This is a genomic window from Pirellulales bacterium, assembly GCA_036499395.1.
GTDB lineage: Bacteria > Planctomycetota > Planctomycetia > Pirellulales > JACPPG01 > JACPPG01.
In genome coordinates, this window is record DASYDW010000056.1 from 1 (window position 1) to 115,343 (window position 115,343).

91 protein-coding genes and 1 pseudogene (1 of these 92 running past the window's edge) are annotated in these 115,343 nt (G+C 61.3%); 51 read left to right on the forward strand and 41 right to left on the reverse strand.

The window, feature by feature from the left end:
- The 12 genes from VGN12_08030 to VGN12_08085 form a co-directional block, all read left to right on the forward strand.
- Window positions 1–522, forward strand: a 522-nt coding sequence (locus VGN12_08030) for a P-loop NTPase (protein ID HEY4309384.1), incomplete at its 5' end; no start/stop codon positions are given.
- A 35-nt stretch (window positions 523–557) separates the two neighbouring features.
- Entirely contained in the window at window positions 558–1,691 is a 1,134-nt protein-coding gene (locus VGN12_08035) for a sugar transferase (GenBank protein HEY4309385.1), read from the forward strand.
- A gap of 36 nt (window positions 1,692–1,727) precedes the next feature.
- Window positions 1,728–3,989 (forward strand): glycosyltransferase, encoded by a 2,262-nt coding sequence (locus tag VGN12_08040; protein HEY4309386.1) that lies wholly within the window; start codon window positions 1,728–1,730, stop codon window positions 3,987–3,989.
- A gap of 64 nt (window positions 3,990–4,053) precedes the next feature.
- Window positions 4,054–5,409 carry a hypothetical protein gene (locus VGN12_08045; GenBank protein HEY4309387.1) on the forward strand — a complete coding sequence of 452 codons (1,356 nt, stop codon included), beginning with the start codon at window positions 4,054–4,056 and terminating at the stop codon, window positions 5,407–5,409.
- 53 nt (window positions 5,410–5,462) lie between these two features.
- Window positions 5,463–6,530, forward strand: a complete 1,068-nt coding sequence (locus tag VGN12_08050) for a GNAT family N-acetyltransferase (GenBank protein ID HEY4309388.1) — start codon at window positions 5,463–5,465, stop codon at window positions 6,528–6,530.
- A gap of 41 nt (window positions 6,531–6,571) precedes the next feature.
- Window positions 6,572–7,810, forward strand: a complete 1,239-nt coding sequence (locus VGN12_08055; protein ID HEY4309389.1) for an O-antigen ligase family protein — start codon at window positions 6,572–6,574, stop codon at window positions 7,808–7,810.
- A 29-nt stretch (window positions 7,811–7,839) separates the two neighbouring features.
- Entirely contained in the window at window positions 7,840–8,901 is a 1,062-nt protein-coding gene (locus VGN12_08060) for a glycosyltransferase family A protein (protein ID HEY4309390.1), read from the forward strand.
- Window positions 8,894–10,084, forward strand: coding sequence for a glycosyltransferase family 4 protein (locus VGN12_08065; protein ID HEY4309391.1), 1,191 nt, complete (start codon window positions 8,894–8,896; stop codon window positions 10,082–10,084). Before VGN12_08060 ends, VGN12_08065 begins: the two co-directional genes overlap by 8 nt.
- Window positions 10,085–10,143: 59 nt before the next feature.
- On the forward strand, window positions 10,144–11,142 hold the full coding sequence (locus tag VGN12_08070; protein ID HEY4309392.1) for a GGDEF domain-containing protein: 999 nt from the start codon (window positions 10,144–10,146) through the stop codon (window positions 11,140–11,142).
- A 197-nt stretch (window positions 11,143–11,339) separates the two neighbouring features.
- Window positions 11,340–12,323 (forward strand): UDP-glucose 4-epimerase GalE, encoded by a 984-nt coding sequence (gene galE, locus VGN12_08075; GenBank protein HEY4309393.1) that lies wholly within the window; start codon window positions 11,340–11,342, stop codon window positions 12,321–12,323.
- 179 nt (window positions 12,324–12,502) lie between these two features.
- Window positions 12,503–14,914, forward strand: coding sequence for a penicillin acylase family protein (locus VGN12_08080; GenBank protein HEY4309394.1), 2,412 nt, complete (start codon window positions 12,503–12,505; stop codon window positions 14,912–14,914).
- A 164-nt stretch (window positions 14,915–15,078) separates the two neighbouring features.
- The gene (locus VGN12_08085; protein ID HEY4309395.1) at window positions 15,079–16,872 is read left to right on the forward strand and encodes a thioredoxin family protein; all 1,794 of its coding nucleotides are present in this window, start codon (window positions 15,079–15,081) and stop codon (window positions 16,870–16,872) included.
- A gap of 112 nt (window positions 16,873–16,984) precedes the next feature.
- Here the strand turns inward: VGN12_08085 and VGN12_08090 are convergent, their stop codons facing one another.
- From VGN12_08090 to VGN12_08110, 5 genes are all read right to left on the reverse strand, one after another.
- Entirely contained in the window at window positions 16,985–17,317 is a 333-nt protein-coding gene (locus tag VGN12_08090) for an iron-sulfur cluster assembly accessory protein (GenBank protein HEY4309396.1), read from the reverse strand.
- A 214-nt stretch (window positions 17,318–17,531) separates the two neighbouring features.
- A complete protein-coding gene (locus VGN12_08095) occupies window positions 17,532–18,722 on the reverse strand; it encodes an aminotransferase class V-fold PLP-dependent enzyme (protein HEY4309397.1) in 1,191 nt (396 codons plus the stop codon).
- Window positions 18,723–18,958: 236 nt separating this feature from the next.
- Window positions 18,959–20,641: a thiamine pyrophosphate-dependent enzyme gene (locus VGN12_08100; GenBank protein ID HEY4309398.1), complete on the reverse strand. Its 1,683-nt coding sequence runs from the start codon at window positions 20,639–20,641 to the stop codon at window positions 18,959–18,961.
- A gap of 1,042 nt (window positions 20,642–21,683) precedes the next feature.
- On the reverse strand, window positions 21,684–21,860 hold the full coding sequence (locus tag VGN12_08105) for a hypothetical protein (GenBank protein ID HEY4309399.1): 177 nt from the start codon (window positions 21,858–21,860) through the stop codon (window positions 21,684–21,686).
- 207 nt (window positions 21,861–22,067) lie between these two features.
- Entirely contained in the window at window positions 22,068–22,409 is a 342-nt protein-coding gene (locus tag VGN12_08110; protein HEY4309400.1) for a hypothetical protein, read from the reverse strand.
- 158 nt (window positions 22,410–22,567) lie between these two features.
- Between VGN12_08110 and VGN12_08115 the strand changes: the two genes are divergently transcribed.
- Complete coding sequence (locus VGN12_08115; GenBank protein ID HEY4309401.1) at window positions 22,568–23,602, forward strand: bile acid:sodium symporter; 1,035 nt, start codon at window positions 22,568–22,570, stop codon at window positions 23,600–23,602.
- Complete coding sequence (locus VGN12_08120; protein ID HEY4309402.1) at window positions 23,599–25,419, forward strand: glycosyltransferase family 39 protein; 1,821 nt, start codon at window positions 23,599–23,601, stop codon at window positions 25,417–25,419. Before VGN12_08115 ends, VGN12_08120 begins: the two co-directional genes overlap by 4 nt.
- A gap of 99 nt (window positions 25,420–25,518) precedes the next feature.
- Here VGN12_08120 and VGN12_08125 read toward each other — a convergent pair whose 3' ends face one another.
- Window positions 25,519–26,499: a site-specific DNA-methyltransferase gene (locus VGN12_08125; GenBank protein HEY4309403.1), complete on the reverse strand. Its 981-nt coding sequence runs from the start codon at window positions 26,497–26,499 to the stop codon at window positions 25,519–25,521.
- 176 nt (window positions 26,500–26,675) lie between these two features.
- Here VGN12_08125 and VGN12_08130 point away from each other — a divergent pair, with 176 nt between their 5' ends.
- The 5 genes from VGN12_08130 to VGN12_08150 all read left to right on the forward strand — a co-directional run bounded on the left by VGN12_08130 (window position 26,676) and on the right by VGN12_08150 (window position 30,184).
- Window positions 26,676–26,885, forward strand: a complete 210-nt coding sequence (locus VGN12_08130) for a helix-turn-helix transcriptional regulator (GenBank protein ID HEY4309404.1) — start codon at window positions 26,676–26,678, stop codon at window positions 26,883–26,885.
- A complete protein-coding gene (locus VGN12_08135) occupies window positions 26,885–27,418 on the forward strand; it encodes a hypothetical protein (protein ID HEY4309405.1) in 534 nt (177 codons plus the stop codon). The genes VGN12_08130 and VGN12_08135 overlap by 1 nt, the downstream gene beginning before the upstream one ends.
- 77 nt (window positions 27,419–27,495) lie before the next feature.
- Window positions 27,496–27,918, forward strand: a complete 423-nt coding sequence (locus VGN12_08140; protein ID HEY4309406.1) for a secondary thiamine-phosphate synthase enzyme YjbQ — start codon at window positions 27,496–27,498, stop codon at window positions 27,916–27,918.
- 268 nt (window positions 27,919–28,186) lie between these two features.
- A complete protein-coding gene (locus tag VGN12_08145) occupies window positions 28,187–28,546 on the forward strand; it encodes a hypothetical protein (protein ID HEY4309407.1) in 360 nt (119 codons plus the stop codon).
- A 405-nt stretch (window positions 28,547–28,951) separates the two neighbouring features.
- A complete protein-coding gene (locus VGN12_08150; protein ID HEY4309408.1) occupies window positions 28,952–30,184 on the forward strand; it encodes an LL-diaminopimelate aminotransferase in 1,233 nt (410 codons plus the stop codon).
- 155 nt (window positions 30,185–30,339) lie between these two features.
- Here the strand turns inward: VGN12_08150 and VGN12_08155 are convergent, their stop codons facing one another.
- Window positions 30,340–30,810, reverse strand: coding sequence for a PaaI family thioesterase (locus tag VGN12_08155; GenBank protein HEY4309409.1), 471 nt, complete (start codon window positions 30,808–30,810; stop codon window positions 30,340–30,342).
- Between the two features lie 206 nt (window positions 30,811–31,016).
- Between VGN12_08155 and VGN12_08160 the strand changes: the two genes are divergently transcribed.
- A complete protein-coding gene (locus VGN12_08160) occupies window positions 31,017–32,432 on the forward strand; it encodes an aldehyde dehydrogenase family protein (GenBank protein ID HEY4309410.1) in 1,416 nt (471 codons plus the stop codon).
- 15 nt (window positions 32,433–32,447) lie between these two features.
- On the opposite strand, the gene VGN12_08165 is transcribed toward VGN12_08160, so the two are convergent.
- Window positions 32,448–33,092, reverse strand: coding sequence for a hypothetical protein (locus VGN12_08165; GenBank protein HEY4309411.1), 645 nt, complete (start codon window positions 33,090–33,092; stop codon window positions 32,448–32,450).
- Window positions 33,093–33,530: 438 nt separating this feature from the next.
- Between VGN12_08165 and VGN12_08170 the strand changes: the two genes are divergently transcribed.
- The 3 genes from VGN12_08170 to VGN12_08180 all read left to right on the forward strand — a co-directional run bounded on the left by VGN12_08170 (window position 33,531) and on the right by VGN12_08180 (window position 37,906).
- The gene (locus tag VGN12_08170) at window positions 33,531–34,460 is read left to right on the forward strand and encodes an ABC transporter ATP-binding protein (protein ID HEY4309412.1); all 930 of its coding nucleotides are present in this window, start codon (window positions 33,531–33,533) and stop codon (window positions 34,458–34,460) included.
- 156 nt (window positions 34,461–34,616) lie between these two features.
- Entirely contained in the window at window positions 34,617–36,398 is a 1,782-nt protein-coding gene (locus tag VGN12_08175) for an ABC transporter permease (protein ID HEY4309413.1), read from the forward strand.
- A complete protein-coding gene (locus VGN12_08180) occupies window positions 36,395–37,906 on the forward strand; it encodes a hypothetical protein (protein ID HEY4309414.1) in 1,512 nt (503 codons plus the stop codon). Before VGN12_08175 ends, VGN12_08180 begins: the two co-directional genes overlap by 4 nt.
- A gap of 72 nt (window positions 37,907–37,978) precedes the next feature.
- On the opposite strand, the gene VGN12_08185 is transcribed toward VGN12_08180, so the two are convergent.
- Window positions 37,979–38,887, reverse strand: a complete 909-nt coding sequence (locus VGN12_08185; GenBank protein ID HEY4309415.1) for an alpha/beta hydrolase — start codon at window positions 38,885–38,887, stop codon at window positions 37,979–37,981.
- 384 nt (window positions 38,888–39,271) lie between these two features.
- On the opposite strand from VGN12_08185, the gene VGN12_08190 reads away from it, so the two are divergent.
- On the forward strand, window positions 39,272–39,544 hold the full coding sequence (locus VGN12_08190) for a hypothetical protein (protein ID HEY4309416.1): 273 nt from the start codon (window positions 39,272–39,274) through the stop codon (window positions 39,542–39,544).
- 27 nt (window positions 39,545–39,571) lie between these two features.
- Here the strand turns inward: VGN12_08190 and VGN12_08195 are convergent, their stop codons facing one another.
- A complete protein-coding gene (locus VGN12_08195; GenBank protein ID HEY4309417.1) occupies window positions 39,572–39,961 on the reverse strand; it encodes a hypothetical protein in 390 nt (129 codons plus the stop codon).
- Window positions 39,962–39,978: 17 nt separating this feature from the next.
- Window positions 39,979–40,983 carry a DUF1559 domain-containing protein gene (locus tag VGN12_08200; protein ID HEY4309418.1) on the reverse strand — a complete coding sequence of 335 codons (1,005 nt, stop codon included), beginning with the start codon at window positions 40,981–40,983 and terminating at the stop codon, window positions 39,979–39,981.
- A gap of 809 nt (window positions 40,984–41,792) precedes the next feature.
- On the opposite strand from VGN12_08200, the gene VGN12_08205 reads away from it, so the two are divergent.
- Complete coding sequence (locus tag VGN12_08205) at window positions 41,793–43,589, forward strand: redoxin domain-containing protein (protein HEY4309419.1); 1,797 nt, start codon at window positions 41,793–41,795, stop codon at window positions 43,587–43,589.
- Between the two features lie 28 nt (window positions 43,590–43,617).
- Here the strand turns inward: VGN12_08205 and VGN12_08210 are convergent, their stop codons facing one another.
- The 7 genes from VGN12_08210 to VGN12_08240 all read right to left on the reverse strand — a co-directional run bounded on the left by VGN12_08210 (window position 43,618) and on the right by VGN12_08240 (window position 50,463).
- Window positions 43,618–43,983, reverse strand: coding sequence for a hypothetical protein (locus VGN12_08210; protein ID HEY4309420.1), 366 nt, complete (start codon window positions 43,981–43,983; stop codon window positions 43,618–43,620).
- A 100-nt stretch (window positions 43,984–44,083) separates the two neighbouring features.
- The gene (locus tag VGN12_08215) at window positions 44,084–45,610 is read right to left on the reverse strand and encodes a M81 family metallopeptidase (GenBank protein HEY4309421.1); all 1,527 of its coding nucleotides are present in this window, start codon (window positions 45,608–45,610) and stop codon (window positions 44,084–44,086) included.
- 16 nt (window positions 45,611–45,626) lie between these two features.
- Entirely contained in the window at window positions 45,627–46,970 is a 1,344-nt protein-coding gene (locus tag VGN12_08220; protein HEY4309422.1) for an aminotransferase class III-fold pyridoxal phosphate-dependent enzyme, read from the reverse strand.
- A gap of 97 nt (window positions 46,971–47,067) precedes the next feature.
- Window positions 47,068–48,192 (reverse strand): SMP-30/gluconolactonase/LRE family protein, encoded by a 1,125-nt coding sequence (locus VGN12_08225; protein HEY4309423.1) that lies wholly within the window; start codon window positions 48,190–48,192, stop codon window positions 47,068–47,070.
- A gap of 29 nt (window positions 48,193–48,221) precedes the next feature.
- A complete protein-coding gene (locus tag VGN12_08230; GenBank protein HEY4309424.1) occupies window positions 48,222–49,061 on the reverse strand; it encodes a methyltransferase domain-containing protein in 840 nt (279 codons plus the stop codon).
- The gene (locus VGN12_08235) at window positions 49,058–49,429 is read right to left on the reverse strand and encodes a hypothetical protein (protein HEY4309425.1); all 372 of its coding nucleotides are present in this window, start codon (window positions 49,427–49,429) and stop codon (window positions 49,058–49,060) included. Before VGN12_08235 ends, VGN12_08230 begins: the two co-directional genes overlap by 4 nt.
- Before the next feature lie 56 nt (window positions 49,430–49,485).
- Entirely contained in the window at window positions 49,486–50,463 is a 978-nt protein-coding gene (locus VGN12_08240; protein ID HEY4309426.1) for an NADPH:quinone oxidoreductase family protein, read from the reverse strand.
- Window positions 50,464–50,764: 301 nt separating this feature from the next.
- Here VGN12_08240 and VGN12_08245 point away from each other — a divergent pair.
- From VGN12_08245 to VGN12_08275, 7 genes and pseudogenes are all read left to right on the forward strand, one after another.
- Window positions 50,765–50,992: pseudogene (locus VGN12_08245) on the forward strand (type II secretion system protein).
- Window positions 50,993–51,508: 516 nt separating this feature from the next.
- Window positions 51,509–52,162, forward strand: coding sequence for a hypothetical protein (locus VGN12_08250; GenBank protein ID HEY4309427.1), 654 nt, complete (start codon window positions 51,509–51,511; stop codon window positions 52,160–52,162).
- Between the two features lie 201 nt (window positions 52,163–52,363).
- Window positions 52,364–56,818, forward strand: a complete 4,455-nt coding sequence (locus VGN12_08255) for a DEAD/DEAH box helicase (protein ID HEY4309428.1) — start codon at window positions 52,364–52,366, stop codon at window positions 56,816–56,818.
- Between the two features lie 280 nt (window positions 56,819–57,098).
- A complete protein-coding gene (locus VGN12_08260; GenBank protein ID HEY4309429.1) occupies window positions 57,099–58,001 on the forward strand; it encodes a PEP-CTERM sorting domain-containing protein in 903 nt (300 codons plus the stop codon).
- Window positions 58,002–58,245: 244 nt separating this feature from the next.
- Window positions 58,246–59,622, forward strand: coding sequence for a DUF1501 domain-containing protein (locus VGN12_08265; GenBank protein HEY4309430.1), 1,377 nt, complete (start codon window positions 58,246–58,248; stop codon window positions 59,620–59,622).
- Entirely contained in the window at window positions 59,622–62,123 is a 2,502-nt protein-coding gene (locus VGN12_08270) for a DUF1549 domain-containing protein (GenBank protein HEY4309431.1), read from the forward strand. Before VGN12_08265 ends, VGN12_08270 begins: the two co-directional genes overlap by 1 nt.
- A gap of 59 nt (window positions 62,124–62,182) precedes the next feature.
- Window positions 62,183–65,797 carry a pre-peptidase C-terminal domain-containing protein gene (locus VGN12_08275; GenBank protein HEY4309432.1) on the forward strand — a complete coding sequence of 1,205 codons (3,615 nt, stop codon included), beginning with the start codon at window positions 62,183–62,185 and terminating at the stop codon, window positions 65,795–65,797.
- 23 nt (window positions 65,798–65,820) lie between these two features.
- Here VGN12_08275 and VGN12_08280 read toward each other — a convergent pair whose 3' ends face one another.
- Both VGN12_08280 and VGN12_08285 read right to left on the reverse strand, forming a co-directional pair.
- Window positions 65,821–66,585, reverse strand: coding sequence for a glucose 1-dehydrogenase (locus VGN12_08280; GenBank protein HEY4309433.1), 765 nt, complete (start codon window positions 66,583–66,585; stop codon window positions 65,821–65,823).
- A 105-nt stretch (window positions 66,586–66,690) separates the two neighbouring features.
- Window positions 66,691–67,623, reverse strand: coding sequence for a cation diffusion facilitator family transporter (locus VGN12_08285; GenBank protein ID HEY4309434.1), 933 nt, complete (start codon window positions 67,621–67,623; stop codon window positions 66,691–66,693).
- A gap of 212 nt (window positions 67,624–67,835) precedes the next feature.
- Between VGN12_08285 and VGN12_08290 the strand changes: the two genes are divergently transcribed.
- Window positions 67,836–69,341, forward strand: coding sequence for a chloride channel protein (locus tag VGN12_08290; GenBank protein HEY4309435.1), 1,506 nt, complete (start codon window positions 67,836–67,838; stop codon window positions 69,339–69,341).
- Window positions 69,342–69,425: 84 nt separating this feature from the next.
- On the opposite strand, the gene VGN12_08295 is transcribed toward VGN12_08290, so the two are convergent.
- The 9 genes from VGN12_08295 to VGN12_08335 form a co-directional block, all read right to left on the reverse strand.
- Window positions 69,426–70,427: a hydantoinase/oxoprolinase family protein gene (locus VGN12_08295; protein HEY4309436.1), complete on the reverse strand. Its 1,002-nt coding sequence runs from the start codon at window positions 70,425–70,427 to the stop codon at window positions 69,426–69,428.
- Between the two features lie 49 nt (window positions 70,428–70,476).
- Entirely contained in the window at window positions 70,477–71,553 is a 1,077-nt protein-coding gene (locus VGN12_08300) for an ATP-grasp domain-containing protein (GenBank protein HEY4309437.1), read from the reverse strand.
- Window positions 71,554–71,747: 194 nt separating this feature from the next.
- Window positions 71,748–72,065 carry a metal-sulfur cluster assembly factor gene (locus VGN12_08305; GenBank protein ID HEY4309438.1) on the reverse strand — a complete coding sequence of 106 codons (318 nt, stop codon included), beginning with the start codon at window positions 72,063–72,065 and terminating at the stop codon, window positions 71,748–71,750.
- 63 nt (window positions 72,066–72,128) lie between these two features.
- Window positions 72,129–72,446 carry a non-heme iron oxygenase ferredoxin subunit gene (locus VGN12_08310; protein ID HEY4309439.1) on the reverse strand — a complete coding sequence of 106 codons (318 nt, stop codon included), beginning with the start codon at window positions 72,444–72,446 and terminating at the stop codon, window positions 72,129–72,131.
- A gap of 149 nt (window positions 72,447–72,595) precedes the next feature.
- Window positions 72,596–73,903 (reverse strand): Fe-S cluster assembly protein SufD, encoded by a 1,308-nt coding sequence (gene sufD, locus VGN12_08315; protein HEY4309440.1) that lies wholly within the window; start codon window positions 73,901–73,903, stop codon window positions 72,596–72,598.
- A 156-nt stretch (window positions 73,904–74,059) separates the two neighbouring features.
- Entirely contained in the window at window positions 74,060–75,475 is a 1,416-nt protein-coding gene (gene sufB, locus VGN12_08320) for a Fe-S cluster assembly protein SufB (protein ID HEY4309441.1), read from the reverse strand.
- Between the two features lie 134 nt (window positions 75,476–75,609).
- Window positions 75,610–76,473: a Fe-S cluster assembly ATPase SufC gene (gene sufC, locus VGN12_08325; GenBank protein ID HEY4309442.1), complete on the reverse strand. Its 864-nt coding sequence runs from the start codon at window positions 76,471–76,473 to the stop codon at window positions 75,610–75,612.
- A 47-nt stretch (window positions 76,474–76,520) separates the two neighbouring features.
- On the reverse strand, window positions 76,521–77,126 hold the full coding sequence (locus VGN12_08330) for an NADH-quinone oxidoreductase subunit B family protein (protein HEY4309443.1): 606 nt from the start codon (window positions 77,124–77,126) through the stop codon (window positions 76,521–76,523).
- Between the two features lie 109 nt (window positions 77,127–77,235).
- Entirely contained in the window at window positions 77,236–77,898 is a 663-nt protein-coding gene (locus VGN12_08335) for a replication-relaxation family protein (GenBank protein HEY4309444.1), read from the reverse strand.
- A 312-nt stretch (window positions 77,899–78,210) separates the two neighbouring features.
- On the opposite strand from VGN12_08335, the gene VGN12_08340 reads away from it, so the two are divergent.
- The 3 genes from VGN12_08340 (at window position 78,211) to VGN12_08350 (ending at window position 81,261) form a co-directional block, all read left to right on the forward strand.
- A complete protein-coding gene (locus tag VGN12_08340) occupies window positions 78,211–78,639 on the forward strand; it encodes a universal stress protein (GenBank protein ID HEY4309445.1) in 429 nt (142 codons plus the stop codon).
- A gap of 128 nt (window positions 78,640–78,767) precedes the next feature.
- On the forward strand, window positions 78,768–79,964 hold the full coding sequence (locus tag VGN12_08345; GenBank protein HEY4309446.1) for a TlpA disulfide reductase family protein: 1,197 nt from the start codon (window positions 78,768–78,770) through the stop codon (window positions 79,962–79,964).
- 109 nt (window positions 79,965–80,073) lie between these two features.
- Window positions 80,074–81,261, forward strand: a complete 1,188-nt coding sequence (locus VGN12_08350) for a TlpA disulfide reductase family protein (GenBank protein ID HEY4309447.1) — start codon at window positions 80,074–80,076, stop codon at window positions 81,259–81,261.
- Between the two features lie 41 nt (window positions 81,262–81,302).
- On the opposite strand, the gene VGN12_08355 is transcribed toward VGN12_08350, so the two are convergent.
- Window positions 81,303–81,758: a thioesterase family protein gene (locus VGN12_08355; GenBank protein HEY4309448.1), complete on the reverse strand. Its 456-nt coding sequence runs from the start codon at window positions 81,756–81,758 to the stop codon at window positions 81,303–81,305.
- A gap of 176 nt (window positions 81,759–81,934) precedes the next feature.
- Here VGN12_08355 and VGN12_08360 point away from each other — a divergent pair, with 176 nt between their 5' ends.
- Together VGN12_08360 and VGN12_08365 are read left to right on the forward strand one after the other, a co-directional pair.
- Window positions 81,935–83,251: a PHP domain-containing protein gene (locus tag VGN12_08360; GenBank protein HEY4309449.1), complete on the forward strand. Its 1,317-nt coding sequence runs from the start codon at window positions 81,935–81,937 to the stop codon at window positions 83,249–83,251.
- A 91-nt stretch (window positions 83,252–83,342) separates the two neighbouring features.
- Entirely contained in the window at window positions 83,343–84,977 is a 1,635-nt protein-coding gene (locus VGN12_08365) for a DUF1559 domain-containing protein (GenBank protein ID HEY4309450.1), read from the forward strand.
- Between the two features lie 77 nt (window positions 84,978–85,054).
- Here VGN12_08365 and VGN12_08370 read toward each other — a convergent pair whose 3' ends face one another.
- The 3 genes from VGN12_08370 to VGN12_08380 all read right to left on the reverse strand — a co-directional run bounded on the left by VGN12_08370 (window position 85,055) and on the right by VGN12_08380 (window position 87,245).
- Complete coding sequence (locus VGN12_08370) at window positions 85,055–85,291, reverse strand: hypothetical protein (protein ID HEY4309451.1); 237 nt, start codon at window positions 85,289–85,291, stop codon at window positions 85,055–85,057.
- 200 nt (window positions 85,292–85,491) lie between these two features.
- Window positions 85,492–85,863: a DUF3467 domain-containing protein gene (locus VGN12_08375; protein HEY4309452.1), complete on the reverse strand. Its 372-nt coding sequence runs from the start codon at window positions 85,861–85,863 to the stop codon at window positions 85,492–85,494.
- A gap of 275 nt (window positions 85,864–86,138) precedes the next feature.
- Window positions 86,139–87,245, reverse strand: coding sequence for a Xaa-Pro peptidase family protein (locus VGN12_08380; protein HEY4309453.1), 1,107 nt, complete (start codon window positions 87,243–87,245; stop codon window positions 86,139–86,141).
- Window positions 87,246–87,408: 163 nt separating this feature from the next.
- On the opposite strand from VGN12_08380, the gene VGN12_08385 reads away from it, so the two are divergent.
- The 6 genes from VGN12_08385 to argS all read left to right on the forward strand — a co-directional run bounded on the left by VGN12_08385 (window position 87,409) and on the right by argS (window position 95,584).
- Window positions 87,409–87,738, forward strand: a complete 330-nt coding sequence (locus tag VGN12_08385) for a barstar family protein (GenBank protein HEY4309454.1) — start codon at window positions 87,409–87,411, stop codon at window positions 87,736–87,738.
- A gap of 68 nt (window positions 87,739–87,806) precedes the next feature.
- Entirely contained in the window at window positions 87,807–88,043 is a 237-nt protein-coding gene (locus VGN12_08390) for a hypothetical protein (GenBank protein HEY4309455.1), read from the forward strand.
- 158 nt (window positions 88,044–88,201) lie between these two features.
- Window positions 88,202–91,294 (forward strand): PSD1 and planctomycete cytochrome C domain-containing protein, encoded by a 3,093-nt coding sequence (locus tag VGN12_08395; protein ID HEY4309456.1) that lies wholly within the window; start codon window positions 88,202–88,204, stop codon window positions 91,292–91,294.
- 8 nt (window positions 91,295–91,302) lie between these two features.
- Complete coding sequence (locus VGN12_08400) at window positions 91,303–92,748, forward strand: DUF1501 domain-containing protein (GenBank protein HEY4309457.1); 1,446 nt, start codon at window positions 91,303–91,305, stop codon at window positions 92,746–92,748.
- A gap of 134 nt (window positions 92,749–92,882) precedes the next feature.
- Entirely contained in the window at window positions 92,883–93,356 is a 474-nt protein-coding gene (gene rsfS, locus VGN12_08405; GenBank protein ID HEY4309458.1) for a ribosome silencing factor, read from the forward strand.
- Between the two features lie 233 nt (window positions 93,357–93,589).
- A complete protein-coding gene (gene argS, locus VGN12_08410) occupies window positions 93,590–95,584 on the forward strand; it encodes an arginine--tRNA ligase (GenBank protein ID HEY4309459.1) in 1,995 nt (664 codons plus the stop codon).
- A gap of 82 nt (window positions 95,585–95,666) precedes the next feature.
- Here the strand turns inward: argS and VGN12_08415 are convergent, their stop codons facing one another.
- Entirely contained in the window at window positions 95,667–96,188 is a 522-nt protein-coding gene (locus VGN12_08415) for a hypothetical protein (GenBank protein HEY4309460.1), read from the reverse strand.
- A gap of 485 nt (window positions 96,189–96,673) precedes the next feature.
- Between VGN12_08415 and VGN12_08420 the strand changes: the two genes are divergently transcribed.
- Window positions 96,674–97,513: a hypothetical protein gene (locus tag VGN12_08420; protein ID HEY4309461.1), complete on the forward strand. Its 840-nt coding sequence runs from the start codon at window positions 96,674–96,676 to the stop codon at window positions 97,511–97,513.
- 41 nt (window positions 97,514–97,554) lie between these two features.
- On the opposite strand, the gene VGN12_08425 is transcribed toward VGN12_08420, so the two are convergent.
- Together VGN12_08425 and VGN12_08430 are read right to left on the reverse strand one after the other, a co-directional pair.
- Entirely contained in the window at window positions 97,555–98,907 is a 1,353-nt protein-coding gene (locus VGN12_08425; protein HEY4309462.1) for a DUF1501 domain-containing protein, read from the reverse strand.
- Between the two features lie 225 nt (window positions 98,908–99,132).
- Window positions 99,133–99,588 carry a hypothetical protein gene (locus tag VGN12_08430; GenBank protein ID HEY4309463.1) on the reverse strand — a complete coding sequence of 152 codons (456 nt, stop codon included), beginning with the start codon at window positions 99,586–99,588 and terminating at the stop codon, window positions 99,133–99,135.
- A 346-nt stretch (window positions 99,589–99,934) separates the two neighbouring features.
- Here VGN12_08430 and VGN12_08435 point away from each other — a divergent pair, with 346 nt between their 5' ends.
- The gene (locus VGN12_08435) at window positions 99,935–101,341 is read left to right on the forward strand and encodes an excinuclease ABC subunit UvrC (GenBank protein HEY4309464.1); all 1,407 of its coding nucleotides are present in this window, start codon (window positions 99,935–99,937) and stop codon (window positions 101,339–101,341) included.
- Between the two features lie 194 nt (window positions 101,342–101,535).
- Window positions 101,536–103,923 carry an MMPL family transporter gene (locus VGN12_08440; GenBank protein ID HEY4309465.1) on the forward strand — a complete coding sequence of 796 codons (2,388 nt, stop codon included), beginning with the start codon at window positions 101,536–101,538 and terminating at the stop codon, window positions 103,921–103,923.
- 16 nt (window positions 103,924–103,939) lie between these two features.
- Here VGN12_08440 and mnmA read toward each other — a convergent pair whose 3' ends face one another.
- The 3 genes from mnmA to pgi all read right to left on the reverse strand — a co-directional run bounded on the left by mnmA (window position 103,940) and on the right by pgi (window position 109,028).
- Window positions 103,940–105,058: a tRNA 2-thiouridine(34) synthase MnmA gene (mnmA, locus tag VGN12_08445; protein HEY4309466.1), complete on the reverse strand. Its 1,119-nt coding sequence runs from the start codon at window positions 105,056–105,058 to the stop codon at window positions 103,940–103,942.
- A 42-nt stretch (window positions 105,059–105,100) separates the two neighbouring features.
- Window positions 105,101–106,564 carry an RtcB family protein gene (locus VGN12_08450; GenBank protein ID HEY4309467.1) on the reverse strand — a complete coding sequence of 488 codons (1,464 nt, stop codon included), beginning with the start codon at window positions 106,562–106,564 and terminating at the stop codon, window positions 105,101–105,103.
- Window positions 106,565–106,667: 103 nt separating this feature from the next.
- Window positions 106,668–109,028 carry a glucose-6-phosphate isomerase gene (gene pgi, locus VGN12_08455; GenBank protein ID HEY4309468.1) on the reverse strand — a complete coding sequence of 787 codons (2,361 nt, stop codon included), beginning with the start codon at window positions 109,026–109,028 and terminating at the stop codon, window positions 106,668–106,670.
- A 309-nt stretch (window positions 109,029–109,337) separates the two neighbouring features.
- On the opposite strand from pgi, the gene VGN12_08460 reads away from it, so the two are divergent.
- Complete coding sequence (locus VGN12_08460) at window positions 109,338–110,135, forward strand: 2-phosphosulfolactate phosphatase (GenBank protein ID HEY4309469.1); 798 nt, start codon at window positions 109,338–109,340, stop codon at window positions 110,133–110,135.
- Between the two features lie 19 nt (window positions 110,136–110,154).
- On the opposite strand, the gene VGN12_08465 is transcribed toward VGN12_08460, so the two are convergent.
- Window positions 110,155–110,601 (reverse strand): hypothetical protein, encoded by a 447-nt coding sequence (locus tag VGN12_08465; GenBank protein HEY4309470.1) that lies wholly within the window; start codon window positions 110,599–110,601, stop codon window positions 110,155–110,157.
- A gap of 434 nt (window positions 110,602–111,035) precedes the next feature.
- Between VGN12_08465 and VGN12_08470 the strand changes: the two genes are divergently transcribed.
- Window positions 111,036–111,416: a hypothetical protein gene (locus VGN12_08470; GenBank protein HEY4309471.1), complete on the forward strand. Its 381-nt coding sequence runs from the start codon at window positions 111,036–111,038 to the stop codon at window positions 111,414–111,416.
- 65 nt (window positions 111,417–111,481) lie between these two features.
- On the opposite strand, the gene VGN12_08475 is transcribed toward VGN12_08470, so the two are convergent.
- A complete protein-coding gene (locus VGN12_08475) occupies window positions 111,482–113,128 on the reverse strand; it encodes an IS4 family transposase (protein ID HEY4309472.1) in 1,647 nt (548 codons plus the stop codon).
- Window positions 113,129–113,397: 269 nt separating this feature from the next.
- Here VGN12_08475 and VGN12_08480 point away from each other — a divergent pair, with 269 nt between their 5' ends.
- Both VGN12_08480 and VGN12_08485 read left to right on the forward strand, forming a co-directional pair.
- The gene (locus VGN12_08480; GenBank protein ID HEY4309473.1) at window positions 113,398–114,306 is read left to right on the forward strand and encodes a hypothetical protein; all 909 of its coding nucleotides are present in this window, start codon (window positions 113,398–113,400) and stop codon (window positions 114,304–114,306) included.
- Window positions 114,307–114,543: 237 nt separating this feature from the next.
- Window positions 114,544–115,343: the start of a glycine--tRNA ligase gene (locus tag VGN12_08485; GenBank protein HEY4309474.1), read on the forward strand. 877 nt of this gene lie beyond the right edge of the window; the window shows 800 of its 1,677 coding nt (coding positions 1–800); the start codon lies at window positions 114,544–114,546; its stop codon lies off the right edge, out of view.

Sequence of the window (115,343 nt, forward strand, 5' to 3'; positions counted from 1 at the left end):
GGCGTCAGCACCGTGGCCGCCGAAATGGCGCTCACCGCGGCCAGCCTGTCGCCGCAACGCGTGCTGCTGTTGGACATGAATACTACCGACGCCGGGCGGGCGGGTACCCTGCGTGCCTGGCGCCAGCTCGGCATTTACGACGCTGCCACGGCGACCGACTCGGACTCGTCGGGCATCGTCCCTTCGCGTTATGAGAACCTGTCGCTCTTGTCGTGCCGCGACGCCGAGCAACTGAAGCCGTTGCCGTTCGATCGGCCGCGGATGACGCAACTACTGCGCGACCTGAACGACGAATACGGTTTGGTCATCGTCGATCTGCCGCCCGCGACTGACTCCAGCCTGGCCTTGGCCATGGCCGGATTGCTCGCCGGCGTCGTGCTGGTCGTCGAAGCCGAACAAACTCGCTTCGAATCGGCACAGCGTGCCACGAAGAGTCTGCAGCAGGCCCAGGCGAACCTGCTGGGAGTCATTCTCAACAAAAGGCCTCAGCACATTCCTGAATGGTTGTACGACAGGCTGTAAACCACTTCGCCACCTTTTTGCGGAACTTTAGGAAGATGATCCGTTTTCTAAAAAAAGTAACGACGTTTCTCCGCGGAGAGGCGGGCCTGTCGTCGCTCGAGTTCCTTAACTCCATCGAACGGATGCGCAACATCCTCGATCGCGAGCGGATGCGCGCCGATCGCGGGAATACGATGTTCACGCTGGTGACCTTCACCTGCAGCGAAACGACCGACAACGCCTACCTGGCCGAGTTAGGCCGCATCGCGCAGGAGCGTATCCGCACGACCGACGACGTTGGCATGTTGGGGCCGCACTGCATCGGTGTGGTCTTGCCGGAAACATCGGCCGGAGGCGCCTGGCGCGTGGCCGACGATATCTGCTCGAAGCTGCCGAACAACAAGCCGCGTCCGCAGTGCGACGTTTATGTCCACCCGGCCGGGCGTATCAGTCGGCCCGATGACCAGAACCCGCAGACGGACCGCCGTGAAGGCGAGACTTCCGGACGTGGCAACGACGAGTTCGCACCCGTCGGCGCCGACGACGATGACCCGCGGGCGGCACAGGCCATTCAATTTTTTTTTGAACAGTCCATGCCCAGCTGGAAGCGAACCATCGACCTGGTTGGCGCGGCCTCGGCACTGCTGATCCTGTCGCCGCTGCTGGCCGTAGCCGCGATTGCCATCAAGGTGACGTCACCGGGTCCGGTGTTCTTCACGCAGATGCGTCACGGGCTGGGAGGGCGGCCGTTCAAGATCTACAAATTTCGCACGATGTGCGTCGATGCCGAGGCCAAGAAGCAGGCGCTGCGCAGGTTCAGCGAGCAGAAGGGTCCGGCGTTCAAGATGAAGAACGATCCGCGGATCACGCGGCTGGGAAGCTTTTTGCGCAAGACGAGCATCGACGAATTACCGCAATTGATCAACGTCGTGCTGGGGGACATGTCGCTGGTGGGTCCGCGCCCTCTGCCGTGCGACGAGTCGGAACGTTGCTTGCCTTGGCAACAACGACGTTTGGATGTCACACCCGGTTTGACCTGTATTTGGCAGATCGAGGGGCGCTCGAGAGTCTCGTTCGATGATTGGGCTCGCATGGACGTGCGATATATCCAATCGCGGTCGCTGGTCAAGGACGCGAAATTGATCGCTCAGACGCTCCCTGCGGTCATGCTTCGCAAGGGTGCTTGCTGATTGGCATCTGCGCCGCGGCCTGATCTGGAGCTAACGATGAGCGACAACACTGACACTGCGCGGCCGCGTTTGCTGCTGGTCGCGTTCGAGTGCAGTCCCAAGCACGGCTCGGAATGGGCCAATGGCTGGAACCGCGCACTGCAAGCGGCCCTCCGCTACGACACGTGGGTCATCACGCACGGAGGACCGCAAGAATACGAGATTCGCGATTACCTGGCCGCGCACGAGCCGATTCCGAATCTGCACTTTGAATTCGTCCCCTGTGCGGCTTTCGACAAGCATCCGGTCCACGTGGGCGGGCGCTTGTGGCTGGCCTACCACGACTGGCAGCGTGATGTGCTGAAGCGCGCCCAGGAATTGCAGGCCACACGACCGTTCGATCTGATCCACCATGTCACGAACACCGGATTTCGCGAGCCGGGGTATCTGTGGCAGCTCGATGCTCCGTTCGTCTGGGGACCAATCGGCGGATTGCACAACTATCCGTGGCGATTCCTCAGCGAAGCTGGCCTGCGCGGCGCACTCACCGAAGGGGTGCGTAGCATCGCCAATTCGTTCCAATTGCACTGCAGCCTGCGCGGCCGCCGAGCCGCGCGGCGCGCGAAAGCCATACTGGCCGCCAATTCCACGGCCTGCCAACGGTTCTACCAGGGCCGCGGCGTGCTGCCTCACGAGCTTCTGGACGTCGGCATCGCCTCGGTCGCCGAGCAACCGCGTCCCGCGCGCAGCGGAGACGAACCGTTGCGGATCCTCTGGTCCGGACAGTTCGTTTCACGCAAAGCGCTGACATTGCTTCTCAAGGCCCTCGCGCAACTACCCGCCGATTTCCGTTATGTCCTTCGCGTTGTCGGCGGCGGTCCGCTCGAGGCCCAATGGAAGCAACTGGCCGAACGACTGGGCGTCAATGCTCATATCGAATGGGCTGGTTGGCTTCCTCACGCTCAAGCGCGCCAGCAATACGATTGGGCCGACGTCTTCGTGTTCACCAGCTTGCGCGACAACTCGGGCACGGTGATGCTCGAAGCGATGGGAGCCGGAGTGCCGGTGATCTGCCTCGATCATCAAGGCGCCCGGGATATCGTCACACCCGAGTGCGGCATCAAGATCGCCCTTAGCACGCCGCGCAAGGTCGTTGCCGACATGGCCACGGCCTTGGTCGAGTTCGGCGGCAATTATGCTCTCCGTTCCCGTCTAGGGAATGCGGCTTACGCGCGAGCAAAGAAATACCTTTGGGACAACCTGGGCCGGCAAACTGCGATTGTTTATCGCGAGGTGCTGAACGACACGGCAAACGCCCAGCAGACAGCGCCGCACCCCTTGCAACCGCGCAGCACGATCCGGCCAAAGCTGTTGGCCCGCGAGGCCGCGGTGTGGGGAATCGGCCGCGCTGCCGCAGCATTGCAAGCAACGCGCGGACGTCGGCCCGGCAATGGTTTCGGCATCCTGACGTACCACCGCGTGACGGAGAACGTCTCCGGCTTCCCCGCGCCGACCTGGAACATCACCCCCGCGCAGCTCGAAAAGCAACTCGCGGGGCTCCTACGGCGAGGATTCCAGCCGTGGTCCTTGTCAGACTTGCTGCAAGCGCGGGCTGCCGGCGTCAAGATTCCCGCGGGCGTGTTCGCCGTCACCTTCGACGACGGCTACGAGAACAATTTCACCGATGCGCTGCCGGTCCTCGAAAAGCTGGGCGTACCGGCCACGATCTTCCTGGCCACGGCGTTCGTTGATCAGTCGGAACCGTTCCCCTTCGACGATTGGAAATCTCGCGGTCAGCGCGGCGTTCCCGTGACCGCCTGGCGCCCTCTGAGCGCGTCGGAATGCGGCAAACTACTCGACAGCGGCATGATCGAGCTAGGCACTCACACGCATACGCATCAAAAGTTTCTCGGCCGACCCGAAGATTTCCGCCGCGACATGCAAGCCAGCATCGACATGCTGCACGAGCAGTTCGGCGTGCGCCATCCGGTGCTGGCCTTCCCGCATGGCATTCACGACCAAGAGATGCTGGACATTGTGCGCGAGCTCGATATTCCGTCAGCACTAACGACGGTGCCGGGCTTGATCGACCTGGCAAGCAATCCGCTTGGCTGGGGACGATTCAGCGTCGAGTCGCATGACACGGCGGCAACTTTGGCCGGCAAGCTCGGGGGTTGGTACACGGAGATCACGCATACGATCCGCACGTTTGGTCGTGGCAAGGTGCAGAGCACCGCGCCCGCCGAACATGTTGATGCCCCGCTCCCCGCGTCACCCGTCGAAGTGCCGGCCGAGCAAGAACTGGTCGGGTGCGACTGACCTTCCTCACAGCATGATGTTGAGCCAAACGGTCCATGACCCGCAGACAGGTAATTTGTTCGCCATGCAGGCTGAAACAGTGGAAACGTCGAATGTGTTGACGACGGTCGAAGTTCTCGACCGCCCTGCGACACACTCGCGCGCCCGCTCTAACGTCGGCCGGCGATCCGATACCGCCAAAGCCCTGATGTCGATCATCGATCAGGGAATCTACAGCGGCACCAGCTTCGTGACCGCCGTGATTGTCGGCCGCGCTACGTCACCCGACGTGTTGGGAATATATTACCTGACGATGACGATCGTCTACGTGGCGATCGGTCTGCAGGAATGCATGATCTCGAATCCCTTTGCCATCCTCTCGCCCCGGCGGCACGGTCGCGATCTGGCTGAGTTCGCCTCGAGCACTTGGACCTATTACCTGTCGTGGAGCGGAATCTGCCTGCTGGGCATTCTCGCGGCGCTTGGTTACTCGTCGTTCGCCGGAGATGCTCATCTGACCAGCGGGCTGCAAGCGTTGACCTTCGCCCTGCCGCTCTTGCTGTTGCGCGAGTGTCTGCGGCGCTTCGCATTCGCCCGCTTGCGCTTGCCGACCGCCGTGGCGATCGATGCCACGAGTTCGACCGTGCAAATCGCCGGGCTGGGACTACTCGCTTACTTTCATCAGCTCACACTTTTCGGAATTTTCGCTGTCATGGCAGCCGGCTGCGCCGTGGCGAGCCTGGGCTGGATCGCCAGCAATTGGCAATCGCGCCCGCCGCGTCCAACGCGAGCACTCGAGGATCTGCGTCATACGTGGCCGATCGCGCGCTGGTCGCTGGCCAGCTTCATGCTGACCAACACGATTCCTTTCATCATGCCGTGGATCGTCGATTCCGCGGCCGGTGCCGCGGCGGCTGGCCTATTCGGCGCTTCCGCCACGCTCGTCGGCGTGACCAATGTGTTGGTCCTCGGTGGTAGCAACTTCCTGATGCCGCGAGCCGCCGAAGCATTTGCCACGCGCGGTGCGCACGGCTTGAGCCGCGTGCTATTGGTGATGGCAATCTTGTTTATCGCCGCTATTGGTACCTTCGGCACGATCATTTTCATCACCGGCGATCGGATACCGGTGTTTGTCTACGGCGCTGAATTTCGGGGGACTGGTCTGCTGGTCGCAACACTCGCGGTCAACGTATTGGCTGGCAGCTTGGGAATGATCGCCGCCCAGGGGCTGCTGGTAATCGGTCGTCAGAAAAATAATTTCGTCATCGACATCTGCATGTTCACGATCACGATGGTCGCCGCAGCGATCCTCGTGCCGCGCTATGGCGCGCTGGGGGCGGCGCAGGCTTCGGTGATGGGGGTGACCGTCGGCACCCTGGCACGCGCTATGAAACTGGTCGGAATTTTACGCAGCATGCCGGCACAACCGGCCGGCGCTTGAAGATAACGTACGAAACTCGACACGATTTTCACCCTGAGCAGTTCGGGCTCAAAATGAAAATTCGCAATGCTAATCCACTTGCGCTGGCAACCCACGAGGTCACGACGTGGGCCGCTATGCAATGCGCAAACCCTGCGCTCGATAGTCCGTTTTTGCGGCCTGAGTTCACGCAAGCCGTGGCCGAAGTGCGAGAAGACGTCGAAGTCGCGGTGCTCGAAAACCAGCAGCAACCCATCGGCTTTTTCCCCTATCAGCGCAAGCGGCGCGTGGGCCGGCCCGTTGCCGGACGGCTATCGGACTTTCAGGCAATGATCGCGCATCCCGGATTTCGCTACGAGCCGGCCGAGGTGGTGCGTGCCTGCCGCTTGTCGGCCTGGCATTTCGATCATTTGTTGGTCGAAAACGGCGCCTACAGTCCTTTTGTGTGGCGAGGGGCCGAGTCCCCGTTTATCGATCTCAGCGCCGGCTTCGACGGTTACATGCAAGCCCGCGAGAACGGCCGCAGCCTACGATCGGAATATGGCCAGCGCAAGCGAAAAATCGAACGCGAGGTAGGACCGCTGCGGCTGGAACTCGACACGCGCGATCTGGGCGTGATCGCCACCTGCTTCCGCTGGAAAGAACAGCAATATCTTCGTACCAACGCGCCAAACCTGTTCGCCTACAACTGGGTGCGCGATTTGTTCGCTGTGCTGCTCGAGCATACATGCAAAGAATTCGGCGTCATGGTTTCGACCCTCTACGCCGGCAGCAAGATCGCCGCGATCAATTTCTGCCTGCGCTCGAACCATGTGCTGCACTCGTGGTTTCCCGCCTACAACGTCGAGTTGGCGCAATACTCACCAGGCACGCTGCAATGGTTCGAGCTGATTCGGGCCTTGCCGGCGCTGGGAATCAAGCGCATCGACCTGGGCAAAGGGCCCGAAGGCTTCAAGCGGCGCTTCATGAGCGGCGCGACCCAGGTGTGCGAGGGGACGGTCGATCTGCGCTTCCTGCCGACTTTGTTCCGTCGCGTCTGGCAGGGGACGCGCGATCGCATCCGCTATTCGCGACTATATGGCCCAGCCCGCACTCCTGCGGCGCTTTTATACCGTTACCAAAGTTGGCGCGAATGCCAGTAATGCATTCGCGATCCATCGGATCTTAAACAAAGCAGTTTGCTATGAACGTTTTTAAGAAAATCGGCATCTGGTACATCCTGGCAACCCCGGTCTTGGCTGGCCTGTCCACGTTCGAACTCAAAGCTTCGGACGATGGCTTCACCATCACCGGTTTGATATGGGTGGCGCAGTTTGCCGTGGGCCTGCTGCTGTTGCCGTTCGTCTGGTCCTCGGACGATCACCGGGGCGATCTCAGGCCCTGGTGGCCGTGGTTCGCCTGGTGCGGCTACGCTTGGATGACGCTGCTGTGGTGCGACAATCTCGGCCGGCGCAACGTGCAAGAGACGATTCAATTGTGCATGCCGGTATTGGTCGGCATGATCGCCGCTTCGGTCATTCGCACCCGCGATGATCTGCGACGATTGTTCTCGACATTCAATATCACGTTTCTGTTTCTGGCCGCGTTTACGATGCTGTTCCTCTCGGGTCGCTTCGACGAGGAATGGATTTCGACCCGCGTTCGACCAGCGGCTTTGACGATGACGCTGGTCGGCTGCGTCTATATTGCGGGTTATCCACGTCGCACGTTTTGGCCCATTGCTGGCTGGTCGGCCTGCGTACTGTTGACGCTTCTGTCGCAAAGCCGCATGGCGACAATGACGCTACTGATCGCGCCGGTCGCGTTCCCTCTGTATCGCCGCAAATGGACGAATTTCGCCGCCACCGCCGCGCTGGCCGCGGTGGGACTTGGTCTGTTCTATACGCCGATCGTGCAGAAAAAATTCTTCGAGTCCGGCAGCGGTAAGCTCTCGGAAGCTTTCGAAGGAGATTACGCCGGTGCCGGACGATTCGAGGCCTGGCCCGAAATCTACAAGGAAGCCTGGACTCATCCCGCGCTCGGCGCTGGGGTCGGTTCGGCGTACGACTTCGTCCCGCTGGTCTGGGAAGACATCAACCACGTTCACAACGACTATCTGCGTGTCTTCTTCGAAATGGGCATCATTGGCGAATTCATCTTCGTCGCCACCATGCTCTGGCAATTGGTCGTGCTCTATCGTCGCACGCAAACCACGCGCGGCTTAACCCGCAGCGCCTTCGTGGCCGCCTTTCTCGGCTGGTGCGGGCTGCTGGTCAGTTGTGCGACAGATAACACGATTCTCTACAACATCTACTACACCGACCTTTTGTTCGCCCTGATTGGAGGCGGTTATGGTGTTCTGGCTGCGAGCACAAGCGGGCAACATGCGGCCGAACACGTCTCAGTGAACGAACCCCGGCATCTTAACTACCACCCCGCGTGACTCGCACGCACGCCCAAGGAAACCCTGTCATGTCAATCTCCGCCCAGAAACGACTGACTGTCAGCATCATCATCCCAACGTACAATCGCGCCCATCTGGTTGTGGAAGCGATCGAAAGCGCGCTCTCGCAAACGCGCGTTCCGGACGAGATCCTGGTGATCGACGACGGTTCGACCGACAACACGACGGCTGTGCTCGAGCGCTTCGGGGCGCCCGTTCACGTGCTGCGTCAGGCAAATCGCGGCCGCTCGGCGGCGCGCAATACCGGCATCCGCGAAGCCACGAGCGACGCCGTCCTGTTTCTCGACTCGGACGATTTGCTGATGCCCAATTGCATCGAGGAATTCGTCTCGGTGCTCGAGCGTCAGCCTGACGTCGACGTCGTATACGGCAATGCGAAACTGATTGATTCGCAAGGTCGCTTGATCGCGCTCTATGCCGATCGCATGCCCGGCCCTCGTCCCAGCGGCCACATCCTGGGTGAGCTGGCCCGCCGCTGCTGCCTGACGGTCTGTTCGATGGTGCGTCGCTCGGCACTGCGTGGCATTCGCTTCGAGGAAGGGATGGAATTCGGCGAGGATTACGATCTGTGGCGGCAGTTGGCCGCACGGTCGAACTTCCAATACGTTGACGAGCCCTTGACCTGCTATCGCTTTCACAAGGGGATGACAATCTCGTCCGACCCGCGCAAAAACCTCGACGCCGAGCTCGAGGTGCAGCGCCGCGTGCTCGAGATGCCCGAGTTCATGGCACTCTCGGCGCGTGATCGGGCTTGCGCTTACGCAGCTCATGGGGCCAAGCAAGCGATGCGTGATCGCGGCGGCCTGGCGCGGCGCTTGTTCTGGCGCGCCATCCGCACAGATCCCACGTACACAACCAGCTATGCCCTGCTGGCGCTATCCGCGGTCAGCGTGCGTCCGCTGCAGTTCGCGATCTCGAAGCGCCGCCGCATGCTCGGTAATCACATCGCGGCCGAGGCCGGCGGCGCGGCGCTCGCGCAAGAACGGGCCGCACCCAGCCAGAATAAGTCCCCCATCATCATCCCCGACAGCGACAACGTCGTTCATGGTGAGGAACACGTCTATGGTTAAGGTTCTGGTTGTTGGTCAAACGCCGCCGCCGTATCTCGGTCAGCCGATCATGCTGCAAAAGCTGCTCGATAGCGGCATTGCAGACGTCGAGCTGCATCATGTCGGCATCCGGCTGTCGACCGACGCCAATGAGGTCGGCCGCTTTGGTTGGACAAAGGTGTTGAATCTTTTTCCGATCATCGCGCACATCTGGTGGGCGCGAATCTTCCGCGGCGTGAAGATACTTTACTACCCGCCCGCCGGACCGAACCGCGTGACCATGTTCCGCGATTTCGCGATCCTGCTTCCCACGCGTTTCTTGTTCGCGAAAACGATCTTCCACTTCCATGCCAGCGGGCTGTCGGAAATGTATCCGCGCCTGCCGGCCTGGCAGCGGTGGTTATTTCGGCGCGCGTATTACAACGCCGACGCTGGGATCCGCCTTTCGGAGCTAACGCCCGACGACGCGCGACAGTTGCGCGTCCATCGCGAATACGTGATCGCCAACGGCATCGACGATCCCTGTCCCGCTGGCCCGATTACGGACACGACGCCGGTCAGCACGCAGCGCCCGCTGCGAGTTCTCTTCGTGGCGATGCTACGCGAATCGAAGGGAGTGCTGGTCCTGATCGAAGCCGCGGCACAACTGGCCCAGCGCGGCGTCCCGGTCGAAGTTGAGATCATGGGCCAGTTCATCAGCCCGGAATTCGCCGATCGGGTGCATGCACGCGTCAAAGAACTAGGGGTCGAGGATCGCGTCAAATTCCTGGGCATGCTCACCGGCGATGCAAAGTTCGCCGCTTATGCGCGGGCCGATATCTTCTCGATGCCCACGTTCTACGAATCCGAGGCGTTCCCGGTCGTGCTGCTCGAGGCGATGGCCTACGGCCTGCCGATCGTGGCCACGCGCTGGCGCGGAATTCCGACGATCGTCGATGACGAAGTGACGGGCTTCCTGGTCGAGCCGCGCGACTCAAGCCCCGTGGCAGATCGCATCGCGGAATTGGCCGAGGATCCGGCCCTGCGAGTTCGCCTCGGACAGGCGGGACGCGAGAAGTTCCTCGATCTGTACGTTTGGGAACGCCACCTCACAAACATGCGCCGCGTCTTTCTGGACACCGCCGGCATCGTCGACGCCCGACATGACGAAGTCACACTGCAGCAACCTGCCCCGAGCGAAGCCAAGGTCGAAGCCCTCGCCTGACCTTGCTCGAGATCGCGTACGAAATCACACCTTGATGCTCCCCACCAGCGCGACAAAGCATGAAATTTAGCGGATCGAAAACTGGCCGCGGCCCCTCCTCGGCCGTGGCGACCCCCAGCCGAACGGAATCAAAGCGAACGGATGCCACCGGGCGCGTCGAGACGAGCGTCCCTGCACCGTTGGGGCGGATCCATTGGCGCAATTCTCATTCGGCCTTGGCCGCGGCGCTGAATTTGACGACCGATGCCGTCTACTTCGTGTCGCTCGACGACATGTGCATTTGCGCTGCGAACGTCGCAGCCACGACGCGCACAGGGTATGAAGTGGCAGAGCTGATCGGAATGCGTCTGAATGAAGTCGTGGCGGTATCCGCCGGAATTGATCCAGTCGAGTTGCATCAGGATGATGCCGAACTGGCGTCCCTGGCCGCGCGGGGCGTCGAACGCGCCAAGGACGGGCAGGCCCTGGAAGTCGAAATCCGCTGGCGGCGCGTCGCCAGCGAAGGTGAGTCGCTGTTGGTGGCCGCGGTGCGCGAAGTCGTGACACCGGAAGTCATCGTGCCGCCGGCGATCGAGCCCGATCCACGCGACCCGCTGACCGAATTACCCAGCCGGGCGCGCCTGGCATCGCGGTTGCGAACGATCGAGCGCCAGATGCGCAGCGAACCTGCGCCGGTGGCGATCCTGTTTCTGGATGTCGATCGATTCAAGGACATCAACGACACGCACGGCCACCTGACCGGCGACCGCGTGTTGCGCGAAATCGCTCAGCGGTTACTGAACTGCGTCCGGCAAGATGACCTGGTTGTGCGCTACGGCGGTGACGAATTCGTCGTCCTGCTGCACGCGGTCCGCTCGCAGCAGCAGGTCGAGCAGATGGTTGAACGTATCGCGACCGAGATTCGCATCCCCATCGCCTTGGCCGACGGGCAATTGATCGTCACGGCAAGCATCGGCCTGGCCGTGGCGCACGATGCGGCGGAAACGCAAGATCTGCTCGAAACGGCGGACCAGGCCATGTATAGGGCCAAACGTGCCGGCCGTCGCCCCTCGCGATAACCGGTCCGCGCCGCGCGTAACAACGTTCATTCGGTGGTCCGCGCATTCGCTATAACCCATAACAATCGGACCGTATCGCGGGACTCGGGCGCCGCGGTTGGACGACCCTCGGAGAGCGGGCCATAGTTGGGTTGAATGATCACTGGCCCGGATCGCAGGGCCAGTCATCGCCGTACACATCAGGAGTTAGCGAGCCCATGCGGATACTTGTCACCGGCGGAGCAGGATACATCGGCAGTCACGCCGTGCGGTTGCTCGCGCGCGCCGGACACGACGTCTGGTCCTACGACAATCTCTGCCTGGGCCACCGGCAAGCCGTCCCGACCGGCCGGCTGATTGTGGGCGAGCTGAACGATCGCGCGCTCCTGGAAGGCACCTTGCGCGAGAAGAACATCGAGGCGGTCATGCACTTCGCCGCCTTCTCGCTCGTGGGGGAATCGGTCGCGAACCCGGCGATTTATTACCAAAACAATCTGGCCTCGAGTCTGTCATTGCTCGAGTCGATGCGCGCCGCCGGCGTGACTCGCATTGTGTTGTCGAGCACCACGGCCACGTATGGCGCTCCCGAACATACGCCGATCGCCGAAGACACGCCGCAGCGACCGATCAATCCTTACGGCTTTACGAAGCTGGTGGTCGAGCACGCCTTGGCTGATTACGCGCGAGCCTACGGCTTTGCTTACGCCGCGCTACGATATTTCAACGCCTCGGGCGCGAGTGCCGACGCCGAGATCGGCGAGGACCACAAACCGGAATCGCACTTGATACCGCTCGTACTACAGGTTGCCCTCGGCCAGCGCGAATCGATCACGATCTTCGGCGAAGACTATCCCACGCCCGACGGCACCTGCATCCGCGACTACATCCACGTCGACGACCTGGGCTCGGCCCATATCAAGGCGCTTGAACGCTTACGCCCCGGGCACGGCATTTTATGCAACCTGGGGATCGGCCGTGGCTACAGCGTGCGTGAGGTGATCGACGCTTGCCGGCGCGTAACGGGGCACAAGATTCCGGCCGTCGTCGGCCCGCGCCGCCCTGGCGATCCGCCGGAACTGATCGCCGACGCCACCCGCGCCCGGCGCGAACTCGATTGGCAACCCGCCTACAACGATCTCGAACAGATCGTCGCCACGGCCTGGCAATGGCACCGCACACACCCCAACGGGTATGGCGAGTAGCCGTGTCCAGCGCAGCGCCTGACGCGGTCGCCGTTATACGACAAGTCCGCCGGGCTTTCGACAAGCGCACCGCCACTTGCGGCCTTCTCGCCGCTGGCTGAGAATACGGCATTCGTCCCGTATCGCGCGCTTTCCCTCCCTTTTTATGTGGCCTTGCCCGGGCCAGGTTGATGCTATCTATGCGCAAACGCATTTTGCGGATCTTGGCCGTGTTGGTGATCGTCGCCTTTGTCGTCGTGCTGGGGGCCGGTTGGTGGACTCATCGACAGGTCGCGGCCAGTCTGGCACAGCTCGACGGCGAAGTTGCCATCGACGGATTGTCCGGCCCGGTGACCGTCGAACGTGACAATCGCGGTATCCCCACGATCCGCGCCGCCAGCCGGGACGACGTCGCCTTTGCGCTGGGCTTTGTGCATGCTCAGGAACGTTATTTCCAGATGGACCTGCTGCGGCGCAACTCGGCAGGGGAACTGGCCGAATTGATCGGACCCAAGCTCGTCGAAAACGATCGCAAGGTGCGCATCCACCGCTTTCGCAACGTCGCTAAAGGCGTACTCGCCAAGGCCAACTCCGACGAGCAGCGTTCTATCGAGCGCTACACCGCCGGTGTGAACGCGGGTCTGAAATCGTTGGGAGCACCACCGTTCGAGTATTTGCTGATGGGCATCGAACCGGCGCCCTGGCAGCCCGAGGACTGCGCCCTGGTCATGTTCTCGATGTATATCGACCTGCAAGGCGAGGATTATCGGGACGAAGCGACGCTCGGCATGTTGTATAACGTGCTACCTCACCCGCTGGCCGAGTTTCTCGCGCCGCGCGGCACCGAATGGGACGCGCCGATCCACGGCGAGGCGTTCGAAGCGCCCCCCATCCCCGGACCGGAAGTTTTCGACACGCGCAAGCTCGACACCGACGCGGTCGCCTATCTGCAGCCGCGCGGCACGCTCCCCCCCGAAGCCCACGTTCACTTGGGCAGTAATAACTGGGCCGTTTCCGGCAAGCGTACGGCCGACGGCCGCGCGATGATCGCCGACGATATGCACCTGGGCATTCGCGTGCCGCACATCTGGTATCGCGCATCACTCGCCTGGAACGAACCAAACGATCCTGCCAAGGAACATCAGATCACGGGCGTGTCGCTTCCCGGTACGCCCGGCGTCATCGTCGGCAGCAACGGGCACGTCGCCTGGGGTTTCACCAACAGCGAAGGAGACTGGGTCGATGTCGTACTCGTCGACGTCGATCCCAACGACAGGAACAAATATCTCACTCCCGACGGCCCGCGCGAATTCGAGCATCACGAAGAGACGATCCACGTCGCCGACTCGCCAGATGAGACGATGGACGTCGTTTCGACGATCTGGGGACCGGTCATGGATCACGACCGCGAGGGTCGACCGCGCGTCGAACGCTGGGTGGCCCACGATCCAGAAGGGGTGAACATGGGCCTGTTAAAGATCGAAGCGGCCGAGACGCTGGAAGAAGCCCTGCGATTGGCAAACCTCAGTGGCTCGCCGGCGCAGAATTTCGTCGTCGCAGACGACAAGGGACGCATCGCCTGGACCATCATGGGACGTATTCCCAAGCGTGTCGGCTTCGACGGACGCTTGCCCTCGTCGTGGGCCGATGGTTCGCACCGCTGGGACGGCTGGCTGTCGCCGGAGGAATATCCACGCGTCGTCGAGCCGGAGGACGGCCGGTTGTGGACCGCCAACGGTCGCGTCGTCAGCGATGACATGCTCGTCACGCTCGGCGACGGCGGATATGACCTGGGAGCGCGCGCCCAACAAATCCGCGACGACCTGCGCACGCTCAACCAGGCGAACGAGGCCGACATGCTGCGCATCCAGCTCGATGACAAGGCCGTATTCCTCGAGCGCTGGCAGAAGCTGATGATGGAAGTGCTGTCTCAGGATGCGGTGGCCGACAATACGAAGCGCGCCGAGCTACGGCGTTACGTTGACCACTGGGGCGGTCACGCGTCGATTGATTCGGTCGGCTTTCGCGCCGTGCGGACATTCCGCCGGCGGCTTCTGACGCAGCTTTCGGACGTGCTGGTCAGCCCCTGCAAGAAAATCGATAAGGAGTTTTCGATCGTCAAGCTCGATCGCACCGAAGGGCCATTGTGGCGACTCGTCTCCGAGCGCCCCGAGCATTTGATTGACCCGCGCTTCAAGACCTGGGATGAGCTTTTGCTAGCGGCCGTTGACGATGTGATCGACGATGCCACGAAGAACAACGGCAAGATTTCCGATTACACCTGGGGCGCGTATAACACCACGCACATTCAACACCCGCTGAGCATGGCACTGCCGGCGTTGGCCACCTGGCTCGATATGCCGGCCCAGCCGCTGCCGGGCGATTCGGAAAACATGCCGCGGATCCAGGCTCCGGCGATGGGGGCCTCGCAGCGCATGGCCGTCTCGCCAGGGCATGAGAAAGATGGCTACCTGCACATGCCGTGTGGGCAAAGCGGCCATCCGCTATCGCCCCACTATCGCGACGAACACGCCAACTGGGCCGACGGCAAGGCCGAGCCCTTTTTGCCCGGCGAGACCGTTCACACGCTGACGCTCAAGCCGGCGGCGTAACGCGCTTCGTCAAATCGGAAAGCCGCTCGACGCCCGCACCTAAGTTAGATTCCGATTGCTTTTCGCACGCCAGACTTTTAATCTCTACAGTGGCCTGGCGCGGCGGTACGTGAATTGGGCGATACTGCGCACATGCGTCACCTTTCTGGCAGGAGATACCAATCGTGAACGGTTCCATCCACTCTTCGCGCCGCGCTGTTGGCGTTCTCTCTCTTTGCCTGACGAGCATGTCGATCGCTTTTTGGGGGCAGGACTCGGGTGCGGACGAAGTTCGCGTCGGTCGCAAGATCGACAACTTCTCACTGCACGACGCCCGTGGCACAACCCGAACGCTACAGGATTACAGCGATGCGAAGCTGGTCGTGGTTGCGTTCCTGGGCACCGAATGCCCGCTGGCGAATGCCTATCTGCCGCGACTGGCCGAACTGTCGGCCCAGTGGAAGCCGCAGGGAGTAACGTTCCTGGGCGTCAACTCGAATCAGCAAGACTCGATCACCGAGGTGGCCGCTCATGCGCAGCGGATGGAGATTCCGTTTCCGGTCTTGAAAGATCCGGCCAACGAAATCGCGGATCGCTTTGGCGCTGTGCGTACGCCCGAGGTTTTTGTTCTCGATGGCGATCGCGTGGTGCGCTACTGGGGCCGCATTGACGATCAGTACGGCGTTGGCTATCAGCGCAAGAAGGTCGGCCGTAGCGATCTTTCCACAGCCATCGAAGAGCTGCTGGCCGGCAAAGCTGTCAGCGAGCCTGTGACCGAATCTCCCGGCTGCTTGATCGGCCGCGTGAAGCGTCCCAACCCGAAAGGCGACGTCACTTATACGAAGCAGATCGCGCGGCTTTTGCAGGCCCGCTGCGTCGAATGCCACCACGACGGACAAATCGCTCCGTTCTCGCTGACCAGCTATGACGAGGCCGTCGGCTGGGCCGAGATGATGAAAGAAGTCGTCCACGAACGGCGCATGCCTCCGTGGATGGCCGCGCCCGATCACGGCAACTTCAAGAACAATCCTTCGCTAAGCGCCGACGAGATCGCGCTGTTGGATCATTGGATCGAGAACGGTTGCCCCGAAGGGGACAAAGCCGACCTGCCCGAGCCCGCTCACTTCGCCGAGGGTTGGGGCATCGACAAGCCGGACCAGATTTTCTACATGCGCGACGAACCATACACGGTGCCGGCCGAAGGGATCGTCAGTTACAAGCACTTCATCGTTGATCCCGGTTTCACCGAAGATCATTGGATCAAGCAGGCCGAGGTCAAAGCCGGCAATCCAGCCGTCGTGCATCACGTAATTGTGTTCATCCAGCAGCAGGGCTCGCTCGACTTCGGCGATCCGCAGATGGCGTATGCGCCCGGCATGACGCCGCGACGCCTGGAAAACGGCGCCGCGATACGCATTCCTGCCGGGGCCAAGCTGGTATTTCAGTGCCACTACACCCCCAACGGCAAGGCTCAGGACGATCGCAGCTACGTCGGCCTGGTCTATGCCAAGCCCGAGGAAGTGACGCACGAAGTGCTGGGGTCGAGTTGCGGACAGATGACACTCACGATTCCTCCCAACGAGGCCAACCACCAGGTCACCGCGCGGCACAAGTTCCGCCGCGATACAACGCTGTTGGGCATGAACCCGCACATGCACCTGCGGGGCAAGTCGTTCCGCTACGAGCTGATTCATCCCGATGGCACTAACGAGATTCTGCTCGACGTGCCGCGTTACGACTTCAACTGGCAGTTGTGGTACATGCTTCAGGAGCCGAAGAAGATCCCGAAGGGGAGCACTATGATCTGCACCGCTTACTTCGACAATTCGTCCGACAACCTGGCCAACCCCAATCCCAATACCACCGTGAACTGGGGCGAGCAGACGTGGGACGAAATGATGTTCGGCTTCTACTCGGTGATCAACCCGGTTGATCCCGTGGCCGAAGCGGCAAACAAGGCGACGAAGAAGAAACGCTAAGCGTGGAACTCAGCAGGTTTTTAATCTGCGCAAAATAAAATCGGCTGCGCGAAACTTGTTCGCGCAGCCGATTTGTGTATTCAATTTCAAGGCGCGCCGGTGGCGCGTGCCGCTAAGCCTGAAACGAGCTGCCGCAACCGCAGCTCTTCACGGCGTTCGGGTTGTCGAACGTGAAGCCGCGCTTCTCCAAGCCGTCATAGAAGTCGACCGTTGTGCCGTCCAAGTACAAGGCGCTCTTCTTGTCGACGACAACCGGCACGCCATGGCACTCGAATTTAGAGTCGATCTTTTCGTCGAACGCCTTATCGAAGCCCAGGTTGTATTGGAAGCCGCTGCATCCGCCGCCGACCACGCCAACACGTAGCACGGTCTCGGGTCCGAGCTTTTGCTCGGTGATGATGCGCTTGACCTCGTTCGCGGCCTTTTCACTCAGCAAAACTGCCATATCAGTCCGAAGCCTCCGGGAGGGTTGGTATTCGATTTTCGCAACCGGTTTATGTGATTAATTATACGATCCCTCCCCGAAAGGGAAGGGCGCAATCCGCCACGGAACTTGCGCTCGGAAACCGGCCCCGATTCCCCCGAGAATCGAAGGCCGCCCCCCGCGACTGGCCATCGAACGCCCGCCCGGCGTCTCTCCTACCCGAGAAATGCCCGAACTATGCCAGGCTACTGAGTTTGCGTAGCCGGCTGACCGCCTCGGCCACGGCCCCGACGGCAAACTCCACCTCGTCGGACGTGTTGAATCGCCCCAGGCCGAACCGCAGGCTGGCCCGGGTTTGATCCTCGTCCAGCCCCAAGGCTCGCAGGACATGGCTGGGCTCCGGGTTGGCCGAGGTGCAGGCACTTCCCGAGCTGACCGCCAGCCGCTGCATGCTCATCATCAGCGCCTCGCCGTTGACGTACGCGAAGCTGGCGTTGAGATTGCCTGCCAACCGCCGCTCGTCCGTCAGGAGCGGGCCGTTCAGCGTCACTCCTTCCAATCGCTCGACCAGCCCCCGATACAACTGGTCGCGCAGGCCAGCCAGGCGCACACGCTCCTCAGGCATCTCGGCCAGGCACAGCGACACCGCTCGGGCGAATCCCATAATGCCCGGCACGTTCAGCGTGCCACTGCGGACCCCTCCCTCTTGACCGCCGCCATCGATCTGCGGCTGCAATCGGGCCGCGGAATTTCGCCGCCGCACGTAGAGCGCGCCCACCCCCTTGGGTCCGTAAATCTTGTGCGCGGTGAAGCTCATTAAGTCGACGCCCAGCACATCGACGTCGACCGGTATCTTCCCCACGGCCTGCGTCGCGTCGCAATGCAACGGAACTCCTCGCTCGCGACAGATGGCCGAGATCTCAGTCAGCGGCTGGATCACGCCGATCTCGTTGTTGGCGAGCATCACCGAGACGAGAATCGTGTCCGCCCGAATGGCCTCGCTCAAACGTTGCAAGTCGACCAGCCCTGCCCGCTCGCTTCCGGCCTGCTCGACCGACAGTAACGTCACTTCGTAACCGCGCCGCGACAGCCTGGCCAGCGGATCGAGCACGCTCTTATGCTCGGTCGTGACCGTGACGAAATGACTTCCTTTGCGCCGTGCACGGTCGGCGATCCCGCGCAGCGCCAGGTTGTTACTCTCTGTGGCACCGCTCGTAAACACGATATCGCGGTCATTGGCGCCGATCGCCGCGGCAATTTCTGCGCGCGCCGCATCGACAGCCTCCTTGGCCTGGCCGCCGAAGGAATGGCTGACGCTGCCGGGGTTGCCGTACTGGTCGGTGAAGTACGGCAACATCGCCTCGACAACGCGCGGGTCGACGCGCGTCGTCGCGTGGTTGTCCATGTAGACCGGTAGATCGACCATGAAGTGAATTCTTCGCCCTGTTCCGAAAAGAAACGCAGACGTGCCGCCGCGGTCGAACCATGCAAAGCACCGTTCGACGCCCCGACGATTCCCTCGCCAGATTTTAGCCAGCCGCCAACCGTCAGCCTATGGTGTAACGTGGCCACCACCGGCGCGCACGACGTCTGACAACGGATGGGACACTGCCCTGCAGAGACACTTTCCCTCAGAGGTACTGGCCCTAGGGAATAAACGCCCTACACCTTTTTGCTCAGCTTCTCGGCCAATCGGGCCAAGGCCGGGCTGCAATCGTCGACGGGCAGATGGACATGAATCAGGCTCATGCCGCTGTTATCGGCCCAAGCCTTGATCAATGCGGCGTCGAACTCTCCTTCGGTCCGCACGACATAGCCCTTGCCGCCGCCGAATAGCTCGGTGATTTTCGAGTAGTTCCAGGGATGAATCTCGTTGAATTCGCCCGGGTGCAGGTAACGCTCGGTGCCGTATCCCTGGTTGTCGAGCACGATCACAATGTGGTCGAACCGATGCCGCACAATGCTCGACAGTTCGTTCGACGTCATCTGAAACGCCCCATCGCCGACCAGCACCACGGTCCGCATGTCGGGTCGCGCCACGCCCGTTCCTAGCGAAGCCGGGATCGCGAATCCCATCGACGTGTAATAGGCCGGACCGATGAATTCCGTCCGCGCATGCGTCGTCAATTCCGTGGCCGCGAACAACGCGTCCCCTACGTCCGAGATCACAATCGTGTTCGCGTCCAACGCCTCGTTCAAGCGCGCGATCAACCGCGTGATCGTCATTGGCGCTTGCGGTTGCAGCGTGTATTTCGCACCGTTGCGATGCGGTGGCACCGGGCGTACCGGGGGCGTCGGATGCTGCGCGGCCAGCGCGCGAATGAAATCGGCCAGCACGATGTTGTGATAATAGTGGTGGCGAATGCGAAGCTCTTCGCTGGTGGCGTAGATGCATTTCGACACGTCGAGATTGGCCGTGTAGATGCCCATGTCGATATCGGTCAAAAACGCCCCGAGTAACATCAGGCAATCGCTATCCTCGACGTATTCCGTGACCTCGGCCCGCCCCATCCCCCCTTCGTACATGCCAACGTACAGCGGGTGCGTTTCGCGCACGGCACTCTTCCCCAGGATTGTGCCCGCGATCGGAATTTGCGACCCTTCGGCCAATTTCAACAGCTCGTCCTGTAGGCCGAATCGATGAATCTCGACGCCGGCCAGGATCACCGGCTTCTGGCAGTCATTCAGGAATCGCGTCGCCTCGGCCACGGCTTCGGCCAGCGCGTCCGGGTCACTCACCGGTTCGGCCCGGCGAAATTCATACGGCACGCCCGGCACGACCTTGACCATGTCGCGAGGAATCTCGATGTACACCGGGCGCTTGTAGCGCGCGGCCGCCTCGAGCACGCGATCGATTTCGCGAAAGGCCGTGACCGGATCGACCAACTCGGTCGCCGCCACGCACAACTTCTCGAAAACCTCGAGTTGCGTGCGAAAATCACGCACCTTGTGGTGCAGCAGCGGATTGTTCGTCCGTTCGCGCATGCCCGGCGAGCCGGTGATCAGCACCACCGGCGATTTCTCGGCATACGCCCCTGCGATGCTGTTGGCCACGCTCAAACCGCCGACGCAATACGTCACGCATATCGCCCCCATGCCGTTGACGCGCGCGTAAGCGTCGGCTGCGAAACCGGCGTTATCTTCCCGGCAACAGCCGACCACATTGATAGGGCTGTGCTCCAGCATCGAATAGAACGCCAGCACGTAGTCGCCCGGAATGCCGAATATGTCGCGAATGCCGTAATCCTGCAGGCGCTGAATCAGAAACTCGCCGATCGAGAGCTGATCGACCGGCTTGCGCTCCAGGTACCGTCCGGATGAAATCCCACTGTGTAGTCGCGTCATCGAAGGGCCTCCTCTGCCAGGCATCCGCGTGCGTGACGGCGCAATCACCGCCGGCGCGGATTATCCCTAAATGGCAAGTGATATGCCAACTATTCCTAAAACACCGGAAAAGGCCGACTCTTTTGATCGGCGGACACATCCCGAAACGTCTCAAAACACCTCGGAGTCGAGATCGCGATCCCGGCCCCTAATTCTAGCTACTGCGCTCAATCGAGGCATGTTCAATCCGCGTCCGTATTTGTTCGCGCTCGTGGCGGTCGGATGCGTGGCGCACTGGACTGCCCCTAGAACCCCCGGGGGGGCGAAGACGTCGTAAACCTTCGACCAAATGAGCCGGCCGGGAATGCCGCGGCCGGCTCGTTCTATTTAGGACCTGCTATGGCTGGAACATTCGAGGGCAGTGCAAGATATCGGTAGAAGACGTTAACTACCTCTACGGAGTGCTTCAGATGACAGGCTAGGTTGCTTCGCCATCGGGCTTGTCTCGCCATTGGAAGGTATGGCCGCAGACCGAGCATCGGTAGTCATACGTCGTCGAGACGACTTGCCCCGATCCGTCGAAATCCGGTTTGCTGCCGACAACCTGTGCGGCATCATGGAAGCACTTCGGGCATCTAAGCGTTGTTTCGATATTCATTCTGACTGTGCCTAATGGCCGGCTAAATCCTTCGTAATTCGATCGACGACCGCTCGCCATTCGATGGAGCCAATCTCGAACTGCCGGCCAGCTGTTTCCTCGGCATTTCGCAGTGCGCGAGCATGTCGGCGCGAGATCTCCTCTTGATGGAGTCGCGCATCCTTATATTTGCGTCTCCGCCGACGCATACGATTCCTGCGCAAGTAAGAGGCCGAAAAATGGCCAGAAGGAATTGCGCATTGATGCAAGCGCAATTCTCAGAATTTCAAGAGCACGACATACGAGGACCGCGTTAGAGAACGGCGTTAGACGCCGCCCGCGCTCGTAATGAATAGCACCATGTAAAGCTGGTGCTCGGTGACAGCGTTTGTTTCGATGCGTTGGGACATCATGCAATCGGCAATGCTACTTGGTGCTTGCCGTTTCTGCTGTCGCTTTCAACCGCGCTTCGATTTCCGAAAGATCATAAATGACAAGACCTGCCGCAGGACCGATCATCCCATACCGCGAACGGTCAAACGTAGGAACTTTGCCATCGTCACGAACAGCTTCTGCGACGGAGGGGCTCGCGAACCGAATCATTGGCATTCCTCCTACAGCTTTAGTAATTATCGAGCCGATTCTAGTCGGCTAATCAATGTCTCCAATATATGCCCTTTGGCATACCCTGAAAAAAGAGCCCTGGGAGCGCGACAGCGTTCGCGGCCATCGCTGTCAGGCACGAGCCGCCAAACTGCCACCACGATCAGAAGGCCCGACACGACATTTTGTCGGGGGCGCGCTTCGAATCTAGCGCTGCTTCGACTGCCGCGCCAGGCGCGCACGCCGGTTGCGCAGCATCAGGCCCCAGAAGCCCAAGTAGGCCGCCACACATCCCAGCACCATCAGCGGCCTGGCCGGATTGTGGTTGAAGCGGTACGCGCCGATAGCGTGGAACACACCCCAGGCGGCTACCCCCACCACGATCAAGACAATTACCCAGCGCAGCGGATTGGGGGACTCTGGTTGGTTCACTTCACGACCTTCTGTGGGATACGCGCGGGAGAGCTCACGCCCGAACAACTTCGTCTTGCCTGATTGTAAGACGACCACCGCCTGGGTCGATACGCCCGCCGCAGGTACGATTGACACTATTCAAGGTCGCGGCGGAGTAAAAATCAAGGACCGGCGTCGTTCAGGACAAGAGAACCACAACGTCTCTAGCCGGGATCTGCGACCCCGGGGAAAGCGGCCTCGCGATATCCCGGCCTCGCCGAGGCCAGCTACAGAAAACGACAACAGGACCAATCGTGCTCGCTGATCATTTTCACAAAGTCTCGCACTTCCTGCACCGGCGGTTCATCCTGCTGTTGGTTGTGTCCTACGTTCTGGCTGGCTTCTTTCCCGGCCCCGGCTTGTGGATCCGCTCGACCGCGTTCCGCGGCGTCAGCCTGCCGATGATGATGCTAGGGCTGTTGCTCTTTAACGCCGGGCTGGGAGTCGAACTGGCCGAGTTGAACGAGATTCGCCGCCGTCCGCGCGGACTCATCTTCGGCCTGCTCGGCAATCTGATCATTCCCATCGCGTTCATCGCGCTGGCGATGATGTCGCTGCGGATCTGGCACAATCCGGACGAAGTCCAAAACGTGCTGGTGGGACTGGCACTCGTGGCATCCATGCCTATCGCCGGCTCGTCCACGGCCTGGTCGCAAAATGCCAATGGCAACATGGCCCTCAGCCTGGCGCTCGTGCTCGGGTCGACATTCCTCAGCCCGCTTACGACGCCTGTCGCTCTGCATGCCGTGGGGCTGATGACGACGGGAGACTATTCCGAAGATCTGCACGAGTTGGCCACCAGTGGCACGAATTGGTTTCTGGCCGTGTCGGTTATCATTCCCTCGGCGCTGGGAATCATCGGACACTGGCTGGCCGGCCCGGCGCGCGTAGCCCGGGTAAAACCGAATCTGAAGCTGGCGAACTTGCTGCTTCTGCTGGTGTTGAACTACTCGAACGCCGCGGTCTCGCTCCCCGAGTCGGTCGCCAACCCCGACGCCGATTTCCTGGCCATGATTCTGGCGATTACCGTGATGCTGTGCGCCACGAACTTCGGCGCCGGTTGGCTCATCGCCCGGCTGCTCGGCGTCAGCCGCGCGGATCAGGTCGCCCTGATGTTCGGCCTGGGGATGAACAATAACGGGACCGGGCTGGTTCTGGCCTCGATGGCGCTGGCCGATCACCCACGCGTGCTGCTACCGATTATCTTTTACAATCTCGTGCAGCATCTGGTGGCAGGTGTGGTGGATTACGCCCTTTCGCGCAGGCCCGCGCAAACCAGCAATACATGATCGCGATCGGCATCATCGGTCTGTTCATACCGGGCTATGCGCTTGCGCGAGCCTTGCGAGTGCCGTTCGCCTGGGGTGCCGCCTTCCCGCTGTCGGCGCTGATGATCGTGATGGCGGTAATTGCTTTCGCCCTCACCGGCGCCCCGGTTTGCTTTTGCACTGTGGCGCCGCCGCTATCGATCGTGACGGTCGTCGCGCTGGCCGGGCTATTTTTCGGACGACGCGCGCCGCGCGATGAAACGACAGAACCACCGCTCGGCCGTGGCGCGAAGTTGCTCTTCGCTGCGGGCGCTGTGCAAGTGGCACTCGTGCTCGTGGGCCTGCTGGTGCGGACCAGCATGTATCCGCTCAGCGGACCTGATACGGTTTACCGCTGGGAGGGGCTCGCGCGCTTGATGCTGACCGAGCAGGGGCTTGCGCATTATCCGCCCCTCACGGCCGAGGATTTCACGCACTACGTCTATCCCGATGCGATCCCTCCGCTGGTCGCAAGCGTCTATTGGTGGCTGTACGCGGCCTGGGGCGCGGCGCTACCGGAACTGACGTCCGTGCCTGTGATGCTGCAAGCGCTCTCCTGTTTTTTGCTCGTCTACGGCGCGGCGCGGGTTAGCTTCGGTGCCGTGGGCGGCATCGTGACGCTTGCGAGCCTGGCCAGCACTCCGCTCTTTATCGGCAGCGTCGCCATCGGTCAGGACACGGGCTACACGGCGCTCTCGTACGCCGGGCAACTGGCTTTCGCGCTCGCGGCCGTCGCCGACCCCAAGCGTCGCTACGTGGTCATGGCCGGATTGTTCGGCGCGCTAGGGGCGCTGACGCGTGAATACGGACTGCTCCTGTCGCTGGGCGGGTTCGCGGTGCTGGCCCTCGCGCCAAAGACGCGCCGGCTGTTGCCGCTGTACGCTCTGACCGTGGCCGTTGTTGCGGCGCCGTGGTACTTGCGCATCTGGTGGCTCACCGGAAATCCACTCTATCCGTTCGACATACTCCACCTGGGCCTGCCCACAAACCAGGTACACGTCGAACTGCACGACGTCTATCGCGAACTGGTAGGGGCACGATTACAGACTGCCGATGGCTGGGCCGAGATTGTGTTGCGCGCCGTGATCGGCGGTCCCGTGGCGATCGTCCTCGGCGTTGCTGGTCTGAAGCTGTCCGGCCGGCAGACGATCGGACTGGCGATCGCCGCTGTGCTGGCCCTGGTCGCGTGGCGGATGGCGCTACCGTTTACGCTGGGAGGCATCTCGCTATCCGTCCGAATGTTCGCGCCAGTCTACCTGACACTATCCATCGCTGCCGGGGCGTGCGGCCCGGCACTGGCGCGGCTCGCGCTACGGCGCCCGCAACTGTTCCGCGTCGGCATCGTCGCGCCGATGGCACTCGTGGCCCTCTATGCAACGTTGGGGGCATGGACGCTGCCGTTCCATCCGACCGGATTCCGCACCGCGGTCATCAGCCGGATCCATTACCCGGACGACGTGCTCGGCCCGCGCGTGCTCGCGGCGCAAGCCGTGGCCGGCAGCGGACTGCCGGACGTGGCCGTGCTGACCGACGACAGTTACCTGGCCACCGCACTAAAGCGCGCCCGCGTCCGCCCGGTAATGGCCTGGAGCCCCGAGGTATCGTTCGTCTTTGACCCGAACACGAGCGGTACGGAAGTTCGCCGGCGGTTGCGCGAAATGAACATCCACTTCGTCGCACCGTACGAGGGCAATCTCCCCTATCTACGCCGCTTCCCGTTCTACGCCGACGACAGCAAACAATGGCAACAGGTGCGCTACAACGGGGAGGCGTTGCCGCTGTTTTTCCTGCCGGAGTGAGCGCGATCGCTCGATGGGCGTCGGTGCATGACCCCAAAGATCGATCTTTCAGTTGTCCATCCTCTTGGATTGCCCTGTAGCCTTGTAATACCGTTGACCCTAGAAGAGCACTGTTTGCGGGGCATGGACCTTTAAGTGATTCTTTCCGGCTTTCGCGGCGGCTATAAACGCCCCTATTTCGTCCTCAGACCACCCGTCCATAAAACGGAATGCGGACGTAATTGCGTACTCTCGATTCAGCTCGACGCCCAACCATCGCCGCCCCAGCTCCTCGGCGGTTTCGCCGGTTGTGTTAGAGCCGGAAAAGATGTCCAGCACGATGTCGTCCGGGTCAGTCAAAAAATTGATGAAGAACCGCGGCAACTGCTTAGGGAAACGCGCGGGATGCGGGTCGAATCCGAATGCCTTGCAGTGGCGAATATGAATGGAGTTGCTTTCAGTATTTGGGTACTGCAACAGGTTTGAAGGTATTGCTCCGCCATTATCCGTGCCAAACCGTTCGCTGATGTCATGACCAGATGGCCGGTCCTTCGGCCGATAGAACTTGCTTGGATCTTTAATCAGCTTCTTCATGCGCTCGCTGTAGGGGGCGAGCACCTTGGTCACATCGGCCTTCGGATTTTCCGTTTTCGACAACCACCAGACGGTGTTAACCGAGTCTTTTGCGCGAATCTTTCGCTTGTTCACCCATTCAATCGGCGACGGAAGCTTTGCTGGGTTGGACCAGAAGAATTCCTCGGCGAGATGAAATCCATGCTCATCGCACATCCGCAGCAAGACTCGAAAATTATAAAGAGAACGGACAGGCCGCCCCTTCTGATATGCCCCCCCAAGATCAATGACGAACGACCCCGTATCTTTTAGCACCTTCTTCACAAGCGGAGCGAAAGACAGCAGCCAATCAACGTAATCGCCTTGCTCCAGATTGCCGTATGCCTTCTGCCTGAGCAGAGCGAACGGCGGTGACGTGATGACCAGGTCGACTGAATTCTCAGGATGCGTCGGAAGATAGTCTTCCGACCGGCCGACGATCATCGCACCCAACCTGGTTCGGTAGAGCTCCTCAAACGAATCCGGCATCAATTAATCCTTTAGCCTACTGGCATCGGGACATCGCAACAGTCGCCCGAAGCGATCCGCCAGAAGGTCCAGTCTGTAGACCATGCATTACGTAACTCAGAGTCTGTAGACCTATGAGTTACCCGACCCGACACTGCCCGTCAATGGAATCATGATACGCAATAACGAGCGATGCTGTGAATGACCTTCGTTCCCGCTTCGGAGCCAATCTGAGGAAAGTCCGAGTGGCAAAGGGCTTTTCGCAGGAAGCCCTCGCCGACAGGGCCGATTTGCATCGGACGTACGTGAGTAGCGTTGAGCGGGGCGAAAGGAATGTCACTCTCGAAACAATCGAGAAGCTTGCCGTGGCCCTGAGCGTTTCCATGGCAAAGCTCATGCCCGACTAATGAGGGACGGACAGTTCGTGGGTTCGAAGAAGCGCAAATTGCCGATTTTCCGGCACCACGCCGATAAGGCAGAATTGGACGCTCTTTTCCCACACTTGCGCGCGCTCCAAGTGCTTGCACTACGCCATGGTATACGCGACGTCTTTCAAGACAATGGCGGAAAGTACCTACAGCTCGCGCTCGTTACCGGACTGCGGCTGCTAAAGCCTCGCGAAGGAAACGATGCGGTCGACGAATCCGGGCGCGAGTACGAAATCAAGACCTTAAATGCCGACGTCGTTAAGAGCTTCACGACACACCATCACCTAAACCCGACAATCCTAAAAAAATACCGGTCCGTTGATTGGATCTTCGCGGTTTATCGTGGGATCGAACTCGAAGCTGTCTACTATTTGCCGGTGTCGTCTTTAGAACCGTTCTTTTTGCAATGGGAATCCAAATGGAACGCCTCTCAAAAGGACATTAATAATCCGAAGATCCCGCTAAACTTCGTCGAACAGAAAGGGCAGCGGATTTATCCGCCACGCACCTGAACGAGCCAGGCAGCCTCTGCTGACACCTGACAAGCATTCGAAACGGCTCTCTCCAGATCGGCGAATCGAGCCCTCCCATGAAAACCCTCACCAAAGAACTGTGGTTGGAAGTGCCTGAACGGCGGGCGATTGTTTCGATCCACCAGGAAGTGTCGCGGCTCGTCGCCGAGAGCGGCGTTCAGGATGGGCTGGTGCTCGTTAACGCGATGCACATCACGGCGAGCGTGTTTATTAACGACAACGAGTCGGGGCTGCATCACGACTACGAGGTGTGGCTCGAAAAGCTCGCACCATTTGATGCCTCGTCCAAGACGTACCATCACAATCGCACCGGCGAAGATAATGCCGACGCCCACATGAAGCGGCAAGTCATGGGACGCGAGGTCGTCGTGGCGATCACCAAAGGGCAACTCCACCTCGGCCCGTGGGAACACATCTTCTATTACGAGTTCGACGGCCGCCGCCGCAAACGCGTGCTCGTGAAAATTATCGGCGAGTAGCAGCATCAAGCGCCTGTGGCGCGGTCACCGTTAACCGCCTGCGGCCCCGGGCTCACAGAGCCCGGCTACAGAAGAGGCAGCCGAAGGATTCGATCGCGATCGATTAGCTGGCATGGGCATGCTGTCGCCGGATGCGATCAACCGCACGTGCTGGCACCACGTGTCGAAAACGTCAGCCAATCGCGCTCGCCTGCGATTGTCGTGACGGGTTAAAACAGCCGGGCGTGCTTCTGGAGAATTTCAGCCCTGCCAACGAAGGAACGTACTGATGCAGACTCTTCGCACAACGAATTATCACAAATGGATTCTCGCCGCCGCGATCGCGCTGACCTTGGGCGGCACCTTGCTGATGGCCGATCGATATGTCGGTCACGCTGTGGCCGCGCCCGAGAAACCGGTCGGCGATCATTGGCAGAACTTCGATGGCCATTGGAGCTACTGGCACGAAGGGGACAAGCGCTGGTACTACACCGACGGCAAACATTGGTACTACAACAACGGCACGAGCTGGGCCGTCTATCAATTCGACAAGCTGTTCGGTCTGAACGGCTTTCACCACGGCGACTATCATCCGCCGGGACCCGAAGTGAAGGTCGTCGTCCCCACGCACAGCGTGTGGCATCGGTAAACGAACTAGACGATCGATTGGCCGATGGCCCATCGAAGCGACGGTAACACGAAACTGCATAGGGACCGCTCACGAACGTGACGCGGTCCCTTTTTTGTTGATAGGGGGCGGCGGAACGGCCCTGCCCCCTGCCTTGTTCCGCTGGGGCAGCGCGGATAACTTACGGGTTCGCTGGCGGCGCCCCGGGCGGATGGGGGGCCGGACCATAATTCTTTGCTCCCAAGCGAACGCTGGCCCTCACCCTTCCCTCTCCCAGAGGGAGAGGGGTTTTGATGGCGGCGCTCTCACCTTTACGAGGTGTGGCGAACGAGGACAGTTTGGGCGCGGCGCCGAACGCCAGCGTTCGGCAGTATCAATATCTAAACATCACGCAAATACAACGCACGTCCCATCAAAAAGATCATCATGAGCGATCCCTATTTTCAATCCCTGTTCGCCGAGCGCATCGGCGGGGCCAATTACGGCAAGGGAACCGAGATCTATAAGTTCGAAAAGATCAAACGCGCTAAGCGCAAGGCTCTGGCCGACCATCCCGAGCGGAAGCTGGTCGATTTCGGCATCGGCGAAAATGACGAAATGGCCCCCGAGTCGATCCGCGCCCTGATGACGCGCGAGATCAATCAGCCGGCCAATCGCGGTTATGCAGATAATGGCGTGGCCGAATTCAAAGAATCGGTCGCCCGGCTGATGAAGCGCCGCTTCGGCGTCGAGCTCGATCCGGCCACCGAAGTGAACCATTGCATTGGCTCAAAAACGGCGCTGGCCATGTTGCCGGCCGCCTTCATCAATCCCGGCGACGTCACGCTGATGACCGTCCCTGGCTACCCGGTGGCCGGCACGCATACCAAGTATTACGGCGGCGAAGTGTATCGACTGCCGCTCAAGGAAGAGAACGGCTTTCTGCCCGACCTGGAATCGATCCCGGCCGACATCGTGCGGCGTGCCAAGCTGCTGGTGATCAACTACCCGAACAGCCCGACCGGTCGCGTCGCCACGCGTGATTTCTACTCGCGCGTGATCGATTTCGCCAAGCGCAATCAGATCGTGGTCGTGCAGGACGCGGCGCACATCTTCCTGAGCTACGACGGAGAGCCGCTCAGCTTTTTGTCAGTGCCTGGCGCGAAGGACGTGGGCGTCGAAGTCCACTCGCTGTCGAAGGGCTATCACATGATCGGCTGGCGGCTGGGCTGGGTCTGTGGCAATGCCAAGATCGTGCAGGCGTTGGCCGATATTAAGGACAACAGCGACTCGGGCCAGTTCATCGCCATTCAAAAAGCCGGCGCCGCGGCGCTCGACGACGATAACATCACGGCCCAGGTGCGTAAGAAATACGAGCGCCGCTTGCGGAAGCTGGTCGACGTGCTGACTCGCTGCGGCTTCGATTGCAAAATGCCGGGCGGGACCTACTTCCTGTACACGCGCAGCCCGAAGGGAATCAAGAACGGCCCGCAATTCGACACGGCCGAGGCGGCCAGCCAGTACCTGATCACCGAACATTCGATCTGCACAGTCCCGTGGGACGATGCCGGCGCGTATCTGCGATTCTCGGTCACGTACGAAGGCGCGGACGAAGCGGCCGAAGACGCATTGATGGCCGAGACCGAAAAACGTCTGCAGCAGATTCAGCCGGTTTTTTGAAGCTGCTGACTTGGACCCAGCGGCGGCGTGCTCGGTGTCGTCGAGCTGACCTCGCAGCACCCTCACCCTGACTTCTCCCAGAGGGAGAGGGGTTTCTCACGCCCGTACCCTACCGCCTGCGATTCAAACGAGAATCTGTCGGCGCGACGGCGCGATCACTCTTTCTTCAACTTGTCGCGTGTGACGACCATGTAAATCGAATCGCCGCGGGCGACTTCTTTGCCGTCTTCGCTGCGGACGATGCTCTCGGCATGAATGATCTGCCGGCCGGAGCGCGTGACTGTCGATTCGCAATAGAGCGTTCCTTCGGACACCGGGCGAAAGAACTTCACGCGCAAGTCGATCGACACGATGGCCGCGTTGCCGTCGTGCAAATGCACGTTCGTTAGCAGGATGGCGTGCGCGATGCCCGTGTCGATCAGCGTGGCGATGATGCCACCGTGCATGATCATGGCAGGCTGCGTCAGATCGGGCCGGTATTGGATCTTCAGCATCGACCAGCCTGGCCGCATGTCGACGATTTCCATGCCGATCAACTTGAAGAACGGCCAGTCGCGGGCTTTTTCCAGAATGGCCTCGCGCGCTTTTAGCACCGCGGGATCGTCAGGCAGCTCGGGGGCGGTCATGCAATCATGCTCCGAGGAGAGTCATAAACGTGGGTTTGGTCGTATGGTAGGCGACGATCAGATGCCCGGCCAGTGTCGAAGAAACGCCTAATAAGAATGAGCCTGCCGCGGCACTTCACTCTCGTCGCAGGCGCCCCATAATACAGCCGGACACTTTCGCAGCCCCTGTCCATTCCTCGCGCGCTCGAATCACGGAAGTTCTCGCTATGAAAATGTTTCTCGCCGGTCGCTGGCTTGATAAAGCACAACAATCGCAGGTCAAGAATCCGTTCGATGGGTCGGTGATCGATACCGTACCCAAGGCGGATGCGGCCGACGTCGAAGCGGCGCTGGCCGGCGCCGTAAACGGCGCCGCCGACATGCGCGGCACGACGGGCTATCAGCGGTACGAAATTCTGCACCGCGCTAGCGAGATCATGCGGACTCGCGCCGACGAACTCGGCCGGCTGATCAGCCAGGAGGAAGGTAAGACGCTGGCCGAGGGACGGGGCGAAGCGCTGCGTGCAGTCGAGACGATGGAACTCTCGGCCGAAGAAGCCAAGCGCATCTCGGGCGAGCTACTGCCGCTCGACGGCGCATCAGGGGGCGCCGGAAAGTTGGGCTTCACCTTGCGCGTACCGTGTGGCGTGGTGGTCGCGATCTCGCCGTTCAACTTTCCGCTGAACCTGGTGTGCCACAAAGTCGGACCGGCGCTGGCTGCGGGGAACGCCGTGGTTTGCAAACCGGCCAGCGATACGCCACTGTCGGCGCTCAAGCTGACCGAGATTTTGCTCGAAGCCGGGCTGCCTCCCTCGGGCATCGCCTGCCTCACCGGCGCGGGCGGCGAGATCGGCGGGGCGCTCGCCCGCGATCCGCGCGTGCGCAAGATCAGTTTCACCGGCAGCCGTGACGTGGGCGAGAAGCTGTGCCAAACGGCCGGGCTGAAACGCGTCACAATGGAACTCGGCTCGAATAGCCCGCTGATCGTCATGCACGACGCCGACCTGGCCAAGGTGGCCCGTGCGACCGTAACAACGGGCTACGGCAATGCGGGGCAAGTTTGCATATCGACGCAACGCGTGATTGTGATGGACAAAGTATACGACCAATTTCTCGACGTGCTGCAGCCGCAGGTGGCGGCATTGCGCATCGGTGATCAGCTCGATCCGCAAACGCAAATGGGCCCGATGATCCGCGAATCCGATGCCCAGCGCGTCGAGCAATGGATCGTTGACGCGGCTGCCGGCGGCGCGCGCGTTCTGGCCGGCGGCAAGCGCCAAGGCTCGTTGGTCGAGCCGACGCTCGTGGCCGATGTTCGCCCTGACATGCGTATCAGTTGCGACGAATTATTCGGACCAGCTGTGGCCGTGACGCGCGCCGCGAACATCGATGAAGCAATCCGTCTGGCCAACGACACCAACTACGGGCTCAGCGCTGGCATCTTTACGCAGAACATCGATTGGGCGATTCGTTTTGCCCGCGAGGTCGAGTCGGGCAATCTGCACATCAATTGGGGGCCAGGCTGGCGCGCGGACCTGATGCCCTACGGCGGGCTGAAAGAAAGCGGCATGGGCAAGGAAGGTCCGAAGTACGCGATCGCCGAGATGACCGAGTTGAAAACAGTCGTGATCCACAGCAGCTAGTGGTCCGCCGCGGAATCACGGTGCGAGAACGTCTCCGTCGATCTTCAACACGGTCGCCTCGAGACTCCAGCCGTCGAACCCCGCCGTCAGTTTCTCACCACTCTTCACGCGCTGGATGATACGTCCTTCGTTGGCCGTGATTTTTATGGACGTGGGATCCTCTTGTGGGACGCTGCTATTTCCCGACCAGCGGGCAGCAAGATCCAGCAAGACTTCTTCGCCTCCCAAGTCGACCACGGTTGCTGTGAACGAAGTGCCGGCCGTGAACTCGCGAACAACCGGCGTCGTGGTGCCTGACTCCGAGATCTCGGCCACCATACGGCGCTCGACCGACGTGTCCGAAACCGTCACGCGCTCGCCATCGCGGATCTTGAATCGCGGGCAGGGAATCTCGGTGATGACCGTCACTCCGGCCTGTCGGTCGCCGGGCTGAGACGGCGGGTCGCAACGTACCAGGCAATCAATAAAACATTCGTGGTCGCCGGGCGAGCGCAGCGTCGCGACGTCCGGCACGCGCGTAATCTGGACCGAATCCGGCAGTTGGGCCGGAATTTTCGGGACCGCGGCGACTTGCCGGGACTCCCCCTCCCCCGACGCCCAGGCAATAACCGCCACCAGACTGAGCACCCCCACGCCGGCAATCGCAATAATAGTTCGCATGCTTAACGTCCTGCGACTGGTGTCGAATTCCTGTCTCCCGGCCGGCGGCGATTGTAGAAGGCCCGGAAAACCCGGAGCAATACCAGCCCAGAACGACTGCATAGTTGAGAATCCGCGGCTCGCCTTCTGTAGCTGGCCTCTCCGAGGCCGAGGCTTTGTGGTTGTTCCGGGGTCGCAGACCCCCGGCTACAGTCCTGAACACCAGCCTCGGCATCTTGAACACGGTATCCTGGGCCAGCTATAGTCGAGGTTTCGGCAGGTGCCGTTCGGGCTCCACAGAGGCGCCGCGGCATCTCTAAAGCTGACGTGTACGAACTTTACGCTTAGTCAGTTCGTATCAGCTTGCAGTGCGGTACCGCTCGGGGGGGCATACTGCGCCTGCATCAGGCTCTGGGACGGGCCTGGTCCTGACCGCATTTCGTAAAACTGAGGGTCCTCATGCCTACGTTGACTCCGGCCCCAGGGGCACGCTCCCACCAGCCCTCGGCCGATCAGATTGTCGTCGAGACGCGCAATCTTTCGAAAATCTATCGCGACTTTTGGGGCCGCCAGAAAGTGCGGGCCCTCAAGGCGCTCGACCTGGAAGTACGTCGCGGCGAGATCTTCGGACTGCTGGGGCCCAACGGCTCGGGCAAGACGACCACGATCAAGCTGCTGCTGGGGCTGCTCTTTCCCACCAGCGGCGAAGCGTTGGTGTTCGGCAAGCCGGCGACCGACGTCACGAAGAACGAGCGGATTGGTTACCTGCCCGAGGAATCGTACCTGTACCGGTTCCTGAATGCCGAAGAGACGCTCGACTTCTACGGCCGGTTGTTCAACATGCCGTCGTCGGTGCGTAAGCAGCGCACGCAAGAATTGATCGACATGGTCGGCCTGCGTTGGGCGAAACGCCGCCAGTTGCGCGAATATTCAAAAGGTATGACGCGCCGCATCGGCCTGGCCCAAGCCTTGATCAACGACCCCGAGCTGATCGTGCTGGACGAGCCGACCTCGGGCCTGGATCCGATCGGCACCCGCGAAATCAAAGACCTGATCCTGAAATTGCGCGACCAGGGGAAGACGGTGCTGCTGTGCAGCCACTTGCTGCCTGACGTGCAGGACGTTTGCGATCGCATCGCCATCCTTTATCAGGGCGAATTGAAGGAGTTGGGACGCGTCGACACCCTGCTCAAGATGCGCGACGTCACCGAGATCCGCACGACGGCGCTCGACGATGCGGCCAAGGCCGAGATCGAAGCGGTGGTCCGGCGTCACCAGGGAAGCGTGCTGAAGATCGACAATCCGACCACGACCCTCGAAGAATTATTCCTGGGAATCGTGCGCGACAGCGAGGCACATCCCGGCCGCCGGCCCAACGAAAAGTCGTAGTCCGCGGCGCGTACACGTTTTGATTTTGAGTTCGTAGCCTGATTACCGCAGAGTACCGCTTCTTTTCATGCGTAGTGATTCATCCTGCGGCGATCGATCTCGATCTTGATTTGTTATACATTTTTTTCATCCACCTAGTCCCTTTCGAACGCGTTCATGGTCCTCGAGCACCAACCATTACCATTTGATCAGTGGTTGTCCGAAGGGCTGCCACTGTGGCTAGCCACGATAGGCGCCGTGGCACTTGCGGCGCTGTTCTTCGGCTTTCTGTTTTCGGCCGTTCTCAACGGTCCGGGCCGCGCCGGAGACATGATCTACCGGCTGCTCTCGGGCGCCGTCGTGGACCTGGTGCGGATCTCGCCGCGCCGTGTGATGGCGCTCGCGCGACTGGCGGTTCAAGAGTCGTTGCGGCGCCGCGTGTTGGCGGGCCTGGGAGTGTTCGTCGTTATCCTGGCCTTCGCCATTTGGTTTCTCGACGCGCGCACGCCCGACCCTGCCAAGCTGTACCTCAGCTTCGTGCTCACGGCCACGACCTGGCTGGTCATGGTCATGATGGTCTTCCTGAGCGCGTTCAGCTTGCCGAACGATATCAAGAATCACACCATCTATACGATCGTTACCAAGCCCGTTCGTCCCAGCGAGATTGTGCTGGGGCGCATTGTCGGATTCACGATGGTGGGTACGGCGCTGTTGGCCATCATGGGGCTGTTCAGCTATGTGTTCGTCGTGCGAGCCCTGAACCACACACACGAGGTGGCGATGCGCGATCTGACGTCCGGGCAGGGCGAACATTCAGGCCGCACCGGAACGACACGGAACCACTTCCACGGCGTCACCGTCGACGCCGAAGGAAACGGTTCGACCGATACCGCCCAGGGGCATTGGCACGATGTCACGGCATCGGGCTCTGGCGATAATCAGCGGTTGACCATCGGCTCCCCGCAAGGTCAGTTCCACGCCCGCGAACCAATTTATGGCAAGCTCCTCTTCCTCGACCGCACCGGACAGCCCACGGACAAAGGCATCAACGTCGGTAACGAGTGGACCTATCGCAGCTACATCGAAGGAGCCAGCCGATCGGTCGCCCGTTGGCGCTTCAACGGTCTGAAGCGCGAGGACTTCCCCGATGGACTGCGTTTGAACATGACCATCAGCGTCTTCCGCACGCACAAGGGGAACATCGAACAAACCGTCGTCGGTAGCTACACCCTGCGCAATCCCCGCACGGGCGTTGCGTCGCCGGGGCAGAATTTCTTTGCCAAGGAATTCAGCATCGACGACCGGGTCGTCCCCGAAAAATTCAAAGACCCGACGGGCAAGGAAAAGACGCTCGACTGGTATGACGACTTGGTCGACAACGGCGAGCTCGAGATCGAGCTGGCCTGCCTTCAGGGCGGGCAATACTTCGGCATGGCGCAGCCAGACTTGTACCTGTTGCCGCGCGAAAGTTCCTTCGAGGCCAACTTTCTGAAGGGCTATATCGGCATCTGGCTGCAAATGCTGCTGGTCATCGCGTTCGGCGTCATGTGGAGCACGTTCCTGAACGGGGCCGTGGCCATGCTGGCGACGCTGATGACCTTGATCGCCGGTCAATTCGCCCCCTGGGTCCAGGAACTGGCGTCGGGCCAGGTCGTCGGCGGCAATACCTTCGAAGCCGCCTTCCGCATCGCGACACAGACCAGCCTGGGCGTGGCACTGGACGAAAACCTGACGACCAAGGTCGTGCAAGGACTGGACGCCGTCACGTTGTGGCCGCTGAAAATCATTGCCAGCCTGCTGCCGAACTTCGGCCAGTTCGATGATTCGAGCTACGTCGCCGAAGGCTTTAACATTCCCACGTATGTCCTCACCGAACATTCGTTGACGGTGTTGGGCTTCGTCATTCCATTGTTCATCTTCGGCTTTCTGTGCCTCAAGATGCGCGAGGTCGCCAAATGAACCAGCGCCCCTTCATTCGCAAAATCATTTACCTGGGTCTGCTTGTCGCCCTGCTGGTGCCGCTATCGCTGTTGAGTATGCCGGCCCGCCAGGCAACACCCACCGAACCCGGCAGCGCCGGCGGACTGCTGTCGCGGCTGCGTGAAACCCACAAGCTGGGGCAGGCCAACCTCGGCCAGGTCGATCCGACCAGCGAAACGATCAAGCTGGCCACGCTGGGCATGCGCAACATTGCCGCCACGATTCTGTGGAAGAAGGCCAACGACTACAAAATGCGCGAGGATTGGACCGCCTTCTCGGCCACGGCCGAGCAAATCATCAAGGTCCAGCCCAACTTTCCCACCGTCTGGACCTATCAAGGCTGGAACCTGTCGTACAACATCTCGGCCGAGTTCGACGACTATCGCGACCGCTACTTCTGGGTCATTAAAGGCATCCGCTTCCTGCAGGACGGCATTACCTACAACGAAGCATCTCCGCAGTTAATGAAATACCTGGGCTGGGTCGTCTCGCAAAAGATCGGCATTGCCGACGAGAAGCTGCAATACCGCCGCTTATTCCGCGAGGACGACGATTTCAATGGGGCGCGTCCGCTGGAGCAGCGCGACAATTGGCTCGTCGGCCGCGAATATTACCTCGAGGCCGAACGTGTCGCCGAACGCGAAGACATGCTCGACAAGATGAACCCGATCGTGTTCCTGTTCCTCGCTCCGAAGAACCTCATCAACTACGCCGTAGCGATGGAAGAAGAAGGAGTCTTCGAGGAGAAGGCTGCCGTCGCCTGGGCCCGCGCGCATCGATTCTGGCAGGAATTCGGCACCCGCGACATTCGCATGGGGAACGACATCACGATCCGCGTCAACGATCGGGATGCCGTCAAACGGCGCCTTGAAGAGCTTAACGCGTCGCTTGATAAGTTCCCGCCCGAGGGGCGCCGCGACACGATCCTGGCCGAAAAACGGACGAAGCTCACCGACGAAGAGCGCAAGGCCGATGCCACGCCTCCGGCCGACCGCACCGAGGACCAATACCAGTTGGCCTCGAGAGCCACAGAGAAATTGAACATCATGCCGGGCGAATTGGCCGAACGCGTCGAGTCCGGGCAGCGCGCGGAAGCCCAAAAAATCGCCGCCCAAATTGGCGAAACCGACATGCTGCTACAGAACATCGAGCGCGGGCGGGAAGTCACCAACTATCCCTACTGGCTAGCGCGCTGCGAAATCGAACGAGAACCCACCACGCTCGAGGCGCGCCGTCTCATCCACCAGGCCGATCGTGCCTTCCGCGTCGATCAAGACCTGTTGGCGGCCAAGAAGCTGTACAGCGACGGCTTCGCCAAATGGAATGAAGCGCTTAAGCAGTTTCCCAACATGCGCACGGACGACCTGTTCGGCGAGGATATGATGATCTTCATCAATCGCTACCGTACGCTGCTCAAACGACTCGACGAGCAGTTCCCCGAGAACTTCCCGTTGCAAGACATTCTCGACGCCCATCGCGAGATTTAACCGCTTGCGCTCTAGCACTATCCCCAGAGCGCAAGCGATCAATCCGTTTCACCTGACACGATGCCTGACGACTTAACGCGTCGTCAGCCACGTCACCATGTTCTTCGTGACCAGTTCGGCCGCGTCCTGCTGCACGAAGTGGCTCGCGCCGGGGATCGTGATCAGCGTCAGGTCGCCATCGACCCAATTCCACGTCCCGTCGAGCGCGCCGGACAACAGCGCCGTATCCTTCAGCCCGTGGAACATCAGCACCGGGCATTCGATCGGCGGAAACTTCTGGTTCTCGTCGTAGGTGTACGGCTCGCGCGGATAGTTCGCCTTGTAGTAGTTCAGCATTCCCTCCATGCTCGAACGCTTGAACGCCTCGACGTACTTCTCCTTGGCCGCGGGATCCTTGACCCAAAAGGCGAGCATCTCAGGCTTCACCTTCGAAGCGGCGTCCGGCTGCTGAAAGTTTCGCGCGTACTGGCTGGCCTTCTGCTGCGCCGGATTGTTCGCCAGCTCGCGCGACAAGCCCTTCGGATGCGGCAAGTTCAGGATCACCAGCTTGTCGGTCGTCTCGGGATGCGACATGGCGTAGCTCCACGCCACCATGCCTCCCCAGTCGTGTCCGACGATGATCGCCTTGTCGGCCTTGAAGTGCTTGACCACGGCGTCGATGTCGCCGACGAGCTTGTCCAGCTTGTAATTCTCAACACCCTCAGGCTGGTCGCTCTTGTTGAAGCCGCGCATGTCGATCGCCACGACCTGAAAGTGCTTGGCCAGCTCGGGCATTTGCTCGCGCCACGTGTACCAGAAGTCCGGGAAGCCGTGGATCAAAACCACGAGCGGTCCCTTACCCATCGTGACGTAGTGAATCTTCACGCCGCCGGAGTCGACAAAGCCGTCTTCGCCACCGAGTTCTTCGGCCGAGGCCGGCTGCCAGGCCAGCCCCATCACAGCAGGCACAATCGCGGACAGAAGCAGCATCTTCAAGGTCATGATGAGTCTCCTCGAAGCCGGTATCGTCAGGCGCCAGAATGACGGACGCACGAAAGCCCCGGCCGACCAGTGGCGAAAAGAAACGCGAAAGGATGCGAGCCGGCAGCATAGTTGGGCGAAATACAGGCGTCAAATCGGGCGGTTCATGGGCGGTGGCTCGTCCCGCGAGTCAAGATTTCTCGCGTAGCCATCTGGCGGCTGTTAAAATCCGTGCATGTCGCAACACAGTGGGCTCGGGCCAGAAACACGTCGAATTTCGGCCACCATGGTCGTCCTCGGCGGCCTCGGATTCATATGGCCGGGATTCATCCCGGATCCGCTACGCGGCCTGGCATTCATCGGCGCCGCTATTTTCTTGGCATGGCCACGCGGCAAGCGCGAAGCATGAAACGCAATCCGCACCACAGTTCGATCGGAAGTGATGATGCCCACGGTTTCATCCACGGTGGACAATGGCTGGCCGAGGCAATGGTCCGCGCAGAGCATCGGCGGAATCGGCCCCGGCTCTTGGTCGAGGCGCATGCCCGCTACGCCACCGAGTTGGCTGCCGCGAATTGGTTCGGGCGATTGCTACTAAGAAGGCGCATCCGGCGCGAAGTTGCCGCAATCTTGCGCCGCGCGCTCGATCGACTCGCTTCGCCGTTCTCGCTCTACTGACGGCCGCGAAGCTCGACGAACGAACGATCAATCGATCTGAATTCGATCGATGCACCAGCCCGTGTTCGCGCTGGCAACTAACAGCCGTACGTGATGCTTGGAATCGGCCGAACGATAGACGTATTCGGCACGCTCGCCGGTGGTGCCGGCAGGCAGGATCGTCGTGGTTTCGAAGGTTGCCTTCTTCGTCAGCCACGGACGCTTCTTGACCGACCGCACGAACGATTCTTTTCCTTCGGCGCTTTTGAACTCGGTGCTCGTTCCTTCCCAGGCTTGGGCTGCTTTGCCGGTGCGAACCATCTCCATGAATGTGTCCGCCAGCGTTCGCCCATCCTCTTCGGTGGGCATCGTGGCCTTCTTCGTGCAACCGGCACTTAGCGCAACGGCCGCGACAAGCAGATAGACAAGACTTCTCATGGCTAAGCCTTGATGAATTAGGGGAGTTGGCTCGATTCGGTTCCCGCACGCGTGCCTGCCGCACGCCAGACCCGCAAATCCACGGGATCGCTGACGCTGCGCACCGAACCGTCCAAGAGCAGCACGTTGACCAGCCCCGGATGGTAGCTGCGCGCCGTCACCGCGGCGTAAGTGGGCTTGGTGGCCGACTCGCCATCGCGAATCGAAGTCACGTCGATGCTGTAGGTCTGGCCGTCAGCTGGGTTTGTATAGGGAACCTTCGTGTTGGGGGTAAGCGTCGTCGTATAGCCCGTCTCATGTATGTCCCCTTCGACCCATTCGGTATGTCCAAAACTGTCGAAGGTGCCGCCGAAGTATTGTTGCAGATCGGAAACCGATTGCGGCGGGGCCACGCCGAGCGTGCTGGGATTGGTTGTGTCCCACATATTAGCTTGATAGGCGACGCCCTCGGACATGGCCATTGTGTTCGACAGCCCATCGGTGATATCGCTCGGCCGATAAGTCTGGTTGGGCATGAACGCACCGTCCCCGACGCTGCCCGTCACGGGATCGTAGATGAACCAGGTTCCTTCGTTGAACACATAGTTCAGCGGATAGTGGATCAAGGTCGGCGTTACGCGCTGCTCGTCCTTTACCTCGTCAGGGCACAGATACGCCGCTACGCGCGTGGCCGCGGCCGCAGGGTTACTGGGAAACTCGGGATTCTCGGTGAAGTTGATCAGGGCGCTCAGATTCCCCATTTCCAGATACGGAAGCAACCGCGCCTGACCGGACCAGGGTTGGTACGTCTGCCCCTGCGGCATCAACGAGCAGGGGGGAAACGCGCCCGAAGTTGCCAGGTAGTTTTGCAGCGCCAGGCCGAGTTGCTTCAAGTTGTTAGTGCATTGCGATCGCCGCGCCGCCTCGCGCGCCATTTGCACCGCCGGCAGCAGCAACCCAATCAACAGGCCGATTATGGCAATGACAACCAGCAATTCGACAAGCGTGAAACCGGCCGAACGGCGCAACGTGGGGCGGGGCATGGCATGTTCTCCCGAAACGCGGGCATTATTTGGGGGCGAATCGGTCCTGGTGGACAAGTGCAAATTCTATCCGACCTTAGGACGGCTGCACAACGAGGGATCGAGAACTCGGTCCGTTGGCCGCGGAACTGCAAGATCGAGCATCAGCGAGGCGTCTTTTGTAGCTAGCCTCTGACAGATTGGCGCCGCTGCCGTGTTGCTAACCCTATGTAAGTAGGCAGATGGTCGAAGGCGCCGCCGTAGCGCATGTTCGCGTAGCCAAGATTTGATATGGCATCGGTCGGAATCACGGTTGTCGCGCATTGGCACCATGACAGTCGTTGTGGGCGAAGGTTCGAAATTGGGCGCACGTGCTAATGCGCTTGTTGCCACAAAAAGTAACGTTGCGACGACGATCACATGCCTCACGCGGCGTACGCGCCCCCCCCGCAAATGCCCGTGGCCGTAACAGGTGGCTGCGTCTGTTGATGGCGGATTCTCCGATTCGATGCGCGTCCAGGCAGAGCGATAGGCGTCCAAAGAGCCCCTCGCTTTTCAAGCGAGTTCAGGAAATCGTTCGCGCTCAAACCATTCCCTTGAACTTCAGGTCCTTAATCGCCGATGTGCTTTGTTTTCCTGGATCGCGCCATGCGGGCGGTACGCTACGGCCGATAAGACAAATAGCCGATTTTCGCAAACTTTTAATATCTCGCGGCGGCAGCGAGCGGTTAGACTACCGCGGGGGAGCTCTGCTCGCGATTGGGCCGCTCTTGGCCCGTCGTATCTCGATAGGCGGTTTCTTCCGCTCCGAATCTGTCACGAGGGGATTGATGCGCAGAATCAATGGAGTGATTGTATTCGTCGCGTTAGGAGCATGTTGCGCATCTTTAACCGATCCCGCCCAAGCCGCTACCCCGGACTTGGCAAACTCGATCGACCGAAAGATCGATAACTTCACGCTTCCCGATTACCGCGGTCGGCCGTACGCCCTGGACGACTTCGCGGATAAAAGCGTTGTGGTCGTGGCGTTTCTAGGCAATGAATGCCCCCTGTGCAAACAATACGCCCCGCGCTTGGAGCAACTTTCCAAGGACTTTGCCGAGCGTGGCGTCTGCTTCCTGGGCATCAATGCCAATCAACAAGACGCGCCCAGCGAGATCGCCGCTTATGTGCGTTGCTGCCAGGTCACGTTTCCGGTCTTGAAAGACGCGGGCAACGTCGTGGCGGACCAGTTCGCCGCCGTGCGCGTCCCCGAGGTTTTCGTCCTCGATAAGGACCGCCATATTCGCTACCGCGGCCGGATCGACGACCAGTTTGGCTTGAGCACGGGGTCAGGCTATGCCCGTCCCAAAACTCGCAGCCGTGATTTGGCCGTTGCCATCGAGGAAGTCCTGGCGGGAAAAAAGGTTACCCACAGCGTGACCGAGGCATCCGGCTGCCTAATCGGACGCACCGCGAAGATCGAGCCTCACGGCGACATCACGTTCAACAATCAGATTTCACGGCTGTTGCAAAAACATTGTGTTGATTGCCACCGCTCTGGCGAGGTTGCGCCGTTCGCTCTGCTGGAATACAGCGAGGTCGTCGGCTGGGCCCCCATGATGCGCGAGGTGATCGACCAAGGGCGCATGCCCCCTTGGTTTGCGAATCCCGAGTTTGGCCACTTCGCCAATGACTCACGGATGTCGGCCCAGGAAAAGGAATTGTTCAGCAAGTGGGTCGACAATGGCTGCCCCGAGGGGGACCCAAAAGACCTGCCCCCGCCCCCGCAATACACGACCGGTTGGCAAATGGGCGAGCCGGAACACATCATCTATATGCGCGACACGCCGTATACCGTTCCGGCCGAGGGGGTCGTTGAATACCAGTACTTCACCGTCGACCCGCACTTCACCGAGGACAAGTGGATTCAGGCGGCCGAAGCGCGGCCGGGCAACCGCAGCGTTGTCCACCACATGATTGCTTTCGTGCTCGCGCCTCCGCGGCGCGAGAAGGCGGGAAACGACTTTCGCCGCGGCGGTGGGCTAGTCGGCTACGCCCCTGGCGAGCGCGCCCGCATTTATCCGGTTGGCACCGCGGCCTTCGTGCCGGCCGGCTCGAAGTTCGTCTTTCAACTGCACTACACGCCTAACGGGCGCGAGCAACAGGATCGCAGCTACATCGGGCTGAAGTTTGCCGAGCCGGGCACAGTCAAACGTCGCGCCCGCGGCGGGGCGGCGGTGAATCGACGCTTCACGATCCAGCCCGGCGTCGAGAATCAGCCAGTGGCCGCGCACTACACCTTCGATAAAGAGGTGCTACTGGCCACGCTGTTTCCGCACATGCATCTGCGCGGAAAGTCGTTTCGCTTCGTCGCCCGTTATCCGAATGGTTCGACCGAGACATTGCTCGACGTACCGCAATTCGATTTCAATTGGCAGTTGCGCTACGAGTTCAGCGAGCCAAAGCTGATGCCGCGAGGCACTGTGCTGGAATGCACGGCGCATTTCGACAATTCAGAACACAACCTGGCGAACCCCAACTCCAAGGTCGCTGTCCGCTGGGGTGACCAGGCGTTCGACGAAATGATGATCGGTTTCTTCTCGACACTGCCAGTCAATGACGACGTGTCGACCGACGACAAATGACCGGCAGGCGTTTGCGCTTGCGAGAAGACTACTTGGCCTGGGCGTCGATCTTGGCCAGATATTTCTTGGGATCTTTCTCGATCGATTCCTTGCACCCCTCGCAGCACAAGTAAACGTCGCGCCCGTCGACTGTTACCTTGTACGGCATGCCCATCGAGCCCAACGGAGAATCTCCGACGGGGCAAGTCTTTTGGGCCATCGCTACGGCGCGTTCGGCCTCGGGCAGTTCGGCCATTGCCTTGGCGATATCGGCTGCCTCTTTGTCCTCGGCCGAGGCCTCGGCTTCGGCCTGAACCGTGGCTTTGGAGGGCGCGGCAGGCTTCGAGCAACCGGCCAGTTGCGTCACGGTCAGCAAACCAGCGACCAGGAAGAATCCGCGATACAGCAGGGGCATGACAGCCTCCTTGAAAAATCGAGTAACCAAGAAGTCAATTACGCAGTAGCAGGATAACGCCTCGTGGCATGGCGGCCTAGCCGACCTTGCGCACCCCCCCTCAATTGCTGAGCGGCATCGCGCGAATCACCTCCGGTGTGGACCGCCATGACTCGATCTGATCCCACGGCCATAGCGGGCGGGGAATCTGCGCATAGTCGTACTTCCAGAACTCGGACGGAGCGCAGCCGGGCGCGGCAACCACCATGATTTCGCGCGCCCGGGACGCGTATGCCGCCCGAAATCCGCATGGGCTTTTCGCTACCAAGACTTGAGCCTTGAACGGGTCGATGTCGGCGGCCTGGAACAGTTGCGGCGCGAAGTGCGGCCCGTTGCGGCTGGTCACAACGATATGGACGTTGCCGGTGCGCAAAACCACCGAGCGCCCCATGTCGACCGGCAGATTCCGCGCTAGGTGGCCCGACAAGAGGAACTGCGTGTCGAACAATCGCTCGACTTGCGCCGTGAGCGGTAGCGGTTGCGAGAAGCGAGTGTCGCGCACGCCTCCCACTGTCCCGTGGAACTCGGCACCCTCGCCCAGCCGCTCCGCTTCAGCGACGACTTCCGGCGACACAAGGGTGACGAGCGCCGGCCGCGGCCAGTCATATTTTAAGAGCTCGCTTAATAGCCATGTGCTGTCCCCCACGGCACCGCTCGTGGTGGCGTCGGCTGAATCCGACAGCACGGTCAAGCCAGCAGTGTTTCGATAAGCGCGCTCTACCGCGTCGGCGAGAGGAACCAAAGTTGGGAGGTAATCGCTGCGCCGCGTCCAGAACTCATCGCTGAGTTGTCGGCATGCTTCGGCAGCATGTGTCGCATCGTCATCCGTGACGACGATGGCCACGGTTCCCAGTTCTGGGATATCAAGCCAGGGTTGCACCGTGGCCAGTCCAGCGGTGAGCACGCCGGGCTGATTTTCCAAGTCAATTAAGCGTGCCTTGAGGGCATGGCTCACGCTCGCCGGATCCTCGGTATTCGCCCGTTCGGCCGGCACCACGGCGGGAATCTTCTGCCAGGCCGCGGTTGGGCGCGCTCCATCGATCAGAATTCGCCGCAGCAGTCGTGTGGCGCGCTGGCCGGTCTCGAAAACGTCGATATGTGGCGCCGTGTGAAACAGAACCAGGGCGTCGGCCGCACGAACCATCCGCTCGGTCACGTTGGCATGCAGGTCTAACGACGCCACGACCGGCGTCTGGCTCCCCAAAACCTCGCGCACTGCCGTGAGAATTTCTCCTTCGACATCCGGATGTTCATCGGCAACCATCGCACCATGCAGAGCCAGCAACACACCATCCACCGGCAGCGCCGCCTGCAATGCGGTGACCATCTCGTCGCGCAGCCAACGAAACGTCTCCGCCGTGGCCCGCCCACTCGGCCAGGCCGGTAATCGCACCAGGCCGACGATGTCCGGCCGCTCGGGCCAAGTCCGCAACGACTGGATGAATCCCCCCAGCTCGTTGGTATCGTGAAATTGCTCGACGATCTGCTGGCCATGGACGACGCCGAATTGCTCGAAATCGTGCCGCGTCGTTGGCAGCGGATTGAACGTATTGGTTTCTTGCCAAAGTTGGCCGATGGCGATGCGCATAGCGTGTTGCAGTGCCTTACGAGGACTTTCCGGCGGGAGTGACATGCCCCTCGCGAACCATCCGCGCGAGCGCGCGATCGATCCTCGCTAACGCATCATTAACGTCCGCGTCGGTCATCGCTGAACAAAAACCGTGATGGCATGCCGCGCCGCCATAATCGTGGAAATAAACGCCTTCCTCGATCGCGGCTGCGATGAATCGCAGCATCATCGTTCGATCATGCGCCAGCGTGTCGCGCCAATCGCGCACCTCGTGCGTGATGCCGAAATAGATGCCAAACCGCGCGCCCAAACCTTGCACTCGCCCGGGTATCCCGTGCTTTTCCAGCAGCGTGCCGAAGCCCGTATACAGCCGTCCGGCGAGCGCATTGATATGGTCGTAAAAGCCCGGCCGACGGTACGCGCGCACCGCCGCCAATCCTGCCGCGACTGGCACCACGTGACCGTTGTAGGTGCCGCTGTGCTGACAATCCCCCTCGGGCATAAGCCGACGCATGATGTCCAGACGCCCGCCGAACGCACTCAGTGGAAAGCCACCGCCAACGGCCTTGCCTAGCGTGCAAAGGTCCGGCGTAACTTTCAAATACTCCTGAGCGCCGCCAGGCCCCATGCGGAAAGCGCACAGCACTTCGTCGAAGACCAAGAGCGCGCCGTGCCTTTCGGTTAGTTGCCGCAGGGCGCGCATGAACTCGGGCGTCGGCAAAATGCAGCCGGCGTTATAATAGATCGGTTCGCAGATCGCGGCTGCCAATTCATGGCCATGCCGCGCGAACGCCTGTTCCAACAAGTCCGGTCGATTGTACGGCACCACGATCAATTGCTCGGCCAGCGCCGGCACCATGCCGGTCGAAGCCGGCGCAACGGCCGGATCAGTCACCGGGCCTGGGCCCGCGGCGGGAGCCGACAGCGCAAACATCACCTGGTCGTGATAGCCATGAAAGTTTCCCTCGAACTTCAAGAGCTTGGTCCGTCCCGTGAAAGCCCGGGCCAGGCGCAGGCAGTGCATCGTGGCCTCGCTTCCGGAACCGGTGAAGCGTACTCGCTCGCAGCAAGGAATCGCTTCGCACAGCTCGCGCGCGAGCAGGGCGTGCGTTTCGTTTTCGTACGAGCACGGCGCGCCGCGCGCAATCGCTTGCTCCACCGCCGCCATGACTTCGCGATTGCCGTGACCGATCAATGCCGCGCCGTGGCTGGTACACAGATCGATATATTCGCGACCGTCCAGGTCCCACACCCGGCATCCTTCGGCCCGATCGATGTACATTGGCCGGCCGATTGCGCGATTGACCCGCGTCGAGGCCGAGACTCCGCCGGCCAGATACTGCCGTGCTATTTCGAATTGCTGTTCGGTGCGAGACATGCTAGTTCCGCTCTAAATTGCTGCAATACAGAGTTGTCGATCAAGGGATCGCTGTCGAAAACTCGACAGCACGCTGCCGCGTAGATGCGATGGCCCACTAAGGCAGCTTATGTTTGCCGATGCGGTCATTGTGCAAGCTGCCGAGGTACAGATAACCGTCGCGCTCGAAGGCCGAGGTCACCTCGCGCAAATGCCGACCGGTCGGATCCTGCAAGCTGTTGAGGATTTTCCCCTCTTCGTCAATCTGCACGACGAAGGCATAGGGCTGCGGCTTGGGCCACAAAAAGGCGGGCAGTTTCGCCATCATCCCCTTGATGAACGGGCGTGGTGAAAGCCAGTCGGCCTGCTCGTTGCGGATCGTGAACAGTGCCAGCCAGAATGTGCCCCGACCGCTTTGAGTGATGTTGTCGGGGTAGCCCGGCAGGTTGTCGACGAACACGTCCCATTCGCCGGCTCGCTTGCCCGTTAGCCAATAGCGCAGAATCCGAAAGCGGTACGTCTCGTTGACCAGCAAGAAATCTTCGTTTTGCGACAGGGCCACGCCATTCGCAAAGCACATGTCCGGCAGCAAGACCTCGGTTTTGTGCGTCGCCGGATCGTAACGCACCAGGCGCCCGTGCGGCCGGGCTTCGAGCATGTCGAGCAGATATTCCTGCGGCCCGAATTTCATACTGGCGTCCGAAAAATAAATCGTGCCGTCGCGCGCTACGGTGACATCATCGGCAAAGCCCAAAGGTTCGTTGCCGGCGCCATCGGCCAGCAGCGCGACTTCGCCGGCCGGATCGACGGACAACAATCCCTTCATGGCGTCGGCCACGATCAACTTGCCGTCGGGCGCAAACGCGATGCCTACCGGTCGACCGCCGGTGGTCGCCAGTGTGGACACGGTGCCATCGGGATCGACACGTACCAGGCGGCCATCGGCGGTGCCGGTAAAGATTCGCCCCTGGGCGTCGACTTCGACGTCCTCCGGACCGTCGACTTTGCCGACGGCCAACAGTTCGGCATCCTGGAGTCGATCGTTCGGTGCGAGCGGTCCCGTCAAAGGAGGAATCGGCGGCGGCGCGAAGGCCACGGGATCAATCGGCGACGGCCAGAACAATAGATACGCGACGATCAGCCCCAATCCAATGACGATCCCACGCAGCACGCGTCGCGCGGGGCCTGGTTTCACTTCCTGAGGCGCCGATCCGGCTGGGGGCTCGGTCTTGATTTCACTCATGGCAGGCTCCCCGAAAATATTCCTATGATCTAACCGACGTCATGTATCGTTTCCACACGATCGAGACCGTGCGATCGAGCGATGATCGTGAAGACGCGATGCGGCGTCATCAGCGGCTCGTGTGGAAATCGCTCGCGCAGCAAGGCGGCCAATTCCTCGTCGAATCGCGCGACGTCTTCAGACGACAAGCTCGCGCCGACACCCGCGTTGGCGCGCGTGCGGCCGCGCCAACTCTCGTGACTATAGGGGACGTCGTGATCGAAGGAAAACGTTTCCAAGTCACTAAAGCCCGCCGCGGACAACTCGGGCATCCATTGCGGGTAGAAGCCGGTGGTGCCGCCGAAATGCCAGGCCGGATTGTAGCGATCGATCAACTTCTCGGTCGCTTCGACCACATTGCCCGCCAGTGGCAACCAATCGAAATGCGCGATCACCAGTTCTCCGCCGGGCACCAGAACTCGACGCACCTCCTGAGCGACCCGAGGACGATCGAACCAATGCCAGCACTGCCCGGCGGTGACAACATCCAGCGATGCAGGGGCGAGTGGCAAAGATTCGGACCGGGCGGCGAGAAAACTCGCTTGCAAATCGGCCTCGTCCGCCAGGCGCTGCGCTTCCTGCAGTTGCCGCGCGGCTGGATCGAGTCCGATGGTCTGGCAGCCGCGCGCGGCCAGTCCCCGCGCGATGGTACCGGTGCCTGTGCCGAGATCGAGCACACGTTGCCCGGCCAAGCCGGTGCCGAAGCGTTGCAAACGATCGAAGAACTCGGAAGGAAATCCGGCGCGGTAGCGAGCGTAATCGGTCGAAGTGCGGCCGAAGTCGACACGACGGTTGAATTCCCGCATGCCGTCCGCAGCATGGCGATTCATCGACACTCCTCGTCGCGATGCACGGTTTGCGGCGAGAATGCCGGCAAGCACACGGCGATATACTCCGCCCCCTCGGTCTCGGGCGTGCTGTATTGCACCCATTCACCGCGAGGAACCGAAATCGCTTGGCCGGCGCGGGCCTCGATCGTCTCGGTTTTGGTTGTCGCGCGCAACATGCCGCGCAACACGATGCTGTACTCGTCGAACTCGGGCGTTTGTCCAGGTTCCAGCCAGCCGCCGGGACTGTTCATCCGCGCGACGCTGACCTGGGCGGTTTGCGAATTCACGCGGCCGATGAATTCTTCGATGATCTTCGGTTTGTTTCCGGCCGCCTTGATGATCGTGGGCTTTTCAATGCGCGTGGCCATGCGTGCGATTCCCGTGCGTCTGATAGGAAGAGAAGAAATGTCGGTGGCAAAACTTGCTACCAATGCAGCACGATCTTGCCGATCGCGCGACGCGACGTCAGATGATTCATGGCCTCGGCGACTTGCGCCATCGGATAGCGCGCCGCGATAACCGGTTTGAGTTTGCCGGTGCCGAAAAGGTTCATCAGGTCGTGCCAGCCTTGCTCGATCTTGGCGGGGTTCATCTGCCGGTAAAAGCCCCAGTGCAGGCCAACAACACTATAATTCTTCACCAGCAAGTGATTCCCCTTGAACGTGGGAAACTTGCCGCTGGTAAAGCCGATGATCACGATCCGCCCTTCGAAGGCGACGCAGCGCGTGCTTTGCTCCGAGACATCGCCGCCCACGGGATCGTAAATCACGTCCGCGCCGCGCCCGCCGGTCGCTTCCTTGACGGCGTCGACAAAGTTCTCGGTCTCGTAGTTCACGACCACATCGGCGCCCGCGGCCAGCACGGCGGCGCGCTTGTCATCCGAACCGACGGTGCCGATGATCTTGCCGGCGCCGAACGCCCGCGCGATCTGCACTGCGGCCAGGCCGACACCTCCGGCCGCCGAATGCACGAGCACCGATTCGCCGCGCGCTAGCTGGCCGCGGTAGATCAATCCGAAGTACGACGTCTGATACACAAGCGGAAACGCCGCTGCCTCGTCATCGTTCAGTCCGGCGGGCACGGGCTGGACAGAATGCACAGGCGCCAGAGCGTACTCGGCGAAGGCCCCCAGATCACACTGCGCTAGCACGCGTGCCCCGGGAGCAAAACCCGAGACGCCGAGTCCTGCGCTTTCGACTGTGCCTGAGAATTCGAATCCGGGCGTGAATGGCAGCGGCGGCTTGACCTGATACAGGCCCTGAATCATCAGGACGTCCGGGAAATTCAGAGCCGCGGTCTGCACTTTGATCAGGACCTGGCCCGCCGCCGGTTCTGGCCGTGAAATGTCCTCGATCACTAGATCAGCCGGCTTGCACCAGGCATTGCAGCGGACAGCTTTCATTCTTTCCTCTCGGGCCTAGGCCATTGACGATGACACCTTGCGCCGGGCAGTCTAATATGGAGCCGGGCCGCGAGCAAACCGTTGCGGCAGGTGGACTTGTGGCGGCGCACTGCTGTGAATCCGACCATTTCCGGCCGTCGCAGATGACCGGCCTAAACCTTGGGAAAGGGCGATTAGCCGGCGACGTGCCGAACGGGATTGTCGCGGTTCCCCCGACACTCGGCCGCGAGCGCGGGGTTAATAAAGCGTAAGGGCAACCACGTGTTGGGTTTGGTTGGCCCCCCGAGCGGAAAGGGCAAGCATGATCCCGCGATCGAATGACCAAAACCGAACGAGCCGCCGGCAGCCTGCGAGCGGCTTTACGCTCGTCGAATTGCTGGTCGTGATCGCTATCATCGGCATCCTGGTTGGGATGCTTTTGCCAGCCGTACAGTACGTTCGCGCCTCGGCGCGCCGTACGCAGTGCCGCAACAACTTGCACCAGATCGGGCTGGCGCTGCAAATGTATGTCGAGGCACAAGGTGCCTTCGGCCGTTATCCCGATGCCTGCCAGATGCTCAGTGTTCCGGCCGATCCTCCGGCCCCGCAACCCAAGCTCGTGCGGCGTCCCACGCTGCGGGCCGTGCTGGGGGATTACATCGAATCGAACCAGAACGCCTTTCAATGTCCCGACGACGTCCAGGCCGAGACGGCCTACGTGGACGAGGGGACCGCACTCCAGACCTCGACCGATGGTCAGGACACGCAAAGCTTCGATCCCACAAAAGACCGATACAGCCCAATTCTGGCCGACGGCATGACGTTTTTCGAGCTCGAGCAAATGAGCTACGAATACAACTCGCCGATCGTATTCGACGTCAAGCAGAACCTGCCGAAGCGGCGCGAAGAGATCGTTAAGAATCGCGATTCCAGTACGATTTGGATCGTATTCGATTTCGCTCCCTTTCACGCGGCGCCTGGTACCGTGGGGGCGCGGAACTTCCTATACATGGATAATCACGTGGCGAACTAATGCCACTCTTTTTTGCGCACAGGGGACGTTGATATGAGCGGCAAGAAACTGGGATTCGCGCTGGCGATTATCCTGATGCTCGCCGGCGGCGCGGGGGCTTATTACGCCTTCCGTACCGATCCGAATCTCGCGCTGGTGAAGGACTTGGGAAAGCAGATGCGCAACGAGGATTTGTCGCGCGAGGATCGCGGCAAACTCTTTGGCCAAATGCGCGAGGCGATGGATCAGCTCAGCGAAGATCAGCGCCGTGACTTGCGCAGGGAATTCGAAAAGGGTCGCGGCCAGCGCGATCAGCAGAAGATGAACGAGTTCTTCGCCCTGTCGAAAAAAGACCAGACCAAGGCGCTCGACAAGGATATCGACGAAATGGTCAAGCGACGAAAGGACTGGGAAAAACGCCAAAAGGAACGTGACGCCGAGCGGGCCAAGCAGCAAGCCGCGGGCGGTGGCGGCACCAACGGCGGTCAGGGAGGTGGACAAGGCGGCGGCGGACGTGGCGGGCCCGGGGGAGGCGGAGGCGGCGGCGATCGCAGCCAACAACGGCGTTCGGCACTCGACAACTCCTCGGCGAGCTCGCAGGCACAGCGGTCTGAGTACCGACGCCAGGTGGCTACCCGCATGCAGCAACGTGGTATTCCTCAGACCGGCGGTTTCGGCGGCCCCGGTGGTGGACGACGCGGTCCCTAGCCGGCCGTAGAGTCCTTTGATTTCCCGCGAACTCACGCGGCCCACAGATTCCGGAAACGGCCGTGATCTCCACTGCCGCGGCGGTCCAGCTTGGCCGCTGAGGGCAGCGATCGCGTGCCGCATTCGACCAAATCGGTAAGATGAACTGACGGATCGATGACGATCCTTGGCAGAACTCTTACCGAGACAAGGTCGGACGACGTGTCCACGAGCGAATTCCTAGGCACCGAGCCCTTAGAAGCCGCCCCAGTAGCAGCTGCGTCCCTGGAGGACGTGGCGCCGTTCCATCCCGTCATTGCCCGGTGGTTCCGCGACCGCTTCGGCGCTCCGACCGAACCGCAACGCCTCGGCTGGGGAAGTATTGCCGCCGGACGCCATACCCTGATCGCCGCCCCGACCGGCTCGGGCAAGACGTTGGCCGCCTTTCTGTGGTGTTTAGATCGGTTGTTTCGCCAGGCAACCGCCGGCGAGTTGGCCAGCGAGACGCAGGTCGTCTACATCTCGCCGTTAAAGGCCCTTTCGAACGACATCCATCGCAACCTCGAAGTACCGCTGGCCGAAATCCGTGCCGCGGCGATCGAGGCCGGCTACTGCGCCCCGCTGATTCGCGCGGCGGTCCGCACCGGCGACACGCCGGCTTCCGAGCGGCAGGCCATGCTGCGGCATCCGCCTCATATTCTGGTCACTACGCCCGAATCGCTCTATTTGCTGCTAACGAGCGTTCGCGGTCGCGAGATGTTGCGCGGCGTACGCACGGTAATCGTCGATGAAATTCACGCCCTGGCCCGCGACAAGCGTGGCAGCCATCTGGCGCTTTCGCTTGAACGGCTGGCCGAACTGACCGGAGTTCAGCCGACGCGGATCGGGCTATCGGCCACGCAGCGGCCGATCGACGAAATCGCGCATTTTCTCGTCGGCGCTTCGGCCACTTCTCCCAGCGAGCCGGCCTGCACGATCGTCGACGTCGGGCATCAGCGCGAGCTGGATCTGGCCGTTGACGTCCCGCCGGGCGAGTTGGCCGCCGTTTGTTCGCACGAGTGCTGGGGCGAAGTCTACAGCCGGCTGACCGAACTTGTTAATTCCCACCGCAGCACGCTGATCTTCGTCAATACGCGCCGCCTGGCCGAACGCGTCTCGCATCATCTGATCGAGCTATTAGGCGAAGACGCCGTGGCCGGGCATCACGGCAGCATGTCGCGCTCGATGAGATTCTCGGCCGAGGAACGGCTCAAAACCGGCCAACTGAAGGCCATCGTTGCCACGGCTTCGTTAGAGATGGGCATCGACGTCGGCTACCTCGACCTGGTTTGCCAGATCGGGTCGCCACGATCGATCGCGACTTTTCTGCAGCGCGTCGGCCGCTCGGGCCACTCGCTGGGCTTGATACCGAAGGGCCGGCTGTTCCCGCTGTCGCGCGACGAGTTGCTCGAATGCCTGGCCGTAGTGCGGGCGGTTCGCCAAGGCCGGCTCGACGCCATCGAAATTCCGATCGCGCCCTTGGATATTCTGGCCCAGCAGATTATCGCCGCCGTGGCAGCCGATGAACGGGACGAAGGCGAGCTGTATCAACTCTGTCGCCGGGCGTGGCCCTATCGCGACCTGTCGCGTGAGGATTTCGAGAAGGCCGTTGAGCTGGTCACCCAAGGGGCCGACCCGAAAACCGGCCGCGGCGCGCACCTGCATCGCGATCGCATGAACGGCCGTCTGCGCCCGCGGCGCGGCGCGCGGATCGCGGCCATTACTTCGGGGGGCGCCATTCCCGAGGTCGCCGATTATCGGGTTGTCACTGAGGACGACGGCACCTTCGTCGGCACGCTCAACGAAGACTTCGCCATTGAAAGCCAGGCGGGCGACGTGTTTCAACTGGGGAACATGTCCTGGCGAATTCGCTACGTGCGCGGCGGCGAGGTCGTCGTGCAGGACGCCCACGGCGCCCCGGCTTCGGTCCCGTTCTGGCTTGGTGAAGCGCCCGGCCGGACTCGCGAGCTCTCGGCCGAGGTGGCCACTTTGCGGACGGAAGTGGCGGCGCGGATCGAGATTCCGCCGGGCCGGCCGCACGAGTCGACCGGCGAATTCGGCGTGCCACGCAACGACATCGACTTCTCGGCCGCCGCGGCCTGGCTGGCCGCGGAGTGCGGGGCCGACGATTGGACCGCCGTGCAAGCCGCCCGCTATGTCGCGGCGCAAAAAGCCGCGATCCCAGCCGTTCCGACGCAGCGTCAGATCGTCTTCGAACGCTTCTTCGACGAATCGGGGGGAAGCCAGCTCGTCATTCACGCTCCGCTGGGCGCGCGCATCAATCGTGCCTGGGGACTGGCGATGCGCAAGCGATTTTGCCGCAGCTTCGATTTCGAGCTGCAGGCCAGCGCCACCGACGATGGCGTGCTGCTGTCGATGGGGCCGCAGCATAGTTTCCCGATCGACGCCCTGTTCAAGATGCTCAACCCGCAAAATGGGCAGGCGCTGCTCGAGCAGGCACTCTTGGTCGCGCCGCTCTTTCAAACCCGTTGGCGGTGGAATGCGACACGGGCTTTGTCGATCCTGCGCTATCGCGGCGGCAAAAAGGTGCCCCCGTATCTGCAGCGACATCGCTCGGACGATCTTTTGGCGTCCGTCTTTCCACAAACCGTCGGCTGCCTGGAAAACCATTCCGGCGACGTGGAAATTCCCAATCATCCCCTCGTCAACCAGACGGTTTATGACTGCCTGCACGAGGCGATGGATATCGATGGCTGGCTCGATGTGTTGCGCGGCATCGCCGGGGGCGAGGTCGAGTTGGTCGCGGCCGACACGCGCGAGCCTTCGCCGTTCTCGCACCAGATTATTAATGCCAACCCCTATGCTTTCCTCGACGGCGCGCCGCTCGAAGAGCGGCGCACGCGCGCGATTTCAGTGCGCCGCACTCTGGACATCGCCGCGATGCGCGATCTGGGTTGGCTCGATCCGGACGCGATTGCGCAGGTTCGCACGGAAGCACAACCGCTGGTGCGCGACGTCGACGAACTGCACGACGCGCTGATTGCCCAGGGGGTCCTGCTGGAGCAGGAAGGGACGGCTTGGAATCGCTGGTTCGCCGAGCTTGTGGCGGCCGGTCGGGCGACGCGCGCTCATGTACCAGATTGCCCACCGCTGTGGATCGCCACCGAGAACTGGCCCCTGATCGCGGCGGCGCTACCAACGGCGACGATCGATCATCGGCCATCCCTGCCCCCCTCGGTGCGGCAGCAGTGGGAATCCGCCGAAGCGCTTGTCCACCTGGTGCGTGGACGTTTGCAGGTCGCGGGTCCGATCACGGTTGCGCAAATGGCTCACGATCTGGCGCAAGAAGCCGGCCGCATCGAGGCTGCGCTCGTCGCCCTCGAAGCCGAGGGGATGGCCATGCGCGGGCGTTACACGCCGCCCGGCGCGCGGCCGCGTATTGCTGACGATCTATTCGCCGTCGATGAAAAACGTCCGGCTCCCGTGGAATGGTGCGATCGCCGGCTGCTGGCCCGCATCCATCGCCTCACGCTCGACCGCCTGCGTCGCCAGATTCAACCGGTCGAGCCTGCCACGTATCTGCGCTTTCTGACCGAGCATCAGTGCCTGGCGACGGACCGGCGTCTGACGGGCGTGGCCGGCGTGCGCGAAGTGATTCGGCAACTGCAGGGGTTCGAAATGGCGGCCGGCGTCTGGGAGCGGCGCATTCTGCCTTTGCGCGTGAAGGACTACGATCCGGCTTGGCTCGACCAATTGGCCTACTCGGGCGAATTGACGTGGGGCAGGTTGCGTCCCTATCGACCGGATGACGACGGTCCGGTCAGTCGCAGCCGGTTGACGCGCGTGGTTCCCCTTTCATTGATGTTGCGCAGCGATCTTGGCTGGCTGTTGCCGGCGGACCGCGATGACGTTGTGCCCCCGGTACGCGGCAACGCGCGCGCGGTGCTCGAAGCGCTCGAAGGGCGCGGCGCACTTTTCTATCACGATCTGGTCGCCGCGACCGGCTTGCTGGCCACGCATCTGGACGAGGCGCTGCTGGAGCTTGCGCAACTCGGTCTGATTGTGTCCGATGGTTTCGCGCCGTTGCGAGTTCTGGCCATGCGCTCAAAGACTGCGGGCCGCCGCACGCGCCGTCAGCGTGCGCATCAGACGCCGCGCGCCAGCCAGATGGCCAACTCCGGACGCTGGTCGTTGTTTCCCGGATCTGTCGCGCTTGCCAGCGCGGACGAATCGCTAACGCATTGGGCCTGGCAATTGTTGCGGCGGTGGGGCGTAATCTTTCGCGATCTGCTTACGCGCGAAACAGCCGCGCCGAGTTGGGGACAATTGGTGCCGCTATTGCGCCGACTGGAAGCGCGCGGCGAGATACGAGGTGGCAGATTCATCTCGGGTGTCGGTGGCGAACAATACGCCACGGAAGAGGCCATCGAACGTCTGCGCGAAATGCGCGATCGCGAGCCGTCGGCAGATTTTCTGGTCGTGGCCGGATCGGATCCCTTGAACCTCGAAGGAATTGTTACCTCGGCCGAGCGGGTGGCGGCCAAGCCGACGAATTCCCTGGCCTTGCGTGATGGGCAGGTCGTGGCCGCGCTGGAATCGGGCATGATCCGATATTCGGGGGAATTTGCCCCCGAGACAGCCGCAGAACTGGGACGCCGCCTGCGTCGCACCGGGTAAGCGGGCGCATTGCATGCGTCGCAAAGCATTGTCGTAATGCGATTTGTGAATGGTCAGTCTGTGTGGATTCGCGGATGCGCCCCAGCAACTACCCCCCCGTTTGTATGGTCTCCAAATTAGCCGGCTTTCATATTTTTCCGGCTTTTGTCAGTTTCTTCGTATTTACTGAAATTATTTCGTTGACTAACTGGTTCGGTTTAGGCAGAATGTGCGGAACGGGGGCGAATTCTCGCCTAGTCCGAATTTTGGCATGTAGAAAGGGAAGCAAATGAGAAGCAACATGGTTAAGTTCATCGCCGGCGTAGCCGGCATCTGCGCGCTGGCGACTTCTGGTCGCGCGATCGCAGCACCTGTGACTTACACAATCAATTCCGCGCTGAGCTCATTGCAGGTCAGCGTAGCCTCGCAGGGAACCCCCCTGACCTATGCCCAGTTCACGGGCAGCGACACGGCGAGCCTGAGTGGCGCGTTGGGTGTCGACACAACGGGTGGCAACATCTCGATCAGCTCGGCTCCGGGTTCGATCGCCTTCTCGTCGCAAAGCGGAATCTATCCGGATGCGGCTGGCGGAAATCCAGCGAACGGCACCACCAGCCCGTTGCCGGACCTCGCCCCGAATGACCCGAACGTCGGCAACACCCAGACCGCCAACTACGGCTTGGTCCTGGTTGTTCCGGCTGATCCGACCGACCCCACTCAGATTTATAATCTGAACACAGCCGCGATCGCCGGCTATGCCGCCATTGATTCGGCGCTGGCCAGCTTGAACGGCATGTCCGTCTTGACCGGTGGTACGTTTGACACCACGGGGCTGACCGTCAGCACCGACGCCGGTAACCTGGATTACAACTTGAACGCCGGTAACGGCGACTTCAACCCGCCGGATCAGAACTTCCAGACCGGCACTGCGTTCCAGAACGGCACGACGGGCATCGGTGGTAACAGCGGTAACATCGCTGGCGCCGCCAATGGCACGATCGTCACCGCCGGTGGCATCAGCACGTTGACTATCCCCGTTTTCGTGGACGTCGTCGTGAACACCGGCCTGCTCGTGGTCGACGCGATCTTCTCCGGACAGATCGTCGCCACGGCCGTTGTCCCCGAACCCAGCAGCTTTGCTCTGGCTGGTCTCGGCTTGATCGCTCTGGTGCCGGCTGTTCGCCGTCGCCTGCGTAAGGCCTAAGTGTTCTGTAGAAGTCTTCTCTCGTTTGCTTGCCAATTAGAGCTGGCCCCTCGCCAAGGGGGCCAGCTTTTTTCTTGCGCTGTTCGTCAAAGTTTCGGCGCCCAGATTGCTGCTATTCGCCCGATTCACGCAGCGGAAATTTGCGATCCTGCGGCGCGGATGATACGATCCAAGTCTCGCCTGCGCGGCCACTTCCTGCGGTCGCCAACTGAGCTGCGCGTAGGGTTCTGGAGGGGAAGTCGCTATGCTCGACCTGGTCGGTAAAGCTGCCGCGCACACGTGCGATGGTGTCACGCGCCGCGAATTCCTGCAGGCCGGCACGCTGTCGGCCGTCGGACTGGCACTGCCCGAATTAATGGCCGCCAAGGCACGCGGACGCGTGGCCGATGGCCACGACGAACGGGCTGTCATCATGATCTTCAACCTTGGCGCTCCCAGCCAGATCGACTGCTGGGACATGAAGCCCGAGGCGCCGGCCGAGATCCGTGGACCGTTCAAGCCGATCAAGACGAATGCCGCGGGCATCGAGATTTCGGAAATCTTCCCGCGCATGGCGCAGCACGCCGATAAGTACTCGCTGGTGCGGAGCTGCTTTCATACCGCCGCCGCGGTCCACGATACCGGTCACCAGATGCTGCAAACGGGCCGGCTGTTCACCGGCGGCATCAACACGCCGCATGCGGGCTGCGCGCTGGCCTATCTGCGCGGGCGGAAATCGGATCTGCCGGCGCATGTCGTACTGCCCGAGCCGATGGGGCGCACCGGTGGCAACTTGCCGCACGGCCAGGACGCCGGCTTTCTGGGCAAGGCGCACGATCCGTTTGCCCTAATGGCCGATCCGTCGAAGCCGAATTTCCAGGTTCCTGACTTGCTGCCGCCGGCCACGATCGGCCAGGCGCGCCTCGATCGTCGCCGCCGCATGCGGACGGCCGTTGATGAGACGGTCAGCAAGTTCGAAGCGTCGGGCAACGAGCAACTGCTCGACAATAACTTCGAAGCGGCCTTTCGCCTGATGACAAGCGCTCAGGCGCGCGACGCGTTCGATCTCTCGAAAGAACCGCAGGCCCTGCGCGACCGCTATGGCATGACGCGCTTTGGACAATGCTGCTTGCTGGCCCGCCGCTTGATCGAAGCGGGGGTCCGCTTCGTCACGATCAACACGTTTCTGACCGTGTTCGACGAGATCACCTGGGACATTCACGGCTCGAAGCCGTTCACCTCGATCGAAGGCATGCGCGACATCGTCGCCCCGATGTACGACCAGGCTTACAGCACACTGCTCGAGGATCTCACCGAGCGGGGCCTGCTCGGCAATACGCTGGTCTGCAACTTGCAAGAATTCGGCCGCACGCCGCGCGTCAATCCGGCCGGCGGACGCGACCATTGGCCGCAATGCTGGACCAGCCACTTCGCCGGCGGCGGTGTGCAAGGGGGCCGCGTCGTGGGACGTAGCGATGCCATTGGTGGCGTGCCCGCCGAGCGCCCCGTCGACCCGCCCGAGATCGTGGGCACCATTTACCGCAGCCTGGGGCTGGACCTGGAAACCAAGCTCCCCGGTCCGCAAGGACGGCCGTTCCCGCTGGTCGACTTCGGCAAGCATGAAATCAAAGAGCTCTTCTAATGGCGCTATCGACGGCCTGGAAAACAATCGAGCGGGCCGATACGTCGCGCCGCCGGTTCATCACGATTTCGCGCGTGACGCTGCTGCTCGCTGGCAGCCTGGCATCTGCACTGAATTATCCGGCGATCGCTCGCGCCGCCGACACGATCGCTGTGCTACCCGCGGAGATTGCAGTGCGCGGGCCCGAGGCGCGGCAGCAACTGCTGGTCGAACGTAGCCGCAACGGCCAGTTCGTGGGGCAGGTCGCTGCCGAGATATCGTTCGCAAGCAGCAATCCGCAGGTCGTGACTGTCGAAAGCGGCGTCCTTCATCCAAAGGCCAATGGCGAAGCCACGATCACGGCCTCGGTCGACGGCGCCACGTCCACGGCGCACATCATTGTCACCGACATGGACAAACCATTCGAGTGGAGCTTCCGCAATCACGTCGAGTCGGTGTTTGCCAAGACAGGTTGTAATTCCGGCGCTTGCCACGGGGCGCTGGCGGGCAAAAACGGTTTCAAGCTTTCGTTGCGCGGGTACGATCCCGAAGGGGATTTCACCACGCTCACACGCCAGGCGCGCGGCCGACGCATGGTACCCACCGACCCAGGCCGCAGCTTGCTACTGACCAAGCCGTCTGGCGCTGTGCCGCACAAGGGCGGGCTGCGCTTCTCGCCTGACTCACTCGAATACCGGGTGCTGTCGGAATGGATCGCCGTGGGCGCGCCCGGCCCACAGGCGTCAGATCCGCGCGTGGAACGGATCGAGGTGCTCCCGGCGGGCGTCGTGCTGAAGCCGGGGGACAAGCAACAATTTCTGGTACGTGCTTATTTCACCGATGGCCATCAGGAAGACGTCACACGGTGGGTCAAGTTCACCTCAGCCAATGAATCGGTAGCGCAAATCGACGACGCGGGCCTGGTCAGCGTCGTGGGGCATGGCGAAGGAGTGCTGACCGCCTGGTACGCCAGCCGCGTGGCGGTCTCGTCGGTCAGCGCACCGTACGAAAAACCGATCGCGGCCGACGTCTTTGCCTCGGCACCGCGGCGCAATTTCATTGATGAGCTGGTGCTGGCCAAGCTCGAAAGCCTGAACATTCCCCCATCGCCCCGCGCCGAAGATACCGAATTTTTGCGTCGCGCGTACGTCGACACGATCGGCGTGTTGCCGACCGCAGATGAAACGCGCGCGTTTCTGGCGGATACCGCGACCGACAAGCGCGACAAGCTGATCGAATCGCTGCTAGCGCGCCCTGAGTTTATCGACTATTGGGCCTACAAATGGTCCGATCTGTTGCTGGTCAATGGCGACAAGCTGCGCACGCCGGCCTTGTGGTCTTACTACACGTGGATTCGCAACCAAGTCGAAGCGAACACTCCCTGGGACGAATTCGTGCGGCAGATCGTCACGGCCAAGGGGAGCACGCTGGAGAACGGCGCCTCGAACTATTACATTCTGCACGGCGACCCTCTCGACCTGGCCGAGACCACCAGCGTGGCCTTCCTGGGCATGTCGATCAATTGCGCTCGCTGCCACAATCATCCGCTGGAAAAGTGGACCAACAGTCAGTATTTCGCGTTTGCGAATCTGTTCGCGCGCGTTCGCACGAAGAGCATGCCGGGCGAAGGAAACCTGATCGTCTATCACGATTCGTCGGGCGAATTGATTCAACCGCTCACCGGCAAACCGCAGCCGCCGGCACCGCTTGACGGGACGGCGCTCACGAACGCTTCGACCGAGGATCGCCGCCTGGCGCTCGCCGCTTGGCTGGTCGCACCGGAAAATCCCTATTTCAGCCGTTCGATCACGAATCGCGTGTGGGCGAATTTCTTCGGCGTCGGCCTGGTCGAAAAGGTCGACGACATGCGCCTCACCAATCCGGCCAGCAACGAGCAATTGCTGGTCGCCGCGGCCCGCCATCTGGCCGACAACCGCTACGATTTGAAGGCGCTGATGCGGACGATCCTGCAATCCAATACGTATCAGCGTACTAGCCGACCGCTGCCCGAGAACACGGGCGACGAACGATTCTATTCGCATTATTATCCCAAGCGTTTGATGGCCGAGGTGCTGCTGGATGCCATGTCGCAGGTGTCCGGCGCGGCCACCGAGTTTGCCGGCTATCCGGCAGGCTGGCGGGCCATGCAGTTGCCCGATTCCAATGTGGCCTCTTACTTCTTGAAGGCGTTCGGCCGGCCCGAGCGGATCACGACCTGCGAATGCGAACGAAATGCCGAACCCAGCGTGGTGCAAGTGCTGCACATCGCCAACGGCAACTCGCTGAACGACAAGCTGCAATCGTCGACGAACGACATTTCGAAATTGCTTGCAGAAAATGCCGCCGACGACAAGCTGCTAGAAGGTCTGTTTCTGGCGGCGCTGTCGCGTTACCCGACCGACGCAGAAAAAACCAAGATCCTGCCCGAGCTGGCTGCGACCAGCGCCGCGGACAAGCGTCAGGCGGTCGAGGATTTGTACTGGAGCGTGCTCAGCAGTACCGAGTTCCTCTTTAATCATTGACCTTCTCATATCTGAAATTTAAACATCGACGCGATCGCGCTTGTGCGGTCGAGATCCTCATGCACCTAAGCGATCGTTTAACGACGAGCTGGCTGTTGGCCGTGGCGATTTTGGCAATGACCGGCACTGCCACGCGCGCCGACGACGCGCCGGTCGCCGTCGCGCAGCAGGACGCGAAGGCGGCGGCGAAGGAACCTGAGTTCAACACTCATATCGCGCCGCTTTTCAAGAAGTACTGCCTGGGTTGCCACAACGCCGACGATGCGGAACACGATCTCGTTCTGGAGACGCATGAAAGCCTGTTGAAAGGGGGCAAAGCCGGTGCGGCGATTGTGCCGGGCCAGGGCGATGCGAGCCGTCTGCTGTTGATGCTCGACGGACGTGCCAAGCCCGCCATGCCGCCTGAAGGAAACGAAGGGCCCACGCCGGCCGAGATCGCGCTGGTGAAGTCCTGGATCGATGCCGGTGCCAAGGGCCCCACTGGCGCGGCGCCTGACCCAACACTGTTGGTCACCCCCAAGGTCGCATTGCGTGGTACGCCGCGCCGGCAGATCAATGCCGTGGCCATCTCACCGGACGGTAAGCTGGCGGCGCTCGCCGGTTACGCCGAGATCCGCTTGATCGCGACCGACAGCCGGGCGACGGTCCGCAAATTCTCGGGACATCGCGGCAATGTAACGGACGTGGAATTCTCGAAGGACGGTGCCCGGCTCCTCTCGGCAGCCGGTGAGGCGGGCCTCTTCGGCGAAGCAATCGTGTGGAACGTGGCCGACGGTGCGCCGCTGCGAAAGATTGTCGGCCATCGTGACAGCCTTTATGCCGCGACGGCCAGCCCTGAAGGCCAATTGATCGCCACCGGCGGCTATGACCAGCAGATCAAGCTGTGGGACGCCGCCAGCGGTGAATTGGTGCGCACCTTGGCCGGCCACAATGGCGCGGTCTACGATCTGGCATTCAGCCCGAACGGAAAATTGCTGGCCAGCGCCAGCGCCGATCGATCGGTGAAATTATGGGAAGTGTCGACCGGCGAACGGCTGGACACCTTCGGCCAGCCACTGAAGGAACTTTACACCGTGGCCTTCGCGCCGGACGGTAAGCACGTCGTGGCCGGCGGCGTCGATAATCGCATTCGCGTCTGGCAGATCAGTGATTCGGCCAAAGAGGGAACCAATCCGCTGGTCTATACGCGCTTCGCGCACGAAGGGGCCGTCATCAAGCTGGCCTACTCGCCCGACGGCAAATGGCTAACCAGCGCTGCCGAAGATCGCACGTTGAAGGTATGGGACGCGGCGACGTATCTCGAAAAGCGTGAGCTCGAAGCGCAGCCCGACTGGGCCGGCGCCCTGGCCATCGCGCCGGACAACAAAACGCTGCTCGCCGGGCGCCTGGATGGCAGTGTCGGCTTCTACGACGTCACGACCGGCGATCGCATTCCGCTTCCGAAGCCCGAGATCACGGCGCTTGAGCCGCGCGGCGTCGAGCGAGGAACAACAACGCGCGTTCGCATCGTCGGCAAGAATCTGCTCGAACCGACGGCCGTCAAGTTCGATCGTGGGCAGTTCACTTCCACGATCGTTCCGCAGGATGCCGACACGGCCCGCGCAGACGAATTATGGGTCGACATCGTGCCGGCTGCCGATACGCCGCGGGGGCGTTATCAGTTGTCCCTCACGACCAGTGGGGGCGACAGCGGACAACTGTCGATCGAGGTCGACAATTTACCGCAACGAGTCGAAGCCGAGCCCAATGCGACTGTTGCTGCCGTCGCGCCGCTGGCGCTGCCTGCCTGTGTGTGGGGCACGCTGGCCACGATGGGGGACGTCGATCATGTCACGTTCGATGCCCGGGCCGGCCAAACGATTGTCGTCGATCTGGCCGCCAAGTCGCTTGGCTCGAAGTTGAACGGCCTGCTCTCGATACTTGACCCGGCGGGGCATGTCGTCGCGGCGAGCAATGATTTCAACGACGAGTCCGATCCACTGCTGGCATACCGCATTCCCGCCGACGGACGTTACGCGATCCGCGTGCGCGACCTGGCGCTGGCCGGTTCGGATAAGCACTTCTATCGCTTGGCGCTCGGCGAGCTGCCGTACGTGACCGCCGCCTTCCCGCTAAGCGTCGCCGTGGGGAGCGAGCGTGACGTTCAATTGATCGGCTACAACCTGCCCGCCGATAGCCGCGTGAAGATCGCGGCCGAGAAGCCGGGAGACGTGGATGTGCCACTGGATGCCAATCGCTTCCGCAGCCGCGAGGGATTGAAAGTGCTGGTTTCCGACACGGCCGAGATCGTCGAGGTGGAACCGAACGATCATCCGGCGCAGGCCACAACGCTTGTCGTTCCCGGCGTCGCCGGAGGTCGCATTGGGGCAAGCGAGGATGCGGCGGCAACGGACACGGACCTGTACCGCTTCGAGGCGCGCAAGAGGCAAACGTGGATTGTCGAGGTCGAGGCGGCGCGTCGTAAAAGCCCGCTGGACGCAAAGCTGGAAATCCTGGACGCCCAGGGGCAACCGGTCCCCCGGCTCGTTTTGCAAGCGGTGCGTGATTCTTATCTGGAGTTCCGCCCCATCGACTCGATCGGGGCTGGCTTCCGTGCCAAGAGTTGGGAAGAGATGGAGCTGAACGAATACATCTACTTGCAAGGCGAGGTGTGCAAGGTCTTCCGCATGCCACAGGGACCGGATTCGGAAATGCTGATGTACACGTCGGCTGGCAAACGACGCGGTTACTTCGATACCAGCGCCCGCGCCCATCCGCTCGATGAGAGTATTTACACGGTTGTCCCGCATGCCATTGACGCCAAGCTGGTGTCGACCGGCTTGCCCGTTTTCACGATCAATTACGAAAACGATGACGACGGCGATCGCAAGCTGGGACGTGATTCGCGATTGACCTTTACCGCGCCGGTCGACGGAACTTACGTGGTACGAGTGAGCGACGTGCGCGGACTGGGCGGCGACATGTTCGGCTATCGACTGATTGTCCGGCCGCCGCATCACGACTTTCAGGTGCGCGTCAACGAGCGCGATATCAGTGTGCCTGCCGGCAGCGGACAGCGACTGACGTTCGCGGCTGACCGTAGCGATGGTTTCGACGGCGAAATCATGATCGAGGCCGCCGGCCTGCCCGCCGGTTTCACTCTCTCAACGCCGACCGTGATCCAGGCCGGTCATAACGAGGCGCGAGCCGTGGTTAACGCTGCGCCGGATGCCGTGAAGCCCACGGACGAAGCCCTGGCCGCGATCAAGATCACGGCCAAGGCCAAGATCGACGGCGCTTGGGTCGAGAAACCGGTCGCCGCACCGAAGCTGGCTCCGGCCGCTAAACCAAAGATCATTGTCCACCTGGAACCGGCCGAGCTCACGATTGCCCCGGGCACGACCGTTACAGCTCTGTTGAAGATCGAGCGCAACGGCTACGACGAACTAGCCAACTTCGACGTCGACAATCTGCCGCACGGCGTGATCGTCGATAACATCGGGCTTAACGGCGTGTTGATCCGGGCCGGTGAGACCGAGCGGCAGATCTTCTTGACCGCGGCCAAATGGGTCCCCGATTCGAGCCGCCAAATTCAGGCCGTGGCAAATGCCGCCGGAATTCAGGCTTCACGTCCGATCACGCTGCAAGTTCGCCGCCCGGCGACCGTGGCCAATGCTTCGGGTGGTGAAGAATAATCGCTGCGTGTCCCGCGAAGCGTTTAGCCGTTTACCGAGTAGCCGCCGTCTACCGTGATCGCTGCGCCGGTGACAAATTGTGAGGCCGGCCCCCCCAGGTACACCGCGATGCCGGCAAAGTCGGCCGGGTCGCCCCAGCGTGCAGCAGGCGTGCGAGCCAGCACGCGCTCGTGCAGCCCCGCGACTTGCTTCCGCCCCCGCCTGGTTAGATCGGTATCGATCCACCCCGGCAACACGGCGTTAACCTGAATGTTGTCTTTGGCCCAGGCAATGGCGAGCGCCTTGCTCAATTGAACGATCCCTCCTTTGCTCGCCGAATACGCTGGTGCGAAGGGGATGCCGAAGATCGACGTCATGGAACCGATGTTGATGATCTTGCCGCCGCCGGCGCGACACATCGCGGGATAAGCCGCCTGCGAGCAGATGAAGGCGCCCGTCAGGTTGATCGTCATCACGTTGTTCCATTCGGCGAGCGTGTAATCCTCGGGCTGCTTGCGAATGTTGATGCCTGCGTTGTTGACCAGAATATCGATTCGGCCAAACTGCTGAACGGCCTTATCGACCATCGCCTTGCAGGACGCTTCGTCAGCGACGTCGACTTCGACCGCCACGGCGTCGGTGCCGACGGCTTTCAGTTCCGTGACGGCCGCTTCACTCTTGGCAGCATCGCGTGCGGCGACAACGATTCGCGCTCCGGCCTCGGCTAGCCCCTTGGCCATCCCCAGCCCGATACCGCCATTACCACCAGTGACTAGCGCCACGCGTCCGCTCAGATCGAACAGTTTCATGCGTTCAATTCTCTTTAATAGGGTGCCGTGCGGGCAGCAACGGTTGCCTAATGGCGTGGATCGCTGCTGATGGCACGATTGGATAGGTGTTTTGGAACCCGCACTCTAACACCGCGTCTGGCAGACGTCGAAGTCGGGAGGCTCGATCTGAATCGTGATGTGGTCGATGCCAAAGCGATCGTGCAGCCGTTTGCGTAGCTCGGCCAGCAACTCCGACGCCGCACGGCCATCGGCAACGACGACGTGCCCTGAGAGGGCTTCCATGCCGCTGGTGATCGTCCAGACGTGCAAGTCGTGAACGCCTTCGATGCCGACCACGCCGGCAATGCAATTTCGCACCTCGTCCAGGTCGACGTGCGCCGGGGTTCCCTCCATCAGGATGGCGATGGCGTCTTTCAGCAGGGCCCAGGACGAGTAGATGATCAACAGCGAGATCAAGGCCGAGGCCACGGGATCGGCCCAATACCAGCCGCATAGCCAGATCAGCGCGCCACCAATAACAGCCGCCACGCTTCCCAGCAGATCCGCCAGCACGTGCAGCCAGGCGCCATGCACGTTGATGTTCGATTCGCGATGTGCCTGCAGCAGCCACAGCCCGAGCAGGTTCACCACCAGCCCGCCTGCGGCCACGGCCATCATCAGGGGTCCGCGCACCTCGGCCGGTTCCCACAATCGCTGCCACGCTTCGAAGATGACAAAGATCGAGATCGCACCCAAGAGCGCGCCATTGGCCAATGCCGCGAGAATCTCAGCGCGATAATAGCCGTACGAGTGTTGCGCGGTCGGTGGGCGCCGCGCGATCCAGGCCGCGAACAGACTCAGGCTGAGCGCCGCGGCATCGGAAAACATATGCCCGGCGTCGGCTAACAGGGCCAACGAATTGCTCAACCAACCGCCGACGAGCTCGGCCACCATGTACACCAGCACCAACGCCAATGTCGCGGCTAGTCGTGACGCAGCCGCATCACGATGACCGTGTGAATGGCCCGCGTGGGAGTGTCGATGTTGTCCGGCGGCGTGCTCAGCGTGGGCAGTCACGAATCGTGCATTCTCACAGGCGAAAACATTAAGCGCGACGCATCAGGCGAAACGCTCGTTAAACATACGACATTAAACCGTGCGATAGTCGTGGCGCGAAGTTCGCGGACGTGGTGCTGGGTGCCCAGCCCACTACGAGTTGCGAATTATGTGCCGCGAAACGTCCTGGCCTGCACTCGACGCCCCGGACGGATTGTCCTAAAAAAGGGGGCATGCCAAAGCCAGTTCCCAGCTCGCCGATGCGTTGGTTTCCGGAGTTTCTAGCGGCGGGCGAGCGCCGCTTACGTCCGCAATCGCGCGTGCTGGCCCTGTCGCTGGTGGTTGGCGTGATCGCGGGCCTGGGGGCGGTAGTCTTCTACGCCGCCGGACAGTTCGTCTTTCACTACACGCTGACCAATGTGGCCGGTTATCAACCAGTCGAAGCCGGCGGCGAGATGCATCTGTTTTCCGGCTCTCCGCATGTGGCGGGAGTCGAGAAACCGAAAGATGTCGAAGCCCGACGCCCGCTGCGCCCTTGGCTGCTCGTCCTGATTCCCGCTCTCGGCGGTCTGGTGTGCGGTTTGATCGTTTACACGTTGGCGCCGGAAGCCGAAGGGCATGGCACCGACGCCGCGATCGCGGCCTATCATCTGCATCAGGGAGTCATCCGGCCACGGGTGCCACTGGTCAAGCTGGTTGCGAGCGCCGTCACGCTGGGCACCGGCGGATCAGGAGGACGCGAAGGGCCGATTGCGCAGATCGGCGCCGGCTTTGGATCATTCCTGGGCACGAAGCTGCGCTTGCGCCCCGACGAACGGCGCTTGCTGATGGCCGCGGGGATGGGAGCCGGCATCGGCGCTATCTTTCGCGCGCCCTTGGCCGGCACGCTGTTCGCCGCCGAGGTGATGTATAGCTCGGCCGATTTGGAGTCGGACGTGTTGATGCCCGCCGCGCTGGGAAGCGTGACGGCTTATTCGACTTTCGGATTGATTTTCGGCTGGCAACCGTTGTTCACGATTCCGCCGCGCGTGGCCGATCTGCTGGTCTTTAACCAGCCGCTCGAGTTGGCCTCTTACTTGATCTTGGCCGTGGCGATGGCGGTGTTGGCGATGATTTATACCCGCACGTTTTACGGATTGACGTACGCCTTTCATCATCTGCCGATCAGTCCGAAGCTGCGGCCGATGATCGGCGCGGCGCTCACGGGCGTGCTGGCCGTCGCACTATTTTATGCATTCGGCGGCGACCAGCGCGTACTATCGGTGCTGAGTTTCGGATATGGAATTCTGCAGTTGGCGCTCGAATATGTGCCGGGGGCCGAAGGCAATATGCGTTTTGCCGCGCTTCTGTTGGCCATTTGCCTGGGAAAACTGTTGACCACGAGCCTGACGATCGGCAGCGGCGGTTCGGCCGGCGTGTTCGGCCCGTCGATGGTCATCGGCGGTTGTGGTGCTGGCGCCTTGGGCATGGTTCTGCATCACTTCGCGCCGTCACTCGTGCCGCACCCGGCCAGCTTCGTGATCGTTGGCATGGCCGGCTTCTTCGCAGCGGCGGCCAAGACGCCCCTTTCGACCCTGGTGATGGTCAGCGAAATGATCGGCAACTACAACCTGCTGCTTCCCTCGCTGTGGGTGTGTACGCTGTCGTTCTTGCTTTCTGATCAACAATCGATCTATAGCGAACAACTGATCGACCGGCTGGCCTCGCCCGTACACGACGCCATTATCAAGGACGAGTAAGCGCGCGAGCTGCGCGTTTTCCTGCAATGCGACTCGCGTTTATCGACCGGACGATTGGCCGTACTCGCGGTGGCGTGCTGCCTGTTACCCGGCTAGCGCCGCTAGGGCATGTGCCGTGGCGCATTGCGAAACGACGGGCCCCAACTCGCTGGCCAGCGAAATAATCGTCGCCTGCCGATTCGTCAATTCTGGCACGTAGCGAGCCAGAAACTCGCCCTGGCCGGAGAGGACGATCGTTGTCGGGCGGGCCGACATGCGATCAAGAACTTTTTGCAAGGCGCTTTCCAATAACGCGACCTGGCAACGACGAATTGTCTCCGCAGCGGCGATCGCGTCGTCTTCGCTGAACATGTCGCGATCTGCGCAGATCGCGCGGGCCAGACGATCGCGGGCCGCACTGCGAGTTGCCGGCCGACCGTCGGCCGTATCGGTCGCCGACGGATCTTCGGCAATATCGCCGAGCACCAGGTATGCATCACGCGTCGTCGCGAATACCTCGTGTGCCGTTGGACAAAGCTGACCGCGCCAGGGCAAATGCGCTGCCATGGCGCACACGGGACTGCGCACCACGCCCGTATAGACCAACTCTCCCGCGGCGAGCCGTTCGGGATCGGTGCGGCCGAGCGCCTGCGCCTGGCCGTCAACCAAGGGGATGATATCGCACGTCGTGCTACCGACATCGATTAATAAGCCGTATCCCGGTGCGTAACGACGCGCGACAAAACTGGCCAGTGCATGCCAGTTCGACGCAGCTGCCGCGAGCGGTCGCGCGATGGCCAACGACGGCGCGACGAACGTGCCATCGGTCAAATAAATGCGCAGCTCGGCACCGACCGTCGCCGTTTGCAAGGCCGACACTATAGCCGCTACGCCTTCCGATTTTGTCGAAAAGCAATCGGCAAGCTCTCCCGTCATGGTCGCCACGAAGCGGTTTCCCAGTGGCGCAACGCGAATGAGTTCAGCAAGTGCATGGGCCAAACCGTGCGGTCGCTGCCACAACGGAAACGGCACGCTGCGGGCGTAGCCCGCGCCGTCGGCGATCTTCAAATTGGCCCCGCCAACGTCGAGTGCAAGTACCGGCATCATCGCCACGTGCAAAAAAAGGAACTGAGTCGAGAAAGCCCGCCGCACGTCATCAACCAGTAGCGTGCGGCACGGCGACGGTCGCAGGCGGATGGCTATCGCCTGCGTTTGGGATCACACGAACGTCGCCGCTCGCGCTGAATTCTATCCGCTCGGGACGGAACGTTAATTCCGGTGACTGGCCGCTGGCCACGGCCAGCATTGCGGCGGCCAGGTTGTCGCGCGCCGCGGCACGCAGCCCCACGTACGAGGTCGTTAGCCGTGGATTGATTTCGATCACGACGTCCTCTGCACCGCTATCGTCGGGTCCCAGGATCAAATCAACTCCGATGTACCCAACTGGTTGCGGAAGCGTGTTGATCGCACGCAGTGCCAAGTGCTGGGCACGTTCGGCTAGCGGCGGCGGCAATGGCAGTGAGCCGCCCAGATAATGAAAGTGGCCGTCGTCGCTTAGCCTTTGCGTACAGGACGGTAACGCCACGTTGCCCATCGGTCCGCAGAGAACGCCGACGCTTGCCGGCTGCCCCGGTCGCCACTTTTCGATCCGTAAACGTTGAGCGTCCGTGGCAGGTAACTCGTCGACGGGCGGAGACTTCAGCAATCGCACTCCCAGCGAACCGGCTCCGTCGCGCGGCTTCAGCACCAACGGAAATGCCAGGTCACCCATGACGTAATCTGCGAGTAGGCATCCGACAGGCACTGGTACGCCGTGGCGGACCAGGTGCTCGGCCGTGGCTTGCTTGTCGCTGGCAAGCCTTGCGAGTTCGATGCCGGGGCCGAGCAGCCGACCACCGGCAGCTATAACCCGCTCGAGACACGACACCAGTATCCCGTCGCACTCCGGCGCGATCACCACGGTCCAATCAGCGGCCGCGGACTCGTCGATGAGTGTCGTGTCGAACTCTTCTTTGGCGGCCACCGGACGAAAATGTACGTTCGCCGTTACGGGAAGTGTCGCCCGCTGATCCCGCAGCACCGTGACGTGCGTCTGCGGAAGGCGAGCAAAGTCCGCGGCCAACGCCGTTACCATCACCGCTCCCTCAGCCAGGAGCGAGGCAGCATCGACGCTCGCACCTTCGTTCGCGAGCAGGCCGCCGCCGGTGAGATATTCGAAAACAAAGATGCGCACGCTGATCGCTCGCGGGTCTACTGTGCGACCACAACGCGACAGCCGACAGCGGCGGCTCTGGAACCCCTCTCCCTCGGGGAGAGGCTAGGTGAGGGGTTAAGCGTTGCGGATCTGTCGAGTCGAAATGGATAAGTGACGTGTGCCAGCTCCCCAAACCTCTCGCTGACAGGGAGGGAAATTTGGAGCGAAGCGACTTAGAAAATGCCCAACTGGTCGCGGGCATCTTCGGTCATTCGGTCCGGCGTCCAAGGGGGAACCATCACCAGCTTCACTTCGACCTCGCTAACTCCCTCCAAGCGACCCAGGAAATCTTTCGACTGTTGGATCAATTGCGGGCCCGCCGGACAGGCTGGGCTGGTCATCGTCATTTCGATCGCCACCTTCTGCTTGCCCTCCTCGGCATCGGCAACCGTGACCAGATAGACGAGCCCCAGGTCCACGATGTTGATGAACAACTCGGGATCGATCACTTGCTTCAGCGCCTCGCGGGCACTTTCTTCGGTTACCGGCATAGGGCACCTCACGGGAAATGTCGAAGTTCGAACTCTTAAATGTCTAATGCTCTCTGCACAAATTCAATCGTCGCGGAGCCGTACCAGGACGTCGTCCCCTTCGATCTTCACTTCGTGCGCCACCGTGGGCCGGGTGGCTGGCATGGTCAGGGCGCGCCCGTCGCGAATATCGAATTTCGCGCCATGCCGGGGGCAGGCAATGCAAAATCCGTCCAGTTGTCCTTCGCCCAGCGGTCCGCCGTCGTGGGTGCAGACGTCATCCAGCGCGTAAAGTTGCCCACCGACATGGAACAAGACAATTAAACGATCCTCGACCTCGGCAATCAACTTGCCGGGATCGGGAATTTCGGACATCTTGGCGACGCGTACAAAATCGGACATGCGTAATTAGTCGGCAGTAGGCAGAGGGCGGTTGGCAGTGGAGAGAATCCGGCAGACGCTCGTCAGCTAAATTCTCAAGAGAATGCTGCGCAAAATCGATGCTGCAGAACGCCCCGTTCTGCATTCATCATTCTGTACGGATCATTTCTTCAATCGTATTCCCGAATCCGACGGCCGATCGCTTCTCCCATTGCGTTGCGGACGCTTTCGATCGTGATCCGATCGAACACCTGTTGGAAGAAGCCGGCCACGATCATGCGAATCGCTTCTTTGCGCGTCAGGCCGCGGCAGCGGGCGTAAAAGATCTGCTCATCGTCGACCCGGCCGGCCGTCGAGCCATGTGTGCAGCGGACGTCGTCGGCTTCGATTTCCAAGCCGGGGATCGAATCGGCGCGAGAATGCTCGGAAAGCATGAGGTTGTCGTTGCGCTGGTAGCCGTCGGTCTTCTGCGCTTCTTTGTCGACCTTGATCATGCCGCGCCACACAACGCGCGAGCGATCTTGCAGCGCTCCCTTGTACAGCAAATCGCTGCGACAATGGTCGGCCCGATGATGCTGCAGCGTGTTGTAGGTGAGCTGTTGCTTCCCTTCGGTGAACATGACGCCGTTGACCTGCGCCTCGGCTCCCGAACCGACGAGCGCCACGTGCTGGTTCACCTGGGCCAGGCGGCTACCTAGCGCGCCGATCGTCCATTGCAACCGGCCGCCAGCGTCGACCAGCGCCTTCTGATGGGCAAAATGCCAGACGCCGCTTCCCCAGTTCTGCAGATTCACATAGCGCAGCCGCGCACCGCGGCCGACGAAAATCTCGATCGCGCCGCAATGCAGACCAGGCTCGCCATCACTGCCGGCCGTTTCCGCCAGCAGCGTGGCCTCGGCCCCCTCTTCGAGGATCACCAAAGTTTTGGCCAAATCTACGCCGCCGGCCAAACCGTTGAGGATGTGCAACGGGCGCTCGACGACGACGCCACGCGGAACGTACAACACCGACCCGCCCGACCAGGCCGCCGCCTGCAGCGCGGCGAGTTTGTCGGTCGAAGGGGCGATCGCGCGCTTCGTGAAATAGGGACGCAGTAACTCGGCATGCTCGACCAGTAATCGATCCAGGCTGCCAAAGATGACACCTTTCGCCGCTAATGCCGGATCGACGGCACCGTTCATCGGACGGCTGTTGAGCGTCACGTCATGTCCGGCCAGATCGACTCCGTGACTCAACAGCGCCGTTGGCGCCGCGGCACCGGCCGGCAATTCGCCCGGAAACGTAAAGCGGTCGAGGTGGAACAAACGCAGGTCGGTGCGCATCCACTCTTCGTCGCTACGAGATGGCATGGGCAAGCGCTGAAACTCACCCCACGCCTGCTGGCGCGCCTCGGTCAGCCAGGCGGGCTCGTCACGCGCGGTCAGGAAAGTGTCGAAGGCGTCTTGAGTGAAGCCGGCTTGCGTCGCGGTCGATGCCATGGGCGAAATACGTTCGTTGCTACGTGAGTTGTGATGTTTGTGCTCGATAAACGAAGACCGCCGGGCGAATCCGGCGGCTGTTACCTTCGATTCCAACGAGATGTAAGGCGATGCGACGGGGTGTTTCGACGGGGCCGGCCCGATCGTTACGAACGGCTAACCGACAGACCCCTCCATTTGCAATTCGATCAGGCGGTTCATTTCCACGGCGTATTCCATCGGCAGCTCGCGCACCAGCGGCTCGATAAAGCCGCTGACGATCATCGTGCTGGCCTCGGCTTCGGAAAGCCCGCGGCTGGTAAGATAGAACAACTGTTCCTCGCCGATCTTCGAGACACTGGCCTCGTGGCCAATCGAGACGTCCTGCTCGTCGACTTCGATGTACGGATACGTGTCGCTACGGCTGCGCGAATCGAGAATCAGCGCGTCGCACACGACGTTCGACTTCGACTTGCGGGCCCCCGGCTCGACCTTGACCAGGCCGCGATAGCTGGCCCGACCGCCGTTTTTCGAAATGCTCTTCGAAATGATTCGGCTCGATGTGTGCGGCGCTGCGTGGACCACCTTGGCTCCGGCGTCCTGATGCTGGCCATTCGAGGCGAACGCGATCGACAGAATCTCGCCGCGGGCGCCAGGCTCGAGCATGTAGACGGCTGGATACTTCATCGTCAGCCGGCTGCCCAGGTTGCCGTCGATCCATTCCATCGTGGCGTCTTCGTAGGCCACGGCACGCTTGGTCACCAGGTTGTAGATGTTGTTTGCCCAATTCTGAATCGTCGTATACCGGCAGCGAGCGTGCTTCTTGACGATGATCTCGACCACGGCCGAATGCAGGCTCTCGGTCGTGTACATCGGCGCCGTGCATCCTTCGACGTAGTGAATCTGCGCGCCCTCGTCGACGATGATCAGCGTTCGCTCGAACTGTCCCATGCTCTCGGCAATGAAGCGGAAGAAGGCCTGCAGCGGGAACTCGATCTTCACCCCTTTCGGGATGTAGATGAACGAGCCACCGGACCAGACAGCCGAGTTCAGCGCCGCGAACTTGTTATCCGTGGGCGGGATGATCGTACTGAAGTACTGCCGCACCAGGTCGGGATATTCACGCACGGCCGAGTCGGTATCGGTGAAGATCACCCCCTGCCGGCTCAAATCCTCGCGCAGCGAGCCGTACACTACCTCGCTCTCGTATTGCGCCTTCACGCCGGCCAGGAATTTCTTCTCGGCCTCGGGAATGCCCAGCTTGTCGAAGGTCCGCTTGATGTCGTCGGGCACGTCGTCCCAACTGCGACCTTGGTGATCGGAGGGCTTGATGTAATAGAAAATGTCCTGGAAATCGATGCTGATGTCCCCGCCCCAGCGCGGCATCGGCTTCGAATTGAAGATTTCCAGGCTCTTCAGCCGGAAGTCGCGCATCCATTGCGGCTCGTTCTTCATGTCCGAGATCTGGTGCACGATGTCGACATCGAGCCCCTTGCGGCTCTTGAAGATGTACTTCTCGGCATTACGGAAGTCGTATTTGTTGATCTCGCCGAGGCCGAGCCCGTCGGTATCTGACTTAAGGTCGGTGGCCATGATCTTTCGTTCGTCCTATCAGGTTAACCGCGTAATTCACTGACCACAGGAAGTAAGAGAGTGACAATGCCTCTCTGCCATACTTTTCTGCGTGGTCCGCGAAATCTGCAGATCGTTCGTGTCTTGTTTTGTTCTTAGCCCGCGACGGTCGTGGTCTTCTCTTGCGTCATCGCCGCTTCGTCCGCGGCAGCGTCCGGGTACTGGCTGCGAATGCGATCGTAGCCGGCCTGATGCAATTCCTCGGCCAACTCGGCGCCGCCGGTTTCGACGATGCGGCCCCCCAAAATCACGTGCGTGAAGTCGGGCCGATTATGCTCGAGCAGCTTGTCGTGGTGCGTGATGATCAGAATGCCCATATCGGCGCCGCCGATTTCGGCGATGCTCTGGCTGGCCAACCGCACGGCGTCGACGTCCAGGCCGCTGTCGGTCTCGTCGAGAATGGCGAACTTCGGCCGCAGCATGGCCATTTGCAGAATCTCGGCGCGCTTCATCTCGCCGCCCGAGAAGCCGTCGTTGACATAGCGGCGGGCGAACTCGGGGTCCATCCGCAATTGTTCCATCTTGGCCTTCAGCTCTTTGCGGAAGTCGCGCATCGGCAGCAGTTCTTCCCCCTCTTTGCGGTCGGGCCGACGAACGTTCGTCGTGGCATGACGCAAAAAGTCGGCCATTTTCACGCCGGGGATCGACATTGGCCGCTGAAATGCCAGGAAGATTCCGAACCGCGCTCGCTCGTTGGGATCCAACTCCAGCACGTTGACCAATTGGCCGTCGGCCGTCTCGAGTTCGATCGAGCCCTGAGTCACTTCGTAGCTGGGGTGCCCCATGATGGCGTAACCCAGTGTGCTCTTGCCCGAGCCATTGGGCCCCATCAGGGCGTGCGTTTCGCCACGGCGGATCGTCAGATTGACACCGCGGAGAATCTGCCGCTCGGCCACCGAGACGTGCAGGTCTTTGATGCGAAGCGTTTCTCGCGAGGACTGGCTACTGGCGTTGATCATTCTTGTTTTGCTGGTTTGCGTTTCGCGTTAACTAACCAAGGGCCGTATTAGCCGGTGATTTTCTGGTGATCGAACACGGGGACTCGTTCCTCGACGTCGACGTAGCCCGAGTGATGCGGCAACGGCAACTCGTCCTCGACCTTCACGCCGGCGGCGGCTGACGCCTGCCGAGCGATGTGGTGACCTTTGATCTTGTCCTGGATCCGCATCAGCCCTTCGAGCAGCGCTTCCGGGCGGGGAGGGCAGCCGGGGACGTACACATCCACCGGCACCACCAGGTCAACACCCTTCACAACGTGGTAGCCATACTTGAAGTACGGGCCACCGCCGACGGTGCAGGCACCCATCGCTATGACGAATTTCGGATCAGGCATTAGGCTGTAGAGCCGGCGGACACGGCTGGCCATTTTGTAGGTCACCGTGCCGGCAACGATCATCAAGTCGGCCTGGCGCGGCGTGGCGCGGAAGGCGCCAGCGCCGAAGCGGTCCATGTCGAAGCGGCTGGCGCCCGCGGCCATCATTTCGATCGCACAGCAAGCCAAGCCGAACGTCATCGGCCAAATGCTCGACTGGCGGGCCCAGTTGATGGCCTGCTCGACCGTGGTGATGGCAAAGTTCTCTTCAAACCGCCCCTCGATCCAAGGCTCGCTCATGATTCATCTTTCCGTCGTTTCGTGGTGCCGACTGGCCGCCCAAATCCCGGGAATTTAGGCACGTCAAAGCCCCTCACTATATCCGACGATCATCGGGTCTTAAACCGGGTCAATTGGTTTCAAATTGGCAACAATTATGGCCGTCCAAGCGGCAGTGCGAAAGGCGCACCGGCTGCTCGAGCAGCTTGGAAAACAACATCTTCTCGACCGCGCAAATGCCCCGATCCTTTTCCGCCAATTCAGGGTAGGGGCATTCCGATACGGTCAGCAATGGCAGCGCCGAGTCACGTGTGCCCGATTGCCCTTCGCCCAGCCCTACCTGGTCGACGTCCAGCGGCACGCGCCGCTCGCCAAACAACGATTTCAGCGATTCCATCCGGGCCGACAGCGTCGATCCACGCACCCGGTCGCGATACATCACGGCCATGGCCGAGGCGATCCGATCCATTAATCCGCGGCGGACCTCTGGGTCTTTCACGCCACGAATTTCGTCCCACAGGACGATGGCCAGATCCGGAAAATTATTGCCGGCCTGGCGCCGCGCTTTTTCGGTGAGAGAATAGCGGTGACCGGGGCGCCCCCGGCTAGCCCGCCCGCCATCGGGCGTCGCGACTTCACGCTCGATCAATCCCAGCCCCATCAATCGGGTCAGCCGTTGCCGCACGGCTGTAGCCGTAACACTGGTGGCACGAGCTACTTGCGTGACGCTCATCGCGCCGTGACGTCGCATCAGGTCCAAGACCTGATCGTCCGAAGTCGCTGTGTTTTCCATGGCCGGCACCGCTCGCGAAATAAGCTAAGGCAACCGCTGTCTAACACCATGATAGGCGTTTTCACATTTTTGGCAACTCTATATGTCAATAATCGCCAGGGCGGCCTAAAACCGCCCTAAATCGTTGACTGAACACTATTTCAGGCGTTACAACCGCGCATGTCCAAGCCACCGTGCCCGGGGCCGGAAAGGACTGCGCGCGTCTGTTTTCGCACTTGCCTCGACCCGAGTGCGTCCTCAGGCGACGGTTGCGGCGGTCTAATGGTGGTTCAGGCCGGGGGTCGTGAGAAAAACAAAATCAGGAGTGTTGCCGTGCCTTGGCTTCCCAAACAGTGCGTCATTGTGCCTGTGGATTTTTCCGACGAAGCGTTCGGCGCTTTGGATGCGGCGCTCGAAATGGTCGAGTCGACGTCCGCTCTGCATGTGCTTTACGTCCTGCCGGTGCTCGACCCGGCCGAACCGGGCGTCATTTGGACCACGATCGACAATTCGATGCGCGAACGTCACGCGCTCGACGCGCTGCGCGAAAAGCTGGCCGACAAGAAGTACGAGGGGGTGCGCATGAACATCACGTTCGGCGACGCTGGCAGCGAGATCGCCGCCTTTGCCAAGGACCAGCGCGCCGACCTGATCGTGCTCCCCTCGCACGGTCGTACCGGCCTGCGTCACCTGCTAATCGGATCGGTCGCCGAGAACGTGATCCGCCTGGCACATTGCCCGGTGCTGGTGCTGCGGTGGTAGGAGGCGGTTGCAAGTGAAGGAGATCCCGACGCTACGCGAAGGTGAAGCGGGTATGCAACTACTCAGGGAGTTCCGAAAGCGAATTATCGGCGTTCAATTCCGTCATTCTCTCGACAGGAGGTCCGAGGATGAGAGCATGGGCAATTAACTTTGTCGTCTTAGCGTTCCTCGAGATGCCGGCCGGCGCCGATCCGGTCGATGAAAAACCGCGCGAACATTCTCAGCCACTTGCCGTCGAGGTCATTGATAGTGACGGTCGAGCGGTCGAAGGGGCTGACGTTGGCTTATGCGCCGCCGTGGGGGAGTGGGCACGCAAGCAAGCGGACAAAGATGGCACGCAGTGGCACTACTGGTTGCATGCCCGCACTGACATTACCGGCCGCGCGAACTTGAAAGACGACGAGAAGTTGCTGCGCGGCTGCGCAGTTCTTGCACGCCATGAGAAGCGTAAGATTTCCGGCTGCATCGCTGTCGATGCCGGGGCGATCCAGCGGTCGGTCCGGCTGATATTAAAGCCCGAAATCGAAATCACGGCCGAGTTGCATTGCGAAGCGCTCGCATCGCGCGGCATTAAATACCTGCCGGCCGGCGTGGCCGTCGATCTCGGCCGGCCGCGCGTGCTGGTCGTTTCCAGTGACTCCGGCCGGCTGCGATTCTCGCTTCCGCCCGGCGCGTATCAATTGCAGTTCGACACTTATCTGCATCGCGCAGAAATGGTGAAGCGGTTGCTAACCGTCTCGGCGCATGATGGCCCACTCGATCTGGGGCGTATCGAACTCACGGCCGTGAAGGCGGAATTGCTTGTCGGTATGCCAGCCCCCGAGGTCCCGGATGTTGTCGCCTGGAAGAACGGGCCGGGCCGGACGCTTGCCGATTTGCGCGGACAGGTCGTGCTCCTCGATTTCTGGGGACATTGGTGCGGCTCGTGCGTCGCCGAGATGCCAAAGCTGTTCGAGCTGCACGACAAGTATCACGATCGCGGCCTGTCGATCCTGGGCATCCACGTCGACCACGCGGACGATCCGTCCGAGCGTGTCGACAGCGTCGCGAAGCTCGACAAAGAACTGGCCGACTCACGCCGGGCGCTATGGGCCAATCGCGACATTCCCTTTCCTGTCGCCATGATCGTGCGCGACAGCGACAAGTACGGCAACACGATTGCGGGCGTGGCCCAACATGCGGTCGATACCACGTACGGAATTGCCGTATACCCGACCCACGTTCTCATCGACCGCCGCGGCAAAGTCATCCGCACGTTCGTGGGCGGCATTTCTTACCACGAAGACGGAATGGACGTTCTGGAAAAGGCGCTCGCTGCCGAATAAGCGATCTCAATCATGAATTAACCTCCCACACACTTTGCCAAAGTGCCCGTGCCGGAAGCCGCCGCAACGACGACGCTTTTCAACGCTTTGTTCAAGGAGGAACGTATAGGTGAAACGTCCCATTCTCGCGGCAATTGCTACACTTTACATCTGTGCCGCCGCGGCGGGAGAAACCCCCGATACGCAGCCGTCGACACGATTATCGGTAAAAGCGATTGATACCGACGGAAGCCCCGTTGCGGGTGCCGACGTTGGGCTGCAACCGCGCATCCGTGCAGGCCTCGCCAGCCACGATGGGTACGATTTACTCGGTTGGCAGCTTCGGTGGAGTAAACAGCAAACCGATGCGGCGGGAACGGCCACCATTCCTCTCGGTGGCAGCAGTCAGAGGATATTCGACAAATTCTGCCTTGTCGCGAGACACGCCGAGCGAAAACTGGCGGTGGTGTCGAACATCGGTACCGCGCAGCTCGACACTCCGCTATGCGTAACTCTTTTGCCGGAGCGCATCGTTGAGGGGGAAGTGTTCTGTCCGGAACTCGCCGATCGTGGCATGACGATCCGTGGAATTAGCGTCTCGGTCTCGTGTGAAGGTAAAACCGTGCTCGACTGCAATTCTCCACATCCAGAGTTCCGCTTGTCGTTGCCCCCCGGTGACTTCGAGTTTCTGATCGATGGCCAAACGAACACCCACGCTATAAAACGTCCCGTACACGTTGACGCCGGAGACGGGCCGCTTGCGCTTGGCTGCATCGAACTGCAGGCGTCCAACATGGCATTACTCGTCGGCCAGCCTGCACCTGAAATTCCTTCGATCATTGCTTGGAAGAATGGATCGCCGGGCACATTGGCCGAGTTGCGTGGCAAAGTCGTGCTGCTGGACTTTTGGGGATACTGGTGCGGTCCATGCGTGAGCGAAATGCCCAAGCTGTTCGACTTGCACGACAAGTATCATGGGCGTGGACTGGTCATAATCGGTGTTCATGCCGATGCTCGGTACGCCGACGAGCCACCAGTCAACTCGCCGGGCGAACTAGACAACCTGATGGCCGAACGTCGCAACGCGCTGTGGCAAGGTCGTGACTTTCCCTTCCCTGTTGCCATGATCCCCAGTGAGATCATGCAGCATCGCGGCGGCAAGATCGAGAACCGCGCGATGAGCGCTGCCGCCGAGCGTTACGGCGTCTGGTCGTATCCTTCTTACGTGCTCATTGACCGGCAAGGCAAAGTGGCCGGACAGTTTCGCGTCGATGATGAAGGAATCGCGCTCTTGGAAAAACTATTGGCCGAAAAATAGCCTGACACAAGTGCGGAAATGAGCGTCAACTCCAAACGCCCCTACTGCCCACTCTCGAACGTGCGACCTTCCGTCTTTTCAATCGCCTTGCGTAGGGTGTCCGGAACGGGATGTGGCTTGCCGGATGCGTAATCGAAGACGACCAGCGTTGACTCGGCCTCGGCCACGATTGCCCGCTGACTCTGGCTTTCCACGCGGTGCGTCATTGTCAGGCTGGTGCGGCCAATCCGCGCAACACGGGCGCCGATGCGAATCGTGTCGGGAAAATTCAGTTGCCGGCGGAAGTCGCATTTGATCGACGCCAAGATCGGGCCTACGTGTTCCGGCGAGCGTTTGTCCGCCAGGCCGATCTGGTTGAAATACGCGATCCGCGCCGATTCGCACCAACGGAAGTACACCACGTTGTTCACGTGCTGCATGGCATCCTGATCGCCCCACTGCACGGGCAGCATCAGAATCACGGGGAACCCAGCCAGCAGATCTTCTTCGGTCGTCATCGGGTCGCCCTTGGGGATCGTGCCATCGCATCGTGGCGACAGAGAAAAACGTCGAGGCTGCATTCTACAAAACAAGCGACCGGCCCGCTCGAACGCGCCGTACGGCTTGTTTCGCCAACATTAGGGGGATGTTACGATATTTTGGAACGATAGTATTCCTAGGAGTCATCTGCGTGATGCGACGATTTTCCGGCCTACTGACCTTGATCCTCATTCTGACTTGCGCTGCAACCGCGTCGGCCGACGCGATCGAGCGGATGCGCATGGAGCGGCTGCGCGCCACGCACGAACGGGTTTTGGCTCTGGCCGGGCAGCGCGTGCCCGTCGAATTGAAAAGCGGTTTCGACGACGTCCGCTCGCTGTTGCACGTTCACTCCGCGTTTTCGCATGATAGCCGAGGGACGATCGAAGAGATTCTCGCCGCGGCCAAGGCAACCGGCGTCCGCGTCATCATGTTTACCGAGCATCCGGCCGATCACTACGATTATTTCAAGGACGGCCATCAAGGCGTGAAAGATGGCGTGCTGATGATCCCCGGCGCCGAGACCGGCGGCTTTCTTGCCTATCCCACCCGCAGCCTGAAAGAAGACAAAACCAGCACGCCGCAGGAATTCGCCGATCTCGTGCGGCGCGATGATGGCTTGATCTTCCTTTGCCATCTGGAAGAACGGATGGACTGGAACATCACCGGGCTGACCGGAACCGAGATCTACAACACTCACGCCGATTTCATGGAAGAGACGAAATTCATTTCGTCGCTGAAAACGCCGATCGGTCTGCTGGCGCTAATCCCGGCCGTGAAGCAATTCCCGCAAGAGACTTTTGCCGCCCTGCAAGACTATCCGGCTGGTTACCTGAAAAAATTCGATGAGCTGTGCCAGCAGGCGCGGCACACGGGCGTATCCGCCAACGACGCCCATCACAACCAGGCCTTCCGCGGCCGTGTTACCGATGACGGCAAAATGCAACTCGATGATGCGCTCGGTAAGAAGCTGCTCACGCTCGACCCGGCCAAGGTGCCGCTAATCAAGTCGATGGTTTCGGGCAAGCAGCCGGGCGATCTGGTCTTCGAACTGGATCTTGATCCCTATGAGCGCAGTTTCCGTCATGTCAGCACCCATCTGCTGATGAAGGAAGTCACCCACGACAGCGTGTGGGAAGCCTTGAAGACGGGGCGCTCGTATGTGGCGTTCGACTGGATGGCCGACCCGACCGGTTTCGTCTTCCGTGCCGATCGTGGTGGCGAGGGCTGGACGATTGGCGACGAGGTGCCGGCCTCGGGCGAATTGCGTTTGCAGGCCGCGGCGCCACTGCCCGGCACCATCAAGCTCGTGCGTAACGGCAAGATCATTGCCGAAAAAGAGGGGGCTTTGCTGGATGAAACCGTCAGCGAGCCGGGCGTGTATCGCGTCGAAGTCTGGCTGAACCTGGCGGGCGAACCGCGTCCGTGGATCTTGACCAGCCCGATCTACGTGCGCGAGGCTACAAAATAAGTCGGCGTCCATGACGGGCTCCGAAGACAACGGAGAATTCGCAGAATCGTTGGGGTATCGCGGTCGCATTTCTTTCAGCAGGAGGTGTGTGATGATCCGCGCGTCACTTTGGGCCGTAACTTTTTTGGCCTCTGCGTTCCTGGCTCCATCGACCGCGGCGCGTGCCGCCGATACGGTCGATCTCTCCTATGTCAGCAGCGACGCCGTGGCCGCGGTTGTGCTGCATCCACGCCAGATGCTCTCGGCCCCTGAGCTTCAGCACCTGCCGATCGAGGTCGCGGTCGCGGCCGGAAAGCAATACTTGGGGGTCGATCTGCTCGATATCGATCTGGCCATAGGCATCCTCGGAATGTCAGGCCTGGCCAATTGGCAGCCTGGCATGGGGGCGATCCTGCACTTTTCCAAGCCTTACGATCGTAGCGCCGTACTCGCCGCGCTCGGCCAGGGAACCGCCGAATCGACTTACCTCGGCAAGGAGTACCGTCGCGCGACGACGCCCGATGGCTACAGCCTTTATTTTCCCGACGACCGAACGTTGCTAATCGGTACCGAGCCGCAATTGAAAAGGATGATGGCGGCCGACGACGTCGACACCCCCTTAACCAAGCTCTTGCGACAGGCCGATGCCTTGAAGACGGCGGTGGCCGTGCTCGATTTTGCCACAGTGCGGCCGCTGGTTATTTCGGCGCTGCAACATATGCCGCCGCTGCCGCCGGAGCTTCAGCCATTTTTGAAGACGCCCGAGCTGGTGAAATGGATCGAAGTCTCGTTCGATTTCCACGGCGAGATGAGCCTAACGGCAAAGTTCGGCGCTGTGGATACCGACGCGGCCAAGGAGTTCAAGGAACTGGCCGAACGTGCCAAGGCGCTCGCGCGCGAGTTCGTCAACACGCAACTGGCCGGCGTCATGGCCGGCCCTCAGGGTGATCCGACGCAGGCTGCGCTGGGAAGATATATGCAGCGCACTTTTGGTACCTTGATCGACGGCATCGACGTGCGCGTCTCCGATGACCAGGTTCATGTCACGATCTTGCAGGGCAACTCCGCCGTATCGTCAACGGGTATGCTTGTGGGCTTACTACTGCCGGCTGTGCAAAGCGCTCGCGAAGCAGCGCGTCGCGCCCAGTCCATGAACAATCTGAAGATGATCGGCCTGGCGATGCACAATCACCTGGCTGCGACGGGGCGTTTTCCAGCCCGGGCCATTCGTAGCAAGGATGACATTCCCCTGCTTAGCTGGCGGGTCGCTCTGCTTCCGTACTTAGAGGGGGAGCAAGGCGGGGCGCTCTACAAGGAATTTCACCTCGACGAGCCGTGGGATAGCAATCACAACCGAAAGCTGATCACGCGCATACCGACCGTGTATGCGAATCCCAACATTACCGAGCCCGGCAAGACGAACTATCAGGCCGTGGCGGGCGAGGCAACATTCTTCGGCCCCTTCGGGCCGCGCAAGGGGTTATCGGCGCGGCAAGTCACGGATGGCCTGTCGAACACAATCATGGTCGTCGAAGCCGACCCCGATCAGGCAATTGCCTGGACCCGGCCGAGCGACCTACGACTCGATCCGGAAAAGCCGCTCGCCGGATTGGGCCAGGCGCGACCCGGCGGATTCTCGGCCCTGATGGCAGATGGATCGGTAAGGTTCCTTGCCAACACGATCGATCCGGCGATGTTCGAGGCGCTGTTGACGTTTGCCGGAGGCGAACCAGTCTCGCTCCCCTAGTCCGAAGAAAGGCACGCCTTTTATCTAGGCGCGCAGCAGCGCACCGCACGCTTTTGAAGTTGTCGCGGCGACGTTAACTAACGCAGCGTCGTGGTCGGAGCAGCCGCCGTCGGCGGTGACATAGGAGGCGCGACGGGCGCTGCGCCAGGGGCGCCGTAAACTGGCGCTGGATACGACTGTTGATAAACCGGTTGCGCCGCAGGAGCAGCGTACGTGCTGCCTCCCCACCACGAACCAGGCTGATTGCAACAACAACCGCCGCCTGCCAGCGAACAAATCGCGAGCAACGCGGCGGTCCATTTCGTGACGTCCATGACACGACTCCTGCGACAATTTCCCTGCAAATGAGGAAGCACGAGCCGAACACCGGCCTGCAAACTCCCCACCAGGGGTGCAGAACGGTAAAAGGTTTGCCTCCGCAGGTCAAGGCGATTGGCCGCGCAGAGCGTGATACAGCTAGCCGTCTGCGACAATTCTCCGCGACGGCCACGATCCAGAACGCTTGCTAGCGGTACTAGCTGCGCTGCTGGCCGGCCGTCCGGGCGCTGGGCATGACGCGCTTCTGCACGTCCGTTTCGAGCACACCGAACGTCGCTTCGTGACGTTGCACGGTCAGTTGCAAGGCGTGCAACATCCGCTTGGCCGTGTAGTAGTTGGTCACGATCCGCTGCGTGACGATCACCGGCTCTTGCGGAATACCGAACGGCTGCGGATTCAAGCCGAAGTCGATGATCAGTTCCTCGGGAGTGCCGGTAACGCGGCAGAAGTTCGCATAAGAGGCCGAGATGTGCGAATCATCGACCTTCACTTGCTGGCGTTGCACCGGCGCTTCGCTTGGAGTTTCCGCTTCAACCGCCGGATTCGTCTTTTCGCTGGAAGTGGTCAAGCGATCTCTCCTTAACTGCTTTGTTTTGGCATGCCTTGCTGCGGCGACTCCGGCGTGCGGCCCGTCGCCCCCCTTTCAGGAACTGTAGTATACAAATTGTGCGCGGAAACACCTATGGAACGGTTTGACAACGTCGATTTCACAACGTGTAACCCCGCGGCTAGACCTGATCGATCGTGCGAGATGTGTGTGTTGGGGAAGTTAATCCTTTACCCAACAGCGCAGTTTCACACATGCAAGGGGTGGCTTGCGTGCCTCGCCCGGCGTTTCCGCGACTACAGCCCCAGCGGGAAATCACTCAGCAGCTCGACGCCGGTTTCCGTGACCAGGTAGTCGTTCTCGAGCCGGATGCCTGCACGCAGCTCGGGACCGTACAGCCCTGGCTCGGCCGTGAAGACATCGCCGACTTCGAAGCTGTCGTCCCACTTCGGATTCAAATGGGGCGCCTCGTGTGGGTAGAGTCCGATGCCGTGTCCCAGATGATGATCGAACGCGCCGGGCCGATACTCATCCAGAATCGCTTGCGCCGCGTCGAAGATCTCGCGGCAGCGCACGCCCGGCTTTACGGTCCGCTCGATCATCGTGAAGACTTCGGCGATCTTCGCGCAAGCCCGGTTTTGATCGTCGGTCGGCCGATGATTCACCGCGACGGCGCGGCAGTTGTCGGCAAAGTACCCCTGGTAGGCCGGCCCCAAGTCGAGAATGTAGAGCTCTCCATCCTCGGCCTTTCGATCGCGCGGCGGACCACCACGGGTGCCGGATTGATAATCGTTGCCGGTGGCGGTCATCATCTCGCCGAAATGCTCGACGGCCACGCTTTGCAACTCGTTGAACACGCGCAACTCATTAATGCCAGGCTCGATGATCTGCCGGCCGCGGGCGTACATCAGACCGGTCGCGTCGATTGCCTTGCGCAACCGGGCTAACTCATCCGGATCTTTGCGCCTGCGGAACTGGTAGAGCGCTGGCTCGATGTCCACGAACTCGGCCTCGAACCGCGTAGCCAGATGCGGACCAAACGATGAGAATTCCACCCCCACACGTTTCGGCCCGGGCCGGCCGGAAAGCGCCATCAGCAGTGCGTCGGATGACAATTGCCGCTGATCGTTGCGCAGCGTCGAATAACGATTCGACTCGTACGAGACGACCTTGTCCGCGGCTGCGTCCTTATACGTGACCGTCGGCGCGACCAGCGTCAGGCGTCCGTCGGCCGACAGCGCGGCCGCGGGTTCGAACGTCCAGTAGAACCGCGGCCCGGCCAGCCATTGCACATGCTCGTGCCGGGTGACGATCACCAAGTCCAAACGCTCGCGCTGCATGAGTTCCAGCACACGACGCTGCCGATTCCGGCATCCGGCCACGTTCGCATCCAAGTCCGACATACTGACAATCTCCCCGAGGGTAAGTTCCGGCAAATCTTAACGCCGCTGGTGGCAGCGCAATAGGGCTGGACGTGCGGGGTTCGCTCATGAGAGTCGATGAATCTGACGAGCAAAGGCTCCAGGGGCTTTTGTCACGCATTACTCGCGCGGGTACGATCCGGAGATGGCAGAAGTTCTCCTTAATGCGTCCGAAATCGTCGACTGGGACACGTTCCACACCGTTTGCGCGAGGGAGTTCGGATTCCCAGACTTCTACGGTCGGAACGGGAATGCCTGGATCGATTGCCTCAGCTACCTAGGTGATGACGATGGCATGTGTCGATTTACGCTGGTTCCAGACGAGGTACTTCGCATTACGGTCGCTGACTCGGACACACTCCGCCAACGACAGCCGGAAATATTGCAGGCCCTCGTCGATTGGACAGCATTTGTAAACTATCGAAATGCGGAATCCGCTGATCCACAACCGCGACTCGAGTTGGTACTTCTCTGACTGCGATTTCAGACTGCCCTGCTACCTCCGCCTTTATCGATTTCCCTCGCGCCGGATATCCTGGGACGATGAGAGAACCGTTAAAACGGGCCACGATTTTTGTGGATCACGCTGGGGACGCAATGCCCGTCGAGTTCGATTGGGTTCAGAAGTGGCTCGCGCGGTGGGAAGGTAAGTTGCGGGTCGCAAAATACGAAACGGGCGGCTGGGAGCATCTTTGGAACGTTGAGGGGCCCGAGGAGGCAATCAAAGAGATACCGCCCGACCTTCTCTGCCATAGCGATTGGGCCGACCCGGCACCCTGATTTCAAACTGACCAACATCCCGATTTTCTTGCAGCGGGCCGCTGGCACGCCTAAGATCGACGGTTGGTTATTGCCGCTGCCGGAAGCGCGCCGGGCGGCCGTGTAACCCCGCCTGCCATCCGCCCCCGCACGAGCCCTCACGCCCGCGAGTGCGCAGCATGATTCGATTGTCCTTTGCGAGTTGCCCGGTAGGACTGGCCCTGGGGCTGGTCGTGGCCTGCGTTGCGCGCGTCGCGGCTGCCGCTCCGGTCGACTACGTGACCGCTGTTCGCCCAATCCTGGCCGCGAACTGCTTCAAGTGTCACGGACCGGAAGAGCAGAAGTCCGGTCTAAGGCTGGACGCTGTTTCGCTGGCGGTCGAAGGGGGAAATGCCGGCGCGGCGATTGTTCGCGCCAAAAGCGCCGACAGTCTGCTCTATAAGGCCATCACCGGCGCAGACGACGTCTCGGCCATGCCGCCGGACGGCGAAGGGGCCGGGCTATCGGCCGAACAAGTCGCGACGATCAAACTTTGGATCGACGAGGGCGCGCAAGCCCCGGCCGACGATCAACCGCTGCCGTCCGTGGGTCGGCGAAAGAGTGACCACTGGTCGTTTCAAGCGGTCACACGTCCCGAGTCGCCCAGGATTGATAACGCCGGAGCAAATCAAACGGCGTTCTGCAAGAACCCGATCGACAGTTTCGTTCTGGCAAGGCTCGCGCGGGATGCAATCGCACCTTCGCCCGAGGCCGATCGTGTGACATTGATCCGCCGGCTGAGCCTGGATCTTTTGGGACTTCCGCCGAAGGTCGACGACATCGACGCGTTCCTGGCTGACCAAAGTGAAGGAGCCTACGAACGGCTCGTCGACCGGATGCTTGCTTCGCCGCACTATGGCGAGCGGCAAGCCCGGCATTGGCTCGACCTGGCTCGCTATGCCGACAGCAACGGATACACGAACGACAATCCGCGCACGATCTGGAAATACCGCGATTGGGTCATTAATGCGTTGAACGCGGATATGCCGTTCGATCAATTCACGATCGAACAGTTCGCCGGCGATATGTTGCCAAGCGCCACGATCGACCAGCGCATCGCCACCGGCTTTCATCGCAACACATTGCAGAACGAAGAAGGGGGTACCGACCCTGAGGAGTTTCGCATCGAGTCGGTGGTCGATCGTGTGGCCACGACCGGCACGGTATTCCTCGGTCTGTCGCTCGGCTGTGCTCGCTGTCACGACCATAAATACGATCCGGTTTCGCAGCGAGATTTCTATCAGATCTTCGCCCTTATGAACGGCGCCGACGAGCCGACGCTGCCGGTGCCGACCGCTGAGCAGGCAGCGCGTCTGGCCGAGTTCAACGCAAATATCGCCGCGGCCAAAGAAAAGCTCGCCGCCTATGACGTGGCTAGTGCCCCGCAGCGGGCCGTGTGGGAGCAGCAATTTGCCGGCCGGCTGGCGATTGAATGGCGCGTGATCGATCCGCTGCAAGCGACGTCGGCCGGTGGAGCGACGCTCGCCACGCTCGACGACAAATCGGTACTGCCCAGCGGCGAACGAGCAGCCGTGGACACCTACACGGTCACTGCTGCCACGCCGGTCGAGACGATTCGCGGCATCCGGCTCGAAGCGCTGGTCGACGACCGCCTGCCGCGCGGCGGACCAGGGCGTGCCGATAATGGCAATTTCGTCCTCAGCGAGGTGACACTCGACCTGGCGGCGCAACCGGGCGCCGGCGGGGATGCCACGGCTGAGCGTGTGCCCTGGCAATGGGCGACGGCCGATTATGCTCAAGAGAAGTTCCCCGCCTCGAACCTGATCGACGGCGACGACAAAACGGGCTGGTCGATCTTTGTGGTTGATACCTCGCCGCATCTGAATCGCACCGCGGTGCTGGTGCCACGCGACGATTGCCAGGTTGCCGGTCGAAAGATGGTGGTCTCGCTTGCACAGCGGCATGCGAAGCCGCACATGTTGTTGGGCCGGTTTCGTTTGGCAGTAACTGACGCGCCGCGCGATGTGTTGATGCTGCCCGAGCCGGTTCGCGCGGCGCTGGCCGTGCCCGTCGACAAGCGATCGGCCGCCGAGCGGGATGTGCTGCTGGCGGAATACGAAAAGACGGACGCTGCGCGACAAGAACTGACCAAGAAGCTCGCGGCGGCTAACGCGAGGCTGGCCAAGTTCTCGCAATCGGTCCCCACGACTCTAGTGATGCACGAACGGTCGCAGCCCCGCGAGACACGCATCCTGGTGCGTGGCGAGTATCTGCGTAACGGGCCGGTCGTTCAGCCTGACGTGCCGAGCGTGCTGCCGCCGCTGCCCTCGGAAGTGAAGAACCCCTCGCGTTTGGACCTGGCGCGATGGCTGGTCGATCCGGCGAATCCGCTGGTGGGGCGCGTCACCGTGAATCGGATGTGGCAGCAGATTTTCGGTCGCGGCCTGGTCGAAACCTCGAATGACTTCGGTATTCAAGGTTCGCTGCCGTCGCATCCCGAACTGTTGGATTGGCTGGCTGCCGAGTTCATGGCTCGCGGCTGGAGTTTGAAAGCGATGCACCGGTTGATCGTTACCTCGGGCACATACCGGCAAGCGTCCCACGCGCGCCCTGATCTGGCGACGGTCGATCCCGACAATCACCTGCTCGCCCGGCAGTCGCGGTTGCGGGTCGAGGCCGAGATCGTGCGCGACGCGATGTTGGCGGCCAGCGGCCTGCTGTCGTTCAAAGTGGGCGGCCCGAGCGTTCATCCCAAGCAGCCGGATGGCGTGATGGCCCTGACGCGCAGCCCGCGCGAATGGCGTGTCAGCGCCGGCGAGGATGCGTATCGTCGCGGCATGTACACGTACTATTGGCGCTCGACACCGAATCCGTTCCTGAAGGTTCTTGATGCCCCGGACGGCATTACCAGTTGCACGCGCCGCGAACGCGCGAATACGCCTTTGCAGGCGCTAACGCTATTGAACGACGACACCTGCTTCGAAGCGGCCCGCGCCCTGGCAACCCGGGTGTTGGCCGTCGGCAAAGACGACACGACCGACAATCGACTGCGCTACGCGTTCCGCCTGGCGCTGTCGCGCGAGCCGGACGCCGAAGAACGTGCATGTCTGGCAGAACTACTGGTCGAAGAACTCAGCGAAGCGCCGGCGGCCGCACCGGGCGAAGACCGCGCCGGGCCGGTTCCGGCATTTCGTGATCCGCGTTTGCTCAGTGCCTGGACGACCGTTTCGCGGGCGCTGTTGAACCTCGACGAATTCATGACCCGCGAATGAGCGACCGCATGCCGGATAACACGCACAGCGCCACGTTGGCCAGCCGCCGCCAGTTTTTCAGCGATTGCGGGCTGAGCCTGGGTGGCATTGCGCTGGCGGCCCTGATGGACGCGCAAGCGCAGGCCGCGACGTCCGAGGTACCGCGTACCGACCCACTGGCGGTGCGCAAACCACATCATGCTCAGCGAGCCAAATCGGTCATTCAGCTATTCATGGCGGGCGGTCCCAGCCAGCTCGAACTGTTCGACAACAAGCCCAAGCTCGTGGAACTGCACGGCCAATCGATTCCCGCTTCGTACACCGACGGTAAGCGATTCGCGTTCATCAAACCTGACGCCAAGCTGCTCGGTTGCCGGCGGCGCTTCGACCGGCATGGGCAATCGGGAAACGAGATTTCGGAATTGCTGCCGCATACGGCCGCGATCGCCGACGAACTGGCCATCCTGCGGACGATGAAGACCGACGTCTTCAATCATGGCCCAGCGAAAATGATGCTGGCCACCGGCAGCCCGCAATTCGGCCGCCCCAGCATGGGCTCGTGGTTGCTGTATGCCCTGGGGAGCGAATCGCACGAGCTGCCCGGCTTTGTCGTGTTGAAGTCTGGCCCGCGCGGGCCACGGTCTGGGGCCGCGCTGTGGGGAAATGCGTTTCTGTCGAGCGTCTATCAAGGCGTTCCGCTGCGCAACTCGGGCGATCCGATTCTCAACCTGACAACGCCCTCGGGCATCACGCGCGAGCAGCAGCGCCGCACGATCGAAGCGATTGGCCGGCTAAATCGCGAGCGCCATGCCGCGACTGGCGACGATGAAATCGCCACCCGCATCGCTTCGTACGAAATGGCGCAGCGCATGCAATCGAGCGCTCCGGAATTGATCGATCTGGCCAGCGAATCGGCCGAGACCCTGGCGCTCTACGGTGCCAAGCCTGGAGAAGCGTCGTTCGCCAACAACTGCCTGCTGGCTCGCCGGCTGGTCGAACGCGGCGTCCGTTGCGTCACGCTTTTTCATACTGAGTGGGATCATCACGGCGGCAGCGAGAACCTGGAAGAGTCGCTGGAAAACATTTGCCTCGAAACGGACAAGCCTACCGCAGCGCTCGTCAGTGATCTCAAACGGCGCGGCATGTTGGACGACACGCTGGTCGTGTGGGGTGGCGAGTTCGGCCGCACGCCGATGGGCGAGGATCGCGGTTCGCTGGGGCGCGACCATCATATCGAGGCCTACAGCATGTGGCTGGCCGGCGGCGGCATCCGCGCCGGGCAAACGATCGGCCAGACCGACGACCTGGGCTTTGGCGCTGCCGAGCCAAGTCAGCAGATTCACGTCCATGACCTGCAGGCCACGATCCTGCACCTGCTGGGGCTGGATCATCGCCGGCTGACTTACCGGTTCCAGGGACGCGACTTCCGCCTGACCGACGTTGGCGGAGAGTTGATCCGGCCACTGTTGGGTTAAACTTTGCCGGCGTTTCGACCCGGGCCGATCGACATGCACACGGCCAAATGCGAACCAGCCGGTTGGCCAGCCCCTCCTCTACAGAGTAGAATGGATGCGGGTACCCAGGCATTTTCTCCGGAGGAAACACACACGTGGCGACTTCCAGCGTCAGCCGGTTCGTGGAAACGTCGAAAGATTCCAATCGGGCTTTGCAGTTGGCTTTGGCCGCTGCCCAAACCGCGGCTGACAATCGAGGACGCGATATCATGGTCCTCGACATGCGGGAAGTGACCCCGGAGTTCGACTACTTCGTCCTGGCCACCGGCACCAGCCGCCGCCAACTCCACGCCATGAGCGAGGAGATCGATCATCGCCTGGAAGACGACTTGGGTGAACATCGCCTGGGGGTCGAGGGCTACGTCGAAAGCCGCTGGATTCTGCTGGATTACGGCAATATCGTGATCCATCTGTTCGACGACGAAGCGCGCGACTATTACTCGCTGGACAAGCTGTGGTGTACGGCCAAGCGCGTCCCGACCGAGCTAGTTAAGCCCGAGCCGCCCAAGACTGATGGCGACGGCAGCGACGACGACGGGCGAAGCAGCTCGCTACGCCTGAGCAAGTAGCAGCCTTGTAACTGGCCTAATTTAGCTGGCCTCTGCGAGATGAGGCCGGCGAATTCTTGTTAGCGCCGCCGTCGGCGGATTCCGTTCGCGTTTCCGGCTGGCCCAATGACCGTTGGCTCTGGATGGCCCTTTCGGCCGGGCCCGGTACACTATCCCGCAGCGCGGCAGACCCGGTGGCCTACCGGTCGTTCGCGATTCTTTCCCGTTATCCGCCCCGGCGATTCGACGTCCTGATGAATATTCTACGTAAGCTGCGAGAGCGTTTTGCCACGGCACTGACCGGCATCTTGAGCGACCCGCCGAGCGGCGGCGCCGCGGTGGGCGAACTGGTGGAGATGGTGCGTCCGAGCCAGGACGCGAAATTCGGCGATTATCAAGCCAACATGGCGATGCCGCTGGGCAAGCAGCTCGGCAAGCCCCCGCGCGACGTCGCGGGCGCGATCATCGAAAAGCTCGACGTGACCGAACTGTGCCAACCGCCCGAGATTGCGGGCCCCGGCTTTATCAACCTGACGCTACGCGACGACTGGCTGGTCGCCCGGCTACGCGAGGCCGTCGCCGATCCCCGGTTAGGCATCCGCCCGGTCGAGCACGCGCGGACCGTGATTGTCGACTACTCGGCCCCCAACGTTGCCAAGCCGATGCACGTCGGACACATCCGGTCGACCGTCATTGGCGACAGTATCTATCGCACGCTGAAATTCCTCGGGCATCGTGCCATTGGCGATAACCATATCGGCGATTGGGGCACCCAGTTCGGGATGATTATCTACGGCTTTAAGAATTTCTGCGATCGCGCGGCGTACGAACATTCACGCGTCGACGAACTGGCCCGACTGTATCGGCTAGTGAATCAACTGGTCGACTACCACGAAAGCCGGCCGCGCGTGGCCGAGCTGGAGAAGCAGATCGTGGCGGCCGAACAGAAAGTCGCTGCCGCGAAAGCAGTCCCCGCGAGCGGCGATGCCAAGGCCGACAAGAAGCAGGCCCAGGCCGTGCGTAAGGCCGAGTCTGACCTGGCCGAAACGAAAAATGGCCTGATCGAGTTGCGGCATAAGCTGGCCGCGATCGAAGGGGACGCCAAGCTTTCCCAGCTCGCCAACGCGCATCCGCAGATTGGAACAGCCGTATTGGCCGAGACGGCGAAACTGCATTCGAATGATGCCGAAAATTTGGCTTTGTGGCGTGAATTCATGCCGGCCTGCATGGCGGCCATTCAGCATATCTACGATCGGCTGGGAGTGACGTTCGACGAGACATTGGGTGAAAGCTTTTATCACGATCGGCTGCAACCAGTCGTTGAGGATTTGCTCGCACGAAGGATCGCCCGGGAAAGCGACGGGGCGACCTGCGTCTTTCTGGACGATCAGCCGGCGCCGATGATCGTGCGGAAGAAGGACGGTGCGTTTTTGTATGCGACGACCGACTTGGCGACGATCTCTTATCGGCGCGAGCGGTGGAATCCCGACGCGCTGCTGTACGTCGTCGACCATCGGCAAAGCCTGCACTTCGAACAGCTTTTCGCGACCGCCAAGAAATGGGGATACGACCAGGTCGAGTTCGCGCATGTCAGCTTCGGCACCGTGCTGGGGGATGACGGACGTCCGTTCAAAACCCGCTCGGGCGACACCGTCGGCCTGGAGGGGTTGCTCGACGAGGCGGTTGAGCGTGCCTACAAGATCGTGGCCGAGAACGACGACGCCAAGCCGGACGGCCGAGAACTTTCGGACGAGCAGCGAGCGGCGATCGCGAACTCTGTCGGCATCGCGGCGCTCAAGTACGCCGATTTGTCGCAGAATCGCACCAGCGACTACGTCTTTAGCTACGACAAAATGCTGGCCATGACCGGCAACACGGCCACCTACATGCAATACGCGTACGCGCGGGTGCGCAGCATCTTTCGCCGTGGCGGTGTCGACGTCGAGAAGCTGCGTCGCGAGCCGGCGCCGATATTGCTGACAGGCGCTGCCGAACGGGCTCTGGCCGTCGAGATCCTCCGTTTTGCCGAGGCGCTCGACGCGGTGCTGGCCGATTATCGCCCGAACCAGTTGACCTCGTACCTGTTTGCGCTGGCAAATCGTTACTCGACGTTCTTCGACCAATGCCCGGTGTTGAAGGCCGAAAGCGAGGAGCTGAAAACCAGCCGGCTATTGCTGTGCGACCTGACGGCGCGAACGCTCAAGCAGGGATTGGCACTGTTGGGCATCGACGTTGTCGAGCAGATGTGAACGATTGGGTAATCAATCTTTGCGGAAGAAGTTATCCGCACAGATTTCGCAGATGGACGAAGATTGGCGGCAAAGGCGAAGGCTACTTTTTCTTCACGGGCACCAGGCGCACTTCGCGGAAGTCTCCCAGCGCTTCCTTGATCTTCCCCTCTGAGCGTAATTCGAGAGTCGCCTCGCCGCTGGGCAGCTCGATCGTGCCGAATTCCGCTTTCTTGTGCGTCTGCCACGAGCCGGTCGTCGGCACCTTCCCTTTTAGCTCATGCTTTCCGACGGCAACGACAAAGGTATTGTCGGCCGAGGCGTCCGCGCACGACCATTCGAACCACAGTTCGTACTTGCCTGGCTTCACGTGGGTCAATTTCCACACGGCGTGATCGTTCGCGCTGTTCCACCAACCGAGCGCCCGATCCTCGGCCATGTATTCGAGCGTCTTTCCGTAGACTTCGCACTTGCTGGCCGGCAATGTCAGCGCACCGTCCGCGGCCGGCACGATCGTCTCGGGATGGTTGCCTTTGAACTTCTTGGGTTCCTCAGCCCGGGCAATGCAGGTCGCACTGAGGACCATAGTCACGACAACGAAACGCCCGAGTCTCCGCAACAACATGGCAACTCTCTTTCGGCAGGCAGTAGGGGGAGGAGCGTAGCTGGTCATTAAACGACCAAACGAGGCACAATTGTTATACACAAATGCGGAATAGTAAGAGTCCGCATGTTCAGGGCGGGCATATTGGCCGAATTCCGACCTGATTATTGGCGCGATTTCTGTGTCTTGCTAAAGTCGATTTACCGCAAGTCCTTCACGAGGTTTATAGAGCAAGAAGCCCGGCGCCTTATTAGGGTACGCGGTACGGAACAGCAGACAAGCTCGGGCGGCTTTTGCCCGCCATGGGCGCGAACAGCCGGGTCGTAATCCGTCATCGGTTCGTCTCAGACCGTTAGGGGCATACACGCGGTTCACCCGTGCATGCCCTCGGCTAGCCGCCAGACCGCGACCGGCAGAGGTCGGACCGCCGAGCAGCAGCTTACGCCGAACAGCGATGAGCAACTGGCCTTCCCCGAAGAGTAAAGACCTTGAGTAAGGATATTTCTATGCGTGTCCGACAAGCATTGGTGCCAACCGTTTTGAGTTTTGTTCTTTTGGGTTCCCAGGTAGTAGCGCGGGCGACCCAAATCGTGGGAACGTTTAACTCGCTTCGCTCGACGACAGCGAACTTCCTGATGGGAGACTACACGCACGAGGCCCAGGCCGCGTTTGATACAAACTTTCCCAATGCCACGATCGAATCCACTTCGACCCTGACCACGCAGTTCCTCTCCGGTATCAATACCCTGGTCATCGGCTCGCCCAGCACCGAGAGCACAGGTATCACGCCCCTCTCGACAAGCGAACAATCGGCGCTTTTGAACTTTGTGCTTGCCGGTGGCAATGCCTTTCTGATTGCCGATGGTTATATACCTTACACAGCGGCTGCCGAATCATTCGTTAAGCCGTTCGGTATGACGATCGTCGACGACGGTCTGAGCGGAGTCCTCTACGCGACTCCAACGACGCAATCGAACCCAGTCATCAACGGCCCCTTCGGCGATGTGACGACGATCCCGTTGTACGGTGCCGGAATCATTACAAACCTTGGTCCGTACGCCACGACCTTGGCAACGATGAATGCGTTGAATAAGCCGGTTCTGGCCGAGATTCCGGCTCACGCACTCGGTCCAACAAGCGGTCGAGTGCTGATCGTTACCAACGCGGCGTTCATGATGGATGACGCAGCCGGCGGATTCTTCTCACAAGATCCGCAACTGTTTCTTAACGCCATGAACTACGCGTTGACGCCCGAGCCAACGAGTTTGGCCCTCGCGACCGTGGCACTAGCGGGGTTTGCTGTTGCCGGGATGCGCGGCAGATTTCGGCATCCAAGCGCGCATTGATCGACGCAGTTCCCAGGCAGCGAACGCAGAAGAGCCAGCGCCTAGATCAGCTCGGTGATTGGTCGGCGATCTTCCAAGACGTAGCGTGGCCGGCCGGAAAGGTCGGCAAACGTCTGCGAGGGATCGATGTCCAGGTGCCGGTAGATCGTAGCCAGAATATTTTCCGGGCCGTACGGAGATTCGACCGGCGTTTCGCCCTTGCTATTGGTCGCGCCGACGATGCCGGTCTTCAACCCGCCGCCGGCCAGCAGGACGCTCATGGCCGATCCCCAGTGGTCGCGGCCGGCATTACGATTCACGCGCGGCGTGCGGCCAAATTCTCCCATTGCGACCAGCAGCACGTCGCGATCCAGGCTGCGCGAGAAGAGATCGCGTACCAGGGCGCCCATGGCCGTGTCGTACATCGGCCCGCGGTCGCGCATGGCTTTGGCGATCTGCTGATGATTATCCCAGCCCGGGAAACGCACGGTCACGCAGGTCACACCGGATTCGACCAGGCGACGCGCCAACAACAGCGATTGGCCGATGTCGGTCATGCCATACTTTTCGCGCGTTTTATCCTTTTCGCGATTTAGGTCGAAAGCCGCTTGCGCCCGCGGCCCGGTGACCATTTCCAGCGCCTGGCGAGTGAAATCGTCGATCGCTTCGGACGAGCGTTCCAGATCCATGATGCGGCGCTGCGAATCGAGCGCCGTGAGCAGCGTGCGCCGATCTTCCAGCCGATCCACGCTCAGCCCTGTCGAGAGGGCCAGGTTGCGGACGGCGAAGTTCTTCTTGCCGGGATCGGTGATCGTTTCGAAAGGATTGTAGGCCGTGCCCAGGTAGGCCGCGCCGCCGTTACGCATGATCCGCGGCAATGCGACGTAGGCGGGCAGCCCCGGTGCATTCGCGCCGTGCAAACGTGCCGCGACCGAACCGAAGCTGGGCATCTCGTTCAGGCCGGCCTTTTGACCGCGCTTCAGATAGCCGGTCTGCGTCAAATGGCTGGAAGGATCGTGCGCGTTCGACGCGTGACGCACCGAGCGAACGATCGCCACCTTGTCCAACAGGCGCGCTTGCTGCCGCATGTGTTGGCTGAGGAACACGCCCGGCAGGTTGGTCTCGACCGCTTCGAGCGGACCGCGAAATTCGATCGGCGCGTTCGGCTTAGGGTCGTACGTCTCGAAGTGTGACGGGCCGCCGCCGAGTTCGACGAAGATCACCGCTTTGCCCGACCGTGCAGCGCTCGACGTGGGATGCGCGTCCTGCGAAGTGGCCGTTGCCTCAGCGCCGGCTTGCAGCCGCAGCAGATCGGCCAGCGAAAGCCCCCCCAGGGCCAAGGCCCCGGCTCGCAGAAAGCTGCGTCGATCGACGCCATCGCAATAACGAGTCGCGCGACCAAAAAGAGTGAGCATCGTAACGCTCCTGCGATTGAGCAAGACGGCCGGTCGATTTCGGGCGGGACGCGAACGGGGCCGGATGGAAAAACTGGTGGGAAACGACCACCCCGTTCAGCGGTTGATTCTAGCCGAACCGCGGAACCAAAGTCCATGCAGCTCGGGCCTGGAATTTCCATCGGCGCGGGATACCGCCACTCTCCAGAGTATTGCCGGCGCCGGTCTGGCCGCCGATCGACCGCCTTACCCCTCGCCCCCCTCGTCGCGCAAGAAGGCTTCTTGCAGCAGGTCGGCCTCGTGGCGGCTGTGCTCGTCGATCCGGCTGAGCAGATCGCCCAGCTCGACGCACACCTTGTCCAGGCTGGTGCGGTCGTCGTTGGCGAGTCGTTCCAGCTTTGCTACCAGGCGATGGGTCTTCTCGCGAAAGTGCTCGTGCTCCTGCTTGAGCGCCGTGATCTTTTCGGCCAAGTTCGGGCTGCACTCCAAGGCGGACGACATGTAGCCGTCGTACTCTTCGAGGTCCATGATGTGGTCGAGATGGCGCTCGAGCGACGCCGCGATAAAGCGCAGGCTGCGCAACTTGCCTGTCAGATCGTTGCCGCGCGGCTCCCAGGTGATCGTCGTTCGTAGGGCGTGGGTAATGTTCGTGAGCAGGTTCTGCTCGAGCAGGGTCTGCCGTGCAATGTCGCGCTGATTCATAGCGACTCTCCGTCGGGGGCTGCGACTGGCTGGCGCCAGTGGAGATGGACTGCGAACTGCGGAAACGATTTGACTCGCAACTGCAACGAACCGGCGACGCCACTTGGCGCGGCGTCACGGCAAGCGTCCTGCCCACTGCAGAAATTATACCGAATCTTTTCAGGGGTCGATCGTAAACTTGGCCGGCATGGTGAATACGGGCGGCAGGTACACTCGGTCGATGGCAAAGGGGTATCCCGCAGGGCAGCTCGGGGCGGCCATGATCGTTCGGGGTATAATTGATAGCCGCGCGTGGCCCGGCGTCGTCACGATCGGCTTTTTCTCAAACACCGGCCCCCGTGTGCTTATGGTGGAACCCTCAGGACCTATCCCGCCCGACGATGATCAGGCCGCGGAAGCCGATGCGCCGTCTGGCGCGGAAAGTCTGCCCGGCACGAGCGGGCCTGTCGGCTTTTCGTACGCCGCGAAGAAGGTCCGCGAGTTCCCACAAACGCCCGGCGTCTACCTGATGAAGGACGCCGCCGGGATCGTGATCTATGTCGGCAAGGCGGTGAATCTGCGCTCGAGGGCTGGTAGCTATTTCCTGAAGGCGGCCGCCGAAGAGCATCGCACGGCCGACCTAGTCCGCGAGATCGCGGACATCGATTTTCTGGAGGCTGATAGCGAAGTCGACGCGCTATTGATCGAGTCGCGGCTGATCAAGGATGTGCAGCCCAAGTACAACCGGGATCTGAAAGACGACAAAAGCTTTCCTTACTTGGAAATCTTCGTGCGCGAAGATTTTCCGCGTGTTGAATTCACGCGCGAGCCACAGGATCGCGGCACAAAGCTGTACGGACCGTTCGCCAGTGCCGGCAGCCTACGCGGTGCGATCCAGGTATTGCAGAAGATTTTCAAATTCCGCACCTGCAGCTTGGACATCGAAGAGGGGGACGAAAAATGGCGCTGGTTTCGCCCCTGCCTGTTGCACAGCATTCAGCAATGCACGGCGCCATGCAACATGCGGATTTCGAAAGAGGAATATCGCCGCGACATTGCTCGCCTGCGCATGTTCCTCGAAGGGAAGAAAGCTTCGCTGTTGAAAGAAATGCGGGCCGAGATGACGGCCGCCGCCACGGAGCTGAAGTTTGAGAAGGCCGCCCGACTGCGCGACGAGATTTACGCCCTCGAAACGCTCGACCGCCGCGGCGAGCTCGATACCCACGTCCAGCCTGAGGTGTTTTACATCGATCCCAAGAAGGGGCTAACGGGACTGAAGAAAGTGCTTAAGCTCGACGTCGCGCCACGCACGATCGAGGGGGTCGATATCGCGCACCTGGGCGGGGGTGAGACCGTGGCCAGCCTGGTGCAGTTCATCGACGGTCTCCCCTTCAAGCCTGGCTACAAGCGATTCAAGATTCGCGGCGTGGGCGGCATCGACGACTTTGCCAGCATCCACGAAGTCGTGGCGCGGCGCTTCAAACGATTGTCGGACGAAGGAGACGTCTTCCCCGATCTGCTGCTGGTCGACGGCGGACGCGGCCAGTTGAACGCGGCGATGGCCGCCTTTAGCGAGCTTTCAATCACGCCGCCGACGGTCATCTCGCTGGCCAAACGCGAGGAAGAGATTTACCTCAACGACCAGCCCGACCCGTTACGGCTCAGCCGGCATTCGTACGCTCTGCGCCTGCTGCAATATGTGCGGGACGAAGCCCATCGTTTTGCCCAGCATTATCACCACATTCTGCGGCGCAAAAGCACCCTCGGCGAGTAGGCAGCGTCCGCGGCAGCCGAATCGGGTTATTCGGCCCGGGGTGATTTTGCTAAGCTGGCGGACGAAATTCTCCGTCGCTGGTCCGAGGATTGCAGCGGGAAGGGCCGGCAGGCGCTCGTACCTTTTCGATGAGATCGTGCGCGCCGAGTGCAATCAGTTGATTTCCATCATTTGTCGACCGCCTTGAGTACCCTGTGAAACCGACCTTCTACGAACGCTACAGCCGGATCATCCTGGCTTCCGTACTGATCGTGTTTCCGGTGCTGGTGTACGGCGCGAACAAGGCGGCCCAGACCAATCGCAACGACGTCCAGGACTGGTTGCCTGCGACCTTCGCAGAGACCAAGGACTACCGCTGGTTCCAGTCGCACTTCGAGAACGAGACGCAGGTCCTTGTCAGTTGGGAAGGAGCCACGCTCGACGACCCGCGCGTCGAAAAATTTGCGCGCCTGGTCGCGCCCCGCTCGAGCGAAGATCACAGTCCGATCGACACGTCGCTCTTTTCCAGCGTACTGACCGGGCCGGAGTTGGTGCATCGGCTGACCGAGCCGCCGACGAACCTGCCGCGCGACGAGGCCATCAAGCGTCTGGCGGGTCTTCTGGTGGGCAAAGACAAAAAACAAACTAGCGCCGTCGTCTCGCTGACCAAGCACGCCCAGGATGACCTGCACTACACACTGGACGAGTTGTATCGCGCCGCAGAGCTGGCCACGGACCTGCCCCATAAACAGATCTACATGGGGGGGCCGCCGGTCGACAACGTGGCGATCGATATGGAAGGGCAGAAGACGCTGCGGCAATTGGCGATTTTTTCGGCGCTGGTCGGATTGGGACTGTCGTATTGGTGTATGCGGCAGTTGTATCTCACGGCGCTAATCATCGCCGGCGCGATCTATAGCGCGTTCATCGCGCTGGCGGCCGTCTACTTCACCGGCAGCACGATGGACGCGATTTTGTATTCGATGCCGCCTGTGGTTTACACAGCCTCGCTGTCCGGCGCGATCCACATCATCAACTACTATCGCAATGCCGTACACGAAGGGGGACTCGCTGGGGCGCCCGGTCGAGCCCTGCATCGCGCCTGGGTTCCCTGCACGCTGTCGGCGGCGACAACGGCTATCGGGCTGGTGTCGCTCTGTACGAGCGAACTGGTGCCGATCCGCTCTTTCGGCTTTTATGCCTCGCTGGGCGTGATGGCGACATTGACGTTGCTGTTTTTGTGCGTTCCCTCGGTATTGCAATTGTGGCCGCCAAGGCTGCCTCCGCCGCCACCGGCTGACCCGTTGGAAAACACGCGTCATCCGTCACTGTTGAATCGCATCGGCCTGCGACTGGCTTGGGGCGTGGTGCGAAACAACGGCTGGATTTGCGTGGCCTTCGCCGTCACGCTGGTCGGGTTCGGCATCGGCACTTGGTGGATCAAGACCTCGGTCAGCATCGGCAACCTGTTCTCGCCCGAGGCGGACGTCGTCAAGGAATACGCCTGGCTCGAGCAGAACCTCGGCGGCCTGGTGCCCACCGAGGTCGTGGTGGTTTTCGACAACCACACGAACAAGATGAAGTTCCTCGATCGGCTGGAACTGGTCGATCGCATACAGCAGCATTTGCAATCGCTGCCCGAGGTTTCGAGCACGATGTCCGCGGCCACGTTTACTCCGCCACTGCCGGCCGACCAGCCAGCACCGCCATCGGCCAAACGATCGGGCGGGGCCTTCGGCCGGATGCTGATGCGCAATCCCGACTATGTTCGTCGGGACGTCTTTAACAAACAGCTTTCCGAACATCGTCGCGACTATGAGCTGGGCGATTATCTCAGCCGCGATACGGCCGATGGTAAGGACGAGGATCTATGGCGCGTCAGCCTGCGCCTCATCGGCAGCGAAGACATCGATTACGGCCAGTTCGTCAGCGTGATCCGCCGCGAGATTCAACCGATCCTCGACGCCGAGAAGGAGAAGCATGTCGAAGGGGTGTCGGCCGTCGTGACCGGCGTCACGCCCGTCGTTTACAAGGCGGAGCGGGCATTGCTCGAAGGATTGGTCGAAAGTTTCTTCATGGCCTTCGTGATCATGGCCGCGGTGATGGCGATTGTCTATCGCAGCGTGCCGGCCGGGCTGCTCGTGATGTTCCCCAACGTGTGGCCGATGGCCCTGGTCTTCGGCATCCTCGGCTACAGCGGCGCCATTGTCGATATCGGCACGATGATGACCGCCAGCGTCGCGATGGGAGTCTCGGTCGACGATGCCGCGCACTATATTACCTGGTTTCGTTACGGCATCGCCAAAGGTTACGACCGCCGCACGGCCGCGATTTACGCTTATCGCAATGCCGCGGTGGCGATGGCGCAAAGCTCGATCATCGTCGGCTTTGGGCTGGCCGTGTTCGGTCTCAGTTCGTTTGTGCCGACCAAAATGTTCGGCCTGCTGATGTTGCTGCTGCTGACCTGGGGGCTGTTCGCTGACCTGGTGCTGATGCCGGCGGTTCTGGCCGGACCGCTGGGACGATTCTTTACGCACGGCATCAAGCCACTACCGGTCGACGCGCCGGCCGAAGAAGAGACGATGGCCACGGTCAGTAAGTAGCGCTGGTGACGGATCGCTATTCGATCCAACCGCCGCCCAGTACACGATCGCCTTCGTAGCAGACGGCCGCCTGACCCGGTGCTACGCCATGCTTCGGCTCGTCGAGCGTCGCTATGAAGCGGTCAGGGCCTGTCGGTTCGACCGTGGCGGCGACGGGCTGGCTGAGGTAGCGAATCTTCACGTGGCAGCGAAACGGCGCGGCCGGCAGATCGACCAGCCAATTCACATCGCGCGCTGTCAGCCGATGGCAAGCCAGTTCCTCGTGCGTACCGATCACGACGCGTCGCGCGTCGCGCTCTAATCGCACCACGTAACGCGGCGTGCCGAAGGCGATGCCCAGCCCCTTGCGCTGACCGATGGTGAAATTCTCGAGCCCCTCGTGCCGGCCGACGACCTGGCCGTCGGTGGTGACGATCTCGCCCGAGAGATCGACGTCGCCGCGCCGCCGACGCACGAAATCGGCATAGTCGTCGGTCACGAAGCAGATTTCCTGGCTATCCTGCTTGTCGGCCACGCGCAAACCCAGCTCGCGCGCCCGAGCCCGGATTTCGCTCTTCGGAAAATCGCCGATCGGCAGCATTACCCGGCGGAGAATCTCGCGCTTTACGCCGAACAGCACATACGACTGATCCTTGGTCGGGTCGACCCCGCGCAGTAGAGCAGGTGTGTCACCTTCGTTCGTACGCACGAGTCGCGCGTAATGTCCGGTGGCGATGAAGTCGGCTCCGACGCTGTCGGCATAGTCGGCCAGTGTGCCGAACTTCAACCAGTTGTTGCACATCACGCAGGGGTTGGGGGTGCGGCCGGCCGTGTACTCGTCGACGAAGTAATCCATGATCCGGCCGAAGTCGTCGCGAAAGTCGAGCGCATAGAACGGGATGTCCAAGCGATCCGCGACGCGCCGCGCGTCGGCCGCGTCACTGGCCGTGCAGCATCCTTGCTTGTGACCCAAGCGATTGGAAAGAATTGGCAGCGAGTCGCCAGCAGAGCCTTCGGCGGTCGTCGCGCAGGCCGTTTCGGTCGTCTCGCCATGCCGCATGAAGACGCCGATCACTTCGTGGCCATCTTCGCGCAGTAGATGCGCGGCCACGCTGGAATCGACCCCACCCGACATTGCTAACACGACACGCGACATTTCGTACCACTTGCTGCGAACAAACTGCTCGCCGACCCAAACTTATCCCTTGATCACGCCGATCGGCCGCATGCGAACCACTTTCTTCGCCAGTTGCGCCCGATGGACGACGTCGACCACGTGGTCGACGTTCTTGTAGGCGTCCGGCTGCTCCTCGGCCAGCCCCTTCCAACTGCGGGCTCGGGCAATCACGCCGCGGGCTGCCAGCTCGGCATCGATGCGCCGCCCCTCGGCGTGTTTGATCGCGGCCGTACGGCTCATCACTCGTCCGGCGCCGTGACAGGCCGAACCGAACGTCTGCTGCATACTACCATCCTGCCCCGCCAGGACCCAGCTTGCCCGCCCCATGTCCCCCGGAATGATCACCGGCTGACCGATGGCGCGATACATGTCGGGCACCTCGGGATGCCCCGGCGGGAAGGCGCGGGTTGCCCCTTTGCGATGCACCCACACCCGCTTCGCGCGACCATTTACCAGGTGCTCTTCAAACTTGGCGATATTGTGCGCCACGTCATAGACCAGGCTCATCCATAGCGATTCCCACGAACGGCCGAAGACCGTCTGGAACACCTCGCGTGCTTGATGCATCAAGAGCTGCCGGTTGCACCAGGCGTAATTCGCGGCCGCCCGCATCGCTCCCAGATAGCGTTCGCCCTCGGGGCTGTCGATCGGCGCGCAAACGAGTTGCCGATCGGGCAGCGCGATGCCGTACTTCTCCGGCGCGCCGCGCAGATCGCGCAATGCATCGTCGCACACCTGGTAGCCCAAGCCGCGCGAGCCGGAATGAATCATCACGCAGACCTGGTGTTGCGCGAGCCCCATCGCGGCCGCGGCCTGCTCGTCGAAGACCTCGTCGACGACTTGCACTTCGAGGAAGTGATTTCCCGCGCCCAACGTGCCGCACTGCGCACGGCCTCGTTCCAGCGCTCGCGCACTGACCAGGTCAGGCCGGGCATCGTCGAGACAGCCACGCGCCTCGGTATGGTCGATATCGCTGGGCGTCGCCAGTCCGCGCGGGATCAGCCAGCTTGGCCCTTCGGCCATCAATTGGCGGAGCTCTTGCGGCGAATAGTGATAGCGTCCCTCGCCGCCGACTCCGGCCGGAATTTGGCGAAACAATTCTTCGACGAGCGCCGGCAGTTTCGGCTTCACGTCATCCCAGGCCAGACCGGTGCGCATCAAACGCACGCCGCAGTTAATGTCGTAGCCAACGCCCCCCGGCGAGATCACGCCCCCTTCGTCGGGATCAGTCGCGCACACGCCGCCAATGCAGAAGCCGTAGCCCCAGTGAATGTCGGGCATCGCCAGGCTGGCCAACTGAATGCCGGGCAGGAACGCGACGTTCGCGACCTGCTCAAGCGCCGCGTCCGAGCGAATCGTCTTGATCATCGCTTCGTCGGCATAAACCACGCCATCGACGCGCATGCCTGCCCGATAGCTCTTGGGAATCCGCCAGCAGCAGTCGTTAACGCGCTCGAGCGGTCCGCGGTAAGCCGAGTTGGGCATTGCTCAGTCTCCGCGTTCTTGCCGGGTCGGTTTTTTGTGGCGCGGCGTCGCCAGGCGATTCGCCCTCACCCTGCCCTCTCCCGGAGGCAGAGGGGTTTTTACACTACGACGCGCCGTGGCGGGCGGCGCGGTAGCGGCGGATCAGGGCCGTGGTCGAGCTGTCGTGCGCGAGCTTGGGTTCGTCGGCCGATTTCAATTCAGGAATAATCCGCCCGGCCAGGACCTTACCCAGCTCTACGCCCCACTGATCGAACGAGTCGATATCCCAGATAACGCCCTGCGTAAAGACGCTGTGCTCGTACAGTGCGACCAGCTTGCCCAGCACCTCGGGCGTGAGCCGATCGGCCATGATCGTATTGGTCGGACGGTTCCCTTCGAAGACGCGGTGCGGCACGAGCCAGTCGGGCGTTCCTTCGGCTTTGACTTGCTCCGGCGTTTTGCCGAATGCCAGGGCTTCGGTCTGTGCCAGCAAGTTGGCGGTGAGCAGATCGTGATGATCGCCGAGCGGGTTGAGCGTGTGCAAGAAGCCCAGGAAGTCGCACGGGATGATTCGCGTGCCTTGGTGAATCAATTGATAGAACGAGTGCTGGCCGTTGGTGCCCGGCTCGCCCCAGTAGATCGGCCCGGTGGCATGTTCGACCGGCGCGCCCGAGAGTGTGACATGCTTTCCATTGCTCTCCATCGTGAGCTGCTGCAAGTAGGCCGGAAAGCGCTTCAGATATTGATCGTACGGCAGCACGGCGACCGTTTCGGCGCCGAAGAAATCGTTGTACCAGATCGACAGCAGCCCCATGATCACGGGCAGATTCCGCTCCCACGGCGCGGTGCGGAAATGCTCGTCCATGGCGTGAAAGCCGGCCAGCATGGCGCGGAAATTGTCCGGGCCCACGGCCAGCATCGTCGACAGTCCGATGGCCGAATCCATCGAGTACCGGCCGCCGACCCAATCCCAGAAGCCAAACATGTTGGCCGTATCGATGCCGAACTTTTTGACTTCTTTCTCGTTGGTCGAGACGGCCACGAAGTGTTTGGCCACGGCCGACTCATCCCGCAACGTCTTCAACGACCAATCGCGAGCCGTATGGGCGTTGGTCATTGTCTCGAGCGTGGTGAAGGTCTTCGACGAGACGATGAACAACGTCTCCGCAGCGTCTAGCCCTTGCACGGCTTCGGCAAAGTCGGTGCCATCGACGTTCGACACAAAGCGGAACGTCAGGCTGCGGTCGCTGTAATGACGCAGTGCCTCGTAGGCCATCACCGGGCCCAGGTCTGATCCGCCGATGCCGATATTGATGATGTTGCGAATCCGCCGGCCGGTGTGCCCCAGCCAGGCTCCGCTGCGCAGGCGATCGGCAAAGGCGCTCATCTTGTCGAGCACGGCATGCACTTCAGGGACGACATCCTGGCCGTCGAAGACGATTTTTTCACCCTTGGGCGCTCGCAGCGCGACGTGCAGCACGGCGCGGTTCTCGGTGATGTTGATGCGCTCACCGCGGAACATGGCATCGCGACGCTCGGCGAGGCCGGCGGCGTCGGCCAGTTGCCGCAGCAGTGTCATGGTCTCGGTGGTGACGCGATTTTTCGAATAGTCGAGGTGCAGACCGACGGCATCGACCGAGAATTTATCGGCCCGCGCCGGATCGTCGGCGAAGAGCTGCCGCAGGTGCTGGCCTTTGACCTTTTCGTAGTGTGCCGTGAGTGCTTGCCAGGCGGGTGGCGTCTTGGAATTCTTCTTCGGTGCGTCGTTCATCTTCGATTGATCCGTCGTGATCGCGGGGGGGATCGGGCCGGAGGATGCGTCCGCCGACAGCGTAGCGGTTTGGTCCCACAGGCGAAACCCTCCGCGGAAGGCGTTGGCGTTGTCGCCGGGGCGGCAGTTGGGCGGCAGTGTTTTCAGCTTCTTGACGTTGCCGCCGCCGAGCACGACGTAATCGGGTTCGAGCGCCGCGGAGAGCGTTTTCACGACGTCGTTCACAAGCATGCGCCAGCGTTTCTTGCCGAAGCGTTCCAACCCACGCAGACCGACATAGTCTTCGTACGTTCGCTTGCGATAGCGCAGGTGGGCCAGCTCCATCGGTTCGAGCAGCCCATCGATGACCATCGCCGAGCCGAGCCCCGTGCCGAGCCCAAGAAAGAGCATGCGCCCCCCCTCGAAGCTTCCCAGCGCCTGCATGGCGGCGTCGTTAATGAGCTTTACCGGGCGATTGAAGGCCGTGGCGAAATCGAAACCGACCCAGCCCGGGGCCAGGTTGTGCGGCTCGCCGATCGGTTTGCCGCGCAGTACGGGGCCGGGATAGCCGATCGCGACGTGGTCGTACTGCCAGTCGGCGGCCAACTCTTGCACGCGCGGCACCATGTCCGCGGCCGACAGCGTGGGGCCGGAGGGAAACTTGCGAGGCTCGGTCTGTCCGCTGGCCAGAATTTTGACGTGCGTTCCGCCGACGTCGATCGTCAGAATTTGCATCGCGATGGGCTCCAAGTGCGCGAACGAGCGGCAGACGGTCTTTTGTTCTGATTCTTTGGGAAGCTATTTCAAAACCAGCATGGGGTGCCACTGCTGGCTTGCCCAGCAGTGCGGCTCGGTGGGACGACACTGCTAGACGAGCTAGCAGTGGCACCCGAGTATCGCTCGACACGTGGTTTTGAAACAACTTCCGAGGGCGCCGCGCCGCTCGGACATCATACCTTATTCGTTTTGCTAGATCGGCCAGAGCCAGTTTTCGCTACCGGCCGCGGGCGCTAAGATAGAGCACCAACGTGAAGGAGCACCCCGATGCCGACGATTCAGGTTCATTTTCTGCCGCAGTTGACCACGCCCGAGGCGCTCGCCGGCGCGACGGTGGTCGTGATTGATATCTTGCGCGCGACGACGACGATCACGTATGCCCTGGCCGCGGGCGTGCCGCGCGTGATTCCCTGCGGCGAAATCGACGAAGCAAAACGGACGGCCGAGAAAACTGCGGACGCCGTCGGCGGAGTGCGCCCGCTGTTGGCTGGCGAACGGGGTGGGCTGCCGATCGACGGATTTGATCTGGGGAATTCGCCCCGCGAGTTCACGTCCGAGCGCGTTATGGGAAAAACGCTCGTCTTTACGACCACCAACGGCACGCGAGCGATGCTGCACTGTCGGCAGGGGGCGCGGGTGCTGCTGGGAAGCTTTGTCAGCTTGCACGCGATCGTAACGCAGCTGCGCGACTCCGAAAATGTACATCTGCTGTGCGCGGGAACCGAAGGCGAAATCACGCGCGAGGATGTGCTGGCCGCCGGGGCGATTACGCACGAACTGATGAAGCCGGACGATCCGCTTGCGGCAGGTGCCTGGTCGCGGGTGACGCTGAACGATCAGGCTCGGATTGCGCGAGACGCCTGGCAAGCGGCACTGCCGCCGGCGGAATTGTTTGCCGGGGGTTTGTCGACCGAGTGGCTGGCCAAGACTTTGGCCGAAAGCAAAGGGGGACGTAATCTACACCGCATCGGCTTGAGCCGCGATATTCCCGATTGCGCAGCGCTCGATCGGTTCCCATTCGTGGCCGAGCTGGATTTGAAAGCGTGGGAGATTCGGCAAGCCTGAACCCGAAGCGTCGTACTCGTCAGGGCGGGTCGTTACCGATTCGTGTTTGGATTTCCTGGGAGGGGTCCCCCACGGCTTCGCTCGTTGCCAGCATCACTCCGGCGGGCAACTGGTTGACTACTAGTCCCGCCCAGACGCGAATCTTGGCTTCGGGGAAGAGCTGCCGGGCGCGAAGCAGTTCCTGGCCGTCCAGATCGAGACGGGGATCGTACATCAGCGACGGAATGGCGACGTCGCCGAAGGCGCGCCGGATCCAGGAAATGCGTGGCACGGCGTCGGCGGGCATGAGCCCGGCGGCAAATAGGCAGGAGCCGCCGCCGAATTCCTTGAGCAAATGAACGCGCTGCTCGACCAACGTGCGTGTGCTAGCCAGCTTGGCGACGACAATCGCTATGCACGAGGCAACCAGGAACATAGTTCCCAAACTAAAAACGAGCCGGCGAGATCTTCGTGCGCGGGTTGCCATGACCGTTTGCCTCCCTGCAAAGATGACGGAGCTTCCTCACGATGCTTGCGCTGCGAACTAGCGAGATTACTTCGGCTTGCCAAGCGATGGGAAGAGCGACTTCAGCTTGCGTTCGCGGAAAGGCTTGCCGGACTGATAGAGTCGCAGGCGGGACTGTAGCGATCCCTGGTTCATGCCGGCGCCGTGTTCGATCGCCTTATTCTAGCTACCCGGCGGAGTGGGGAAGAGTGAGGTCCCGGCCTCACAGAGGCCAGTTACAGAAGACGAGGCACAGGTCGCCAGCCCCGGCCCCAGAGTTCGCAGGTCTCCTGGCGTTGACCAGGAAACCTGTGTGTCATTTTCTTCGCAAAAGAGGAGACCCGCGACGAGCAGGGCACCCCACCACGGCCCACCGCTTATCTTTATCGCAGCGGAGCCGGGGGTAGAATGGCCTCATGCCCACCGGCCCTCCCACCCGCCGACGCTGGTTGCGATTTTCTTTGCGAACAATGTTCGTGGTGGTTACGGCGTTCGCGGTCTGGCTCGCGTGGGAATTGAACTTCATCCGCGCCCGCAAGAACATACTCGAGAGCGTTTACGAAGGTCGGTGGTACGCCGATAGCCCTGGAAGAATCTTTAGGCCGGCAGTACCTCCGAAGGCCGAATGGGCCCGGATTCCGTTCTGGCGCCGAGTGCTGGGAGACACCCCCATAGATTTCGTGGTGCTCGGAGTTGGACACACTCCCGAAGATGCAAAGCGCGTGCGAGAACTGATCCCCGAGGCGCAGGTCTACCGGCAATCGGGGCGCACTACGAACTTGATCCGAGAATATTGAATGGATGCAGTTCATATCCCCCAGCACCACAAACTTAAGACAGAATGGCACTCGGTTAAGGATTGTCATTTGGCCGCCAATCTCCGTTTGGATTTACTGCGGGGAATAGTCATGTAGTCGGTCCAGCAGGGCCGGCGCTTCTTGAAACGCGGCTCTTGCCGTCCGGGTCGATTGCCAACGCGGTGGGCTGACACGGTAGCCAGCAGGGCGTTGTACAGCGTCTCGCTGCCGTCTATTGCCATCATCGCGGGCGTGAACGACTCGACCGCCTGCATGGTTCCCTTGATGCTCAATTGTCGCGGCAGCACGTCGTTCCGCTTGGCGGATTCAACCATCGTTCCCCGGATGAGGTTGTAGGCCAGTAGGTGGCACCAGATTTCCTTACGAACCATATCGGGCGTCTTGCATCGCAGCACGTCCATATGCAGGCTGTGCTTGATCGATCGGATATCCAGTTCGCAGTTCCAGCGCGCCCAGTACAGGTCGGCTAGTTCTTTTTGGGGAATCGTCGGATCAGCAATCGTCGTCACGACGATCACTTCTTCTTTGCCGCCGTCCCGGTCCTCTATTGCGAGAGCGAATTCGCGAACCTTTACCGTCGGCGGTAACGCAGCGTGGACCGTCGGGTCTATGTAGCTGCGACCCTGGGGCCGATGCCAGTCAACGATATGATCCTTCGGGCCGAGAACATGGCCGGCCGCGAAATCAACCTGCCGTGTGTGATGGCTTATTGAAACAAGATCAACGCCGACATCCTGAAGCATCGCGACCGTAGCGAAAGAGGGATAGTATCGATCGGCGACCAGCACGTTGCCGCGATTGAGACCGCTCAACATGCTGCGGAGCAAGTTTATCTCGCCAGTGCCTTTCCCCTTGTACTGCGCGAACGCCATGTCGATCACTGCGCCGGTGGCGAGCGAGATCAGGGCAACGGCACGCATGATCGGGAACCCTAACCCCTGCGGCGAACGATTGCTCTGCGGCCATGCCAATTGATTCTCGGGCGTGTCCGGCATCGTGAAGCCAGTACCGTCCGCTAGAAACACTTGTCGGCCGCGCCAGTTCCAAGAACCGTCGGCGTTGTCGTGAACCTTGCGGCCGATCTCTTTGCCCATGCGCTGCATAACAGTCGCTGGGAATCGCGAGCGTGCTTCGCTATAGCTTGACGACGTTGCCGCGCAGGCCGGCAGCCCGGTCGCAACGCGGTGAGCGAGAATTCGGGACACTGCTTCGTTCAGCGACTTGTCTTGCGACAAGCACTGGCTGAGCCAACCCCACAGCGTCACCAAGGGGCAGAAAACGCGATTACGATAGGCGTGTCCTTCACCCTCCAACACGCTCAACACGTACTCGCGGCTAAGCAATCTGCCGAACGGCAAGCCGTTGTCATTTGCAAATCGATCACGAACTGCTTGGAAATCCCTACGCGCCATCCCAAATCCCTTTTGACTAGGGCGGATAAGCGTGCAAGAATGAAGTACCGCAGCATTCTGGCGCTCAACCGCCGGATTGTTGTTCGCCCCGTGTCGGCCCTGCAAGGCTGACCCGGGGTTTTTTGTTGGGCTCATGGCTCCCAACTGCTGCGTACATTCTATAGAAATCGATCCTTTGTGTCCACACACAAAGTGAAGTATTGAATTCTTTTTGGGTGCCCATATACTGTGGTCATGAAAACACCTAAACCCAAGATCGGTCGCCCGGCCACTGGGCAAACTCCCAAGCGTTATTTCCGCATGGATGACGAAGGCTGGGCAGCCGTCGAATCGGCCGCGCGCAATGCCGGAGTCACCACGTCGGAATGGGCAAGGGAATGCTTGCTCAGAGCTGCTAGGCGTAGCGCCAAAGCATGAGCGGAGAACGTAGGAATCGAACCTAGCCGGCCGAAGCCGGTCCCTAACGGGGCGTATAAGGCCCCTGCGCCGCCAAGACGCGGGCCGCTCTCCGAAAAGAACGGATTGATTAGACGGCAGAGATATATCGCATGCGTAATTGGACATCGAAATTATCTTGGCGGTTCGCAGGACTTTTAAGATGCGGCTTGCAGGCGTCTTACACGATGCTGATGGCGGCCGTTAGCTCACGAAGTAGCGATCAAGAAGGCGCAGAGCGCCGAAGCGCAAAGCGACAGGACGATCAAAGCGACACCTCGTATTCGATGCTGTCTGCTGGCGTGCCGCGGACTGTCGCTGGCCCATTTCATTCCAAAATGAGCGCAAGCCCAAGAAGCCACGAACATCGCTCCCATGACGAGGTAATGGAGCAACTTGAGCGGCGGCAGATGTGGTTCAACGGGCTGCTGACGCTGTTCGCTGGAATGGGATTTGGAATTGCAATTTGGCAGGGCTGCCAGATGCGGGACTCGATTTCGCTGACGGAGCGCCAGTTGGAAGCCACGGAGGGGCAACTTGACGCTGTGCAGTTGGACCAAAGACCATGGGTCATGATCCACAATACGAAAATCGGCACGCTTACCCTCGGAAAGCGACCGGAATGCACGAGTGTCATGAACAACGTGGGTAAAACGCCCGCGTGGCTGCTTTTCGATGGCCTTGAGGTTAAGGTCATCGATACTCCCCCTAAGGGAACGGCAATTGACCTCGCGATCTTTGGCGGAGGTCGCACATTCGGGGATGCAAAGTTCGACGACGTCGATCTCCATCTCGTTCCACTTCCGCCCGGCGCTCATCAATCCGGCAGTGCTGCCGACATTCCGGAGATGAAGGAAGAAACGCTTCGGGGAATCGAAAACGGCGACTTGACGCTGGTATTCTTTGCGACAGCCATTTATTTCGACAGCACCGGGGCGCTCCACGTCACTGATGAATGCGGCACCTACGATCACGCCCACAAAGAGTTCTATCGCTATGGTCAACACTGCCGCATGGACTAACCGTGCCCAAATCCCATGCCAAAGCGGCCTGAGACTATTCATCGCGCACCCCCGATTTCCGAGGATGGCGAGCATTCCTTATCCGAGTGCCATTCAAACTTAAGACACTATCTGCCCGCGGCCGTGCTAGACCTTCCCTACGCGGGGGCGGTACACTGGTCGGTTTCCCACGGTTCAGCAGCACCCAGTCTCTCCGCAGCCGCGGCGAGAGGTCAGCGACAAGGCACGACGATGGACATGGACAAACTGGTCTCGCTTTGCAAGCGGCGAGGCTTTCTCTTTCAATCCAGCGAAATCTACGGCGGCCTGAACGGCTTCTGGGATTATGGCCCGTTGGGGACCGAGCTGAAGCGGAACATCAAAGAGGCCTGGTGGCGGGACATGATCACCGGCCACGACGATCTGACCGCCCCGGCCGGCGCGCCGAGCGCGTTTCAGATGGTGGGGCTCGATTCCACGATCATCATGCACCCGCAGATCTGGAAAGTTTCGGGGCATTACGACCTGTTCCACGATTTCATGGTCGATTGCCGAGAGTCCAAGAAGCGCTACCGCCACGATCAGGTGCGCGGACGCTGGGTCAGCTACCGTGATAAGAAAATATTCGTGACGACGATGGCGGAGTCGCATCATGACGACCAAATCAAGCAACGCGCGTTGAAGTTTTTCGGACTGCGAGCAAAGGACGAAGGCGACCTCACGTGGGATGGGCCCGCCGTGTCACTCGCCCAGGTTGCCGCAGTCACCAGCCTGATGAAACAAGTCGAGGATCAATCTGTTGCTGAAGGAATTCGGCTCGATCATTCTCGGGCTGATTTTTCTCAAGTGCTCGGTCCGGACGCCAAGGCGCTCGGTACGCTAACGACGCCGCGCGAATTCAACCTGATGTTCAAGACGACGGTCGGGGCCCTGGCCGGCGAAGAAGGAACGGCCTTTCTGCGCCCGGAAACGGCCCAGGGAATTTTCGTCAATTTCAAGAACGTTGTGGACAGCAGCCGGGTTAACGTGCCGTTTGGCATCGCGCAGGCTGGCAAGAG

Bases quoted from the DNA above. Each gene is read 5' to 3' on its own strand.
- VGN12_08105 (HEY4309399.1), bottom strand. From the start codon at position 21,860: ATGATTCGGTTCGCGAGCCCCTCCGTCGCAGAAGCTGTTCGTGACGAT.
- VGN12_08095 (HEY4309397.1), bottom strand. From the start codon at position 18,722: ATGGTCGATCTACCGGTCTACATGGACAACCACGCGACGACGCGCGTC.
- VGN12_08425 (HEY4309462.1), bottom strand. From the start codon at position 98,907: ATGCTCACTCTTTTTGGTCGCGCGACTCGTTATTGCGATGGCGTCGAT.
- pgi (HEY4309468.1), bottom strand. From the start codon at position 109,028: ATGCAAATTCTGACGATCGACGTCGGCGGAACGCACGTCAAAATTCTG.
- VGN12_08335 (HEY4309444.1), bottom strand. From the start codon at position 77,898: ATGGAAAACACAGCGACTTCGGACGATCAGGTCTTGGACCTGATGCGA.
- VGN12_08175 (HEY4309413.1), top strand. From the start codon at position 34,617: ATGGTCCTCGAGCACCAACCATTACCATTTGATCAGTGGTTGTCCGAA.
- VGN12_08250 (HEY4309427.1), top strand. From the start codon at position 51,509: ATGAGCGGCAAGAAACTGGGATTCGCGCTGGCGATTATCCTGATGCTC.
- sufC (HEY4309442.1), bottom strand. From the start codon at position 76,473: ATGATCAACGCCAGTAGCCAGTCCTCGCGAGAAACGCTTCGCATCAAA.
- VGN12_08435 (HEY4309464.1), top strand. From the start codon at position 99,935: ATGGTGGAACCCTCAGGACCTATCCCGCCCGACGATGATCAGGCCGCG.
- VGN12_08170 (HEY4309412.1), top strand. From the start codon at position 33,531: ATGCCTACGTTGACTCCGGCCCCAGGGGCACGCTCCCACCAGCCCTCG.
- VGN12_08280 (HEY4309433.1), bottom strand. From the start codon at position 66,585: ATGAAACTGTTCGATCTGAGCGGACGCGTGGCGCTAGTCACTGGTGGT.
- VGN12_08135 (HEY4309405.1), top strand. From the start codon at position 26,885: ATGAGGGACGGACAGTTCGTGGGTTCGAAGAAGCGCAAATTGCCGATT.
- VGN12_08345 (HEY4309446.1), top strand. From the start codon at position 78,768: ATGAGAGCATGGGCAATTAACTTTGTCGTCTTAGCGTTCCTCGAGATG.
- VGN12_08470 (HEY4309471.1), top strand. From the start codon at position 111,036: ATGCCCACCGGCCCTCCCACCCGCCGACGCTGGTTGCGATTTTCTTTG.
- VGN12_08450 (HEY4309467.1), bottom strand. From the start codon at position 106,564: ATGCCCAACTCGGCTTACCGCGGACCGCTCGAGCGCGTTAACGACTGC.
- VGN12_08220 (HEY4309422.1), bottom strand. From the start codon at position 46,970: ATGTCTCGCACCGAACAGCAATTCGAAATAGCACGGCAGTATCTGGCC.
- VGN12_08265 (HEY4309430.1), top strand. From the start codon at position 58,246: ATGCTCGACCTGGTCGGTAAAGCTGCCGCGCACACGTGCGATGGTGTC.
- VGN12_08270 (HEY4309431.1), top strand. From the start codon at position 59,622: ATGGCGCTATCGACGGCCTGGAAAACAATCGAGCGGGCCGATACGTCG.
- VGN12_08365 (HEY4309450.1), top strand. From the start codon at position 83,343: ATGATCCGCGCGTCACTTTGGGCCGTAACTTTTTTGGCCTCTGCGTTC.
- VGN12_08310 (HEY4309439.1), bottom strand. From the start codon at position 72,446: ATGTCCGATTTTGTACGCGTCGCCAAGATGTCCGAAATTCCCGATCCC.
- VGN12_08275 (HEY4309432.1), top strand. From the start codon at position 62,183: ATGCACCTAAGCGATCGTTTAACGACGAGCTGGCTGTTGGCCGTGGCG.
- VGN12_08120 (HEY4309402.1), top strand. From the start codon at position 23,599: ATGATCGCGATCGGCATCATCGGTCTGTTCATACCGGGCTATGCGCTT.
- VGN12_08065 (HEY4309391.1), top strand. From the start codon at position 8,894: ATGGTTAAGGTTCTGGTTGTTGGTCAAACGCCGCCGCCGTATCTCGGT.
- VGN12_08390 (HEY4309455.1), top strand. From the start codon at position 87,807: ATGAGAGAACCGTTAAAACGGGCCACGATTTTTGTGGATCACGCTGGG.
- VGN12_08140 (HEY4309406.1), top strand. From the start codon at position 27,496: ATGAAAACCCTCACCAAAGAACTGTGGTTGGAAGTGCCTGAACGGCGG.
- VGN12_08070 (HEY4309392.1), top strand. From the start codon at position 10,144: ATGAAATTTAGCGGATCGAAAACTGGCCGCGGCCCCTCCTCGGCCGTG.
- VGN12_08460 (HEY4309469.1), top strand. From the start codon at position 109,338: ATGCCGACGATTCAGGTTCATTTTCTGCCGCAGTTGACCACGCCCGAG.
- VGN12_08385 (HEY4309454.1), top strand. From the start codon at position 87,409: ATGGCAGAAGTTCTCCTTAATGCGTCCGAAATCGTCGACTGGGACACG.
- VGN12_08210 (HEY4309420.1), bottom strand. From the start codon at position 43,983: ATGCCCCTGCTGTATCGCGGATTCTTCCTGGTCGCTGGTTTGCTGACC.
- VGN12_08215 (HEY4309421.1), bottom strand. From the start codon at position 45,610: ATGCGCATCGCCATCGGCCAACTTTGGCAAGAAACCAATACGTTCAAT.
- VGN12_08480 (HEY4309473.1), top strand. From the start codon at position 113,398: ATGCGTAATTGGACATCGAAATTATCTTGGCGGTTCGCAGGACTTTTA.
- VGN12_08225 (HEY4309423.1), bottom strand. From the start codon at position 48,192: ATGAGTGAAATCAAGACCGAGCCCCCAGCCGGATCGGCGCCTCAGGAA.
- argS (HEY4309459.1), top strand. From the start codon at position 93,590: ATGAATATTCTACGTAAGCTGCGAGAGCGTTTTGCCACGGCACTGACC.
- VGN12_08045 (HEY4309387.1), top strand. From the start codon at position 4,054: ATGCAGGCTGAAACAGTGGAAACGTCGAATGTGTTGACGACGGTCGAA.
- sufB (HEY4309441.1), bottom strand. From the start codon at position 75,475: ATGGCCACCGACCTTAAGTCAGATACCGACGGGCTCGGCCTCGGCGAG.
- VGN12_08155 (HEY4309409.1), bottom strand. From the start codon at position 30,810: ATGACCGCCCCCGAGCTGCCTGACGATCCCGCGGTGCTAAAAGCGCGC.
- VGN12_08150 (HEY4309408.1), top strand. From the start codon at position 28,952: ATGAGCGATCCCTATTTTCAATCCCTGTTCGCCGAGCGCATCGGCGGG.
- VGN12_08190 (HEY4309416.1), top strand. From the start codon at position 39,272: ATGAAACGCAATCCGCACCACAGTTCGATCGGAAGTGATGATGCCCAC.
- VGN12_08230 (HEY4309424.1), bottom strand. From the start codon at position 49,061: ATGAATCGCCATGCTGCGGACGGCATGCGGGAATTCAACCGTCGTGTC.
- VGN12_08305 (HEY4309438.1), bottom strand. From the start codon at position 72,065: ATGCCGGTAACCGAAGAAAGTGCCCGCGAGGCGCTGAAGCAAGTGATC.
- VGN12_08205 (HEY4309419.1), top strand. From the start codon at position 41,793: ATGCGCAGAATCAATGGAGTGATTGTATTCGTCGCGTTAGGAGCATGT.
- VGN12_08090 (HEY4309396.1), bottom strand. From the start codon at position 17,317: ATGGCAGTTTTGCTGAGTGAAAAGGCCGCGAACGAGGTCAAGCGCATC.
- VGN12_08240 (HEY4309426.1), bottom strand. From the start codon at position 50,463: ATGAAAGCTGTCCGCTGCAATGCCTGGTGCAAGCCGGCTGATCTAGTG.
- VGN12_08395 (HEY4309456.1), top strand. From the start codon at position 88,202: ATGATTCGATTGTCCTTTGCGAGTTGCCCGGTAGGACTGGCCCTGGGG.
- VGN12_08165 (HEY4309411.1), bottom strand. From the start codon at position 33,092: ATGCGAACTATTATTGCGATTGCCGGCGTGGGGGTGCTCAGTCTGGTG.
- VGN12_08050 (HEY4309388.1), top strand. From the start codon at position 5,463: ATGAAAATTCGCAATGCTAATCCACTTGCGCTGGCAACCCACGAGGTC.
- VGN12_08260 (HEY4309429.1), top strand. From the start codon at position 57,099: ATGGTTAAGTTCATCGCCGGCGTAGCCGGCATCTGCGCGCTGGCGACT.
- VGN12_08355 (HEY4309448.1), bottom strand. From the start codon at position 81,758: ATGACGACCGAAGAAGATCTGCTGGCTGGGTTCCCCGTGATTCTGATG.
- VGN12_08195 (HEY4309417.1), bottom strand. From the start codon at position 39,961: ATGAGAAGTCTTGTCTATCTGCTTGTCGCGGCCGTTGCGCTAAGTGCC.
- VGN12_08370 (HEY4309451.1), bottom strand. From the start codon at position 85,291: ATGGACGTCACGAAATGGACCGCCGCGTTGCTCGCGATTTGTTCGCTG.
- VGN12_08200 (HEY4309418.1), bottom strand. From the start codon at position 40,983: ATGCCCCGCCCCACGTTGCGCCGTTCGGCCGGTTTCACGCTTGTCGAA.
- VGN12_08235 (HEY4309425.1), bottom strand. From the start codon at position 49,429: ATGGCCACGCGCATTGAAAAGCCCACGATCATCAAGGCGGCCGGAAAC.
- VGN12_08160 (HEY4309410.1), top strand. From the start codon at position 31,017: ATGAAAATGTTTCTCGCCGGTCGCTGGCTTGATAAAGCACAACAATCG.
- VGN12_08295 (HEY4309436.1), bottom strand. From the start codon at position 70,427: ATGATGCCGGTACTTGCACTCGACGTTGGCGGGGCCAATTTGAAGATC.
- VGN12_08100 (HEY4309398.1), bottom strand. From the start codon at position 20,641: ATGACGCGACTACACAGTGGGATTTCATCCGGACGGTACCTGGAGCGC.
- VGN12_08080 (HEY4309394.1), top strand. From the start codon at position 12,503: ATGCGCAAACGCATTTTGCGGATCTTGGCCGTGTTGGTGATCGTCGCC.
- VGN12_08415 (HEY4309460.1), bottom strand. From the start codon at position 96,188: ATGTTGTTGCGGAGACTCGGGCGTTTCGTTGTCGTGACTATGGTCCTC.
- VGN12_08055 (HEY4309389.1), top strand. From the start codon at position 6,572: ATGAACGTTTTTAAGAAAATCGGCATCTGGTACATCCTGGCAACCCCG.
- sufD (HEY4309440.1), bottom strand. From the start codon at position 73,903: ATGGCATCGACCGCGACGCAAGCCGGCTTCACTCAAGACGCCTTCGAC.
- VGN12_08420 (HEY4309461.1), top strand. From the start codon at position 96,674: ATGCGTGTCCGACAAGCATTGGTGCCAACCGTTTTGAGTTTTGTTCTT.
- VGN12_08430 (HEY4309463.1), bottom strand. From the start codon at position 99,588: ATGAATCAGCGCGACATTGCACGGCAGACCCTGCTCGAGCAGAACCTG.
- VGN12_08380 (HEY4309453.1), bottom strand. From the start codon at position 87,245: ATGTCGGACTTGGATGCGAACGTGGCCGGATGCCGGAATCGGCAGCGT.
- VGN12_08290 (HEY4309435.1), top strand. From the start codon at position 67,836: ATGCCAAAGCCAGTTCCCAGCTCGCCGATGCGTTGGTTTCCGGAGTTT.
- VGN12_08360 (HEY4309449.1), top strand. From the start codon at position 81,935: ATGCGACGATTTTCCGGCCTACTGACCTTGATCCTCATTCTGACTTGC.
- VGN12_08180 (HEY4309414.1), top strand. From the start codon at position 36,395: ATGAACCAGCGCCCCTTCATTCGCAAAATCATTTACCTGGGTCTGCTT.
- VGN12_08040 (HEY4309386.1), top strand. From the start codon at position 1,728: ATGAGCGACAACACTGACACTGCGCGGCCGCGTTTGCTGCTGGTCGCG.
- mnmA (HEY4309466.1), bottom strand. From the start codon at position 105,058: ATGTCGCGTGTCGTGTTAGCAATGTCGGGTGGGGTCGATTCCAGCGTG.
- VGN12_08035 (HEY4309385.1), top strand. From the start codon at position 558: ATGATCCGTTTTCTAAAAAAAGTAACGACGTTTCTCCGCGGAGAGGCG.
- VGN12_08125 (HEY4309403.1), bottom strand. From the start codon at position 26,499: ATGCCGGATTCGTTTGAGGAGCTCTACCGAACCAGGTTGGGTGCGATG.
- VGN12_08400 (HEY4309457.1), top strand. From the start codon at position 91,303: ATGCCGGATAACACGCACAGCGCCACGTTGGCCAGCCGCCGCCAGTTT.
- VGN12_08465 (HEY4309470.1), bottom strand. From the start codon at position 110,601: ATGGCAACCCGCGCACGAAGATCTCGCCGGCTCGTTTTTAGTTTGGGA.
- VGN12_08185 (HEY4309415.1), bottom strand. From the start codon at position 38,887: ATGACCTTGAAGATGCTGCTTCTGTCCGCGATTGTGCCTGCTGTGATG.
- VGN12_08330 (HEY4309443.1), bottom strand. From the start codon at position 77,126: ATGAGCGAGCCTTGGATCGAGGGGCGGTTTGAAGAGAACTTTGCCATC.
- VGN12_08145 (HEY4309407.1), top strand. From the start codon at position 28,187: ATGCAGACTCTTCGCACAACGAATTATCACAAATGGATTCTCGCCGCC.
- galE (HEY4309393.1), top strand. From the start codon at position 11,340: ATGCGGATACTTGTCACCGGCGGAGCAGGATACATCGGCAGTCACGCC.
- VGN12_08060 (HEY4309390.1), top strand. From the start codon at position 7,840: ATGTCAATCTCCGCCCAGAAACGACTGACTGTCAGCATCATCATCCCA.